Below are 115,343 nucleotides of genomic sequence, written 5' to 3'. Positions count from 1 at the left end.
GCTGCCGCCGGATCGTCCCGCGGTCATCTTTGGCCGGGATACGCTTGTCGTCGATCCCACGCCGGACAAGGTCGCGCGTCTGCTCGGGCTCAACCTGGATCTGGTCGACGACGAGGATTTCGACGTGTTGATCGTCGGCGGCGGCCCGGCGGGTGTGGCGGCCGGGGTCTATGCAGGCGCCGAGGGGCTTGGCGCGCTGGTGACCGAGGACATCGCCATTGGCGGCCAGGCGGGCACGTCGAGCCGGATCGAAAACTACATGGGTTTCCCCACCGGTATTTCCGGCGCCGACCTGGTGTGGCGCGGCGAAATCCAGGCGATGAAGTTCGGCACGCGTTTCGCCATGCCGCGTCGCGTCGCGCAGCTCGAGGCGCTGGCGGACGGCAGCTTCTGCGCCACCTTCGACAACGGCAAGCGCATCCGGGCCAGGGCGGTGGTGGTGGCGACCGGCGTGCAATATCGCCGTCTGCCGATCGAGCGGCTGATCGAGTTCGAGGGCGCCGGCGTGTACTACGCCGCGACCGAAATCGAGGCCCGCTACAGCAAGGGCACGGAGGCGATCATCATTGGCGGCGGCAATTCGGCCGGCCAGGCGGCGATGTTCCTCAGCCGGACAGCGAGCCGGGTGCGTCTGCTGGTGCGCGGTCGATCGTTGGCGGCATCGATGTCGAGTTACCTGTCGAGTCGGCTCGAAGCGGAGCCGACGATCACGATCGAATACGGCGCCGAAGTCAGCGCGCTGCACGGCAGCGACCACCTGGAGGCGGTGACGATCCGCAACACCGCGCGCGGCAGCGAGGAAACGGTGCCGACCCGGGCGCTCTTCGTCATGGTGGGCGCCGCCCCCAATACCGACTGGCTGGCGGATCTGGTCAAGCTGGACGACAAGGGCTTCGTGCTCACCGGCGAGGCGGTGGGCGCAACCTCGCCGTTCGCCGCCTCGCTGCCGGGCATCTTTGCGGTGGGCGACGTGCGCAGCGGCTCGGTCAAGCGCGTGGCTTCGGCCGTCGGCGAGGGATCGGTGGTGATATCGAAGGTCTGGGAATTCGTCGATCGTGGCGGCCGAATCTGAGCGGCGCGACGAAGGAAGAAGGCGTCAGGGACAAGGTGAGTGCTTCGGTGGTCGTCTTGTTGACCATCCCGGATTGTCCCTGGCACCTTTTCGCGACGTGGAGCGCCCGATGGCTGCTGCTAGGCCAGACCGTATCTCTCCAACGTCGACTTGAACTGCCCGCTGTTCTTGTTCTGCAACCAGCCACGAAATGCCGGATCGGAGCGCGCAAACGAGATTAGCCGCTCGTCCTCGTAGGAGCCGTCGAAGTAGGTGCCATTCGAGTGGCCGACCAGATTCTTGTGGGTCACACGCTGGCTGGTCATGATGTCGTTGAGCTCCAACTGCTCCTCACTGTCGACCGAGCTCGCGGTGAGCAGTGCCGGATCGCTGTAGTGAGCGCTAAGAAACAGATTGACCGACGTGGCGTCGTAGATCAGCCGCATGCCGCCGCCGATGACGTTGTACTCCACGTAGCGCTCGGTGTTGACCGCATCGACGGGGTATTTGGATTCCGAGTTCATGTGGAACGGCGTATCGGGACGCACGCCGGCAGCCTTGAACGACTTGATGAGGAAGACCACCACGTTGCTGTACTTCAACGTCTTCAGCAAGGACAGGTCGATCACCGGATAGACGATTCCGGTGATTGTCTGTGTTCGGTTGACCAGTCCGTAGACCTGCCGATGGACGTGGTCCCGCTTTTCCTTGTCCGTCTTGTAGTCCTGCTCGTACGCCGACCGGATGTTGCTATCGGCAGCCTTGTCCAAATCCTTCACTGGCATGGTGGTTCCTTCTGAGGCAGGTGGTCCATGGGGTTCCTTGCGCCGGGCGAGATTACCGGGAAACTGGGGCAGGCGGGAAACAAGGAAACCGCCGAAACCGGGACGGAGGGACGGAGGAAGTTAAGTGCCCACGGGCTTGATTTCGGCTCGTGCTGGATGCCCGGGCCGACGCACGCTCATCGGGCGACCAGCGTCTTTTCCGCCATGGCCTGAAGGCGTTTGCTTCCAAAGGCACGTTCTTGCTGCGGTGCTGGCGAATGGCAATCAGTTCGTCATCACCGACGCCTTGTTTGACCGATGTTCGATAGGCTTCGGCACGCACCGGTGCTGTGGCAAAAAACGGGGCCCAGGTTCATTTGCTGGCGAGCGACCTGTCGACCCCCGACTCAGCTGAACGGCCCAGGGCCTCAGGGTTCTGACGCGCGTTCTTCTCCGCGACCCGGACTAACCGCTGCCTATGCGCTCAGCTGCGCGTGAAGTGCTGCAGGTCGTGGCCGGCCCGGCGGACGTCGAACCCGGTGATGCGGCCATCGGCGTTGCGGGCGAAGACGAACCGCACGCGCGGCGAGCCGGCGCGGAACAGGACGTCGCGGGCCTCGGCCAGCATCGGCACCGGCTTGTTGTCGCGACCGATGATGACCAGGCCGCTGCCTTGTCGCTCGATGCGCATCGCATGGCCGGGAGCTTGCTGGTAGGTGCCGACATACGGGTCGAGTTCGCCCACCGCCAGCTGGATGTGCGGCGGTTCGACCGGCACTTCGATGGTCTGGCTGGACACCATCTTCCAGCTGCCGCGTTTGCGCAGCCAGACTTCGGTGGAACGGAAGCTGTCGTGCGCGATCTGGCCGTAGCGGGCGAAGGTGGCGTTGTCGATGAAGCTGGTCACGGCAACGTCGCCGTGCAGCGCGACATGGAAATCCGACTGGACCAGGGTGTTGTGGGTGCCTGCGGGCGGCGGCGAAGCACCGGCGACGATATCGTGCTTGCTGGACAGCGTGCCGTCCTCGCCCATGAACACCACGTCGGCATCGAGCAGCTTGTCCAGCGTCTTGGCGTCGCCACTGGCCGAGGCATCGGAGAACGCCTGCGAGAGGCGGGCGATCGCGGCGGGGTCCGTCTCGGCGGCCTGCACGCCAGCCGTCGACACGAGCGCCGCGACCAGCATGAAACCCTGCATGCAGCCCTGGCGCATCGTGGCATCTCCAAGGGGAAGGTGGCGAAGTTTAGGCGCACCGTCGCGGAATCAACGCGTGCAGGAAGTCATGCGATGGGGGCAGCGGGTCAGGATCCTTTGCAAAGCAAGGGGCGGAGGCGATCAATTCGAATTGATTCCCTCCGCTCCCTTGCTCCCGCGATTATCGTTGGGCCTCTTTTCAGCCGGCGGCTGGAATCGCCGCCGGATCCATCCACAACGCCGCCCACATGTGTCCGTCCGGATCGGCGAGGTCGCGGGTATACATGAAGCCCAAGTCCTCAACCGGGTTCACATCGGCCTGTCCACCGTGGGCTGCCGCGGCACGATTCATCGCATCGACGGCGTCGCGGCTTTCCAGCGCAAGCGAGAGCATCGACGCGCAGGTCCCGGCCGGCGGGAACGGCCGCTGCGTGAACGTGCGCCACTTGGCGTGCGTGACCACCATCACGTAAATCGCCTCGCTCCACACCATGCAGGCGCCGGTGTCGTCGCTGAATTGCGGGTTTTGCTCGAATCCCAGGGCCTTGTAGAACGCGATCGAGGCGTTGAGGTCGGTGACCGGCAAGCTGACGAAAATCATCTTTGTCATGGGGTTTTCCCGTTGGTTGTCTGAGGACTTGAAGTCTCTACGCGGGTGGAGTTCCATCAGTACGACGATCAACCAACGCCTGAATCGACAACGGCCAGGATCGGCATCGGGGCGACTCGATGCATCTGGGGAATCCGGCCTGGTTCTTTACGCGCGCAACACCGCAACTGAAGCCACTCCGATGCGGTCGAGGTCGCCGGCCGCTGGAGGACGAGCGATGACCAACGGCATATCGACCCCATGAGCAAGCCCTTGCAGGATGGATGTTGGCCTTCAACGAGATCGAAGCATGACCACGCAAGCGATACTGCTCCTCGCCGCCTCGGCGCTGACGCTCGTTGCCGCGCCCTTGGCGTTGCTGGTGGCAGGTGCCGTGGCCGGCCGACGCACCCGGAACGCGCGCGGCGCCGTCGCGGGAGGCTGGCGTTGCACGGCATTGTCGACGTTGCTCTACGTGCTCGCGTTCAACCTGACCTTCTTGATCCAGGAACTGTTCCTGGTGATTCCCAAGGCGCTCACGCCGGGCCTGCGACCAACGCTCTTCCACAACAATCACACTTGGGAAGGCACGAGTGCGCTCGCGAACCTGTTCCAGGGCACCGGCGCGCTGGCGACCGTATCCATCGGGCTGTTCTGCCTGTGGTTGCTCGGACGGTCGCGCACGCGATCGGACGAGGTCCGGTTGTTGCTGTACTGGATGGCATTCTGTGGCTGCTTCATGGCCTTGCCCCAGATCGTCATCGGGGCGCTGAGCCCGGGCAGCGACATCGGCATGGCGATGAACTACTTCGCTCTGGGCGCCGCCGCGCGTACAGGTATGGCTGTCGTTGCGCTGGTCCTGATGCCCTTCATCGCGCTGCAACTGCGGCGCCCGGCGCTTGAACTGGCCGCCGTGCCGGCGCTGATCGACGGGTGCCGCGCCCGCATGCGCTTCGTGTTTTTCGTCGTGACGTTGCCGGCGCTGCTCGGCACCGCGCTGGTCATCCCGTTCCGCCTTCCGCGCGAATGGGTAGAGGTACTCGGCGTGCCGGTGCTGGTGGTGCTGGCTGGTGTGCCATGGATACAGGCGGCGAGCTGGCGCGTGGACAAGCTCCAGGCCAGCGGATCCGGTGCGACCAGGGTCAGGACGCTTGCCCGCGTGCTTGCTGCGGTCGTGGGCTTGTTGCTCGTGTTCCAGATCGTTCTGAGACCGGGGATCAGGTTTTATTGAGAAACAGGACGACCTTCGGGATCGGTCTGCAAGCTTGTGAGGCGCCTGGCAGGCCGCAACGGGTCAGGGATCTCCAGTTTGGCTGCCGCATGAATTTGCGATTTGACCAAATGCCATCGCGCTCGGTAGAAAGCTGATGGCCGGGCCTCGCAAAGAGCAGTCCGTCGCCACCAACCAACAAGGGGGAATCCGGGTAATGAAAATGCAATCAGGAAAGCTCGTCCTGGCCATCTGCGTGCTGGGCCTCGCCGCCTGTTCGGCAACGCCCACAAAGCCCAGCGATGGCACGCCGAGCGTGGTCTACGACAAGCCCGAGGCGCAGGTGCAGAAAGCTGCCATCGATGCCTTGACGGACAATGGTTTCGTGATCAGCAAGTCCGACGCAGAGCTGGTCGAAGGCGCCCGTCCGCACAAGATGGGTGCGATGGTGGGGTCGGGTGGCGAGTCCGCCGGAGTCTGGCTTTCTTCGATGGGTAGCGACAAGACGTCCGTGAAAGTGAGTACCGCGAAGTCGCTGCTTGGCATCGTGGGCCAGAAGGACTGGGACAAGGACATCATCATGGCGATGGACAAGAGCCTGGGCCCGCACGAATAACAGCGGACGGGCGCGAGTTCCGAGGGGAGATCATGGGCAGAATGACGTACGTGGTCTTCCCCGCATTCGCCCTGTGCGGCTGCGTGGCCACGACCGGCAATTATCGGGCGCTTGCCGAGCGATATCCGGCGCGGTCGCCGGACTGCTCCATCGAGATATTCAAGGATGTAACGCCGGATCGGCCCTTCACGGCCATCTCGCATTTGAACGTGCATCTGGAAAAGACCTTCTTCATTCCTTCCGACTTTGCTTCGGCTGTCGGAGAGTTGAAACGCCAAGGCTGTTTGTCGGGTGCCGACGGCATCGTCAACATCCAGGAACGCCACTCCAGCTATCTGGAGACGCGCATTTACAACCTGTCTGCCACGGGCATCCGATTTGATCGCGAGACGGCACCGGATGTTGATCGGGCGAAATAGGGCCACCGTTGCGCCGCCGCCCACTCCGATACCGGTTTTTGAGCAGTACGGGAAGCTTGGCGTACAGTCACCTCTTTCCTCCTGTTCCCGCTGCCGCCGGAAGCGTAGCTGCCGACAGCGCAGCGCGTGCCCTGCCTGACTGCCGCCCATGCTGACCAGTATTCGTTCCTCCATGCCGCTGCTGTTGAGTACCGCATTCCTGTTGATGGGGGTGGGCTTGCTGCATACGCATATCGCGTTGCAGGGGCGGGGGCTCGGCTTTTCCGTGGCCATGATCGGTGTGCTGACGTCGGCTTATTACGCCGGTTTCCTGGTCGGCACCTACACGATTCCCCAGCTGACCCACCGCATCGGCCACATTCGTACCTTTGCGTTTTGTGCGGCGTTGCTGACCCTGGTGGTGCTCATACAGGCGCTCGATCCGGCGTATGGGGTGTGGCTTGTCCTGCGTGTTCTGCAGGGCATGATGCTGGTCGGCTTGTACGCGATCATCGAAAGCTGGTTGAACGCTGCCTCCGACCCCAGGCATCGCAGCTCGGTGTTCGCGATCTACATGATGGTGAATCTCGGTGCCAGCGCGACGGCGCAGCAGTTCCTGCGCATTCGCGGTGAGGGCTTCGTGCTGTTCTGTGTCGTCGCGATCCTGTTCTGCATCGCCAGCCTGCCGGTCGTTGCAAGCCATCAATCGCAGCCACAGCTTCGCGCGATGCCCAAGGTACAGATCAGACGCCTGTTCCGGCTGGCGCCTACGGCGCTGGTGAGTGCGCTGCTCTCCGGGCTGGCGCTGGGTGCGTTCTGGGGCTTGCTGCCGTTGTATGCCGTGGCCCGTGGCCTCGGCGTCGGCGGCATCGGCACTTACATGAGCGTTGCGATTGCCGGTGGCGTGGTGTTGCAGTGGCCGCTGGGCCGCTTTTCCGACCGCATCGATCGCCGTCTTGCGCTGTCGCTGATCAGCGCCACCGCGGCGCTGGCGGCGCTGGTCAATTTGTTGTTGCCGAACATTGGTGCGGCGGCGATGGTGGTGATTTTCGTGTTCGGCGGCATGAGCTTTACGTTGTACCCGATTGCCGTGGCGCACCTGGTCGATTACGTGGACCGCGACGAGCTGTTGGCGGCATCCAGCACCGTATTGCTGGTCAACGGCGTCGGCTCGGCGGTGGGGCCGCTGGTGGCGGGAGCCCTCATGAACCTGCTGCAGCCGCAACTGCTGTTTGTCTGGTTCGCGGTGCTCGACCTGATGATTGCCTCTTATGCGTTCTACCGTTTCATCCACCGCAAGCGCGAAGTGACATCGGACGACAATTTCGTGCCGCTGGTGAACACGACGCCGAGCTCGCTGGATTTGCACTCCAGCGAGTAACGGGGCCTGGCGTCCGCGACATGTCCGGTTTCATGGCGCGATGCCTAACGTGCGGCGGAAAGCTCCACCAGCTTCGCGATGGTGTTGATGTTGCGCGCGGTGCCCGCTTTCGCCGCGGGAATCGTCAGTCGCGAGTCGGCCATGCCGTCGCCGTAGTGCACGTAGATTTCGCGCTTGCCGCGGGCGAGCCGCTCCAGCTTCCGATGCCTGACGTCGTCCAGTGCGCTGGCGGGTGGCGCGTCGTCGAGGAAGATCGCCACCACGCGATTGCCCGGCTCTTCCGGAAAAGGATTGTCGGCCAGGACCTGGGCCATCTCGGCCGCACTGCGTATCAGCACGCCGACCGGCTTGCCGGCGTAGTCGTGCAGTTGTTGCTCCAGTTTCTTCTTCACCGGGGATTCGCCGAGCTCGCTCGTGAAGAGCACGTTGCCGCTGGCGATCCAGGTACGTACATCCATGAAGCCGGCGGCTTCGCACATGGCCTTGAGTTCGCTCATCGGCAACTTGCCGGTGCCGCCGACATTGACGGCGCGGAGCAGGGCTACGTACTGGGTCATCGTTGTGTCGTTCCAAAAGTCGGGGACGGAAATGGGCCGCGGACATTCTCCCGGTTTCCTTGCCCGAGGTCAGGCAACCCTGGCGTGGGCCGGCGTCTGGGCCGGCTCGGCGGGGTGCCATCACGGGATCGGCGGCAAGACTTTCTCGGCCGGAGCAGGCACGATTGACTGACGCCAGCCAGGCGCTGGTGCAACAGGCAAGGAGGGCGGCGTGTCGATCGGATGGACTTTGCTGGGCACGTTCGGCCAGCTGATGCTGGCGTATTTCCTGTTCATGCTCGTGGCTTTCTCCGCAGGCGGCCTCGTCAGCGGTGGCCGGTTTTGGCGGGTCCAGGTGAAAGTCCTGGACCTGTCGTTGTTCGTGCTGCCGGGCACTTGTGCGTTGAGTGCGGCGATCGTGTTGTACCTGCATTGGCGTGGCGGCAGCGCGCTGTCGTACTGGTGGCATGCCCTGCCAGTGGCGGCGACAATGCTGTACCTGGCTTACCTGCGCATCCTGGTCCGCCAGTCGCGCCGTGGTCGGTGACTGCAGAAACGTCGGCCTCTACTCCACCTTCAACAGCGCCAGCGCCTGATGTCTGGCTGACGCGCGAAGCGACTTGCGCAAGCCCGGGTCGTTGGTCGTGCGTGCCAGCACCATGCCGCCCACGCAGAGGGCCACCATCGTTTCCGCGTGCGAATGGCGCCGCTCGGACATGCCGTTGGCCGATTTTCCCCACGTCGTACGCTGGCTCGACCGCCTGATGGACATTCCCGGCTGGGCCGAGCGGCGGCCAGCCCGGGTACCCGGCGAGCAAGCACCGGTGCTGGCGAACGCCTGAAGCCAGTCGGAGAAACCGTGACAACCTTGCCGCGTTTGGCGAATCCACGGGCGCGGCCAGGCTGGGCATGGAGCATTCGGTCGACGCGACCCTGACCGTCGAACAGGCCTAGCGCACACGAAAGGCCAACTGCCTGACCTTCACCCTGCTGACCGTCGCATTGGGCGCGCGAGTCCGGTTTGCAGGCCTACGGGCAGGAGCTTGACGGCATCGTGGCCTGGCGCGTGGACGACAACATGATCTACCGGTCCAACCACGTCGCCGCGGGAATCAGCATTGGTCGCTCGCGCCTCACGGTGGACGTGGCGCGGGATCTGGTGATCGCGCGCGATCCTGCTGGCGCTCTACTACAACAATCGCGCGCCGAACTGCTTGCCGGCGCGTCGCCGGTGGCGGCCGCGCCGTACATGGCCATGGCCTTGCAACTGGCCCCGCGCTATGCCGGCCCTTGGGGCAATGCCGGCGTATGCGCCAGTGGCACCATTGCACAGGCGCCTTTCGGACCCTGGGCCTTCGGCGGTTACCCTAGGGGCATGAACAAAGCATGGAGTGTCACGGCGTCGCGCCGTCTTGGTCTCGCCATTCTGGGCGTGGGTTTGTCGATCGTGGGTGGTTGCGCCACCGCGCCGCCGCGCAACAGCGGGAATATCTGCCAGATCTTCGACCAGTACCCGGGCTGGTATAGCGACGCCCGTGCGACGCAGAAGCGCTGGGGAACGCCGATCAACGTGCTGATGGCGTTTGTGCAGCGCGAGTCCGGTTTTCGCGAGAAGGCCCGGCCCAGGCGGCCGCGGTTTCTGTTCATCCCGCTGCCGCGTCGCTCCAGTGCCTACGGCTACGCACAGGCGCAGGACCCGGTGTGGAAGGCGTACCGAAAGGCCACCGGTCGCTGGTTCAAGAGCCGGACCGACATGGATGATTCGCTCGATTTCATCGGCTGGTACACCGACCGCATCCACCGTGAACTGGGCATCTCCAAGTGGGACCCGAGGCATCTGTACATCGCCTACCACGAAGGCATCGGCGGCTACCGCACCGGCCGCTGGCGACATGAGGACGGCCTGCTGGAAACGGCTGCTGCCGTCGACCATCGCGCCCGCGAATACGGTGCCCAGCTGCGACGTTGCAGATAGCGGAGCAAGGCGCGACGTTGAAAGTGGCCGCGTTCTTTGGCGAGGCAAGTCGGTATGATTCGGCCGTCATCGCATGACCGGACCAGACAGGATGATTTTCAGTTGGACGACGGCCGGCGTGCTGGCGGTACTGTTTCTTGCGACATTTGTCCGCTCGGCATTCGGATTCGGCGAAGCGCTGATCGCGGTTCCGTTGCTTGCCTTGATCATGCCGGTGGAGGTGGCCGCGCCGGTGGCGGTGCTGATCTCGGTGACGGTCGCCATCGTTGTTCTGGCGCAGGACTGGCGTCACGTCCATGTACGCAGCGCAGGGTGGCTGGTGCTGTCGACGCTGGCCGGAACACCGTTGGGCTTGCTGCTGCTCACTCGCATGGACAGCGCGATCGTCAAGGCCTGCCTCGGCGCGATCATCATGGCGTTTTCGACCTACTCCCTGCTCAAGCGACATCGCGCCGCTCTGAAAGACGACCGATCCGCCTGGGTGTTCGGGTTTGCAGCAGGCGTGCTTGGCGGTGCCTACGGCATGAATGGTCCGCCGCTGGTCATGTACGGCACGCTTCGACGGTGGACGCCGCAGCACTTTCGCGCCACGTTGCAGGGTTATTTTCTCCCGGCAAGTTTGATGGCGCTGGCGGGATACGCGCTGGCGGGTCTGTGGAAGCCGCTGGTGACCCGTTACTACCTGATGGCGTTGCCGATGGTGATCGTGGCGATCTTTCTCGGACGGCTTGCCAATGGCCGTATGGACGGCCAGACATTCCTTCGTTTGGTGCATGTCGGGCTTGTTGTCGTGGGTGGATTGCTGGTGCTGCAGGCTGCGGTATGACGATGCCGCTCCGAGCCGGCCGCAATTTCCGGGCCAATGTAAACGGAGAAAGTTCATCGGGATGGCGGGTTTTTCCGATCCGCCTCTTGGCCCGGACGTATACTGAACATCCGTACCGTTCCGGGAGATCCGTCATGAAATCTTCCCTGTTGCCGCGCCTTCTGTACGTCGTTTGCCTGGCCTTCGTTTCCGTCATGGCGCGGGCGGCCACTGCTCCGGACAACGTCGACGTCCACTACAAGGACCCGCAGCACTTCACCGAGGCAAGGCGCAGTTTCGGAAGGCACATGATCGGTGCCGACGCGTATCTGGAACCACTCAAGGCCTACATCGCCCAGCGCGCTTCACGCATCCTGGCGCCAGGCCAGCGGCTGGACATCGAGGTGACCGATGTGGATCGCGCCGGCGAGTACGAGCCTTGGCGCGGGCCGCGCTTCGATGACGTGCGCATCGTCAAGGACATCTATCCGCCGCGCATCGAGCTGAACTTCACGCTGTACGGTCCCGACGGCAACGTGCAGCGCAAGGGCCATCGCAAGTTGCGTGATGCGGGCTTTCTGAGTCACAACCTGGGTGCCGATCAGGATTCCCTGCGCTACGAGAAATCGTTGATCGATCTCTGGCTGCGCAAGGGTGCCGACAAACTCTGAGGATTGTCCTGGCCGATGGTGCCGCGTCAGGATCACGCCATGGCCCGACACGACCTGACTGCAGGAGGCACGCGATGGATCCCGACTTCTGGCATCAACGCTGGCGCGAAGGCCGCACCGGCTTTCACCAGAATCGGCCCACGCCGTTGTTGCTCAAGCACTGGCCGGCGCTTGCGCTCGCACCCGGCAGCCGGGTGTTCGTGCCGCTGGCCGGCAAGTCGCTGGATCTTGCCTGGCTGGCAGCGCAGGGTCATCGCGTACTGGGCGTGGAACTGTCGCCGCTGGCGGTGGCACAGTTCTTCGACGAGCACGGACTGACGCCGCAGGTGCACGAATCGCGCTACGGCCGTCACTATCGTGCCGGCGACATCGAACTGATCTGCGGCGACGTGTTCGGCCTCGATGCCGATGCCTTGGCCGGTTGTGCCGCGGTGTACGACCGCGCCGCGCTGATCGCCTTGCCGCCGGAGCTTCGCCTGCGCTACGTGCGCGAACTGCATGCGCATCTTCCCGCCGGTTGCAGCGCACTGCTGATCACGCTGGAGTACCCGCCGCACGAAAAGCAGGGCCCGCCATTCGCGGTGCTCGAAGCCGAGGTGCGCGAGCTCTACGGTCGTAACTGGTCTGTCACGACGCTGGAGCGCCGCGACATCCTGGCGCAGCAACCGGGATTCGTCGCCGAAGGCGTGACCGCGCTGGAGACAGTGGCGTACCGGCTGTCGCGAAAAGCCTGAAGCGTGCAAGCGCAGCGATGAGGTTCTCGAGCAGCCGCTGCGCCGCGTGAACAGTCCCGGCGAGTCGCACGCCAGGTCGTGCGGACTGGTGCTGCGCCACGTCTTCCTTGTTCAGCCAGCTCGGCGTGGATGTCGGCGCGACCGATCTGTCCGCGCTGATTTCGGAATCGGCTGATCCAGGGAGTCGCGTGTCAAACGCCGACATGAGAAGATCCCGGCCTCATGATCGCCTTGCGGGGCGGAGTGCCGCGGCCGTGCCATGTGCCGGCGCCGCGAAGGCTTCGTGGCGGTCGACACCGATGTATGTGATGCATATCTCATCGCGCCGATGCGCTTCGCGGGAAGGTTGCAGTCGGCGCGTCGGGGATGCGTCCAAGGGGAAATCGAAAGCAGTCCACCTGCACCCGGCGACGAAGTCGCCGGCAGCCGGTTGATGGCCGGTCCGGGGCCGGTTGCTGTCCGGACACCGACGCACACGGGCGCAAGGCCCGTGTGAGGGATGAAACGTTCATACAGGGGAGTTGGATCATGCACATCGTTCGAGGCAGGTTGACCGGTGCCGTCGTGGCATTGGCATTGTGTGCCGGCGCGGCCAGCGCCGGCACGTTTCCGGACTTCGGCTACCAGCCGCCGTCCAGCTACACCGGGCCGATCTTCAAGCTCAGCCAGAATTACCCGCAGAAGTTGCCGAGCGGCCCGCTGCCGGCGTTCTTCAAGTTGCTGCCCAGTCCGCTCAGCAACGATTTCGAAGCGTGGCGTCCGTACGCGGAGGCGGTGAAGCAGTACTGCCTCGAAGGCAATGTGGAAAACGACTGGTACGTGCAGAAGAACACGGTCCGCCACTGGTACCACGCGCCGTGGCAGCACTACGGGCCGCTCGGCCGCGAGGGCATTCACGGCCTGACCAAGGAAGCGCAGATCCAGTCGAAGCAGCTGGCGCCGACGCAGACCACCACCGGGCAGACCTTCGCCGTGGGCATCTACAACGACATCGGCGGCTACACCTTCGGCCAGGTGTGGAAGAACCCGCAGGATCCCGATCCCTCGTTCACCTCCAAGCCGAACAGCTTTCACGACGGCACCGTGGTGTGCAAGCCGCTGTTTGCCGACGTGGACCTGAGCCAGGTGCCGTTCCTGGTCAACCCGGTGCTGTGGCAGGCGTATGTCACCGACAGTTTCGATTCGGCCAATCGCGAGATCAAGCCGGTGGCGCTGATCCAGATGGATTTCGCGGTGCGCGACTCGCGCATCCCCGGCACCGGATGGATCTTCGGCACGTTCCAGTACAACGGCGCGGTCACCGGCAAGCCCGGCTGGGACAACCTGGTGCCGGTCGGCGTGATGTGGGGCAACGACCCGGAGGACACCGGCGACAGCTATACCAACAAGCAGCCGACGGTGACGAAGATCAACCCGGATCTCAAGGAAACCGCGATCAACGCCAAGCCCGAATTGCCGCCTACCCATCTGGGCTGGAATGGCCGTCTGGACGGCCCGGTGGACAACCCGGTCAGTGCCTGCATGAGCTGCCACATGACGGCCGAAAGCCCGCAGTTGTCGCCGATGAACCCGACTTTCCAGGCACCGGACAAGGTACCGCCGGTGGGTTCGAAGGAGTGGATGCGCTGGTTCCAGAACGAGATGGCCGGTACGCCGTTCGACGCGGCGGCAAAGAGCACCGATTTCAGCCTGCAACTGGCGGCCGGCATCGCCGACTTCTATGACTGGAAATGCAACCAGGGTGGCGTATTCGCCGAGGGTGGCAACGCCTGCGAGCAGGCGCGCAACTTCCGGCTCAAGCTGATGAAGTCGAGCAAGCCGCCGGCAAAGGTCTACAAGATCGAACGTGACCAGGTGCTCGAAGAGCTGCATTGATCCGGTTCGTTCCCGACCGACGACGCCAGGCCCGGCGAAAGCCAAGCCTGGCGTCCGTTTGAATCGCCTGGCCGCGTGGCCGCACCGATCACTTCGAAGCCGGTGAAGCTGGCTGACATTGCCAGGCGGTTCGTTGCCGCGCTGCCGTTCCGGGCCGACGCCAAAGCCGGCCTGCGCAAGCGGCCGCGAGTGCTATAGCATCGAGGGATGTGGCCAGCGTGAAGACGAGGGCCTTGTACTCGCGCCTGTCGCGCGGATTCCTGCTTGCGGAGGCAACCTTGAAAACGGCAACCCTCAAGACGGCTACCTTCTTCATGCTGTCGCTGGCGACTGCATGGCCCGCAATGACGTTGGCGGGGGCGCATTCGCCGACCTCGCGGCTGCATGAGATCAGCGATCCCGACACGCGCGCCTGGTGGCAGGCGACGCAGGCGTTGTCGGACGATGCGATGGAGGGGCGCGATACCGGTTCGCCGGGCCATGACCGCGCGGCGGCGTTGGTGGCGAAACGTTTTGCCGAAGCGGGTTTGCGCCCGGCAGGTGACGACGGCTCCTGGTTCCAGCGGTTCCGGCTCAATGACCTGCGGGTGACCCCAAAAGGTTCGCGCATCGCCGTCGGCAAGACGCCATTGCGCCTGCTTTACGACATCACGCTGCGCCCCTCGGCGGGGATGCCGACGCGGCTGGATGCGCCGATGGTCTTCGCGGGTTATTGCGCGGCCGATGCGCTCGGCGACGTGCGCGGCAAGGTGGTGCTCTGTTACGGCTGGCGCCGCGCCGGTTTGACCACGAGTGCGCAGCGGTCCGGGGCGGTCGAGGCGGCCGGTGGACTGGGCTTGATCACGCTGGCCGATCCGGGGTTCACCCTGGAGCCGACGCGCTGGCCGGCGGCCTATGCCCGAACGATGACGCCGGTCGATGCACCGACGTCTGCGGCCGGTCGGATGCTGGTGGCCACCCTCAACCCGCAGGCGCTCGCCGCAGTGATCGCGGGCACCGGGCAGGATGCGAAACAGATTCTGGCGCTGGGCAGCGCCGGCAAGCCGCTGCCGCGCTTCGATCTGCCCGGGCGTTTTGAAGCGCAGCTTCATCTGGAGCAGCGGGTGGTGACCTCGGCCAATGTGCTGGGCGTGCTGCCGGGTACCGATCCGAAGCTGCGCGACCAGTACCTGGTGTTGTCGGCACATCTGGACGGCTATGGCCACGGCGAGCCGGTGGATGGCGACGACCTCTACAACGGCACGCTCGACGACGCGGCCTATGTCGCGCTGCTGGAGCGGCTGGCCACGCGTCGGCATGGCAAAGGCTATCGTCGCCCGGTGCTGTTCGCGGCGTTCACCGGCGAGGAGAAGGGGCTGCTCGGCAGCCGCTACTTCGTGGCCCATCCCACGGTGCCCAGGCGCGCGATCGCCGCCAACATCAACCTCGACCAGGTGCGTCCGATCTTCCCGCTCACGCGACTGACCGTGCATGCGCTGGACGACAGCACGCTCGGCGATACCGTGCGCAAGGTGGCGGCGCGTGACGACATCGTCGTGCAGCTCGATCCCGAGCCTGAGCGCAACCTGCTGCGTCGCGCCGATCATTGGTCGTTCGTGCAGGCGGGCATCCCGGCGACCGGTTTCGTGTTCGGCTATCAGCCCGGCACCGACGCGGAAAAACGCTACCGCCACTGGTACGACGTGCAATACCACCGCCCGCAGGACGATCTGACCCAACCGATGAACTGGCCCGCCGCCCGCAAGTTCAACCGTTTCTTCTATCACCTGGTGGCGGCGGTCGCCGATGCCGATGCCGCCCCGCAATGGAAACCCGACAGTCCGCTGCCGCCGCGGGCCGGAACACGCGCAAGTCCGTGAATCCACCCCCTCATGGCTGGTTCTGGAACGCAGGCCGTTCAGCGACGGCAGAGGACCATGGGTCGCGCAAGCAAGCGAAGAGGTTCCAGCCATGACCACGATCTCCGGCAAGACGAAGAGCGGATTCACCTACGAAGGTGATTACGAGCAAGCCAGCGCGGGTCGCATCCTGTGGACAGCGACATTCCGTCGGGATGGCGGCTACGCCGGCATGCGGCACGGCCGCCTGCATGACATGCGGGATGTGTCGATGACGGCGCTCGATGACCTTGTGAAGGTCGACATCGAATCGACCTGGACCGACGCCACCTGAAACCATGGCATGCGCGGTCCGCTGCCGGCCGATTGCGTGGCCGGGGCTGGGCCATCTTGCGACGTCCGGATGGTGCGGTCACCATCGTTGCAGCAAAACAGGAGCGCACGCGTGACCACGTCGGCGAAACTCAGCCCGAAAGACTACGAGAACCTGGCCCGGGTTGCGCAGGGCCAGGGGACGTTGCTGGACGATGCGTGCGCGGCTCGTTTGATGGCGGCCGGGCTCATTCTGAAGATGGACGCCAGCGAGGTCGCTGCGGCATCGCTGCAACTGACCTCCGCCGGGCTGGCACTCATCCGGTCGAGCGATCAGTGACGGCCGGCATCGACGTGGTGCCGGCGAACAGTGAAGACCGCTCGATGCTGCGGGACGCCCGCGCTGCCGACTTTCCCGCCATCCTGGATCTCAACGAGGCCTTCGTCGCCGTGCTCAGCCCGCTCGACGGCAAGCGGCTGGCGCGGCTGCACGCGCACGCGGCCCTGCATCGGGTGATCGAAAACGAGGGGCGGATCGAGGCATTCCTGCTCGCCTTCCGCGAAGGCGCGGACTACGACAGCCCGAACTACCGCTGGTTTGCGCAGCGCTACGCGTGCTTCCTTTATGTGGATCGCATCGTGGTGGCGGCCGACACCCACGCGCGCGGCGCCGGCAGCATGCTCTACCGCGATGCCATCGCGCTGGCCCGGCGCGATGCGGTGCCGATCATCACCTGCGAGTTCGATATCGAACCGCCCAATCCGGCATCCGCGCGCTTTCACGCCAGCCAGGGTTTTCACGAAGTCGGCCGGCAGCAACTTCACGGCGGCCGCAAGACGGTTTCGCTGCAGGCGCTCGATGTCGCCGCGACGTCCGACGCCGCGACCCGCCGCTGCGCTCACTCGCGCCGCCAGTAGCGTTCCATCTCCAGATAGGTGAACGAGGCCGACCAGGTGATCAGCACGAAGCCGGTCAGCGCCTCGGTGCCGACCAGGAAACGGATCGGCCCGGCCGGAATCACGTCGCCGAAGCCGACCGTGGAATAGGTCACCGCGGAGAAATACACGTGGTCGAAAAACGAGCCTGTCGCAATGCCGTGCAGGGTGCCGAAACGTCCGTCCGCCCACAGCAGGCCGAACAGCACCATGCCGAAAATCCAGATCTCCAGCACATGCACGGCCAGGACGCCGAAGATGCCGGCCAGCACCCGCCGCCGCCGTTTTCCGCCCATGTGCGCGAGGCCGCGCGAGAGCAGGTTAAGGCCTTCGTAATGCAGCAGCACGCAGGCCGCCACCGCCAGCATGGTGGCGCCGACCACGGCCAGGTTGATGTCCCAGTGGCCGTACTCGTCAAACTGCGTCAGTGCGCGCAGCTGCGCGGATACCTCAACCAACGCCATGCCTGTCGCCTGCGTCATGTGCAGTCCTCCGTCGATGCCATCGGCCGGCCGCCGATCCGCGGCCAAAACGCCGCCGCCGACACCGACCCTACGTCCGTTCGGCCTGCCATGGAGAGCGCCATGCAGGGCGCCACCGCCGGCCACGGTCGACGCGCATCCGCCAACCAAGCGCCTATGCTGGCCGGGTCATCACGCCACGAGGTTTCCACCATGGGCAATGTCTGCGGCACCACCGGCAACGGGTTCACCTACGAAGCGGACTATCAACCGCCCAGCGCCGGGCGCGTGCACTGGACGGCGACCTTCCGCCACAAGGGCGATTACGCCGGCATGCGTCACGGCTGCGTGCACAACCTGCCCGATGCACCCGCCGCGGAGCTCGACGCGGCGATCAGGGCCGACATCGAGTCGACCTGGACGGACGCGCATTGATGGGGAGTGACGCCGCCGCGCCGGCGGCGACCGCGCCCGCAGCGGCCAGGTCCGCGGTGAGCGCCGGAACCACGGTGGACGTGGTGGTGATCGGCGGCGGCCAGGCCGCGCTGGCCACCGCGTATTTTCTGCGCCGCACCGGGTTGTCGTTCGTCCTGCTCGATGCCGAGGCGGGCCCGGGTGGCGCCTGGCGGCATGGCTGGCGATCGCTGCGGCTGTTTTCGCCGGCCAACTGGAGTTCGATCGCCGGACGGCCGATGCCGCCGGTGGCGGAGGTCTATCCCGGCCGCGACGAGGTACTGGCCTATCTGGCCGACTACGAGCAGCACTATCAGCTGCCCGTGCTGAGGCCGCTGTGGGTGGACACCGTCGAGGCCGGCGCCGACACCCTGTCGGTACGCGCGGGCGCACAAAGCTGGCGCGCGCGGGCGGTGGTCAGCGCGACCGGCACGTGGCGCAACCCCTGGGTGCCGGTCTATCCCGGAGCCGCGGACTACACGGGCGAGCAGCTGCATTCGGCGCACTACACCGAGCCGACGCGGTTCGCCGGGCGGCGGGTGCTGGTGGTCGGTGGCGGCAATTCCGGCGCGCAGATCCTGGCCGAGGTGTCGCGGCTGGCGAACGCCAGCTGGGTGACGCCACAGCCGCCGACGTTCCTGCCTGACGAAGTGGACGGGCGCGTGCTGTTTGCCCGCGCCACCGAGCGCTGGAAGGCGCAGCAGGAAGGCCGCGTGATCGACGCGCCGGTGGGCGGGCTGGGCGACATCGTGATGGTGGCACCGGTGCGCGAGGCGCGGAGCCGCGGCGTGCTGCATGCGCAGCGCCCGTTCACCCGCTTCACCCGCACCGGCGTGGTGTGGCCGGACGGTCGCGAGGAGACCATCGACGCGGTGATCTGGTGCACCGGCTTTCGCCCGGCGCTGGCCCACCTGGCCGCGCTGGATGTGCTGGAGCCGGACGGCCGGGTGCAGGTGGATGGCACCCGCGCGCTGCGCCAGCCGCGGTTGTGGCTGGTCGGTTACGGCGACTGGACCGGTGCGGCCTCGGCCACCCTGGTGGGGGTTACCCGCACGGCGCGCAGCACGGTGGCCGGGGTCGCGCTGGCCCTGGCCGGCTGATCGCACTGACGGTGAGCCGCGCCGCTGGCAGTATGCTGGGCCAGCATGGCGCGATCACGCCCGCCCCGCTCATGGAGAGTTTTCCGCATGTCCGCCGCCATTCCCGTCGATGAAGTCCAGCGGTTGGCGCGGCTGCAGGCGCTGTCCGTGCTGGATACCGAAGCGGAGCCGCTGTTCGACGCGCTGACCCGGGCGGCGGTGCTGGTCACCGGCGCACCGATTGCACTGATCACCCTGGTCGACGCCGAGCGGCAATGGTTCAAGTCCAACGTCGGCCTGGCCGGGACCACCGAAACCCCGCGCGCCAGCGCGTTCTGCGCCCACACCATCCTGGGCCCCGACCTGCTGGAGATCGCCGACGCGCAGCGCGATCCGCGTTTCGCCGACAACCCGCTGGTCACCGGCGAGCCGCACATCCGCTTCTACGCGGGCGCACCGATCGAACTCGGCGACGGCCTGCGCATGGGCTCGCTGTGCGTGATCGACCGCGAGCCGCGCGTACTCGACGACATGCAGCGCGACACGATCAGGGCGCTGGCGCGCGCGACGGCCGAGGCGCTGGAGCTGCGCCGCCTCGCGCTTGCCCGCAACAGCGAGCTTGAACACGAGGCGGAAACGGCACGCGCGCGCGAGCTTGCCGCCACGCAACTGGAGCAGAAGCTGCGCGCCAGCGAGGCGTTTCTCGATCGCACCGGCCGGCTCGCCGGCGTGGGCGGCTGGCAGGTGGATCTGCTCACGCGCGAAGTGGTCTGGTCGGATGAAACCTGCCGCATCCACGAGCTGCCGGTCGGCTACCGGCCGACGCTGGAGCAGGCGCTGGATTTCTACACGCCCGAGGCGCGCGGCGTGATGCAGGCCGCCGTGGAAAAGGCCATAAGCCAGGGTACCGGCTGGGACCTGGAGCTGCCGCTGGTCACCGCCGCCGGGCGCAAGATCTGGGTGCGCGCGATCGGCACGGTGGAATTTTCCGACGACGGGAAACCCCTGCGGCTGCTGGGTGCGGTGCAGGACGTCACCATCCGCAAGCGCGTCGTCTCGACGCTGGAAGCCAGCGACCGGCGCTTCCGCAAACTTTTCCAGTTCAGCCTTGGACTGATCTGCACGCACGACTACGAAGGCACCCTGCTGTCGGTCAATCCGGCGGCGGCGCGCTCGCTCGGCTACTCGATCGGGGAGCTGCTGGGACGTTCGCTGATGGACTTCATCCGGCCCGAGCGGCACGCGGCGTTTCGCGACTACCTGCTGCGCATGGTCACCAACGACAGCGACGAGGGCACGCTGGAGCTGGTCGCCAAGGATGGCCAGCTGCGCATCTGGCAGTACCAGAACGTGCTGGACGATGATGGCGACGAGCCTTACGTGCTGGGCCACGCGCAGGACATCACCGACCGCCATCACCACGAGCAGAGCCTGCGCGAGCTGTCGGTGCGCGACCCGCTCACCGGCTGTTTCAACCGGCGGCTGCTGGCCGAGGTGTCGGCCACCTGCGAGCCGCAGCTGTGGGGCTGCATCGCGATCGACCTGGATCACTTCAAGCAGGTCAACGACACCTACGGCCATCAGCGCGGCGACGAGGTGCTGGTGGCCATGGCGCGCTTCCTGGCCCGCCACGTGCGTCCCGCCGATGCCGTGGTGCGGCTGGGCGGCGACGAGTTTCTGGTGCTGCTGCGCGACGTGGAGCCGGGCCTCGCCGAGGGCGTGGTGGCGCGCATCGAGCATGATCGCGCCGACGCGCCGATCGCCTTCACGCTCGGCTGGGCCACGTTCGGCCAAGGCGTGTCGCTGGAGCAGGGGCTGGCCGAGGCCGATCGCCAGCTCTATCGCAAGCGCGCCGCGCGGGCCTGCTGACGCCGCATCCCCGGCGGCGGCCCGTGCGCTGCCGAAGACACGGCCTGCTGGCCTTTGCCAGCCATGCCGCGGCGGTGCTGCTGCCGGGTGCGGCCCTGCATTACCTCGTCGAGCGTCCGTTCCTGCAACTGCGCGAGTGCCGCGCCGGCCGGACCGGCGGCGCCGGCTGGCGGCCGCGGAGCAGGGCGTTTCCCGCGAGTTCGCGGGCAGGCAGTGAATCCGCTTGAGTGGCATCTTCCGCGCTGCAGCCGCTGCGCACGGAGGCGCCTTGATCACGCCGTCTGCTGGTCGGCCTCGCTCGCGGCCACGGCCAGGCCGGATACCACGCCCAGCGAGGGGTCGCCGCGCACCAGCGGGGTCGCGGGGAAACACGCCTGCACGCGTTCGCTGATCTGCGGCGCGCGCGAGGTGCCGCCGGTGAGGAAGATGCTGGCGGGGAGTTCGTCGAGCTCGTTGCGCACGGCGGTCAGCGTGCGCTCGAGCTGGCCCAGGAAGGTTGCGATGGCGTCGCGAAAATCCGCGCCATCCAGGTCCACCGCCAGCTCATGCTCGATGAAGTCCAGCGCAACCCGGTGCCGCGGCGACACGCTCAGGACGATCTTGCTGCGCTCGGCTGCCTGGTTCAGCCGGGTGGTGGAGCCCGGCTCCTGCAGGGCGCGCAGGCGCGAGCCGTAGGGCTCGTCGACGAGGCGGTAATCCTGCTGGTGGAACTCGCGCTGCCGGGGCAGGTTGTGCACGCTGGCGGCGTCCACGTAGCGGTGCGCGGGCATGCTGATGCGGTCCTTGCCCAGTTGCGGCATGAAGCTGTGCAGGCTCACGCTCACGTCGAGGTCGGTGCCGCCACTGGGCAGGCCCCAGCTGCGCGCGATGCGGGGCGCCTGGCCACCGCCGAGCCGGGCATGGGCCACGTCGGTGGTGCCGCCGCCGATGTCCACCACCAGCGCGTACTGACGCTGCTGCAGGCTGCGGTGGTAGTGCATCGCGGCAGCGGCGGGTTCTTCCAGGAACGTCACCTGGTCGAAGCCGGCCGCGGCGGCGGCCTCGCGCAGGATCCCGATCGCCTGCAGCGAACCCTGCGCACCCATCGAACTGCGAAACTCCACCGGCCGCCCGATCACCGCGCCGCGCACCGCCACGCCGAACTGGCGGCTGGCGGCAAGGCGGATGTGTTCGAGGATGTGCGTGGCGATATGCACGATCACCTTGCGCACTTGCGGGTCGAGCCGGTAGCCGAACATCGACTTGGGCGACTCGATCAGATGGCCGCCGCCGCTGTCCAGGTAACCCTCGACCGCCTGCTCGCCGAACAGCGCATGCTGCAGGCTGGCTATCGAGGCGCTGGCGCTGCGCGTTTGCTCCTCCATCCATTGCCGCCGCACCGCGCGCAACGCTTCGCGGCGCAGCTCGTCGTCGCCATGCGGCGACGGTGCCTGGCCGCGCGCCATGGCGGCCGCGGCCTGCTGGCGTTGCCGGGTGCGGGCCAGGCGCAGCTGGGCCTCCAGTTGCGCTTCCAGCGCAGGAGTCAGCGCGAAGTCGGCGGGGTCCGGTACCCGTTCGGGGAAAAACACCGCCGTGCGGAACTGCTCGGCGTCGCCGAAGCGTACCAGGGTCAGTTCGCCGTCGATGATGGCCGCGGCAGCGGAATAGCTGGTGCCGAAGTCGATGCCGATATGCATGGGCTCACGCAGTCGCTGTGGGGCAACCGCGAAGTATGACGGCAGCGGCGGCGCCCGCCCATGCCCGTGATGGCGAGGGGCGTCCGGTGCGAACAACCCTGCTGCCGGCAAGCCATCGCGCCGATGCCGGCCGCGACCCGATGCCGCGCATGCGTGCGACGACGCGCGACTGTGCTATGACAAGGCAACCACCCCGCGCAGGACCTTGTCCGTGTCGACCGTCCGCCATCGTGCCGCCTGCGGCCTCGCCCTGCTTCTGCTACTGCTGGGCATGGCCGTGCATGCACAGACGCCGGCCACGGCGGAACCGCCGCTGGATCCGGTGGCCGAGCAGATCCGCGACCGCATCGAGCAGTGGCGTGCGCGGCACTCCGAAGCGGTTGCCGGCGCGGAGCTCGATCTGGCGGTGGTCAATTTCTACGAGCAGAACCGCTTCGCGCCGGCGTGGACACAGCAGGGCAACCTCGACCAGCTGCTGGCCGCGCTGCGCGAGGTGGCCGGCGACGGACTCGACCCGCAAGATTACGCGCTCGATGAACTGCAGCGTCGCCGCGGCGTGCTCAGCGATCCGCAGGCGACGGCGCAGCAGCGGGCCCAGTTCGACCTGCTGGCCACCGATGCCTGCCTCGCCGCGCTGCTGGACCTGTACCGCGGCAAGGTCGACCCGGCCACGCTGGACACGCACTGGAATTTCGATCCGCGTCAGCTCGACCGGGCGCGCGGCCTGCAGGCGGTGCGCGATGCGCTGGCGCGGGGAGCGATCAGCGGCCTGTTCGAACGCGCGCGGCCGCAGGATCCGCAGTACGGCCAGTTGCGCGAAGCGCTGGTGAAACTGCGTGAGGTGGCCGCGCAGGGGGGCTGGCCGGTGCTTGCCGGCGGCGCCACCCTGAAACCCGGCGTCAGCGACCCGCGCGTGCCGCTGCTGCGCCAGCGCCTGCGGCTGGCCGGATACCCGGTCGGCGACGCCACCGGCGATCGGTTCGACGCGGCCCTGGAGGCGGCGCTGGTGCAGTACCAGCGCGAACAATACCTGGCCGCGGACGGGCATCTGGGCAAGGCCACGCTGGCGGCATTGAACGTGCCGGTGGCCGCGCGCATCGGCCAGTTGCGGGTGAACCTGGAGCGCGCGCGCTGGCTGCTGCACCAGTTGCAGGGGCGCTTCGTGGTGGTCGATATCGCCGGTTACCAGGTGATCTACTACAACGATGGCAAGCCGGTCTGGCGCGCGCGCGTGCAGGTCGGCAAACCGTACCGCAGCACGCCGGTGTTCAAGTCGGCGATCACCTACATCACGCTCAATCCGACCTGGACCGTGCCGCCCACGATCCTGAAAAACGACATCCTGCCCAAGCTGCGCAGGAACCCCGGTTACCTCGCTGCCAACCGCATCCGCGTGCTGGACGGCCAGGGCCGCGAGCTGTCGCCGGGCAGCGTGAACTGGGCCAGCCCGCGCGGCGTCGTGCTGCGCCAGGATGCCGGCCCGGGCAATTCGCTGGGTCGGCTGGCGATCCGCTTTCCCAACGACTATTCGGTGTACATGCACGACACCCCGCACCAGGAACTGTTCGCCAACGAGCAGCGCCTGTTCAGTTCCGGCTGCATCCGGGTGGAGCGTCCGCGCGAACTGGCCGAGCTGCTGCTCGATGATCCGGTCGCGTGGAACCGCGCCGCCATCGACCGCGCGATCGACACGCTGAAGACCCAGACCGTGATGCTGCGCCAGCCGGTGACCCTGCTGCTGGCGTACTGGACGGTGGACCTGCACGACGGCGGCCGGGCCAGCTTCCGTCCCGATGTCTACCGTCGCGATGGCAACCTGCTCGCGGCGCTGGATCGTCCGCGGCGATCGCCGTGGCTGGCGCCCGCCGCTGCCGCGCTCACCCGCTGAAGGTCGCCTCGAAGAAAAAGGCCGCGCCAGGCTCGCGCCCGACGCGGCAACAGGTTTGAACCGACCACTGCCAGGTGCATCGGTGCCGTCGACGCAGGACCGTCACGACCCGCGCAGTGTGCCGGCGAGGTGTCTCAGGGGCTGGGACCGGCGAAGCGGCATCGGCCGGGTGATGCGGGTTCGGTGCGGGGCTGATCCTGGTCAGGGCGCGGCGGCGCCGCGGCGGTCACCATCGGCAGGGCGGAAGTTTCCGCACACTGATCGAACCTGCCCCTGGAGAATCTGCGAATGCTGTTTCAAGTGAAGGATCTTGCCGCCGACACCGGCGCCATCGCCGCCGCCCTGCGCGCCCATGATGCGACCGCCAAGGTCACCTGCGACGCCGCCGCCGGCCAGATCGACGTGTCGGCCCAGCTCACTTCCGGTCAGGTGATCGCCGCGCTGCAGGCTGCCGGCTACGAAGCCAGCCGCATGTCCGAGCCACGGCAGATCCACGTCAGTGGCGGCAGCGACTGCTGCGGCAGCTGCTCATGAGGCGCTAGCGTCGTCGTCCCCGCGCGGTGCCGGCTTGCGCGGCCGGCGTGGCCCGGGGGCGGAGTGCCGGCCCTGGCTGGCGTCGATCGCGTCGATCCAGCCGGCACGCGCGGCGGGAAACGCATCGGCATAGGGCACGTACGGCTTGATGTCGAGGATCGGCGTGCCGTCGAGCAGGTCGATTCCGCGCACGCGCAGCGCGCGCGCTTCCACTGCCACCAGCTCCACCGCGGACAGCCCGAGCGGGTTGGGCCGATGCGGCGAGCGCGTGGCCAGCACGCTGCGCTTGCCGCCACCGCGCGGCGGGCGCACCTCGGCTTTCCAGCCTTCGCTGCGATGGAACACGAACAGCAGCCAGATCCGCGCGAAGCCAGCCAGGTCACGGAATGCCGCGGCAGGCAGCCCTTCGGCAAACTCGATCGTCGCCTCGACCGCATCGCCGCTTTCGGTACCCGCCACCACGGTGGACTGATGCGGTGCGTCGATCCGGCGCGCGTACGGCGAGCGCACGAATGCAATCGGCTGGCAGGAGAATGCGCTGGAAATGTCGTGCGGGATGGTCATGATGCGGCATTATCCCACTTCGCCCGCCATCCCCAGGCTGGCTCGAACCTGCCCGCCGAGGCCGCCATGAAATATCTCGTGATGATCTACTGCGACGACACCTTGCTGGACGCGCTGCCCGAAGGCGAGTTCGACCACATGATGCACGGCTGCTTCGCGCATGCCGACGAACTGCAGGAGCAGGGTTGCCTGCTCGGCTCGCAGCAACTGGAAGCGCCGGCCAGCGCGAAGACCCTGCGCGTGCGCAACGGCCGCGCCCAGGTGTTCGACGGCCCGTTTGCCGAAACCAAGGAATACCTGGGCGGCTTCAACCTGATCGAAGCCGACAGCATGGACGAGGCGGTACGCATCGCCTCGGAGTTCCCGTGGGCGCAGACCGGTGCGATCGAGATTCGTCCGGTGCGCGACATGGACATGGTGCGGCGGCGGGTGGGGGCATGACGATGCACGCTTCCCGACGTGCCACCATGCGGCTCCCCCATGCGCTGGTCCGCCCATGAACTCCTCCGACGACGGTTACGATGCCGAGCGCGAATTCGACGATGTCGACGAGGACTCGGTCGAGGCGAAGGTCTGGCAGCTGCTGTTGCTGATCAACCCCGGCGACGAGGAAACCGCGCTGTTGCAGTTCAACGACTATCGCGAGGCCATGGCCGATCTCGATGCCGACGAGGTGGAGCCGATCGAGGTCATCGGCCGGGTGATCGACTGGCGGTCCGGTTTCATCGTCGGCGAGCACGATTTGCATTCGCTGGTGCAGGCAGTCAACGAACTGGCCTCGCGCTGGAACCTGTCGATCGACTGGAACGGCGACCCGGACGACGACGAGTTCTACGACGACGTGGACGCGGCCGAACTGTTTTCGATCGCCTACGATCGCCTGGCGGAGTTCGGTTACACGCTGTGGGCCTGGGAGACCGATGGCGACACCCATGCCGGCTGGATGACCCTGACCCGCGACCGCGAACCGTTGCGCGAACTGGCCACGTTGCTGGGCATCAACCTGCGCCTGGGCAGCGAAGTGGGCTGATCGGTCGCTGCCGCGGCGCGCTTCTCGTCAAGCCGCCAGCGGCATGTCGACCGGTCGCCCGGCCAGCCACAGCGTCAGGTTCCTCATGTAGCGCTCGATCGAGCGCTGTGCCTCCGGGGCATGCGCCAGCGCGTCGCCGGGCGGCTCGGAAACGAAACTGGGCGCCCCGAGTCGCGGGTTCCAGTTGTAGTCGGCGAAGTGATGGAAAGTGGACTGGGCCACCGCGGGGCCAGCGTCGGCTGACGGCTCGAACGCCACCGCGAGATTGAACTCCACTCCGCTGACCGTGCTGCGACCGGTGGCGATGACGCGTGCGCTCGGGTCATCCGCCGGCTTGCCGACCGCGCCTTCGTGCGGATGCGCAGGCAGGCAGTGCACGGCGCCATCGGCGGCATCCGGATCGGTCAGCAGCGGATGCCGCGGTTCGACGATGCTTATGTGCTGAAAATCGCCGTTGGCGCCGGAGTGGTAGTTGGGCCAGAGGATGTCGGTGGTGTCGGTATCGTCGATGCGGTGTCGCGCCGGATCGGGGTCGGGATGTTTCGAGTGGAAGAAATGCGCGGCACCGACTCCGCCCAGCGTGCACACCGAGCAGCCGAGATCCATGTGGTCGCGCGTCACCAGCAGGCCGCCGCCGCGCTGGCGGAAACGCGAGATGGCGGCGCAGTCTTCCTCGGCGAGTCCGTCGCCGGTGTCCACGGCGAACAGCCACATTTCGTCGAAGGAGGACGTATCCAGCTGCGACAGCACGCTGTCGGGTGCGCCGGGTGCGTCGCGATCGCGCGCCGTCACCTCGCACAGCGGCGCGCCGCCGGCATCGCGCAGCGCGGCCAGGTAATCGCGCAACAGCCCGAAGCGGCCGATGTGCCAATCGTCGTCGATGGCGGGAATGGTGGTCTGCAGCAGAATCCGGATGGGCTGGCTCATGATCGTGACGCTCGCGAGGTCAGTAGTAGCGCGGTATCGGGCCGAGCTGCGGCGTCATCCGGTCGCGCAGGTCGAACATGACTTCGTCTACATAACACCAGCCCCATCCTTCCGGAGGGTCGTAACCCTCGATGACGGGATGCCCGGTCTCGTGGAAATGCGCGGTGGCGTGCCGGTTCGGCGAGTCGTCGCAGCAACCGACGTGCCCGCAGGTGCGGCAGATGCGCAGGTGCAGCCACACGTCGCCGGATGACAGGCATTCCTCGCAGCCGCGCGCGCTGGGCGTGACGTTGTGGATGCCATCGAGATGGGTGCAATGCGTGGTCATCGAAAGACTCCGCTGTGCTTCGCAAGGTCCGCGCAGGCATGGCCATGCGGTGGGGGCGAGCCCCTATCATAGGCCGACTTTCGGCATCGGTTGCGATGCCGGCACGAACGAAAAGGTTGATGGCATGCTGCAACTGATCGGTTTCGACGGCGACGACACGCTGTGGCACAGCGAAGGCTATTACCGGCAGGCGAACGACGCCTTCGCCACGATCGTCGGCCGCTATGTCGACCTCGGCGACCAGCGCGTGCACGACACCATGCTGGCGACCGAGCGGCGCAACCTGCAGCTGTTCGGCTACGGCGCGAAGGGCATGACACTGTCGATGGTGGAGACGGCGATCGCGGTCACCGATGGCCGCATCGCGGCGGCCGACATCCATCGCCTGGTCGAACTCGGCAAAGACGTGCTGCAGCATCCGGTGGAGCTGCTGCCGGGCATCCGCGCCGCGGTCGAGGCGGTGGCCGAGCACCATGCCGTGGTGCTGATCACCAAGGGCGACCTGTTCCACCAGGAGAAGAAAGTGGCGCAGTCCGGGCTGGCCGACCTGTTCCGGCGCATCGAGATCGTGTCAGAGAAAAACGCCGCCACCTACCAGCGCGTGCTGGCCGAGTTCGCGCTGCAGCCGGCGCAGTTCGCGATGGTCGGCAACTCGCTGCGTTCGGACATCGAACCGGTGGTGCGGCTGGGCGGTTGGGGCGTGCACGTGCCGTACCACGTGACCTGGGCGCACGAGCTGGAGAACGGCCTCGACGATGACGACCGGCATGTGCTCACGGTCGCCGAGCCAGCAGCGATTCCGGCGGCGGTGGCGCGCCTGCGCGAGCTGGCGGCGGCGTAAACCGCCCATCGTCGTGCGGCGATCGGCAAGTATTGCCGACGCTGCGCCGGATCATTCCGCGTCGGTCGGCTTGTCGTCGTTGAAGCCGGTATATCCCTCGGGGAAGATCGGCGTACCGTCCTCTTCCAGCCCGATCATGTCGGCCAGTGCCTTGGCGGCGGCGGTCTCGGCGACGCCCTTGTCGCGGAAGCTGCGGTTTTCGCAGATCGCGAAATACATCGGGAAGCCGTGCCGGCGCGGGGTGACTGCAAGGTAGGCGGTGTAGCGCGAGCCTTCCAGGGTGGCGCCGGAGCGGGCAAGGTAGTTGTCGAACTCGCGCTCGGCCATGGTCGTCGGTTCCGCTCGGAAAACGTGCAGTGTAATGCGCGCCGGGCTTGCCTCATCATGTGCCGATGACTGCCGACGACCTGCCCGTGCCGCGTATCGTGCTGGACACCAACGTGTGCCTGGACCTGTTCCTGTTCCGCGATCCGGCCTGCACGCCGCTGCTGGCGGCGCTGCAGGCCGGCACGGTGCAGGCTGTGACACGCGCGGATTGCCGCGCGGAATGGCTGCGCGTGCTGCACTATCCGCAGCTGCCGATCCAGGAGGCGACGCGGCCGGGCATCATGGCGGCGTTCGATCGCCTGATCCACGATCTGCCCGACACGGCCGTCGCCGCCGACGAGACCCTGTTGCCGCGCTGTGCCGATCCGGACGACCAGAAATTCCTGGAACTGGCGCTGGTCGCGCGCGCCAGCTGGCTGCTCAGCAAGGACAACGAATTGCTGAAACTGGACCGGCGCACGCGCGGCGCCGGCCTGTTTCCGATCCTGTTGCCGCAGGCATGGTCGCTGGCTGAACGCTGAAACGCGCGCGCCCGCCGCGACACACCGGCCTGTGCTGTACTGTCGTTCCGACTCGGAGACTTGCCGTGCTCGATTCCCACCACATCGACTGCCCGTATTGCGGCGAAACGATCGAGATCCTGATCGACACGTCGATTCGCAGCCAGCAATACATCGAGGATTGCCAGGTGTGCTGCCGCCCGATCACCTTGCGCGTGGAAATCGACGCCGATGGTGCGGCGCAGGTGCACGCCTCGGGCGAGAACGAGGCCTGATCCGTCCTGGTCAGCCGCGAACGAGTTGCCGGGGATCGCTGATCGCGATGTCCGCCGCCTGCAGGCTGGCGCGGGTGGCATCGTCGCCGGTCGGCGTGACCGGGCGGCTGAGATCCCACAGGAGATGCGTGCGAAAGCCCAGCGCGATCGCATCCTGCGCCGTCCAGAGCACGCATACGTCGCGCGCCAGACCGCACACGAACACCTCGTCCACGCCGCGCTCGCGCAGCCAGCCGGCGAGCCCGGTACCCGGACGCCCACCGGCGGCATCGTGGTTCTCGCGAAAGCCGCTGTAGGAATCCACGCGGGGATCGGCGCCCTTGCGGATCACCACATCCAGCGCCGACCAGTCGATGCGCGGATCGAGCGCGGCGCCGGCCGTGCCCTGCACGCAATGGTCCGGCCACAGCGTTTGCGGCTGGCCGTACAGCTGGATCTGCTGGAACGGGGTTGCGCCCGGGTGCGAGCTGGCGAACGAAACGTGCTTCGGCGGATGCCAGTCTTGCGTCGCCACCACGTGGCGGAACGCGCCTGCGCGCAGCAAGCGGTCGATGCTCGACACGATCGCATCGCCGTCATGACAGGCGAGCGCGCCGCCGGGCATGAAGTCCGGTTGCACGTCGACCACGATCAGCGCGGCGTGTGGCGAAGCGGCAAGGCTCATGTCGGCTGCTTTCATGGAGATGACCGATGAAGTCTAGCGCGCGACCCGTGTCGATCGTGCCGATGACCCATAATGCAGATCGTGGTGGCAACGAACCCAGGGGCGCGCGAATGCATTACGACCAATCGTGGATGGGCTACGGCATCGTCGGAGGCATCCAGGCCGGATTGATTTCCGCGTTGGTCGGGCTGCTGCTGTTTCTCCTGTTCCACTGGCTCGGCCGGCGCGACGGCTGGAGCTACGGGCCGCAGATCGGCTGGTCGTTCCTGCTGGCGACGCTGCTGACTGCCAGCGGCGACCTGTGGGACCTGTTCTATTTCAACTACGGACAGCTGCAGTCGCTGCAATTGCTCAAGGCGAAGCTGGCGCTGGTGCACGATCCGGACAGCATCGGCCTGCGCGTGCTGTGCGAGCTGCTGGGCGTGGCGCTGGGGATATATCTCGGCTGGGCGTTGTGCAGCGGCGACTGGAAGCGGCGCTTCGGCAGGCGAAAATAGCGTCGTCAGTGCGCCGGCAGTCGATGCGCGAACATCCATGGCCACAGCCCGGCGGTGGCGTAAGCCATCGGCCAGGCGGCGTGGCCGACGCCGGGAAATTCGGTGTAGCGCACCTCGATGCCGTGTGCCTGCAGCGCGGCGTGCATGCGATGGGATTCCTGCGGCGGTACCACGTCGTCGATGGCGCCGTTGAAGATCCATGTCGGCAGTTTGCCGATATGCGCGGCGACCCAGCCGTACGGGTCGGCCGCTTGCGCGGGGATGCCGCGCACGTGCAGCCGGTCGTTGTCGTTGGGATGGCGGATGCCGCCGCAGATGATCGCCGCCGCGGCGAACATGCCCGGGTGGTCCAGCGCGATCTGCCACGAGCCGTAGCCGCCCATCGACAAGCCGGTCAGGTAAAGCCGCTGGCGGTCGCCGTGGTACAGCCGGATGCTGTCATCCAGTGCCGCCAGCGCCATCTGCTCCATCTCGCCGCTCCAGGCGCTGCCATCCGGTGCCTGCGGGATCACCACCAGCGCCGGGAAGTCCTTGCCGTGTTCCTTGAGCCATGGCGGCAGGCCCTGGCTGAGCTGGCTGCGGTTGTCGTTGCCACGCTCGCCGCTGCCGTGCAGGAACAGCACCACCGGCCAGGTGCGTTTGGCCGTCCAGCCGTCCGGGACGAAAACCCGGTAGCGATAGGTGGTGCCGTGCAGGTTCAATGAGCGTTCGACGAAGCGCGCGGGTTCCGTGGCGTGGCCGGCAACCACGGCGGACATCAGGCAGAGCAGGAGGGTGAGGCGGCGCATGCGGGGAGTCCGGGACGGCGGACCAGTTCACGCCTGCGCGGAGATCCGGGCAAGTCGCAGCGCAACATCTACGCCAGGCTCCTAGGGCAACGCTGATCAAGTATCACCGCCGTCACCCACCCTCTCTGTTCGCAGACCACAGGGCCGTCGGCGAAGGCAGACTGGCCGTCTGTCGAGGCGGCGGACCGAAGGTCTGCGGACAGAGGGGGTGGGCCTCAACGTGTTGAATCTGAAATGATGACGGCGGTGATACTTGATCAGCGTTGCCCTAGAGCAGCGGGTCGAACAGTCGCGCCACGTGCATCGCGACGCGGCGCAGGTACGGCGCGTCGCGGTATTCGCGCTCGTCGATCGCGACGGCATGGCTGAAGTCCGTCTCCAGCATCGTGGCCACGTCGTTGGCGAAAGCCGGGTCGACGACCAGTGCGCCAACTTCGAAATTGAGCCGGAACGAGCGGCTGTCGAGGTTCATGCTGCCGATCGCGGCGCAGTCGCGGTCGATCAGCAACGCCTTCTGGTGCAGGAAGCCGGGCTGATAGCGAAACACCCGGATGCCTGCACGCACGGCGTGGTGCGCGTGCAGGGTGGAGGCGAGAAACACCGTACGATGATCGGGCCGCGCCGGGATCAGCACGCGCACGTCGACCCCCCGCAGCACCGCCAGTTGCAAGGCCGCGCGCACGGCGTGGTCGGGCACGAAGTACGGCGTGCTCAGCCATACGCGTTCACGCGCGGCATGGATCGCGGCGGTGAAGAACAGCGAGCCGGTTTCCTGCGGGTCGGCTGGTCCGCAGGCGACGATCAGCGCGCTGGCATGGCCGTCGGCGGGCGGCGCTGCCTGCAGTACCGGCCGCGTGCCGGTGATCCATTGCCAGTCGTCGGCAAACAGTTGCTGCAGGTCGGCCACCGCCGGACCACGCAGCTCCAGATGGGTGTCGCGCCACGGCGACAGCGGCGGCTTGAGGCCCAGGTATTCGTCGCCCACGTTCAAGCCGCCGACGAACGCGCGCTCGCCGTCGACCACCACGATCTTGCGGTGGTTGCGGAAATTCAGCTGGAAGCGGTTGCGCCAGCGGTGCGTGGCGAAACGATGGATCGCCACGCCGCCAGCGCGCAGCGTTTCCACATACCGCGACGGCAGCGCATGGCTGCCGATGCCGTCGAACAGCACGCACACCTGGACGCCGGCGGCGGCGCGCTGCAGCAGCAATTGCTGCAGGCGTCGCCCGAGGCCATCGTCATGGATGATGAAAAATTGCACCAGCAGGACGTGTTCGGCCGCTTCCATCGCCTCCAGCATGGCATCGAATGCGGCGGTGCCGTCGATCAGCAGGCGCAACCGATGGCCGCCGCGGAACGGACGTCCCTGCAGCGCGCCGATCGCGGCAAAGCGACCGCATTGCGGATCGACCGGATGCGCATCGGCGGACGATGTCGGCGGCGATCGCGGCAAGGATGCCTGATGGCCAATGCGGTAGCCGAGGAAGCGGCTGGAGCCCAGGTACAGGTACGGCAGCAATGTCACGTACGGCAGCAACAGCAGCCCGAGCGTCCAGCCGATGGCGCCTTGCGGCGTGCGCGCATGCATCACCGCATGCATCGCGGCCAACAGGCCAAGCAGGTGCAACAGCGCGATGCCGCTGGTGACCATGCTGAGATTCATTGCGGTGGCCGCAGCTCCTGGCCGTCCAGCAGTTGATCGGCCAGGTGGCGGGCCTGCTGGCGGATCTCCGGCATCGCGGTGGATTCCCACAGCGTGCCGCGCAACAGGCTGCCGATGGCGAACAGGTGCGGCCAATACAGGCCGTCATGCTGCAGCTGGCCGTCGGCATTGGCCATCACGCCCAGGCCGAGCGGGTCGGGGATGATGTGCGCATTGGTCAGCATCTGGCTGAGCAGCCGATGGCTGGTGCGACGCACGTTGGTATCCAGTCCGACGGTCTGGATCACCAGATCGGCCGACAGCACGCGCGAGGCGCCCGCGTGGGTGAGTGTCAGTTGCAGCCCGTCGCCGGCGACCTCCACGGATTGGACGCGCCCATGCTGGCGTTGCAGGCGACCCGAGTGCTCGAGCGTGTCGAGCGATTCGCGGATCTGCGGCGGCATCCGATGGCGGGCGCGTTCCCACGCCCAGCGCGCGTGGCGCAGGAAGCGCGCGCGCTGTTCCATCGGAAGCTCGCCCCACAACCCCGGCGAATGCGGCCGCAGGCTGTCGATGATGCTGCGCCATTCGCCCTGGCTTACGGCTTCGCGCAACAGGCGCAGCCAGCGGCGAACATCCGGCGCGTCACGCATCGCCTCGAGCAGTCCGACGCCATCGTCGGAGGGCACGGCTGCCGCCTGCAAATGAGCCTCGGGCAGCAGGCCGTGGCGGGATACGGCGGTGAATTCGGTCTGTGGCCATTGCGCGGAAAGCTCCAGCAACACGTCGACCGCGGTCAGCCCCATGCCGATCAGCACGACCTTGCGCGGCGGTGGCTGCATGGCGGCGGCGCGGGCCAGCAGCGGCCAGGGATCGACCACGTAGCGACCGCTGTCGAGCGCGGCCGCGCTCACCGCGTCCAGTGGCTGCGGCGGCAACGCGCCGAGCGCCAGCACGGCCGCGTCGACCCGATGGCTTTCCTCGCCATGGATGATGGTGATGCCGTCGTGTTCGGGCACCAGCGCGTCGACGGCAAACGGGATGATGTGCACGTCATGCCCGTGCGCCTCGCCATTTTTCAGCGCGCGCGCCACTTCCGCTTCGAGGTAGTCGCCGTAGCGGCGTCGTGGCAGGAAATCGGTGCCGGCCACGGCCGGGTCGTCGCGCTGCACATAGTCGAGAAAGCCGCGCGGCTTGCCGGCAAACAGGCTCATCGAGGCAGCCCGCACGTTCAGCAAGTGGCGGTCCGAAGCGGTGCCGTACGCGACGCCACGGGCCGGCGTGCCGCCACCGGTGTACCAGTCCAGGTGCAGCGACTGCGGCGGCTGGCGCTCCAGCAGTTCGCTGAGCAGGGTGGCGGCCGCGGCACCGCCGCCGATGATGGCGACTCGTCGAAACATGGAATTCCTTGGTTGATCGGCACCTGACTCGGCGGTGCTTCGATTTACTCACCTGCGCTGACTGCTGGCGCGGATCCGGGCCTGCTCTTGCGGGAGGCTTCTTCGGATCGTGCGTGCGATCAGTCGGGCAGGTGGCCGGCCAGCGCGGATCGTTGCGGCTGGGCGATCCACCGACCGGCCGGTTCGGCCTGTTCGTAGGCAAAATACTGCGCCAGATCGCCACCGTAGACGTGGAGGGTGAGCGCGGTGTCGTGCTTCGACAGGTTGCGGCAGCGATGCAGGTGGTTGTGGTCGCCCTCGAACCAGGTGCCGTCGCCCGGACCGAGCCAGTCGCGTGCGGTCTCGCGCAGGTCGGCCGTTTGCGGATCGCGCGCATAGGATTGCACTTCGAGCGCGCCGTGCAGGGTCATCTCCAACCCCCACAGGCCCGCGTGGTCATGCACCGGCGTGAGATGGTTCGGCGGCCAGGCCATCACCAGCACGCTGATCGCCGGGTTGCGCCGCTCGGCCAGCAACCAGCGCTCGAAGCCGCGTTGCCGAGTGCGCAGCGACGCCAGGCGGACGGATAGCCGCGGGGCGTCCTGATGTACCACGCGGCCGAGTTCGCGCGCCATGGATGCGAGATCGGGGTGGCCGGAGGCGGCGTGCTCGAGCGCGATCGCGCGGAGCGTTTTCAAGGTGCGCAAATGCTTGCCCATGCATGAAACTCGGCAGGGTGAATGGGCGCCAGTGGAACATGCGTATCGTTAAGGACGCGTAAGCCGAGGCGGTGATCCGGAGCGACTTGCCTGCCCCGCGAGATGCGCCGTGGCGGGCGCGCGGAGCGCGGATTCTAGGGTGGAACGCGACTTGGCGGTCCGCGCACGAATGCGCAAATACGGTGACCGTACTGGCACGGATCAAAGGGTCCGGCCGGCAGTGAGTGCCGGCCGGAGCACGTCCGTCATTGCGGGCGCAGATCGAAGGCCACGGGCACCTGCGCCCACGCGCGCACGGCCCGCCCATGCATCGTCGCAGGCTGGAAACGCCAGCCTTCCAGCACCTGCTCGCGCGCGCTGCGGTCGAGCAGGGCGTGACCGCTGCTGCGTTCGACCGTCACCTCCACCGGCTTGCCGGTCTCGTCGACCAGAACCCGCAGCAGGACGGTGCCGTGCAGGCCCTGGCGCAGGGCCTGGACCGGGAAATGCAGGGGCGCCGAAAGATAAGCGAGGCTTGCCTCGACTGGCGGAGCCGGAATCGGCGTGGCGGTCGGCGGCAACAACGTCGCCACGGATGGCACGACAGCGAGCCGGCCTTCGGTGGTGGGTACGCTGATCGGTGGACTGGCCGGGGACGGTTGCAGCCTTGTCTTCGGCAATGCCGGATGCGGCAGGGGTTTCAGCTTGATTGGCGGTGGCGCCGGCGGCGCGGCAGGCGGATCGATGAGGCGGATCAAGGGTACCGGGGCGAGCTGGTGGACCAGGGCAAGTTGCGCCGGGGTGATCGGTCGCGAGGCGACCAGGATGACGGCAAGGTTGAGTGCGATCGCGGTGCTGATGGCGGCGATGCGGGCCCCGTCGGGGTGTGCGTGTTGAGCAACGGCCAGGCTTGCGGACGACATGGCGACCTCCTGACGACAGTTGGGATGTTGCGGCAGCCACGCTGCATGCGCAGGGGGATCGTGCTGTCGCGATGCCAGCGTATGCCTGCCAGGTACGATTGCGCAAGTAGACGGCTGGACGGCCAAACGGCGGAACCACGGTGGAAGTCTGCATCGCGCGGACAGTGCCGGTTCGGATGCACCGGCGGCCGCTCGCGCCGGACTCGGGTTTTCTTTCAGCCTTGTCGTGCCATTGGCACGGCAAGCCTGCAACAATGCATGGCGTGATGTCCCGTCGACGCGGGCAAGCGTTGCGCCGCGTGCGCGTGCGTCGATCGCGGGCCGGTGTTTCGGTTTCCAGGAGTGCAGCATGTCCATCGCTACCGGCACGATGTCCCCGCATCACCATGTCGGCGACGAGCTGGCCAGCAGCGTGATCCACGGCATCGGCATCGTGCTCAGCATCGCCGGGCTGGCCGTGCTGGTGGCGTTTGCGGCATTGCACGGCAATGCGCTGACCGTGGTTGCCTGCGCGGTGTTCGGTACCTCGCTGGTGCTGCTGTATACCGCCTCGACGCTGTACCACTCGGTATCCGTGGTAGCCGCCAGGCCGGCGCTGCGGGCGCTGGATCACATTGCAATCTATGTGCTGATCGCCGGCACCTACACCCCGTTCACCCTGATCGCGCTGCCCGGCGCCTGGGGCTGGAGCCTGTTCGTGGCGGTGTGGGTGCTGGCGCTGGCCGGCAGCGCGCTGGAGCTGGGTCTGTTCAAGCGCTATCACAAGCTGGCGGTGTTGTTGTACGTCGGCATGGGCTGGATCGGCATGATTGCGTTCCGGCCGCTCAGCGATTATCTCCAGGGCGGCGGCATGGCGTTGTTGATCGGCGGCGGCGTGGCCTACACGCTGGGCGTGCCGTTCTACCTGTGGCGACGGCTGCCGTACCATCACGCGTTGTGGCACGTGTTCGTGCTGGCCGGCAGTGTGCTGCATTTCCTGGCGGTGCTGCTGTACGTGATTCCCCACGCAGCGACATGAGCATGAGCACGCCGACCGTTCTCGAGCTCATGCGCCGCGATCTGGAGGACGCCGCCGCGCATTTGGGGAAACTCCACGATCTGCGTTTCAAGCCGATGTTCGGCGGCCTGATGGCGTGGCTGGATGAGCGGCCGTGTGCGTGGCTGACTCCTGCCGGGCTGGCGTTGAAGCTGCCGCCCGCCGATCAGCCGGCGCTGCTGCAACGCGACGGCGCATCGCGATTGATCGCCAGGCCGGGTGCGGCGCCGAGCCGGCACTACATCGTGCTGCCGGCGTCGTTGTGCCACGACACGCCCGCACTGGCGACGTGGCTGGCAAGGAGCGCTTCAGCCGGTCGGCGATGAAGCAGGTTGCACGAAATCAGCCGAACAGCATCGCGGCCCCGAACAGGCCGATCATCACGAACGACAGCACCAGCTTGACCAGGGTCCCGCACAGCAGGCCGAGCCAGGTGCCGATACCCACATGCGCCGAACGCAATACGCTGGTGCCGGACGCCAGCTCGCCGGCGAGCGCGCCGAGGAAGGGGCCGAACAGCAGGCCGGGAATGCCGAAAAACATGCCGAGCAACGTACCCACGGCGGCGCCCCACAGCGCCCGCTGACTGGCGCCGACGCGTTTGGCGCCGAGCGTGCCGGCGACGAAGTCGACGATGACGCCGAGCGTTCCCAAAGCGCCGATGATCAGCAGCCACCACAAGCCGAGATGGCGATAGCCGTCCACCGCCGCGACCAGCCAGATGCCGCCGAAGATCATCGGGATGCCCGGCAACACCGGCAGCACGGCGCCGACCAGCCCGCCGACGATCAGCAACGCGGCGAGTACGTACAGGGCAATGTCCATCCGGCGGTTCCGTGGTGCGCTGATGGCATTGGAGCAGAAACGGGTGGCGAGGAGGGAGGGCCCGGCGACGATGCCCTTCCACTCGCGCGCGGCTACTTTTCGACGAATGCCCGCTCGACCACGTAGTCGCCCGGCTCGCGCGTGCGCGGCGACGCCTGGAAACCGCGTCCGTCGAGCAGGGCACAGAGGTCGTCCAGCATCGCCGGGCTGCCGCACAGCATGACGCGATCGCTTGCCGGGTTCAGCGGCGGCAGGCCGATCGTCTGGCTCATCACGTCGTCGACGATGGCGTCGGTGATGCGGCCGCGGTTGCGAAACGGTTCACGCGTCACCGTCGGGTAGTAGATGAGCTTCTCGCGTACCAGTTCGCCCAGGTATTCGTGCTGCGGCAGCTCGTGTTCAAGGTAATGCGCGTAAGCGAGGTCGGCGATGTGGCGCACGCCGTGGGCCAGCACGATGCGGTCGAAGCGCTCATAGGTATCCGGGTCGCGGATGATGCTCATGAACGGCGCCAGGCCGGTGCCGGTGCCGAGCAGGTAGAGATGCCGGCCGGGCTTGAGGTCGGTCAGCACCAGCGTGCCGGTGGGCTTGCGCGTGACGATCAGCGGGTCGCCCGGCTTGAGGTGCTGCAGGCGTGAGGTCAGCGGCCCGTTGGCGACCTTGATCGAGAAGAACTCCAGGTGTTCTTCCCAGCTGGCGCTGGCGATCGAATACGCGCGCATCAGCGGCCGGCCGGCTGTTTCCAGCCCGATCATCACGAACTGGCCGCTGTCGAAGCGGAAGCCAGGGTCACGCGTGGTGCGGAAGCTGAAAAGCGTATCGTTCCAGTGCTGCACGTCGATCACGTGTTCGGTTGCCATTGCCACCATGATGGGTTTGTCTCGTGGTTGCCGCGCAGAGCGGGAAGGTTGCCTGCTCAGCCGTCCGGCAGACCGGCGGCGAGACTCGAAGGGAAGCGTCGCCGCCGCGTGCTTTGCGCGCGTCCGCATGGCGCGGCGACCACGCCAATGATACGCGAGCGGGCGTTGGACGGGAGTATCCGATCTGCGAACGGCAGCCGCTCCCGGGTGCGGCCGGCGATGTACTACTCCAATACAACGCCTGAACATTCTTGAACTACAGCATTGAAGCTGCGCATACTTCCCTCGTTGCTCCGATCTGGTGCGCTGCGGCCAGGTCGGGAGGGATGCCAGGGGGACACCGTTGCACGCCGGTCATGGCGTGTCAGGTTTCTTGATGGTGACTTCGGGGACGGATGATGCCGATCATGCTCGGCCAATCCCAGGCAATCCAGGCAATACGCGCGCAACTGCAGCGCTACGCCAGCTGCGACGTGCAGGTCCTGATCGAGGGCGAGACCGGCACCGGCAAGGAGCTGGTGGCGCGGGAAATCCATTACGCCAGCGCACGTCGCGACCACCCGTTCGTGCCGGTCAATTGCGGCGCGATACCCGACAGCCTGATCGAGAACGAGCTGTTCGGCCATGGTCGCGGGGCCTTCACCGATGCCAAGGGCGCGCAGCCCGGGCTGATCGATCACGCGCGCGGCGGCACGCTGTTTCTCGATGAGGTCGACGCGTTGTCCGACAAGGGGCAGGTGACCTTGTTGCGCTTCCTGCAAGACAACGAATACCGGCCCGTCGGCGGCGGCGCTGCACGCGTCTCGGATGCGCGCATCATCGCCGCCACCAATGCTTGCCTGGAGCAACAGGTGGCGGCCGGGCGTTTCCGCCGCGACCTGCACTATCGCCTCAATGCGCTGTACCTGCGGTTGCCGCCGTTGCGCGAGCGCGACGATGACGTGGCCCTGCTGGCCGCGCATTTCCTTGGTGCCGTGACGGCGCGATTGCACGGGCCGGCCAAGTGCTGGGGCGAAGACGCGATGGCGGCGCTCGCCGCGTATGCGTGGCCGGGCAATGTGCGCGAACTGGACAACGTCGCGCTGCGCGCCTACATGTGTGCCGACGCTGCCGTCATCGGCCTCGCCGAACTGCTCAGGGCAGAGCCGGCGTTCGCCGGGACGGAGGCCATCCCGAACGGCCGCGCGAATGCGCCGTCGCTTGGTTTCAGCGCCGCCAAGACACACGCCATCCGCAAGTTCGAGTACGACTACCTCACCGATCTGATGCAGCAAGCCGGCGGCAACATCAGTGCCGCCGCCCGCCTGTCCGGTACCGAGCGCCGCCAGCTCGGCAAGCTGCTGCGCAAGCACGGCATCGGCACGAAACAGTTCCGTCCCCATTGACCGGCGTCGGTCCACCCCGCAGGGCGGGTGTGTCCGACCCGGGTGCAATCGCTCCCGCTGCACCGTCGAAACGGGTCATGGCTGACCCGGGCTTCCACCAGGCGCGGGGCCAATCCCGCGGCGGCGGCTCATCCCATCATGGTTCCGCGATTGGCATGCTCGTTGCGTAGGTTCTCACCCGCATAGAGGCGGCAGCGGCAAACGAGGTGAACTCAAAGCGCGGTTCGCGTAACCGGCAAGTCGCCCGGCTGCCGATCCCACGGCCGCCGGCGCACGCAGTGCATGGGCAGGTTGTCGGCAACCGTTGAAGGGAGGACGACATGGCAACGTCGAAAACTTCGAAATCCAGGGCGGCATCGTCCGCGGGCAAACAGGGCCAGAACTGCGCGGTGATCAATCCCTATGCGCTTGCCGATCTGATATCGGGTCAGCGCATACCCTGGAATGACATCCCCGACCCGAAGAGCGTGCTGGAACAGATACTGGCCACGCCGTACGAGGAGCTTTTCGACCCGAAGTACGGCGGGCCACTCTACGTCGGACTGGTGCTCGACAAGCATCTCAAGCTCGTGCAGGAGCGTTCGCCCCTGCTGGATGTCCAGCCCCCCGGAGACGGCGACGATTCAAGGCCGGGCGGCCTGGAAAACCTCGGCGAGTACCCCACCCTGGCCGACATGGCGCGGGTGGCGGATCTCAAGTCCATCCTGGAATGGCCGATTCTTTGCGGTGATTTGTCGCGCTTTTCGCGCCTGCATATCTCGCTGCGTCTGCCGCCTGCGCTGCGGACACTGCAATTGGGCAATGCACTGACCGCCGACGTCATTCGTTCGATCACCTTCGATCCCGCGATCATCGCCAACGTGGATCCCGGGTGGACACCGCCGGGCGGGCACTGGGCCACGGCAGGCGATTTCTTTCACGAGACCGCCGAGTTCTTCGATCCGGTGCAGGGCGCGGTGGCCAACTGCTATTACATCGCGGCGCTGTCGGCCATCGCCTGGGCCACGCCGTTCCGCCTCGCGCACCTTACCCGGGCGACGGGCCCGACCCAGCCGCAGTTCAACGATCAGATCAATTTCTGCAAACCCGACTCGGGTGGAACGCTGGACCAGGCGATCCAGGTGAGCGAGACCCTGCCGATGACCGCGGGCGGCAATCTGATTTACTGCCGATCCAGCGAAAGCGGCGAAACCTGGCCGGCCATCTATGAAAAAGCCTTCGCCAAGCTGAAAACCGGCACCGCCACCGACATGCCCGACATCACCCAGACAGCCTGGGGCGACTGCGTCTGGGCGACAGCCCAGCTCAACGGCGGCACGCGTTCTTACTACGACACCGCCAGCCGCAGCGCCGACGATCTGTGGACTTTGCTGCGCTCGAACTGCCTGTCGTACCGAACCTTCAATCCGATGACGGCGTGGACGTATTCGTCCGGCGATGCGTCGCCCGACCACGTCGACTACGCCAGTGCCCAGATCGTGGGCTCGCACTGCTACACCGTGCTGGGCTGGGCGTACCGCAACTGCCAGCGCTGGATCGTGCTGCGCAATCCGTGGGGCAACACCGAAGCGGCCACCAGCATCCTGGACGCCACGATTTCGATGTACGACGTGAGCTGGTGGCGGCCGATCACCCTGAAGAACAACGATGGCGTGTTTGCCATGGAGATCGGCGCCTTCAAGAAATACTTTGCCGGATTCGGCACGGCGCATTGAATGGCCAGCCATTCCGACACTGTGCCGCTTCCCCGACGCGGGAGACAGCCGCTGGTGGGCGAGCGGCGCGACGCCGGGTGCAATCGCTCCCGTTGCGCTCGCAAGTCGGGTCAGTCTTGACCCGGAGTTCGCACGACGTCCGCAGCCAGATCGCGGCGCGAGGCCCTTTCACCCGATCCCATGACTGGCATGTTCATTGCCTCCGTCTTCGTGTGTGCAGAGAGGTGTCATGACGAAACAATCGTGCACAGAGACCACGGAAGACCAGGGTGAGATCGAACGTTCGGTACTTGCGTATCTGCACCATCACCCGCAAGCCGCGGACACCCTGCGCGGCATCGTCAACTGGTGGTTGCCGCAACAGCGTTATGAAAGTGGCTGCCAGCGGATCGAACTGGTGTTGAGCGAACTGGTGGCCCGTGGCGTGTTGCGGCGCGATCCACTGCCCCACGGTGACGTGTTGTACGCGCTGAACCACCCCGCTGGGCCATCGCAGTCGCCTTGACTGCATTGAGTGTTTCCACGACGGAGGACCGATCTCATGCCATCTGCGCTCACCTATCCGGGCGTCTATATCGAGGAAGTTCCCAGCGGCGTACGCACGATCACCGGCGTGTCCACGTCGACCGCGGCCTTCGCCGGCTGGGCGCCGCTCGGCCCGACCGATCGTGCGGGCCTGGTGCTCGGCTACACCGATTTCGCGCGCAAATATGGCGGCCTCGACAGCCGCAGTGTGCTCGGGTACGCAGTCAACCAGTTCTTCGCGAACGGCGGCCAGCAGGCTTACATCGTGCGTCTGGTCGACGCCACCGCGAAGGCGGCCAAGGTCACCCTCGACGGCAAGCTGCTGCTCACGGCCAGCAGCGAAGGCCTGTGGGGAAACGACTTCGCCGTCGTCATCAAGAAGTCGACCTTCGACGCCACGAAATTTCGTCTGACCGTGGCGAACTGGTCCGCCGATCCGGCTGGCGTGGCCGTGGAGGTGTTCGACAACCTGTCGATGAAATCCACCGACGCGCGCTTCGTCACCAGCGTGCTGGCAGATCAGTCGGCTTATGTCACCGCCGCCGTGCAGGGTGGCGCCACCGATCCGCCGGCGGATACTGCCGCCGGCAATATTCCCGATGCGGCTAAGCTGACGGGCGGCGTCGATGGCGCGGTGCTGGCGCCGAACGATCCCGCGTTCGAGACGGCGCTGCAGCCGGTATCCGGCACCGGCGGCCTGTACCAGCTCGATCGCGTCAATCTGTTCAACCTCTTGTGCGTGCCAGGCGAGACCAGCGTCGGCGTGATCTCCAATCTGCAGAAGTTCTGCCACGACCGGCGCGCGTTCCTGATCGCCGACAGCGCCGATGGTGCCACCCTCGACGCGCTGGAGAACGGCCCGGGTGGCATCACCGGCGACGATGCGATCAACGCGGCTTTGTATTTCCCGTGGATCACCGCCGGCGACCCGCTGCAGCAGAACCGCCCGCGCGCGTTCCCGCCGTGCGGCTTCGTGGCCGGCATCTATGCGCGCACCGATGCGACACGCGGCGTGTGGAAGGCGCCCGCCGGCAGCGAGGCCAGCGTGACCGGCGCGCTTGGCGTCAACACGATGCTTACCAACAGCGAGAACGGCGTGCTCAATCCGCTGGCGATCAACTGCATCCGGAACTTCCCGGTCTATGGCACCGTGGTCTGGGGCGCACGCACGCTGCAGGGCAACGACGAGCGTGGCTCGGAATGGAAATACGTGCCGGTGCGACGCACCGCATTGTTCATCGAGGAAAGCTTGTATCGCGGCACCCAGTGGGTGGTGTTCGAGCCGAACGACGAGCCGCTGTGGTCGCAGATCCGCCTCAACCTCGGCGCGTTCATGCAGAACCTGTTCCGCCAGGGCGCGTTCCAGGGCAAGACGCCGAACGACGCCTACTTCGTCAAGTGCGACAAGGAAACCACCACGCAGAACGACATCAACCTGGGCATCGTCAACATCGTGGTCGGATTTGCGCCGCTCAAGCCCGCCGAGTTCGTGGTCATCCAGCTTCAGCAGATGGCCGGCCAGATCCAGTCTTGAGGAAACCACCATGGCTCAGTTCAGCGTCAATGCGCAGCGTTTCGATCCGTACAAGAACTTCAAGTTCCGGGTGAAGTGGGACGGTCGCTACGTGGCCGGCGTCAGCAAGGTGTCGGGTCTCAAGCGCACCACCGAGGTGGTCAAGCATCGCGAAGGCGGCGACCCCAGCAGCACGCGCAAGTCGCCCGGCCGCACCGAGTACGACGCGATCACCATCGAACGCGGGGTTACCCACGACAGCGAATTCGAAAAGTGGGCGAACAAGGTGTGGAATTTCGGCGCCGGGCTCGGCGCGGAGGTTTCGCTGAAGGACTTCCGCAAGGACCTGATCCTCGAGGTCTACAACGAGGCCGGCCAGCTCGCGCTCGCGTACAAGCTGTATCGCTGCTGGGTCTCGGAATTCCAGGCGATGCCCGATCTGGACGCCAACGCGAACGCGGTGGCGATCCAGCACCTGAAGCTCGAGAACGAAGGCTGGGAGCGCGATGTCGACGTGCCGGAGCCGGCCGAGCCGAGCTTCACCGTGCCCGCCGGCTGAGCGTCATGCGAACGCCCGCGCCGGCGCAACTGCTGCAGGTATGGGAACGCGGAAGCGGCCCATCCGCTGCGGCGTGCGGGCTGCTTTTGCTCGGCAGCAGTTGCGACGAACATTCCGGCGAGACGCTGGCGGCGTTGCCGCTGGGGCGGCGCGATGCGCTGCTGCTGCAGTTGCGCGCGCGGCTGTTCGGCGCCGAGATCGGCACCGTCGCGAGCTGCCCGCAATGCGCGGCCACGGTCGAAGCGACGTTTCGCTGCGACGATCTGCTGCTGACCTCGCCGGGCACCGATGCAGCGGTGTTCGAACATGTCTCACCGACCCATGGCGTGCATGTGCGGTTCCGCCTGCCGGACAGCAACGACTTGCTGGCAGTGGAGCAATGCGGCGATGTCGACGAAGCGCGCCAGTTGCTGCTTGAACGCTGCGTGCTGGCCACGTCCGACGCCGCTGCCGGACGCGACGCGCGCGGCCTGGCGGTATCGTTGCAGGGGGAGATCGCGCAGGCGATGGCACAGGCCGATCCGCAAGCCGATCTGCAGCTGGCCTTCCGCTGTCCGGACTGCGGCCACGACTGGCAACCGCAGTTCGATATCGCCCGCTTCCTGTGGCAGGAACTGCACGCCTGGGCACTGCGCATGTTGCGCGACGTGGACATGCTGGCGCGCGCCTACCACTGGTCCGAAGACGAGATCCTCGCCTTGAGTCCGCGCCGCCGCCAAGCCTACCTGGAGCTGTGCGCGCCATGAGCGACTTCCTCGACCGGCTGGCGGCACGGGCGATCGGCGGCGGGACGGCGCTGGCGCCGCGGTTGCCATCGCTGTTCGAACCGCTGCAACGCGCGCCGATCATGCCGTTGTCCGGCGACGGCGAGCCGCCACCAGGCCATCATGAAACCGTGTCAGCCTCGACGACGGCACCGACCGCCGCGCCGATGCGCCCGCCGCTGGCGCCGGCGGCGACGGTGCCGGATACGTCGCGCGTTGCGCCGGCTGCGCTGGAGCCGGTGTCGGTCCCGTTACCCACCCGGGTCGCCGCCAGCGCATCGCGCCACGACATGCCGCCGTCGCCGCCGACCGCCGTGCCGGCTCCACCGCTGCTCGTCGAGCGCTCCGTGGCCTTGCCCGTGCCACCGCAGATCGTCACGCCGTCACCGATACGGCCGCGCCAGTCGCGCATCGCGACGGAGCACCCGGAGTCGGCGTCGCCTTCGCATCCGCCGAACGGCGCGTTGCTGCCCGCACCCGCCCCCGTGTTCGGCACCACGCGAGCGGACGCGCCGGGTCGATCCATGCCTGTGGCTGCGTTGCGCACGCTCGCCGCGCCGGCGGGTCTGGACAGTGCATCAAGCGAACCGGTGGTGCACGTCAGCATCGGCCGGCTCGAAGTGCGCGCGGCGCCGGCGCCCACCACGCCCACGCGCCGACGCGACGGCCCGCAGCCGAGCAGCCTCGACGACTATCTGCGCCAGCGCGGCAAGGCTTCGCCATGAGCAATGTCCTGGCGATCGCCGCCACCACGCGCACGCTGCGCAACCTGCTGCTGGCGCAGATGCCGGCGCTGGATGCGGAGCTGGGCGATCTGGAGGTGACCCTGCAGCCGCCGGACGTGGCACGCAAGGGCATCAGCAAGGCGCAGCTCAACCTGTTCCTGTACCAGGTGGTCGCCAACGCGGCGTGGCGCAACCTCGACATGCCCGGCCAGGTGCGTCCCGGCGAGACCGCGCCGCCGCCGCTGGCGTTGAACCTGCATTACGTGATCACCGCGTGGGGCCGCGGCGAGAGCGACGTCGACGCCATCAGCCACCGCGTGCTGGCCGCGGCGATGAGCATCCTGCACGACCGCGGCGTGCTCGACGGCAACGACATCCGCAACGCGCTGGCGGACAACGACCTGGCCAACCAGATCGAGCGCGTGCGCATCACGCCGCTGCCGCAGAGTGTGGACGAGCTGTCCAAACTGTGGACGGCGTTCCAGACCAACTACCGCACCTCGGCCGCGTACGAGGCAGCCGTGCTGCTGATCGACAGCCAGGCGGCGATCCGCGCGCCGCTGCCGGTGCTGCAACGCGGCCCGCAGGATCGTGGCGTGACAGCCACCGCGTCCGCCGCCGCCGTGCTGGATACGGTGAGCTATCCGCGCACGCAACCGGCCGTGCGGCTTGGCGAGGACATCGTGCTGGGCGGTCGCCAGCTCACCACGGATCACGCATCGGCGCGCTTCAGCAGCCTTCGCCTCGACGCACCGATCGATATCGCACCGCTGGCTGGTGATGCCGCCGGCAGCCTGCGTGTGCATCTCGCCGATGCGACCGACGATGCGGATGCCGCGTCGCGCTGGGCGCCGGGCATCTACACCGCCGCCTTGCTGGTGCAACCGCCGGGCCTGCCGCCGCTGCTCAGCAACGAACTGCCGCTGGTGCTGGCGCCGACCATCACCTTGAGCCCGCTCACCGCCGCCGCCGGCGACCTCGTCTTGAACCTCACCTGCATGCCGCGCCTGCGCGACGGCCAGCGGGTATTCCTGCTGTTCGGCGATCGCCTGCTGGTGCCGCAGAGCATCAACAACCCGGCTGACACGCATCAGCCCAGCGCGCTGGTGTTTCAGGTGCCAGGCGTAACGGCAGGCACCTATACCGTGCGTCTGCGCGTCGACGGCGCCGACAGCATTCCGGTCGATTTCGGCGGCGGCGTGCCGGCGTTCGCCAGCAGCCAGCAGGTGGTCGTGACATGAACGACTACGCACCCTGGCTGGAAGCGAACGACCAGTATCTCGCCGCGGCGCTGGCGGACCTGCGCGCGCGGTTGCAGCGTGCCGCACAGCCGCAGGACACGCCTGCCCATGCGCCACCGGCACCGGCCGCGGCGGCCACCGCGCTGATGGAATCCGCGCCGGCGGTGAGTGCACCGGGCGGGCAGAAGCACTCGTGGTTCGCGCGGATGTTCAGCAGTCAGCCGGCACGCACGCCGCTGTCGGGCGCCCAGATGAAGGTCATCGACACACCGCCGGCAGCACAGCCGCTCGTCGTCGAGGTACCCGATGCCGGCACGGCAGCCACGGATGCCGCGGCGTCGCCAGCCAGCAGCGTCACCGATGACAGCAAACACACGCCGGCGTTGAGCGCGCTCGCGAGCCGGCTCGGCCTGTCCGCGTTCGAACGCCAGCTGCTGTTGCTGTGCATCGGCATGGAACTGGATACGCGTTTCCCCGCGCTGTGCGCGCTGGCGCAGCACGATCCAGCCAGGCCGTATCCCACGTTCGCGCTGGCCTTTGCGGTACTGGACGAACCGAGCTGGGATGCGTTGTCGCCGGAGCGGCCGCTGCGCTACTGGCGCCTGCTCGACATCCACCAGCCCGGCGCGCAGCCGCTGATCGGCGCGGCGCTCAGCGCCGACGAGCGCGTGGTCAATTTCGTCAAGGGCATGAATTACCTGGACGACCGGCTGACCCCGCTGCTCACCGCGCTGGCGCCGGCCCAGCTGCCGCCGTCGCAGCGCACGCTTGCCGACCAACTGCTGGACGCGCTGCAGCATGTGCCGGTGGGCGACACGCTGCCGGTGGTGCAACTGCTGGGCAGCGACAGCGTCAGCAAGCAGGCGATCGCGCAGACGATCGCCGCCGCCTTCGGCGCGCAGGCGTACCGGCTCTCGGCCGACCTGTTGCCGAGCGCAACGGCCGAACAGGAAACCCTGCTGCGGTTGTGGCAGCGCGAAAGCCAGTTGCTGCCGCTGGCGTTGTACCTCGACGCCGCCGAGGTCGAGCGCGGTGACGTCGCCGCCATGCTGGTCAAGCGCTTCCTCGCCCGTGCCGGCGGACTCACCTTCGTCGATGCGCGCGAACCGTGGGCGAGTGCGACGACGCATGCGCTCAGCGTGGATGTGGCCAAACCCACCGCGGTCGAGCAGCGCACGCTGTGGCAGCGACTGCTCGGCGACGCTGCCGGTGCGCAACCGCAACAGCTGGCCGGCCATTTCGATTTCAACCTCGGCAGGATCGAGCAGATCGCGCACAGCGCACTGGCATCCATGGAGAGCAAGCCCGGGGCGCTGGCGCAGACGCTGTGGCAGGGCGCGCTGGCGCAGACGCGGCCGGCGCTGGACCAGCTAGCCCAGCGGATCGAGCCCAAGGCCGGCTGGGACGATCTGAAGCTGCCCGACAGCGAGAAGACCCTGCTGCGCCAGATCGCCGACCAGGTCGGTCAGCGCAGCACGGTTTACGACGACTGGGGCTTCCGCCAGCGGATGAACCGCGGCCTGTCGATCAGCGCGCTGTTCACCGGCGAGAGTGGCACCGGCAAGACCATGGCGGCGGAAGTGCTGGCGCGCGAGCTGGGCCTGTCGCTGTACCGCATCGACCTGTCGGCGGTGGTCAGCAAGTACATCGGCGAAACCGAGAAGAACCTGCGCAAGCTGTTCGACGCGGCCGAGGATGGCGGCGCGATCCTGTTCTTCGACGAGGCCGACGCGCTGTTCGGCAAGCGCAGCGAGGTGAAGGACAGCCACGACCGCTATGCCAACATCGAAGTGAACTACCTGCTGCAGCGGCTGGAGTCGTTTCGCGGCCTGGCGATCCTGGCGACCAACATGAAGGGCGCGCTCGATACCGCGTTCCTGCGCCGGCTGCGCTTCGTCATCAACTTTCCGTTCCCCGGCGTGGCCGAACGCAGGGCGATCTGGGCTTCGGTGTTTCCCGCGCAGGCCGCGACCGCCGCGCTGGATTTCGACCGGCTGGCGCGGCTCGCGCTCACGGGCGGAAGCATCCAGGGCATCGCGCTCAACGCCGCGTTCATGGCGGCGAAAGCCGCCGTGCCGATCAGCATGCCGCTGCTGCTCGACGCTGCCCGGGCCGAATACCGCAAGCTCGACAAACCGGTCAACGAGGCGGACTTCCGCTGGCTGGAGAGCGCCGGAGGCAAACCATGAGCATCGTGCTGCACATCGAGCGGCTGGTGCTGGACGAGGCGCTGCTCGGTGGCGAGCGCAACGGCAGCGTGCGCGATGCGCTCAAACGCGAGTTGACGCAACGGCTGGCGCAACCCGGCGCGGTCGATGCCTTGCGCCGCCTGGGTGCCGTGGCCGCGTTGCCGCCGACGACGCTGCCGCTCGCCACGCATCCGCAGCAGACGCTGGGTTCGCGTATCGCCACGGCAGTGCAGCAAGGTCTCGGCGTCGCTGCCCATGCGTACACCGCAGGCAAGGAGCATTGACATGCAAACGATCCCCAAACCCCGCCCCGACGGCATCGTGCGTTTCGGCAAACGGAAGGCCAGACGCGATGACCGCAACCTGATGTTCGCCGTGCTGCTGAAGGCTCCGCCGGTGCTGCCGGCCGAATACGATTTCGACGTGGTCCACCATGGCATCCCCACGCCGATGTTCGGCAACGACCAGTATGGTGACTGCGTGATCGCCGGCCGCGCGCACCAGACCTTGCGCTTCGAGAGGGCCGAGCAGAACAAGCTGATCGCGATCAGCGACCACGACGTGCTGCAGGAGTACTTCAGCGAGAGCGGTGGCGTCGACAGCGGCCTGGTCGTGCTGGATTCGGTGAAGGAGTGGCGCAGCAAGGGCTGGCTCGCGGCGAAGCGGCGCTACAAGATCAAGGCGTTTGCGCAGATCGATCAGCGCAAGCGCAGCGAGGTCAAGCGCGCGGTGTTCATGGGCATCGGCGTGGGCCTCGGCCTGACCCTGCCCGACGCGGCGCTGACCCAGTTCTATGCGGGAAAACCGTGGGCGGTGGTCGGCGGCAAGGCCGGCCAGCCGAACCCGCACAACGGCCACTACGTCTACGTGCCCGGCTACACCAAACTCGGCCCGGTCTGCGTGACCTGGGGCCGCAAGCAGCAGATGACCTGGCCGTTCCTTGCCAGATACTGCGACGAGGCCTACGCAATCATCGACGCGATCGACACTGCGAAGAAGAGGCGCGCGCTGGATGCGACGAAGCTCGATGCGTTCCTCGCCGGGTTGCGCAAGCGCAAGCCGACCGCGGCGAAGAAGGCGCCTGCAGGCAAGCGCCTGGCGGCGAATCGGCCGTGAGCGAACGCAACGCCAGCGTGCCAGTGAGGTCGGCCCCCTCGGCGCCGGCCCACGGTCTGTTGCTGCGGCGCAAGTGCGCGTGTGGCACGCACGCGCCGGGAGGTGGCGAGTGCGCCGAATGCAGCAAGAAGAGGCTCGGTTTGCAGCGCAAGCTCAGCGTTGGCGCGTCAAATGATCTATTCGAGCTCGAGGCGGATCGTGTCGCCGAGCAGGTGATGTCCGTGCCAGCGTCGCCGAGAGGCGTGCGCTCACCGCCGCGAATCCTGCGCATGGCCAATAATGCGGACTCACATGCGGACACGGCACCTCCCAGTGTGGATCTGGCACTTGCCAGTTCGGGCAGCCCACTGCATCCGGACTTGCGGCAAGACATGGAGCAACGCTTTGCTCACGATTTCTCCAGGGTGCGAGTGCATACCGGCTCAACGGCCGAGCAGTCAGCGCGGGATATCAATGCCCGTGCCTTCACTTTTGGGTATGACATCGTATTCGGGGCCGGACAGTACGCTCCGGGTTCGCATGCAGGCAAACGGCTGCTTTCGCACGAGTTGGTGCACGTCGTGCAGCAGTCGCGGGGTGACAGCCGCATCGGCGTCGACGAGGGCTGGTATTCGCCGGATATGCAAGGTGGCCGCAGGATTTTTGCCCACGAACCTGTCAACGCTCCGAAGCAAAGCGGCAGCGTGCCGTGGCGCATCCAGCGCCAGCCCGAAGGCAAGGGGACGGCAGGTACCGATGCGGTCGAAAGTGAGCGGGTCGAGAAGGGCCAGTCCAAACCAGGGCAGTCCGACAGCACGCCGGGCGACATGGATGCCATGACCGCTGAAGGAAGCCAGAACCAGGCGAGCCAGACGCCAGCTGACACCGTGACCCCGGGCGGTCACCGTGCCGCGACCGCAGGCGTTGCGGCATGCCCCGACGCGCCACAAAAGAACATCATCGTGCTCGCCTGCACCGCTGCGCCTGCAACGGCGCCGCCCGCCAAGGAGAAGGCCGAGCTGCCGACGCCGAGTACGGCGCGCTTTGGCGGGGATGCGGACCGCGCGAGATTCGCGAAGGAGCTCGCCCAGTGTCACGCCGAGCGTGTCGTCGACGACGAAATCGCCAAGCGCTACCGCGCCGACGTCGAACAGGCCAGGAAGCAAGCAGCAACCGAGGCCAGGACCGCATCCGAAGAAGCGGTAAAGAAGGCTGTCGAAGGTCTCGCCGACAGGCGCGAGATTGCAAAGGCCACTGCGAGGGCAAAGATTGCTGCCCGGAAGTCGGAGGCGAAGCGGGTCGCCGATGCCGAAGCCGCTGTGAAAAAGCAGGACGTAGACAGCGTCACCACCGAACTTGCAAGGAAATTCGAGGATGCGCTTGCTACCGACTACGACAACACGATCCAGGGCGCGCTGACGCGTTACGGCAGAGGATGGCTGAACGCGATGCAGCACCGCCTCGACGCGGCGCGCAAACGCATCACCAAGGAGAAGAACGCAAAGCCGAAGGCCGGCAAGGGCGAGACCCCACCGGCTAAGTCGGCCGATGTCATCGCCAGCGAAATCGAAGCCGAAATGACCGACGTGCGCTGTGACCAGAATCAATGGGCGCGGCAGCAGATCGAGGACATCTCGCATGCCTGGGCCGTTGGTCGGCGCGAGCAGGTCGACTCGGAGACGATCAAGCAGACGGCCTCGTACCTGAGCAAGTTCGGCCCGACCTACACACCGCTTGCCATGGTCGATATTCCCGCCGACATCCAGTCCGAGAAGGGCATGGCTGGCGTCGCACCGGAGATGGCTGACTTTCTCACCGCACTGAAGAACGATCCGAAGACAGCCTCGTTCAAGGCCGGCAACTACCGCGGACATGGCGGCGGCAGCTGGGCCGGCAAGGGCTTCTCGGTTGACCTGACGCTCTCAACGCCGCTGGATCAACGTGGATTCTGGCAGCACCGCGCCGCGGTCGACTTCCTGATGCAGATCGATGCAACGGCCAAGGCGATGGGCGCGCGCTGGCGTGTGCTCTACAACGACTTCCGGGTCGCGGAAGAAGTGAATGCCGCGACCGGTACGCGCAATGTTGAATTCATGGGTACCAGTAGCGCCACGAACATCAACTGGCACGGCCCGGCGCCGCTGATCCTGCATTTCCATCTTGACCTCGAGATCCCGCAGAAACCGAACCCGACTCCACCCACAACGCAAGGGCCGGCTCCCTGATGGCGCGGGCACGTCAATCGGTGTCGGGCCGCGCGCTTGGAATCTTTCAACCGACGGCGTTGTTTGTCGATCGCATTGAGATGGCTATCAAACGGGGAAAATTTCGACGCTGATCTTGCTGCATCCAGGATACGTTCATGAACATCGTCAACAGCATCTTCGACGGTCTGCTCGGCTACGAAAAGCTGATGCTGATCTGCGGCTTCATCCTGTTCGTGTTCGCGCTGCTGGCGATCACGGTGATGATCGTGCAGCGTCGGGATTTCAAGATGGCGATGGTGCTGATCATCTTCGCGGTCGTGTTGATGGGTTTTCCCGGCATCCAGGCGGTCAAGTTCAGCCAGGACATGGTCGAACTGGATCGCATCCGGGCGCAGCCCGCGGGAACGACCGACCCGGCACAGCAGCAACAATCGGCCAAGACGTTGAGTTCGATCGAGGAGCGCGCTGCCGACAACCCGCAGTTGCAGGCACAGGTAGCCGATGGCTATCGCGCCATCGGCGAAGTGAACAAGGGTTATCAACTGGCGCAGTCGGTGCTGCAGCACCAACCGTCGGCGCAGGTGCAGGCCACTTTGGTACCGGTTCTGACCGCGAAGTTGAACGAAGTGCAGGCGGGCGCGCCGATCGCGGCGCCACCGCCCATGCCGTCACCCGCACCCGCAGCGAGCGCGGCCACCGCCGGCACGGCGACGGTCGGCCCGCCAATCGCGACCGGGGCGGGTACGCCGGCCAGTGCGGGCACGGCTGCGGAATCGACCGCCAGCGCTCCTGCCACGGTGGACAGCGCCAGGCAGCACGAAATCGCCGCTATCGCCAGACAGCTGCAAGGCACCGGCGCACCCTTGCCGGCGGCTTCGCATGCCGCACTGGCCGAGGCCTATGTCGTGCTCGGCCAGCCGCAAAAGGCGCAGGCGAATGTCGACGCGGCGTACAAGCTCAACCCGAACATCAAGATCAACGCTGCCGTGCTGCACGCCGCCAGGGTGGGCAGCAGGCCTACGGAGCACTGACGATGGCTACCTTGCGCAAGGGCGATCAAGGTTCGCAGGTGCGGCAGTTGCAGAAGCTGCTGGTGCAGCGTGGTTATGCGGCCGACGTCAACGGCACGTTCGACACCAGGACCTGGCAGGCGACGCGGGCGTTCCAGGCGCAGAATCTCGATCAGCACGGTCAGCCGCTGGTCGTCGATGGCGTGGCCGGGCCGCTGACATGGTGGAGCCTGCAGCACCCGAAGCCGTTCATCAGGACACCGACCGCGGTCGATTACTCCACGCTGCCGGCAAAGGGCGGCAGCAGGGTCGGCCGTGCCGCACTCGCCGCTGCGATCGGCGAACTGAAGGCCAACGCGCGTGAGATCGGCGGCAACAATCGCGGCCCCTTCGTGCGCAAGTACCTCGCACCGGCCGGTCTCGACGAAGGTCAGTCGTGGTGTGCCGGCTTCGTCAGCTGGTGTTTCATGCAGGCGAGCGGTGGCGACAAGGCGGCGATGCCGTTCGCCTATGCCGCCAGTGCGCGCAGCCTGCTGACCGAGTTCAAGCAGCACGGCTGGTCCAACGCACCGGGCAGCGGTTACGTGCCGGTGCCCGGCGACGTCGTGGTTTGGTGGCGGGTGAGCCTCGCCGGCTGGCTCGGTCACACCGGCCTGGTGCACTCGGTACAGGACGGCATGCTGTACACGATCGAGGGCAACCGCAGCCCGCGCGTGCAGGGCTTCTCCTATGTGCTGAGCCGGATGGACAAGCTGCTCGGTTTCGGCCACGTGCCATGAGCGCCTTCCCCGGCTCACCGCGGATTCTCAAGGGCGGCATCGTGCTGATCGATGCCGGCACCTCGGCGGTGCTGCGGGTGATCGCGCTGCAGTACAACCCCGATTCGCTCACGCGCTCGCTGCAGGTGCAGGCGGTCAGTGCCGATGGCGGCGACCGTTCCGAGGTGCTGCGCCTGAAGGGGCCGCCGGTGGAGACGTTGAAGCTGGAGGCGGAGATCGACGCCACCGACCAGTTGGAGTTTCCGGAGCAGAACAGCGTCACCACGCAGTCCGGCCTCTTCGCGCAACTGGCGGCGCTGGAGACGATGGTCTATCCGACCAGCGGCCAGCTGCGTGCGAACGACGTGCTGGCGCAGATCGGCACGCTGGAGATCGTGCCGATGGAGACACCGCTGGCGCTGTTCGTGTGGAGCAAGTCGCGCATCCTGCCGGTGCGCGTCACCGAATTCAGCATCACCGAGGAGGCGTTCGACCCCGCGCTGAATCCGATCCGCGCCAAGGTCAGTCTCGGCCTGCGCGTGCTGTCGGTGAACGACGTGCCGTCCGGGCACAAGGCCGCCAGCCTGTTCATGAGCTACCTGCAGCAGAAGGAGCGCCTGGCCGGCGGTGCCGGCGGCCAACTTTCCGCGCTCGGCTTGAGTGGAGTGCCGTGATGAACGTGATCTTTCCTCCCACCAGTCGCTACGCGCTGACGCCGGCCGCGACCCTCGTGCGCGCCGACGGCACGCCGGTCACCTATCTCAAACGCCGCTTCGTGCCGCCGCCGGAAAACTTCGCCTTGCTGCAGTGGCATCGCGTGGTGCAGAACGAGCGGCTGGACAACATCACGGCGCGCTACCTCGGTGATCCCGAACAGTTCTGGCGGCTGTGCGATGCGAACCGTGCACTGCGTCCGGAAGAGTTGACCGAGACGATCGGAAAACAGCTACGCATCACCTTGCCCGAAGGCATCCCGGGGGTGCCGCATGCTTGAGGGCGTGCACCTGACCTTGCTGGTCGGCCCGGTGGTGCCGGTGCCGGTGCCGCAGATCGTGCTGGATGCGCTGACCCAGATCGAGGTGAGTGCACCGGACGAAGCGGCCGGCGCGTTCACCCTGCAGTTCACGCTGAGCGTGCAGTCGCCGCTGCACACGCTGTTCCTGCTCTCGGGCGGCGGGGTGGTGCCGCTGCTGCGGGTGATCGTGGTGGTCACGCTCAACGGCATGCCGCAGGTGTTGATCGACGGCGTGGTGACCCGCACCGAAGTGCTGCCCGGCGCGGACCAGCGCCACACCACGCTGCAGGTCACCGGCGACGACCTCACCGCGGTGATGACCAAGCTGGAATTCTCCGGCCTGCCGGGCCTGCCGTATCCGGCGATGCCGGCCGAGGCGATCGTGGCCCTGCTGCTGGCCAAGTACGCGTTCCTCGGCATCGTGCCGCTGGTGATCCCGAGCATCGCGATTGACGTGCCGATCCCGACCAACCGCGTGCCGACCCAGCAGGGCAGCGATCTGGAATACATCCGCACGCTGGCCGAGCGTGTCGGCTACGTGTTCTACCTCGATCCCGGCCCGGCGCCCGGCATGAGCATCGCGTACTGGGGGCCGAAGGTGAAGGTTGGCGTGCCGCAGCCGGCGTTGAACGCGGACATGGATGCGGCGAGCAACGTCGAGAGCCTCAGCTTCAGCTACGACGGCAACGCGCGCAGCCTGCCGATCGTCTACATCCAGAACGAGCAGACCAAGCTGCCGTTGCCGATACCGATCCCGGACATCGGCCCGCTCAATCCGCCGCTGGGGCTGATCGATCCGCCGCCGCAGAAATTCCGCACGCTGCCGGAGACCGCGAAGTATTCGCCGATGCGCGCGATGCTGCTGGGCATGGCCGAGGCGGCGAAGTCCGCCGACACCGTCACCGGCCGCGGCAGCCTCGACGTGGTGCGCTACGGCCGCGTGCTGAAGCCGCGCCAGCTGGTCGGCGTGCGCGGCGTCGGCCCCGCGTTCGACGGGCTGCACTACGTCAGCCAGGTGCGCCACACGATCAAGCGCGGCGAGTACAAGCAGAGCTTCGAGCTGTCGCGCAAGGGGCTGCTCTCCACCGTGCCGCTGGTGCTGGCATGAACCGCTATTACGGCAAGTACCGCGGCACCGTGATCCAGAACGTGGATCCCGAACAGCGCGGGCGCATCCAGGCGATGGTGCCGGACGTGTCCGGGCTGGTTCCGTCGAGCTGGGCGATGCCTTGCGTGCCGATCGCCGGCAAGCAGAGCGGTGTCTACGTGGTACCGCAGATCGGCGCGGGCGTGTGGATCGAGTTCGAGCAGGGCGATCCGGATTATCCGATCTGGGTCGGCGGTTTCTGGGGTGTGGCGGCAGAAGTGCCGGCGCTGGCACTGGCCGGCAATCCGGCCAGCCCGAGCGTGGTGCTGCAGTCGGGCCTGCAGAACGCCATCGTGATCAGCGATCTGCCGGGACCGACCGGCGGCATCCTGCTGAAGAGCGTCACCGGCGCGATGATCATGGTCAACGAGATCGGCATCACGATCTCCAACGGCCAGGGCGCCACCATCGTGCTGGCCGGGCCGACGGTGACCATCAACAACGGCGCGCTGGTGGTCACCTAGGAGGCATGCGATGCCGGGCTTCCTCATCCATGTCGGTGCCAGCGTGCTCTGTTCGCACGGCGGTCAGGTGCAGGCCACCGCGCCAAATCCGCGCGTCAGCGTCAGCGGCCAGCCCAGCGTGACCCTGCCGGCGCCGTGGCTGGTTGCCGGCTGCGCGCTGCCGCCGCCACCGGCGGCGAACGGGCCGTGCGTCACCGCGCAGTTCGTCACCGCCGCCACCCGGGTGACTTCCAGCGGGCAGCCGCTGCTGCTGTTCGACAGCCAGGCGATCTGCGCGCCGACCGGCACGCCGCTGCTGATCGTCGCCAGCCAGACACGCGTCACCGCGATGTGAGAACGCCATGAATATCGACTTCCCTTTCCGCTTCGACAACCGCGGCCACAGCGCGGAGACCGGCGACGACGACCATGTGCGCGACATGATCGAGCAGCTGCTGTTCACCAACCCCGGCGAGCGCGTCAACCGGCCGGACTTCGGCACTGGCCTGCTGCAACTGGTATTCGCGCCGAACAGCCAGGAGCTGGCCGCCGCGTTGCAGTTCACCCTGCAGGCAGCGTTGCAGCGCTGGCTTGGCGACGTGATCGATGTCGGCGCGCTGGCGGTAAGCAGCGAGGATGCCACCTTGCGCGTCGACCTCGGTTACACCGTGCGCGCCAGCGGCGACACGCGCAGCGACAGTTTCACGCGGAGCCTGCCATGAACACCGCCAGTCGCAGCGCGGGCCTTGGCGTGATTGGCTGTGCGGCGCTGCCGGCATGCAGTGTGCCGGCGCGGCGTGAAAAACTGCGGCTGTCCGGCACGCTCAACGGCATCGACTACGTCGAGGTCGGCGACGACGGCACCAGCTTGTGCGTGCATCTCTTCGGCGAGATCCCGCAAGGTATCGGCGTGGCGAACGTGCGGATCAATGGCGGCGATCGCATCACCGGCCTGCGCGTGCTCGGCGTCAACCCCGAGCTGGAACCGGACATGCACGACGATGCCTGCCTGCGCGTGGTGCTCGACCGCGAAGGCGACCACACGGCGTATTGCCTGTGCCTGGTGGATGCGGTTTCGGGCAGCGACCCGGCTGGCTGGCTGGCGTATCCGGGCTTCGATCCGCGCTATGCCTGCGTGGCACTGCACTTCCGTCTCGACTGCGCGAAGACGCTCGATTGCGCGGACGCGACGTCGTGCGTGCAGGCGCCGTTGCCAGCGCCGGAGATCGATTATCTGGCGAAGGATTACGCCAGCTTCCGCCAGCTGTTCCTCGACCGCATCGCGCTGGGCATGCCCGCGTGGCAGGAACGGCACGTGCCGGACCTCGGCATCGCGCTGGTCGAGACGCTGGCGTACACCGCCGACTACCTCAGCTACTACCAGGACGCGGTCGCCACCGAGGCCTATCTCGGCACCGCGCGTCGGCGCATCTCGGTGCGCCGGCACGCGCGGCTGGTCGACTACCGCATGCACGAGGGTTGCAACGCGCGCGCGCTGGTGGCGCTGAGCTATACCGGCGACGCCGACCTGCCGCTGGCGCTGGATAACCTGCTGCTGCTGGTGCCGCCGCCGGGGCAGGGCAACGTGAAGCCTGGCCTGATCGACGCGGACCAGCTCGATGTCGTGCGCGGGCAGGGTGCCTTGCTGTTCGAACCGATGTCGCTGGATGGTGCCGACACGCTCAGGGTGATCGCCGCGCACAGCGCGATCCGCTTCCACAGCTGGGGTGACGGGATGTGCTGCCTGCCGCGAGGCAGCACGCGCGCGACGCTGCTCGATGCGCCACCGCCGTCTGCATCGTCGTCTCCGCGGGCGCCGACGGCGGCGAACGACCCTGCTGTCGCCGCACCGCAACGTGCGCTGAAACTGGCGGCCGGCGACCTGCTGATCTTCGAGGAAGTGCTGGGGCCGCAAACCGGCAATCCCGCCGATGCCGATCCGGCGCATCGGCACGCGGTGCGGTTGACGGACGTCCGGACGTCCATCGACCCGCTCGACGGCACCCTGCTTCTGGACATCGCGTGGGATGCGTGCGACGCGCTGCCGTTCGACCTGTGCCTGTCGGTACGCACGCCGTCGCCGGATTGCGCGTGGCTGCACGATGTCAGTCTGGCGCGCGGCAATGTGTTGCTGGTCGATCACGGTGAGCACGTGCGCGGCCAGTGCACGTCGGCCGCGATCTGCGCGCCGGGTGATGACGATGGCGACTATCCCGGACTCGCCGCGGCGCTTGCCGCGCTGCCGGAGGCCTGCGCGCGCTGCGCTGCGCTGGCCGAGGATTGCTGGCTGGTGCCGGGCACCATGCAGTACGGCTGCTGCCATTGTGATGGCGCGGTGCAGGACGTACGGCGCCTACCTTCCGACACCGGCCATGTGGTGCCCGGCATGCCGCTGACCTGGGCCGAACCGCTGCCGGCGAACGCGCCGGTGTGCCGGCTGCTCGCGCGCGATCCGCGGCGCGCCTTGCCAGAACTGACGGTGTACGGCGGCACGCTCGGCGACGTATTGGTTTCCGGCATGCCCGATCCACGCTGGCGATGGCAGTCACGGTACGACCTGCTGGAGAGCGGGCCCGACGATCGCCACTTCGTGGTCGAGATCGACGACGACGGCGCCGCGCACCTGCGCTTCGGCGACGGCGTGCTCGGCGCGCAGCCGCAGGCCGGCGACTTCTTTCGTGCCGCGCCGCGCTTCGGCAACGGCCCGGCCGGCAATGTCGGCCGCGACAGCATCGTGTGGCTGGCACTGAAGTCGGGCGAGTTGTCCGCCGACCTGCAGCCGCGCAATCCGCTGCCGGCCAGCGGCGGCACCGCAGCGGAAAGCCTCGCCGAGGTGAAGTGGTACGCGCCCGGTGCGTTTCGCGCGAACCCGCTGCGCGCGATCGTCGCCGACGACTACGCGATGTTCGCCGCGCGCGCGCCGGAGTTGCAGGGTGCGGCGGCGGCGCTGGAGTGGAGCGGTAGCTGGCATGCCGCCGACGTGGTGGTCGATCCGCTCGGCCGCGAAAGCCTGCCGGCAGGATTGGCGCGGCGGATCAGGGCAGAGCTGGAGCGCTACCGTCGCATCGGCCACGACGTCGAGGTGCGCGGCGCCTGTTACGTGCCGCTGCAGATCGAGCTATTCGTCTGCGTGCTGCCGGGCTTTCTGGTGGCGCACGTCGAGGCCGAGCTGCGCGATCGTTTCAGCGCGAGTCTTCGGCGCGACGGTACGCCTGCGTTCTTCCATCCGGATCGGCTGCGGCTGGGCGCGCCGGTGTTCGCCAGCGCGCTGCTGGCCGAGGCGCAGGCGATCACCGGCGTCGCCCACGTCGAGATCACCACGCTGGCCCGCGCCGATGACGTGCCGGCTGATGGCGTGGCCGCCGACGGTGTGCTGCATCTGGCTGCGCGGGAGATCGCGCAGGTCGACAACGATCCGGATCATCCCGATCACGGAAGCATCGCGTTCACGCTGGGAGGTGGCCGATGAGTTGCTGCAGCGCCTGTGGCAGGCACGCCTGTGCCTGCGGTTGCGGGGCGATCGCCGGCACCCCGCTGCCGCTGTACAACCGGCCGGGACTGGACAGCCTCGCCTGTCGCGTCGGCACGTATGCCGACTTCCGCGCCACCATGCAGAACGACCTCAGTGACGCCGCGCTGCCGGGCTTGGCCGGGCTGCGTACGCGGGAGAGTGACGATCCGGCGATGGCGCTGCTCGATGCATGGGCAGTAGGTGCCGACGTGCTCAGCTTCTATCAGGAGCGCATCGCCAACGAAGGTTACCTGCGCACCGCCATCGAGCGGCGATCGGTGCGGGAGCTGGCGCGGCTGGTCGATTACCGCTTGCGTCCCGGCGTGGCCGCCAGCGTCTACCTTGCCTACACCGTCGAGAAGGACTCGCCGCCGGTGACCATCGGCGCCGGCGCACGCGCGCAATCCATCCCCGCGCCCGGCGAACAGATGCAGACCTTCGAGACCGCCGATCCGCTGGACGCGCGCCACGAGTGGAACGCGCTGCAGCCGCGCCTGGCCCGACCGCAGAACATTTCGCTGGACACGATTGCAGGACTCGGCGAACTGTGGATTGCCAGCATCGTCAGCAACCTCAAGCCGAACGACCGCCTGCTGTTCCTGTTCGGCGACCTTGCCACCGGTGTGCAGGCGATCCGCCTGGTGCAATCGGTCGAAGTGCAGCAGGCCAGCGCGCGCAGCCGGGTCGTGCTGCAGCCGGTCGATCCAGTGACCGTGAAGATTCTCGCCGCGGCGCAAGCGGGAATCGCCGCGTTGACAGGGGCCAGCGGCCACTGGCTGAACGGCTTGGAACAACTGCGTCAGCAATTGCTGCTGGGCAAGGACAATGGCGGCAGCTACATCGAATTCATTCGCAGCTTCGGTGAACTGGAGGGTTTCGGCGGTGGCCCGCCGGCGGCGCAGGATTTCCTGCTCGCGGTGCAGCAGGCTTTTGCCGACGACGGATCGGTCGGTACGCCGCCGGCAAGCAGTTTCAGTGCACTGTTCGGTGCGCTGGCGGCCATGCCGACGCTGCAGCCGGCGAACAGCTTCCATCTGCAACGCAGCCTCACCACCGCACTGGGCAAGGCGAGCGACACGCGTCCGCAGCTGCTGCTGAATTTCGAGACCCACCTGGCCGATACCTTCTACCGCGCATGGACCAGCGTGCCGAGAGGCGAACCTTCGCCCACGCTGAGCGGCGTGTACGCGTTGCGCGTGGCGGCGCCGCTGTTCGGCTACAACGCGCCGCGCATCATGGGGCTTGGCCTGAACACGGACGGCGCCACCAAGGCGGCGGTGCCCTACGTCTCCATGCCCGACGGTGACTGGGGCTCGGTCGAGCAGGATGACCGCGTGCAACTGGACAATGCCTACGATGGCGTGCTCGCCGGCAGCTACCTGCTGATCCAGCGCTCCGGTGCGGTGCCGGTCGTGGCGCAGGCGAAGCGTGTCCAGGTGCACCCCCGCAGCGACTACGGCATCAGCGGCAAGACCACCGACATCGTGCTGGTCGGCCCGGTGGGCAGCGACGGATCGGCCGTGTGGCAAGCGCCGGACATGACGGCCGTGCGCAGCACCCAGGCGTATGCGCAGAGCGAGTTGCTGCCGCTGGCCGAACTGGCGATCACAGACACCGTCGGCAATGTCGCCGCGAACGATACTTCGACACCGATCACCCAGGACAATGCCACCCGGCTTACCCTCGACAGCGCGATTGATGGCCTCAAGGCCGGCCGCTGGGTGATCGTCCAGGGCGAGCGCAGCGACGTGCCGGGTACCGATGCGGTGAGCGCCGCGGAACTGGTGATGCTGAGCGCGGTGGAGCAGGGCGTGAATGCGCAGCTGCCTGGCGACACCGTGCACAGCACCTTGGTGTTTGCCAACCAGGGTCTCGCCTACAGCTACCGGCGCGACAGCGTGACGGTCCATGCCAACGTGGTGCGCGCCACCCACGGCGAAACGCGCCACGAAGTGCTCGGCAGCGGCAATGGCGCGCTGTCGATGCAGGCGTTCGTGCTGAAGCAGTCGCCGTTGACGCATGTCTCCGCCGCCACGGTCGATGGCGTGCAGAGCACACTCGGCGTGCGCGTCAACGACATGGCATGGCGCGAAACGCGCAATCTTGCCTTCGTCGGCGCGGCCGACCGCAGCTTCGTCACTGCCACCGATGACAGCGGCAAGACCTCCGTGGTGTTCGGCGACGGCACACATGGCGCCCGCCTGCCCACGGGCGTCGAAAACATCACCGCGATCTATCGCAACGGCATCGGCACACCGGGCAATGTAAGCGCACAGCAGATCAGCCTGCTGGCGACCCGGCCGCTCGGCGTCAAGGCAGTGATCAATCCACTGCGTGCCTCCGGCGGCGCCGATGCGGAGACGCGTGACCAGGCGCGACGCAACGTTCCGCTGGCGGTGCTGGCGCTGGACCGGCTGGTCTCGGTGCCTGATTACGCCGACTTTGCGCGCACGTTCGGCGGCGTCGGCAAGGCGGCGGCGAGCAAGCTCGGCAATCTGGTGCAGGTGACCATCGCCGGTGCGGAGGACGCACCGATCGATCCTGCCTCCGACCTCTACCGCAACCTGCTGCAGGCGCTGCAGCAGTACGGCGATCCATCGTTGCCGCTGCGTCTCGACGTGCGCGAACTGTTGGCGTTGACCCTCAGCGCGAAGGTTGGCCTGGCACCTGACTACGCGTGGGAAGCGGTCGAGCCGCAGCTGCGCGCGGCGCTGCTCGATGCATTCGGTTTCGAGCGGCGGGCGCTGGCGCAGAGCGTCTACCTCAGCGAGATCGTCGCCTGCATGCAGGCGGTGCGCGGTGTGGCCTGGGTCGACGTGGATGCGCTCGGCAGCATCGACGAGGCGACCCTGCTGGCCGGTTTCGGCGGTGCGGGCGACAACGGCAAAGCTGGTGACGGCGCCTCGTTGATGACGCATGCGGCAGCGCCCGTGGCGCCGGCCACGATGCCACCGCCGCGCGTGCAGGTACTGCCCGCGCGCTACGGCAGCGATGGCAGGTTGCTGCCGGCGCAGCTCGCCTATCTGCCACCGAACATCCCCGACACCTTGCTGCTGCAGGAGGCCACGCCATGACTGCGCGTCCGGATCGGCTGTACGACCTGCTGCCCGCGGTCTATCGCATGCGCGACGCGGAGCAGGGTTATCCGCTGCGCGACCTCCTGCGCGTGCTGGCCACCCAGGCCGACATGCTGGAACAGGACATCGCGCGGCTGTATGACAACTGGTTCATCGAGACCTGCGACGACTGGGTGGTGCCGTACATCGGCGACCTGCTCGGCTATACCTTGCTGCCGGAAGCCGCCACGCTGGACGCGACAGGTGACGCGTGCACGGCCGGTCTCGGTCGCGTGCTCGCGCCGCGCGCCGATGTGGCCAACACGATCGACGCACGCCGGCGCAAGGGCACGCTGTCGCTGCTCGAAGACCTGTCCCGCGACGCTGCCGACTGGCCGGCGCGCGCGGTCGAGTTCTACCGCCGGCTCGGCTGGATGCAGCACCTCGATCATCAACATTCGCACCGCGGCGGCACGGCCGACCTGCGCGATCCGGGTCGGCTGCAGCGTATCGGCTGGGCGAGCGGCGCGTTTGACCCGTTCGCGCACAGCGTCGACCTGCGACGCATGGGCAGTCGGCGTCGGCGTGGTCGCTACAACATCCCGGACGTCGGCGTGTTCGCCTGCCGCCTGCGCAGCTATCCGGTGACCAGCACGTCGGCGTACTGCGTGGAGGAACGCGGCCCGCACTGTTTCAGCTTCAGCGTGCTCGGCAACGACGCGCCGCTGTTCCAGCGCCCGGTCGAGGAAACCGAGCCGACCCATATCGCCGACGAGCGCAATCTGCCGCTGCCATTGCGGCGCTACCGATTCGCAGCGCGCGGGCCGCAGGCCGATTACGCCAGCGTGGCGGCTGGGCTGTATGGCGACGGCAACAGTGTGCAGATCTGGGCGCCGGACTGGCCGGCCAAGGGGCAGGGCGTGCCGGTGCCGTGCGAGACCTTGATCCCGGCCGATCTGTCCGACTGGCATTACCAGGTGCCGCGTGGGCGCGTGGCCGTCGATCCCGAACGGGGCCGGCTGCTGTTTCCCGCCAACCAGCGGCCGAAACGCGGCGTGTGGGTGTCGTACCAGTACGGCTTCGCCGCCGATCTCGGTGGTGGCGAATATGCAAGGGTGACGCCGGAGCTGGAAGGCGCCACGCGCTACATCGTGCACACCGCGTTGCCGGATCGTGATCCGAACACCAGCTGGCCGCCTGGCCACTACGGCAGCATTGCCGCGGCACTGGCCGCATGGGCGCTGGCAAAGTCTGCCGCGCCAGCGCAACAGCCGCTGCATGCGTTGATCATCGAGCTGGCCGAGAGCGGAGTGTATGAAGGCAGCATCGACCTGCTACTGGATGCCGGCGAGGCGATCCAGTTGCGGGCGGCCGAGCGCACGCGGCCGGTACTGCGGTTGCTCGATGTGCGCGCCAGCCAGCCCGATGCGCTCAGCATCAGCGGCGCAGCCGGTAGCCGCGTGCTGCTCGACGGCCTGATGATCGTGGGTCGCGGTGTCGAGGTGCAGGGGCCGGCGGAAGAGAACCCCGCGACAGACGACCTGTGCGAACTGGTGATTCGCCATTGCACCCTGGTGCCGGGCTGGGCGTTGCATTGCGATTGCGATCCCAAGCGTCCGGGCGAGCCGAGCGTCACGCTGGATGGGACGCGTGCGGCGCTGCGTGTCAGTCACAGCATCCTCGGCGCGATCGCGGTGATCAGTCCGGCTCGACGTGGCGAGCCGCCACTGCTGGACATCTGCGACAGCATCGTCGACGCCACCGGCGTCGAGCGGGTGGCACTGGGCGCGCCGGACGAAGCGGTGGCGCATGTCGAGGCGAGCTTCCGCCGCTGCACGGTGATCGGCGAGGTGCAGGCACACGGCGTCGCACTGGCCGAGGATTCGATCTTCGCCGGCCCGCTGCGCGTGCTGCGCCGGCAACAAGGCTGCGTGCGTTTCTGCTACGTGGCGGACGGTTCGCGTACGCCACGGCGTTTCCACTGCCAGCCGGATCTGGCGCTGGCCGCAGTCGCCGCGGGTGACGTCAGCAGGCGCGCGCATGAGCAGCTGCGCGTGGTGCCGCAGTTCCGCAGCCAGCGTTACGCCACGCCGCATTACCTGCGTCTGGCCGATCGCTGCTGCGCGGAGATCCGCAGCGGCGCGTCGGATCGTTCGGCGATGGGCGTGTATCACGATCTGTACGAGCCGCAGCGCGAGGCGAATCTCGCGGCTCGGCTGCAGGAATACGTTCCGGCAGGCACGGACGCCGGCATTCTTTTCGCGAGTTAGGAGCATCGACCATGAAAGGCGACTTCGCACGCGTCAGCTTCGATCCGACCCTGCACTACAGCCAGGTGTTCCAGCAGCAGGGGCGCGTATTGCTGGAAGCCGACTGGAACGAGCAGGCACACATCCAGCTGCACCTGCTGCGCACCCTGGTGCGCGACCTGGTCGGCCCGTGCTGGGCGGCTGGCAGCGGTTTCGGCATCACCAGCACGACGACGAACGCGGACGGCAGCAGCAAGCCGTTGCCGTTGACCGACTGGCAACTGGCGCCGGGGCACTTCTACGTGGACGGCATTTTGTGCGTGAACGAGGCTGCCTGCACCCTGGTCGCGCAGCCACAGGGGCCCACGCCCGACTACGGCGTGGCCGATGGCAGGAGTGGCTTCGAGAATCCTCCGGCTGGCTTCGTGCTGTGGCTGGACGTGTGGGAGCGGCATGTATCCGCGGTGGAAGCGTCGGCGCTGGCTGACGTTGCGCTCGATGGTGTCGACACCACGTCGCGCGCGCAGGTGGTATGGCAGTTGCGCGCGCTCGACCGGGCGCGGGCGGATCAGCGGCTCGACGACATCACCGCTGCGCTGAAGACACGACAGAAGGCCAGCACGGGTGCAGCCGACGTTGCCGCCATCAAGCAGCAGCTGGTCGACGTGGGCAACCTGCGCAGCGGCATCGACGGTCAGGGCAATGCCAACATGTCTCGGTGTACATGGCTGCGCCAGTTGCTCGGCGCCCGCGTGCTGTATGCGTTGCCGCGGATGCGGGCGGAACTGGGGCCGGTGGAGCCGGATGGCGACCCCTGCGTGATCGCTGCCGATGCGCGCTATCGCGGCTGCGAGAACCAGTTGTATCGCGTCGAGATCCATCAGGGCGGACTGGCAGGCACCGCGACGTTCAAATGGTCGCGCGAGAACGGCTCGGTGGTGTTTCCGATCACCCGCAGCGTATCCGGTGCCGCTGCGGACGACGGCAGCACGCAACAGGTGGTGACGCTGGGCCGGCTCGGTCGCGATGCCCGGCTGGGGCTGGCGGTCAACGACTGGGTCGAGCTGGTCGACGATGCCTACACGCTGGGGCAGCGGGCGTTTCCGCTGCTGCAGGTGATCGCCGTCGACGTGGCGAACTGCAGCGTTACCCTCAACGTGCCGAAGAACCTGACGCCGTGGCACCCGGGCAGCGATCCGCGCCAGCATGCGCTGCTGCGACGCTGGGATCAGGTCGATGCGGTGACCACGCAAGGCGTGCTGACGCTGGGCGAGGGCGCGCCGATCGTGCTGGAGGATGGTATCCAGGTCACGTTTGAGCCAGGTGGCGTATACGCCACCGGCGAGTATTGGCTGATTCCCGCCCGCGTGGCCGGCAACGGCCAGATCGACTGGCCGTTGGTGACCTTGGCGGACGGCAGCACGGGTGCTCCCGCCGCGTTGCCGCCGCGGGGACTGCATCATTACGCCGCGCTCGGTGTCACCGACGACAAGGGCGCCTATCAGGAATGCTGCTGCCGCTTCGAGTCGCTGTGCTCGTTGATGCAGGCCGGGGCGAACAAGCACCCGTCGGGCGGCATGAACTTCGTGATGAAACCGCAGGCATCGGTTGCCAAGGCCACACCCATCGCGAAGAACGCCGGCAAAGTTGCCAAGGCAGCGAAAACCACCAGGGCAGCGAAGAAGGCCAGGCCGGGATAACGCCGCCGAAAACCGGCACACGTCCAGCAGCGGCGTCTGGACCGGCGGGTGATGTTGTCCGATGGCATCTTCGCCATCGCGATCATTCTTTCAGCCATCGAGATACGGTCCGAGCTCAAGCCGGCCAATCGCTGTGACAGGCCTGGTCGGGGCCATGGACGGTTCATTTCCTGAGCTTTCCTGGAGTGATCCGTAGCCATGTGGCTCAGCAAGGACCGGATGGAACACGCGCGCAAGCGCGGTCGCTAGCCCGGGGCAGGGCAGCCGGCAGACCTTACAATGGCGGCATGCTCCCCACGACTTCCCCGCCCACCGCCTTGCAGCATGCCGATGACTGGCGCGTTTGCGTGGCCCCGATGATGGACTGGACCGACCGGCACTGCCGCTATTTCCACCGGCTGCTGTCGCCGCGGGCGCGGCTGTATACCGAAATGGTGACCAGTGCGGCGCTGGTGCGTGGACAGCAGTTGCGCCTGCTCGAGCATAGCCAGCAGGAGCATCCGCTGGCGTTGCAACTGGGTGGCAGCGATCCGAGTGAACTGGCGCAGGCGGCGCGGTTCGGCGCCGATGCCGGTTATGACGAGATCAACCTCAACGTGGGCTGCCCGTCCGATCGGGTGCAGTCGGGGCGTTTCGGTGCCTGCCTGATGTACGAGCCGGCGCTGGTTGCCGACTGCGTGAAGGCGATGCGTGACGCGGTGGGCGTGCCGGTGACGGTGAAGTGCCGCATCGGTGTCGACGACCAGGACGACTACGCCGGCCTGCAGCGTTTCACCGAGCTGATGCTCGAAGCGGGCGTCGAGGTGCTGGTGGTGCATGCACGCAAGGCGTGGCTCAAGGGCCTGTCGCCGAAGGAGAACCGCGAGATTCCTCCGCTGGATTACGAGCGGGTTTACCGGCTCAAGCGCGAGTTCCCGCGGCTGGTGGTAGTGATCAACGGCGGTATCACCACCGTAGCCGAGGTGCAGGCGCATCTGGCGCAACTGGATGGCGTGATGCTGGGGCGTGCGGCCTATCACGATCCCTACTTGCTGGCGCAGGTCGAGGCGGCGCTGCATGGCGAGCCGTTGCCGCTGCGCGATGACGTGCTGCGGCACATGCAGCCCTACGTCGAGGCCGAGCTGGCTCGCGGGACGGCGCTGAAGCACATCAGCCGGCACCTGCTTGGCCTGTATCAGGGCGAGCCTGGCGCGCGCGCGTTCCGGCGTACGATCAGTGAAGGCGCCCATCTGCCGGGTGCCGGATGGGGCTTGCTCGAACAGGCGCTGACACAGCTCTCCACGACGGCGTGACAGTGGCCCCTCGTCCGGTCAGTATTCAGGCCTGAGTGCCTAGGCTTGAGCTTTTATCGGGCGTCACGCAGGACAACCGGGCATGCCAACCAACAAAAACTTCATCTGCGCTCTGGTGTTATGGCTGTCGCTGAGCGCCGTGGGCACGGTTTCGGCTCAGTCCGCCGAGCCGGCGCCGGCGGTGACGCTGGACCAGGCCGTGCTGAAAGTGCGTCAGGAAACCGGCGGCACGGTGTTGTCGGCCGAGCCGCGCCGGATCGGGCGCAGGCTGGAGTACCGCATCAAGGTACTCACCCCGGCGGGTCACGTGAAGGTGATGGCGGTTTCCTCGGAGGCGAGCAAGAATCCGGCATCATCCCAGTCAACCAAGAATCCGCCCGCCAGGCGCGCGGGCAGCAAGGAGAAACACTGATGCGCATCCTGTTGGTGGAGGACGAGGCGCCGTTGCGCGAGACGCTGGCGGCACGCCTGAAACGGGACGGATTTGCCGTCGACGCGGCGCAGGACGGCGAGGAGGGCATCTACCTCGGTCGCGAGGTGCCGTTCGATCTGGCGATCATCGACCTGGGCCTGCCCAAGATGTCGGGCATGGAACTGGTCAAGGCATTGCGCGAACACGGGCAGCGCTATCCGATCCTGATCCTGACCGCGCGCGGCAGCTGGCAGGACAAGGTCGAGGGGCTGAAGTACGGCGCCGACGACTACCTGGTCAAACCGTTCCACGTCGAGGAATTGCTGGCGCGCATCAATGCGCTGGTGCGCCGTGCCAGCGGCTGGTCCAAGCCGATCCTGGCCTGCGGCATGATCAAGCTGGACACCACCGCGCAGACGGTGACGGTGGATGGCAAGCTGGTCGATCTGACCAGCTACGAGTACAAAGTGCTGGAATACCTGATGCTGCATGCGGGCGAGCTGGTCTCCAAGGCCGACCTCACCGAGCACATCTACCAGCAGGACTTCGACCGCGACTCCAACGTGCTCGAAGTGTTCATCGGCCGGCTGCGGCGCAAGCTCGATCCGGAAGGCACCCTCAAACCCATCGAGACGGTACGTGGACGCGGATACCGCTTTGCCATCCCGCGCACCGACGGCGACGACGAATGAGCGCAGGTCGCCGCGCCGCCCGCTTTCACTGGCGGCGCGCGCGGCGATCGCCACCAGTTTCGTGCTGGCCGGTTTCCTCGGCCTGGTCGGGCTCACCCTGACGCAGACCAACAAGGCGCGCGCGCTGCGCACGCTGCATGACCGGCTCGAGAATTTCGCGATTGCGTACATCACCAATACCGACGTCAACCGGTACGGCAAGCTGTTGCCGCCCGATACCGCGCCCGATCCCAGCTTTTCGCGACCCGGTTCGGGCTTGTACGCGATGGCCGTGGGCGATAACGGCTTTCACTGGAAATCGTCCTCGGCGATCGGCCGCGACTTCAGCTTTCTGAAGCCCCTGCAGCCGGGCGAGAGCCGATTCGTCGGCCCGGTCGACACGCGCATGGGTCGGCTGTATTACTACAGTTACGGCCTGGCGTGGGATACCGAGCAGAAGAAGCCCGTGCGGTTCACCGTGTTGGTAGCGCAGACCGAGGATCAGCTGGAAGGCGAAAACGCGGTGTTCCGCCACACCCTGGTGATCTGGCTGTCGATCCTCGGCGTGATGCTGATCGTGCTGCAACTGCTGCTGCTGCGCTGGAGCCTGACCCCGCTGCGCAAGGTGGCCAGCGACATGAGCCGGGTCGAGCGCGGCGACAGCGAACAACTGGACAGCCAGTACCCGCTGGAACTTACCGGCCTGACCGAGCGCATCAACGCGTTCATCACCAACGAGCGCGAGCAGCGCACGCGCTACCGGCACACCCTGGCCGACCTGGCGCACAGCCTGAAGACGCCGCTGGCAGTGATCCGCTCCCAGCTGGAGTCGCCGGCTGGCGACGACGCGGAGCAGCGGGGCAGCGTGCTCGACCAGGTGCGGCGGATGAACGAACTGGTTGCCTACCAGCTGTCGCGCGCCGCCACGTCCGGCCGGCAGACCTTTGCCAGCGCAGTGCCGATCGCCAGCCACGCGGAAGATCTGGTGCAGGGTCTGGAAAAGGTCTACGCCGCCAAGAATGTGCTGTGCGAATTCGATATCGAGGAGGGCGCGGTGTTCTACGGCGAGCAGGGCGACTTGCTGGAGCTGATGGGCAACCTGCTGGAGAACGCGTTCAAGTGGGCCGGCCACCGCGTGCTGCTGGTGGTGAAGATGCAGCCCAATTCCGGCCGGCAGCAGCGACCCGGATTGTGGCTGGGCGTGGAAGACGATGGCCCGGGCATCGCCGCGGACAAGATCGAGAAGGTGCTGCAGCGCGGCGTGCGCGGCGACGAGCGGGTGCAGGGCCACGGTATCGGCCTGTCGATCGTGCAGGACATCGTGCATGCCTATCGCGGGGAACTGGTGGTCGACCGTTCTCCGGAACTGGGTGGTGCCCGCTTCAGCGTGAATCTGCCGACGAGCTGAGGTTCCCGGTTCAGCGCGAGCGACAGTAGGCGGGCGACTCGCAGGCATCGGCCGGCGAGCGACCGTAGAACGCTTCGAGCAATTCGGCGATCGCCGGTTCCGCCTGGCGCAGCAAGTCGGGCTGCGAGTAGTGCAGTTCGCTCACCACCGCAAAATATTCGCTGGCACTTTCGGCGGCGTAATGGTCGATCGGGCTGTCGCGGCTGTCCGCCGGCATGCTGGCCAGGCGGTCGTAGGCCTGCTGGAACTGCATGATCCAGCGCCGCCGCGGAATCTCCACCAGCGGCGGCACGCCATCGGGCGGGCCGTCGAGCATGTCCAGTTTGTGTGCCATCTCGTGCACGACCACGTTGTAGCCGTCCCAAGGCTGCTCCAGGTCCAGTTGCACGTCGGCCAGCGACAATACCAGCGGGCCATGCTCCCACGCCTCGCCGATGCGCATCTCGTCGCCTTCGGTGACGACGCCGGTGTGATCGTCGTGATGACTGCGGCGTACCTTGAACTCACCGGGGTAGATCAATACCTCGCGCCAGCCGCGCAAACTGGCGGCACCTTGCTGCAACGCCGGCAGGCAAGCCTGCATGGCGATCAACAATCGCCAGTAGTCGTCCAGCACGACACCGGCCAGCGCATGGAACTGCTTGCGCGCGAGGAACAGGCTGGCCAGCTTGCGCAGGCGTTGTTGTCGCTCCGGATCCAGTCGCCGTGCGAGCGGGCAGGCCATCAGCGCGCGCCGCCACAACGGGTCGGCTACCGGTGGCGGTTCGAAATGCGTTCGCAGTGATTGCCACCAGTGCCCCGGCATGACGCCGAGCGCTTACTGGATGGAGCCAGGCAGCAGCGATTGCCAGCCCAGATGCGGCCGACGTGCAGGCGCCGGAGCGGACGAGGTTCCGCCCGAATGTTCGCCGCCGCCATGGGTCGGCGTGCCTGCGCCGTCGCTGTTGCTGGCCGGAGGGGCGTCGCGGTTCAAACCCAGCACATCGCCGCCGCTGCTGTTGCTTTCATGCGGGCTGGCGCTATCGATCGTGGCGTGCGACGAATCCATGTCCTGAGTCTCCAGATTCGTCGCAGCGGCACTCCCGATCCCGGCGATGCACAGGGTGCAACCGATAATCCAGTATGTGGCGCGCATGGCGATCGACCTCCTGCCCCGCAAGCTAAGACCCGGATCGTCTCAGAAACATTCACCGCATGCCAGTGCTGTTGCCGCGAGGCCGCCGGGCGAGTACGGCGGTCCGCGGGGCGGTCCGGTCGGGCTAAAATCCGGCGATGACCATCGTGCACCGTTCCGTCGTTTCCCGCCGCCATCGCTCGCTTGCCGCTTACGCATCAGGGACTTGCTGATGCAACCGGCACAACTGCTGGCGATGCTCGCTGCGGGCGAACCGCTTTCCGGGGCCGGCCTCGCCGACCAGGCCGGCATGACCCGGGCGGCGATCTGGAAGCAGGTCGAGGCCCTGCGCGCCCGTGGCGTACCGATCGAGGCGCGCGGCGCGGCCGGCTATCGCCTGCCGTGGCCGCTGCAGATGCTGGACGCTGCGCAGATCCGCGCGTCGCTGCCGGCGTCGGCGGCGCGGGCACTGGGCGCACTGGAGGTGCATTGGGAACTCGACTCCACCTCCAGCGAATTGCAACGTCGCGGAGCCGGCGCCAACGACTTCAGCATCGTGCTGGCCGAAACCCAGAGCGCGGGTCGCGGCAGGCGCGGGCGCGAATGGTTGTCGCCGCCGGGACTGAACCTGTATCTGTCCTGCCTCAAGCGCTTCGATCGGGGATTTGCCGCGCTGAGCGGTTTGTCGCTGGCGATCGGCGTGATCGTCATGCGTGCGCTGGAACAGTTGGGCCTCGCCGGCGCCGGCCTGAAATGGCCGAACGACGTGCTGGCCGTCGGCGATGGCCGACCCGGCGGCAAGCTGGGCGGCATCCTGGTCGAATTGAGCGGCGAGTATCAGGGGCCGTGTGCGGCCATCATCGGCATCGGCCTCAACCTGCGACTGACCGAGGCGTTGCGCGAACAGGCCGGGCAGCCGGCGTGCGACCTGGCCACGCTGGCCGGCGGGACGCCGCCGGATCGCAACCGCGTCGCGGCGGCGCTGATCGTGGCGCTGGTCGATGGCCTGCGCCAGTTCGAGCGCGATGGCTTTGCCGGATTCGTCGCCGACTATGCGCGGCACGACCTGCTGCGCGATCAGCCGTTGCAGCTCAGCGGCGGACTGGGCACGTTCGCCGGTATCGGTGCCGGCGTGGATGCGCGAGGGGCACTGGAAGTGCGCATGGCCGACGGCAGCGTGCGCCGGATCGACAGCGCCGACGTCACGGTGCGCCGCGCATGAGGTTGCTGCTCGATCTGGGCAATACACGGCTGAAATGGGCGTTGCAGGCGCAGCCGGAAGGATGGCTGGCGCGTGGCGCAGTGGACTGGCGGGAGGACACGATGGCCGGGCTGCAACTGGCCTGGAGTGGCCTGCCCAGGCCGGACACGGTGATCGCGGCATCCGTCGTCGATGCCGTCCGTGAAGCCCTGGTGGCAGAGGTCGTCGGTAGTCTGTTCGCCCGTGCGCCTGGCTGGTGGCGCACGCCGGCCAGCGCCTGCGGCGTGCGCAACGCTTATGCCGAACCGCAGCGGCTCGGGGTGGACCGTTTCCTGGCCATGGTGGCCGCGTATGCCGATGGTCGCGCGCCGTGCGTACTGGCCGGTGTCGGCACGGCGCTGACGCTCGATGCGCTGGCCAGCGACGGCCGCCACCTGGGAGGGTTGATCGCGCCCGGTCCGCAGTTGATGCGGCAGTCGCTGCTCGACGCGACCGCCAAGGTGCGGCTGGATCGGCCGGGAGAGATCCTCGAACTTGCGGACAACACCGCCGATGCAGTGGTCTCCGGTTGCTTCCAGGCCGCCGCCGCGCTGATCGAGCGTTTCGCCACGCGGATGGCGGCGAGACTCGATGGCGCGCCATCGCTGATTCTCGGCGGCGGTGACGCAGCGACGTTGATGCCGCTGCTGTCGTTACCGGCCCGGCTGAGCCAGGACGGCGTGCTGCGTGGCCTGGCGGTGTGGGCGAATGCGCAATGACGTCGAGCTCATCCGTTTAGAATGACGGCGGTTGCCGGATGGGGGTTCGATGTTCCTGCGTCTTCTGTTTGTACTGTTGAGCGCACTCAATATCGCGGTGGGCGCATGGCTCCTGCTGGGGCAGCCGTATGCCCGTGGTGGCAGCCCCGGCGATCCGGGCGTGGCGGAATTGCGCCTGCTGTCGGAATTGCCGGAGTCGGCGCCGCCATCGCCGCCGGTCGCGATGCCCGAGCCGGCGATCGACACGGCACCGCGCGCGTCGAGCAGTTGTCTCGCGCTGGGCCCGTTCGCCACCCCGCAGGATCTGCGCAATGCGCGCCAGGCATTGGCGCCGCTGGCCACCCGCATGCGTTCGCGCCAGGAACAGTCCAGCCAGACCCGCGGCTGGTGGGTCTACCTGCCGGCTGCCGGCAGCCGCGCGCAGGCATTGCAAGAGGCGCGACAGCTCGACCAGCACCATATCAGCGACTACTTCGTGGTCAGTTCCGGCGATCAACCCAACACCATTTCGCTGGGCCTGTTCAAGGATCCGGCCAATGCGCGCAAACGTCGCGACGACATTGTCGCCGCCGGCTTCCCCGCCCGCATGAGCGAGCGCAGCGAAAACGTGCCCGAATACTGGCTGGACCTGGTCGTCGCCGACGCCAGCCACTTCGACTGGCACAGCCGCATCCACGCCGACGGCATAGGTTCGCACAGCACCGGATGCTTCTGAACGCGCGATCCGGCTGCTAGAATCCCCACCTTCGCCGGCATAGCTCAGTTGGTAGAGCAACTGATTTGTAATCAGTAGGTCCCCAGTTCGAATCCGGGTGCCGGCACCAATAAAAACGCTTATTGCTCAACACGCTCTGCGTGGGAGCATCGTGCCCATGGCAGTATGTGCGTTGGAGTTTGTTGGTCCCATTTTTCCATCGATGCTGAATTGCCTGGCGGCCGCCATGGCGGAAGCAACCGGCGCTGGTGCGCTGAACTTTCTTCGCTTGGACATGACACTCCTTTTTTGACCATGACCGGTTTTCTTGGAAGTGTCCGCGTTAACGGGGTAAAACCCCCGCATCCGTGATCACGAAAACGGACGTTCGAGCGAAGGACTCTGCGGCGTGAACAGTTGGGCGCCGTTTTCGGTTATGTACATGTCGTCTTCCAGGCGCACGCCGAACTCGCCCGGGATGTAGATGCCCGGCTCGTCGCTGAAGGTCATGTTCCTTTCCATCTTGCGCTTGTTGCCGCGCACCAGGTAATACCACTCGTGGCCGTTCATGCCGATGCCATGACCGAGGCGATGACCAAAATACTTGTAGTCCGGGCCATAACCACTGTCGACGATGACCTTGCGTGCGGCGGCGTCTATCGATTCCATGGTTGCCCCGGGATGCGCGGCCTTCAGCGCTGCCGCTTGAGCCTTGTGCACGATGTCGAAGACCTTCTTCATCTTGTCACTCGGCTTGCCCAGGACGAAGGTACGGCTAATGTCGCTATGGTAGCCCTCCACCACGGCGTCGCCGTCGATCAGCAGCGGCGTGCCTTCGACGAGACGCTGCGGCACGACCGAACCATGCGGCAACGCCGTGTATTTGCCGACGTTGATGCTCGCTCCACCGGATACGCCCAGACGTTCATAGGCGGCGGCTAGCCAATCGCGCACGGTGTCCTGCGTGATGCCCGGTTCCAGGCCCAGATAGATGGCGTGATAGGCCGCCAGCGTCGCATCGTTGGCAACCTGCATCAGCGCCAGTTCGGCGGGGCTCTTGATTGAGCGACAGCCGCCGGTGATCGGTATCGCTGAGACCAGTCGCGCATGCGGCAGCGCCTCGGCAATGCGCGAAGTGCGGAAATACGGCACCTGCTCTTCAATTCCGAGCGTCCCGGTTGAAGCATGCAGGTCGGACATCACCTGCGCCACCCGTTGGTACGGATCTTCATGCTCTTGCCAGACTCGGACGTCATGGCCGAATACGATTTGCTCCTGTGCCCTGCTCTGTTCGAATGCGGGCGTGATGTAGATGGGGTCCCCCACCTTGGGCAAGACAAATCCCATCAGGCGTTCGCTGGTGAACCAACGGATGCCGGTGAAATATTCCATCGAGCTGCCGCCATCCATATACATGGCGTCGATCTTGTTTTCCGCCATGAGCTGCTGCGCTTTCGCGAGCCGCGCCTTGCGCTCGCTATTCGTGATGGGCACGATCCTGGAAGTCACAGACTGCAGCGCCAGGATCGAGGGCGGCAGCTTGACCACTTCGGCTGCATGCAAGCCTGACAGGCTGTTGCCGCCGAGCATGGCCGCTGGCAGTGCAGCCATGCCGAGCGCGGATGTCTTCAGAAAGTTACGGCGACTTGAGTGCATCGAGTCGTTTGTTTCCATGAGTGTTTCCTCGTAGCAGGGGCCAGGTGAGGCTGCGATAGAGCACTGGATCCGGAGAGAAACCTATTCAGAGCATCTTGTAAAAACTTGCGAAAGTCCATTTCAACAGTCAGGCGATTGTTGAACGAGGCTCGTTGTTCTTGAAATACGCCTTCGATGAAGCCCGTAACGGGGCTTTTGGCGCTCTCTCGGAGTGAATCCCCGATCATGGACGCACCTCTCCCGTCAGCATCGGCGTTCGTCTTGCCATCCGCAGGCTCGACAAGGCGAACAAGGTCAGTGTCTGCGCGAAAGTTGAGGATGGTCGTTTCGTCGGGCATGCCGCCGCGCGTCAGTCTTGAGCGGTCTTGAACCCTGCTTCACGGCCTCGCAGTAGCCGGGGCGCCTGCCGAAGCAGAGCTGTGCGGCCATCGCCCTCGCCAACCACGTTGTCGTCATGACCAACAGAGGCTGGCGCATCGGCTCCCATGAAGCGGCCTCGTTCAGCGAGCGCTGCTGGTCCGGCATGATTCGGCACACCGCGCGCGGTTGTCGCTGATCTCGCCATTCGCCGGTACCGTTCGGTATCTGTATTGCATGGCGACAGAACCACCGCACCGGAACTGGCTATGCTTATCGAAGCACTCACCCGGATGCCAGTATGCAGGCTGCCGCCCCCGCTTCACACGACGCCCGCCTTGCCGAGGCGCGAAGCCTGTTCCAGAGCAACAAGCCGGAGCAGGCCGAGACACTGCTGAGCACGCTACAGGCTCAGGAGCCGGCCCGTGTGGAGGTGGGCATGCTGCTCGCAGAGGTGCAGCGAAGCCAAGGACGCTTCAGTGCGGCGGCCGAGACGTTGTTGACCTTATGTCGCGCCAGCGAATTTGAGGCGAGCACGAGTTTGCGCAGCGCGGAATTCGTCCGAGAGTGTGATCGGCACGCCGTGGCGGAGAAGATTTGCGAAGGAGCGCTGGCCCGCGGCGCGGTTTCACCCGAATTGCTGATGCTGGCGGGCAACGTCGCGCGGGAGGCGGGCCATTTTGCATTGTCGCGCGCGCGTTACCTGGCGGCGCTGCACGCGGGTATCGATTCGGATCGGCACCATGTGCTGGCGGCGTTGGCCAATACACGTCGCTATGTCGATGTGGCTGATGCCGAGATCTCATGGTTCGCACGAAACTTCGCGGATGCGCGTTTCAATCCGCGGTCACGCGCATCCGCGGGCTTCGCCTTGGCCAAGGCTCAAAACGATCTAGCCGACTACCGCGCGGCGGCAGCGACCCTGCGGGCGGCCAACGCGATGATCCATGCGGCGTGGCCTTGGGATGGCGTGGCCTGGCAGCGATTCGTTGCCGCGCGACTGGGCGAGCAGGTGGCGCCTGCAAACGCAGCGTTCCACCGCGACTTCGCACCCGTCTTCATCGTCGGCTTGCCGCGGACTGGCACGACGCTGATCGCGACGCTGCTGGCGGGCGGGGCCGGTGTCCGTGATCGTGGCGAGATGCGCACATTGCGTTTCATTGCGGATCAGCTGGTTGCCGGCGGGCACCTGGCCAGCAGTGTCGCACTCGGGGAAGCTGCCAACCTGTATCGCACGCTGGCGATTCAGGATGATGCGCCAGCAACGTGGTACCTCGACCAGGACCCATTGAACTTCCGTTACCTGCACATCGTCGCCGCGATGTTTCCGCAGGCCCGCGTGATCCACCTGCGCCGCGACCGCGCCGATACCGCGTTGTCGCTGTGGAGCCAGGACTTCGCACACCCCGATCTTGGCTTCGCCTATGACTTCGACGATATGCAGAGATACATGGATGGACACGATGCGTTGTTGCGACACTGGAAGCAGACCGTGCAGTTGCCAATCTTCGAGCTCGATTACGAGACGCTGGTAACCGACCCTGACGTCACCTTGGCCAAGTTGCGCGACTTTATCGGGATGGGGACAGCGGTAACTGCGTCTGCAAATGACCCGACGCCGGTCCGGTCTGCCAGCGTCTGGCAGGCGCGTCAGCCCCTATACAGGACATCGGTCGGGCGCTGGTGGTCCTATGCACCGTTCGTTTCCGAGCTCGCGCGCTTTGCTGCACCCGCCTGATCCGCCCGAAAGATGAGCCTCATCAACAAACAGAAGGCTGTTTGTGGAAATGTGCGGGTTATTTTCGCGGGTTGATCGTAGCGCAGGCCATGCACGGCAAGGCCTGCCGCAGCTCCCGTTGTGCTGCTCAATGCGTCGTACAAGTTGCGACGCATGTTGCACGAAGATGGTCCGTGCAAGTGGGCAATCGGTTTGAACACCAACATTTTTTGAATCCAGAGGATGCAACGGATTCAACAATCGTTTGGACGTCCAGTCGACAGCGACTTGTTCAGACGTTCCCAAGGTGGCCATACCAGGTGGGCCGTGTCAGCGACCCCTTCCAAGCCACTTCGAGCAGCTCACATGACTGATGCATCGGCTTTGCCGGGGGATGCTTACTCAGGTCCGGCGAATGCGCGGGGGTATACCTACGGCATATTGTGCGAAAGATTTTGGTGGGCTATACGGTGAAACCCGAATCGTGCTGCGAGATTTCTGATGGTGATTTTGTGCTGCGGACGCATGCCACTTGCCGCTGCTCTTTCGTTTGCCGCGCTCGCCGCGCCAGCCCAGCAGACGAGCGCCGGAGCCTCCGGCGTAGCACCTCAAGAGGCCACCAACCTGGCGCCGGTCGATGTTCGCGGGGAAAGCTGGCGCGAGACCTTGAAGGCCAAGCTCGAACACCTTCTGCCGGAAGTCGATGGCAACAAGATCACCGTGACCAAGAAGACCACGGTGACGCACCTGGATCAGCAGCCCACGGTGATCGACAACAACCTTGATCAGTTGCTGGCCCGTTCGCCCGGCGTGCAGGTGTCGCAGCAGCCCACCCCGACCCAGTTCAACCTCAGCTATCGCGGCCTGGGCAATCCGCAGGAATCAGAGTACGTGCTGGTGCTGCAGGACGGCATTCCGCTGGCGAGCGACTGGATCGGCTTTCCAACCCTGTACGCCATGCCGTTGAGCCAGAGCCTGGCCGATGTGCAACTGATTCGCGGCGGTTCCAGTCTGCTGTACGGACCGGAACCGGCGCCGGTGATCAACCTGGTCTCGCGCCGCCCCGCCGCGAACGCACCTTTCGCGCTCAGCTCCGAGCAGGTGGTCGGCAACCACGGCCTTTATTCGACCTACAACGCGGTCGAAGGCAGCAGCGGACGCTGGTCGTATCGCGCCGATGCCGCCTACGTGGGTAGTGACGGCACGCGCCCCAACGCCGGCTCGCAGATGCGCCAGGCCGACCTTTACATCGGCTACCGGCCGGACGACAAGCAGCTGTGGTGGATCGACCTGCACGTGATCGATGCCGCTTCCGGCGACGCCGGTCGGCTCGGTTATCCGCAGTGGCAGGCCAACCCGCGGGCGACGCCGACGCAGTACAACCGCGACTGGGTCAGCCGCGACCAGCTGGTGCTCGGCCACAGCGCCGAGTTCGGTGACGGCTGGCTGTTCGAGGGCAAGCTGTGGTTCGCTTACCAGGATCTGGCCGCGCGCTCCGCCGGTGGCGCGCTGGCGCCGCAACCCGCACCGAGCAGCACCACCTTGCAGGACGAGCAGTTCCGCACCGGCGGTGCCGACTTACGCCTGCGCAAGAAGTGGGGCAGGGGCAATGCCTTCAGTATCGGCACCACGCTGTTTCACGGTGACGATCCGTTCCGGCAGTGGAGCAACAGCGACCTCTACGTCGACCGCCACGACCGCAGCGGTACGCCGCGACTGCGGCAGGCGCGCAGTTCGGATTATGCGGCGATCTTCGCCGAGAACGTGTTCCGTCTGCCGCACCGATTTCACATCGTGCCCTCGGTGCGGCTGGAGCATGAGCGTGTCGCCGTCAACGAAACCGTCCGGCCACCGTTCCTCAGCCGACCGCTGATCAAGGAGGCCGATGCGCGCACGGTGCCGCTGTTCGGGTTCGGCATCGGCAACGACTTCGGCCACGGCAACGAGACCTACCTCAACGTGTCGCAGGGCTGGCGCCCGCTGCGCTATTTCGACATGGCCTCGCCGTTCGCCAATATCGTGCCGGGCAATGCGCCCGACCCGTCGAAGTCGCTGTCGTGGGAGCTGGGCGCGCACGGCGTGCCGGTCGTTGGGCTGTATTACGACGTCAGCGTGTTCTGGATCGATTTCAGGAATCGCATCGAGGCACAGCACATCAACGCCATCGACGTGATCGAGGTGAACAGCGGCGACACCCGCAGTCGCGGCTTCGAAGGCCAGCTCAACTACGACTTCCTGGCGCGTACCGCGCTGGCCGACCAGGGCGAGCACCTGGAAGCCTTCGTCAACGCCAGCCTGCTCGATGCCCGCTTCACCTCCAGCGTGATTCCGGGCCAGGTCGGCAAGATCCCCGCCTACGCGCCGCGCTACCTGCTCAAGGCGGGGGTCACCTGGCGCGTCGAGCAGCGCCTCAAGCTCAGCCTCACCGCGGTATCGTCCGCCGCGCAGTACTGGCAGGATTCCAACCAGCCACGCGGCAGCGGCGACAGCTACCTGCCTGCGCGCATCCCCGCCTATACCGTGCTGGACCTGGCCGGCGACTGGCAGCTCAATCGCCGCGTCACGCTGCTCGCCGGCATCAGCAACCTCGCCGACCGTCAGTACTACGACCGCGTCTGGCAGACCGGGCTGGAACCAGCGCTGGGGCGCTCCTGGTATGCGGGCGTGCGGCTCAGCCTCTAAGGAACGTCTGAACAAGTCGCTATCGATTGGCCGTCCAAACGGTTGTTGAACGAGCGCTCGTTGTTTTCTTGCAATACGCCTTCGACAAGCCCGTAACGGCGCTCTTGGCGCTCTCTCGGGGTGAATCCCCCGATCATGAACGGACCTCTTCCCGTCAGCATCGGCGTTCGTCGTGCCATCTACAGGTTCGACAAGGCGAACAGGGTCAGTATCTGCATCCTCGCACGCGGACCGAGCCATCAAGGGGTGGCCTTGAGCCCGTGATTCCGTGCCGAGCACGACGTGCACCTGGACGGCTGGCGGTCAGCGACAAGACGGGCACATGCTCTTCAGCAGCGCCGGAAAAGGGCAAGTGCGCGTCTTTGATCCAGGTGGCGAAATGGCGCGCCAATCGGCTATTGCAGTGGTGATACTGAGCTGCCCCCGATGTCAGGAGGTAGTGCGTTTGAGACAGCGATAATCACGAGGTGTCATGCCGACCGTGGCCTTGAATTGCCGCGAGAAGGCGCTCTGATCGACGAAGCCGCAGGCCATACCCACCGCTGCCACGCTGTCGTCCCCTCGCAGCAGGTGCATTGCGTGGTCGATGCGCAACTTGGTCAGCACCTGTTGCGGCGTGAGCTGGAACACGCGGCGGAAGTGCCGCTCCAACTGTGCCACCGAAAGGTTCGCCATGTCGGCCAGCGTGGCCACCCGCATCGCTTCGCAGTAATGCTTCTGCATGTGGTCCAGCACGAGGCGCAACCTCTCGTAGGTCGGATGCCTGGCATCGGGAAGGCCCAGGTCGCGCGAGACGCCAATCACGCCGACGGCCTCACCGCGCACCATCAGTGGCCGCTTGAAGGTCAGGCACCAGCCTTGCGCACGGTTGTCGAAGATGTGCACTTCGAGCTGATTTTCGATCACCTCGCCGCCGAGCACGCGCCGGTCCTGCGAGGCATAGCTACCACCCATCAGCGCAGGAAACAGTTCCTCCGCGCGCTTGCCCAGTACCTCCTCGCGCTGCTTGAGCCCCAACCGGCGCACCAGCGTCAGGTTGGCGTGGGTGTAACGCCTGGCGGCATCCTTCACGAAGAAGACAACGTCCGGCAGCCCGTCGAACAGGGGTGTCAGCTCATCTGCAGGTATTGTGGTCGACATGGCGAGCTCCCAGGGTGGGGTTGGCCCCAGGCTGCCGACTATACGCTTGTCATTATGCCAAATTCCGCATCCGGTCATGGCAAGCTTTTCTAGACGCCACCGACCTGCAGGCGTGAGCATTGTCGGCATGCACAAGATCGATTTCATCGATTCCCATACGGGCGGCGAACCCACGCGTGTCATCACCGGCGGCTTTCCGGACTTGGGCACCGGCACGCTGGCCGAACGACGTGCGCGTTTTCGCGATGAGTATGACCATTGGCGACGAGCAGTTGCGCGCGAGCCGCGCGGCTCCGACACCATGGTTGGAGCGCTGCTTCTGCCACCAGAGAACCGACAGGCTTGCACTGGTGTCATCTACTTCAACAACGTCGGCTACCTGGGCATGTGCGGGCACGGCACTATCGGCGTGGTGCGCACCCTGCAGCAACTCGGACGCATCCAGCTTGGCCGGCACCTGTTGGAAACCCCGGTAGGCGAGCTGTATGTGGAAGTGCATTCAGATGGTCGCGTTGCGATCGAGAACGTCGAAAGCTACCGATACGCTACAGGCGTGGTGCTTGATGTGCCCGGCCACGGCCAGGTGTGCGGCGACGTAGCTTGGGGCGGCAACTGGTTCTTCATCAGCCATGACCGACCGTGCGAGTTGACGCTTACCCATCAGCGCGAGTTGACGGCCTACACCGAAGCCATTCGCGCCGCACTGGTGGAGGCTCAGGTTACCGGCGCCGACGGTGCCGAGATCGACCACATCGAAATAACCGGCCCTGCATTGCCGGGAGATGATGCCGACGCGCGAAACTTCGTGTTATGCCCGGGGATGGCCTACGACCGCTCGCCCTGCGGTACCGGCACCAGTGCCAAGATGGCCTGCATGGCTGCTGCCGGCAGCCTGGCACCGGGGCAGGTGTGGCGCCAAGCGGGCATCCTGGGCAGCGTGTTCGAAGGTCAGTACCGGCGTGGCGTGCGCGGCGTGCTGCCGCGGATTACCGGCACTGCATTTGTGACCGCGCAAGGCCAGTTGCTGATCGATGAAAATGATCCACTTACCTGGGGCATCGACGCCACGTGAGCCACTACGACCTCATCGTGGTGGGCGCAGGCATCATTGGCGCGGCGTGCGCGGATTGCGCCAGCGCCGAGGGCTTGAAGGTTGCGGTGGTCGAGCCGGGATCCGTGGGTGGCGGCAGCACTGCCAGTTCGATGGGACACCTGGTGGCGCTGGATGGCCTGCCCGCCGAGCTGGCGTTGGCGAAGTATTCGATGGATCTGTGGCAGTCCCTGGCCGATCTGCCGCAAGCGCAATACCATCGCTGCGGCACACTGTGGGTGGCTGCCGACGAGGCGGACATGGCGCGCATTCCAGCCAAGCTGGCCCGACTGGCTGCGGCCGGCGTCGCGGCAGAAGCGGTCGACGCATCGAGCCTGTATCGTCTCGAATCAGCGCTGATTCCCGGACTGGCGGGCGGTGTGCTGGTCCCCGATGACGCTGCGGTCTTTCCGCCTGCGGTGGCCATGCATCTAATCGATCGCGCTTGCCAGCGGGGAGTCGTGCGATATCGCAAGCGGGCGATGCGGTTGGAAGCGGGGGGCGTCTCGCTGCATGACGGCAGCTGCCTGCATGGCCCTGTGCTGGTTGCCACCGGCTGTGCGCTGGGCGAACTTCTGCCAAGGTTGCCGCTGCAACCGCGCAAGGGTCATTTGGTCATCACCGACCGCTATCCCGGCCTGATTCGGCATCAGTTGCTGCAGCTGGGTTATGCCGACACCGCGCACGGCGAGGCCGACAGCAGCGTGGCATTCAACGTGCAGCCGCGGCCAGGTGGGCAACTGCTGATCGGCTCCTCGCGCGAGAACCGCAGTACCACCCGCGAGGTGTCGATGCCTATGGTGCAACGCATGCTGCAGCGGGCGTTCGAGTTCCTGCCAGGCTTGCGTCCGCTGCAGGCCTTGCGCATTTGGACCGGGCTGCGTCCGGTTAGTGTCGATGGACTGCCGTATCTGGGGCGCGTACCCGGCCGGCCCGGCGTGTGGGTTGCAGCCGGCCACGAGGGCCTGGGTATCACCACCTCGCTGGGAAGTGCGAGGCTGCTGATGGATCAATTGCTGGGACGCGAGCCCGCGATTGACCCGCGGCCGTACGATCCGGCCCGGGTGGCTGCATGAGCGGCGAGCGTGTGTCAGTCCAGCTGAACGGCATCGCTGTCGAGATCGTCTCCGGCAGTAGTGTGGCTGCCGCGATAGCGTCGCTTGGGATGCTCAGCCGGCGCTCCGTCAGCGGCCAATGGCGTGCACCGCTGTGCGGGATGGGTGTGTGCTTCGAGTGTCGCGTTTGCATCGATGGCGTGGCACAGCAGCGCGCATGCATGGTGCAAGTGCGCGAAGGCATGCAGGTGCGCACCGATGACTGAGCGTTACGACGTGCTCGTGGTCGGCGCCGGACCGGCAGGGCTGTCTGCCGCTTGCGCCGCTGCCAGCCGTGGCGCTCGCGTGGGGCTGCTTGATGCGCAGGCGCGCGTCGGCGGCCAAGTGTGGCGTCACGATGTGGCGCGCGCGGACGCTTCGTCCGTGCCGCGTGCATTCACTCGCGCGATCGCTCGGGCATGGGTTGAATTTCTGGCACAGACGCAGGTGGTGGCCGCTGCACCCGGCGTCCTGTTGGTGGAGGACACGCAAGGCGCGCGCAGCCTGCAAACCGACGCGCTGATCCTGGCGACCGGCGCCCGCGAACTGATGCTGCCGTTTCCCGGATGGACCCTTCCCGGCGTCACCGGTGCGGGTGGCTTGCAGGCATTGGCCAAGCAGGGCTGGCCGCTGGCCGGAAAGCGCGTGGTGATTGCAGGCAGCGGCCCCTTGCTGCTCGCGGCCGCTGCCTCGGCGCGAAGACATGGGGCAAAGGTGCTGGGCATCCACGAACAAGCCCGTGCCGATATGGTCTTCCGCTTTGCCTGCGGCCTGTGGCGCTGGCCGTCCAAGGCATCGCAGGCGCTGCGATTGCGCGCTCAACTGGCTGGCATTCGATATAGCTGCAGCAGTGTGGTGCTGCGCGCACTGGGAGACGATCGCGTGCGGGCGATTGAACTGGATGGCCCCACCGGTCGGCAACAAACGGAATGCGATGTGCTGGCGGTCGGCTATGGCCTTCTGCCCAACGTTGAGCTGCCGCAGGCGCTTGGCTGCAAGCTCGAGAATGATGGCGCACATCCGCGGGTGCGCACCGACGATCGGCAATGCACCAGCGTGACGGGCGTGTTTGCCGCCGGCGAGATCTGTGGCATCGGCGGCAGGGACGCTGCCGTGGTGGAAGGCGCCATCGCTGGCTACGCTGCCGTGGGTGCGGTTGCTGCGGTCCAGGCGTTGCAGCGCCGCCGCCAACATCAACATGCATTTGCCGCCCATCTGCAGCGGCACTTCGCGCTTGATTCGCGCGTGCTGGCACTGGCCGATCCCGAGACCCTTGTTTGTCGCTGCGAAGATGTGCCGCTGCACGCGCTGGACGGCTATATCGACGCACGCAGTGCCAAGCTCGCCACGCGTTGCGGAATGGGCGCATGCCAGGGCCGCATTTGCGGCAGTGCACTCGAAGCGATGGGCCGCTTTCCGCGTGGTGACCTGCGCCCACCCTTCTTTCCGGCGCGGCTTGCCACGCTTGGCGATACGGATTTTTCCGCTGATTTGAACTCTGGAGTAGTTTCCTCATGACCCAAGCTTCAATGTGGCAGGGCGTACTGCCAGCCATCACAACGCCGTTCACCGCCGACGGACAAGTCGATCATGAATTCCTGGCGAGGCATGCCAGCCAGTTGATCGATGCCGGTTGTCGCGGCATCGTGCCGCTAGGATCACTCGGAGAAGCGGCTACGCTGGCCTTTGAGGAAAAGCTGGCCGTCCTGCGTACCCTGGTCAAGGCGATGGGTGGGCGCGCACCGGTGATCCCCGGCATCGCTGCGCTTTCCACCGACGAGGCGGTACGGTTGGCGCGCGCAGCCGAGGCGAGCGGCTGCCGTGGCCTGATGGTGCTGCCGCCGTATGTCTACTCCACCGATTGGCGCGAAATGGGTGCCCACGTGCGCGCCGTGCTCAGCGCCACTGACTTGCCCTGCATGCTTTACAACAATCCCATCGCCTACACGACGGATTTCGCCCCAGCGCAGATTGCCGAACTGGCCGCCGAGTTCCCCAACCTGCAGGCGGTGAAGGAATCCTCCGGCGACGTGCGCCGCGTCACTGCGGTGCGTGCCCTGCTGGGTGATCGCCTGCAGGTGCTGGTTGGTCTGGATGATGCCATCGTCGAAGGCCTGGCTGCCGGTGCCACGGGCTGGGTCGCTGGCTTGGTCAACGCCTACCCAAAGGAGTCGGTGAAGTTGTTCGCGTTAGCACGCGATGGTGGTGCCGAAGCGGCGCAGTCGCTCTATTTCTGGTTCCTGCCGCTGCTGCGGCTCGACACGGTGCCCAAGTTCGTGCAGTTGATCAAGCTGGTGCAGGAAGTTGTCGGCATGGGCAGCGAGCAGGTGCGCGCACCGCGCCTGCCGTTGGCTGGTGCCGAACGCGAGGCGGCGATGAAGATCATCCGCCACGCCATCGCCACGCATCCGGAGGCCTGATATGAGCATGCTTGCGCCCGGCCCGATCGAACCCGTTCTCGTCGACGGTCAGTGGCGCGCCTCTCAATCGCCGCTGGGCAGCTTCCGGGCCGAGGATCCTGCCCGTGGCGAGAAGATCGGGCCGACGTTCCCCATTAGCAGTGCCGCAGATATCGAGGCGGCACTCGCGGCGGGTGCCGCGGTGGCCGCCGAACTGAGCGCTGCGCCGCCCGCACACATTGCCGATTTCCTCGACGCCTATGCCGATGCGATCGACGCCGATGCCGCCGCGCTGGTGGTTCTGGCTTCCGCCGAAACGGCGCTGGCAGCGGAAACGCGCCTGCGCAAGGTAGAGCTGCCGCGTACCAGTGGTCAGCTGCGCCAGGCGGCCCAGGCGGTGCGTTCGTATAGTTGGACCCAGCCCGTGATCGACACCGGCGCCGGCCTGCGCACCCACCGCGCGCCGTTGGGAAAGCCGGTGCTGGTGTTCGGGCCGAACAATTTTCCATATGCCTTCAACGCAATCTCGGGCAGTGACTTTGCCTCGGCAATCGCTGCGCGCAACCCGGTGATCGCCAAGGCGCATCCGCTGCATCCGGCAACCAGCCAGCGACTGGCCCAGCTCGCGCACGACGCGCTGCGCCGCTCTGGCCTTCCCGCCGCTGCCGTGCAGATGTTGTATCACTTCGACAACGCACTGGGCTTGCAACTGGCCGGTGATGCGCGGCTCGGTGCGATCGGTTTCACCGGCAGTCGCGCCGGCGGACTTGCGTTGAAGGCCGCTGCCGACAAGGCCGGCGTGCCGATGTATGCCGAGCTCTCCAGCATCAATCCGGTGTTTTTGCTGCCGCGTGCACTGGCCGAACGCGGCACCGCGCTGGCACAGGAATTCTTTGCTTCCTGCACCATGGGCAGCGGCCAGTTCTGCACCAATCCCGGGCTGGTGATGGTCCCGGAGGGCGCGACGGGCGACGCGTTTGTCACGGCGGCGCAGGCGCAGTTCGCCGGAGACTCACCAAGAATTCTGTTTTCGCGTAGTGGACAGGAAAACGTACTGCGGGCGATCGCTGCGCTGAAGTCCGCCGGCGCGCAGGTGCTCAGCGGAGGCAGCGCGGGTGAAGGTGGTGGCTATCACATTGAATCCACCTTGCTTGCCATCGATGCGCCGCGTTTCCTGGCCGATCCGCTTGCGCTGCAAACCGAGGCCTTCGGCCCGGTCAGTTTGATCGTGCGCACTCGTGACGTTTCGGAGATGGTCGAAATCGCCGCGGTCCTCGAAGGGAGTCTCACCGGCACGATCTATCGCGCAGCCGACGGCAGCGACGATACCGCCTGGAGCGCGATCGCGGCGGTGTTGCGCTACAAGGTGGGGCGGCTAATTGCCAACAAGATGCCCACAGGCGTCGCGGTGAGTGCTGCGATGAACCATGGTGGCCCCTTTCCAAGTACAACTCATCCCGGTTTTACGGCGGTCGGAATGCCTGCTGCGATCCATCGCTTCAGCGCGCTGCACAGTTACGACGGGGTACCGGAGGGGCTGCTGCCGGTGGAGTTGCGCGACGGCAATCCCGAGGGTATGCAGCGCCTGATAGATGGTCGCTGGAGCGATGCTGCCCTGACGGGCAGCGCGTGAACATCTTTTTCTAGCATGACGTACGTCGCAGGCGTCGCACAGGGGGTCATCGCATGGCGGGACAAGGCAGATTCCACCGACAACTCAGCCTCACCGATCTTACCTTCATTGGCCTGGGCTCGATCTTCGGTTCGGGCTGGCTGTTCGCTGCCAGCAAGGTGGCGGCTATCGCCGGGCCGGCGGGCACAGTGTCCTGGTTGATTGGCGGCGCGGCTGTGTTTCTGCTTGGGCTGGTCTATTGCGAGCTGGGGGCGGCGCTGCCGCGCGCTGGCGGCGTGGTGCGCTATCCGATGTACTCTCATGGCGCGCTGCTGGGTTACCTGATGGGGTTGATCACGCTGATAGCGTTCTCGAGCCTCATCGCGATCGAGACGGTCGCTTGTCGGCAGTACGCCTCGGCGTGGTTTCCCACGCTCACCCAGGTGCATTCGGACCGTCCGACTCTGCAGGGATGGCTGGTGCAGTTGGCCATCCTGGGGGTTTTCTTCGTACTGAACTATTACAGCGTGAAGACCTTCGCCAAGGTCAACAACGTAATCAGCGTGTTCAAGTTTGTGGTGCCCATGCTGGTAATCGTGATGCTTTTCGTGTTCTTCAAACCGGGCAACCTGACCGTGCACGGCTTCGCGCCGTTCGGCTTTGCCGGGGTGGAAGGTGCGGTTTCGGCCGGCGGGGTGATCTTCGCGTATCTCGGCCTGACCCCGATCGTGTCCGTGGCCAGCGAGGTGCGCGATCCGCAACGCACCATCCCGATTGCGCTGATCCTGTCAGTACTGCTGTCCACAATCATCTACGTGTTGCTGCAGTTCGCCTTTCTGGGCGGCCTTCCCAGCGACTTGCTGACACACGGCTGGGGCGACATCGGCAATCAGTTCGCACTGCCGTATCACGACATCGCATTGGCGCTGGGTCTGGGCTGGCTGGCTTTCCTGGTGGTATGCGACGCGGTGATCTCGCCCAGCGGTACCGGCAACATCTACATGAACGCCACGCCGCGGGTGGTCTACGGCTGGGCGCGTGGCGGTACCTTCTTCAAGCTGTTTACGCGAATCGACGAACGCTCGGGCATCCCCCGTCCCGGACTGTGGTTGACCTTTGCGCTGGCCGTTTTCTGGACGCTGCCATTTCCTTCGTGGAGCGCGATGATCGGTGTGGTGTCGGCTGCGCTGGTGCTGAGCTACGCGGTGGCGCCGGTCACGGTCGCTGCGCTGCGTCGCAACGTGCCAGAGCTGCCGAGGCCGTTTTTGGTGCGCGGTTTTGTCGTGCTCGGCCCCCTGTCATTCATCGTAGCGGCACTGATCGTGTACTGGTCTGGCTGGGTTACGGTGTCCTGGCTCCTCGGGTTGCAGATCGTCTTGTTCTTCGTCTACGTCGGGTGGCGGCGTCGCTCGCCGGCACATCGTGACGGTGTGGCGAAGGAAGTGCGTTCGTCGCTGTGGCTGATCGCCTTTTACGCACTGATCATGCTTGCCTCCTGGTTGGGGACCTTTGGCGGCAGACATATCGTTGGGCACCCCTGGGATTCACTGCTTGTGGTGGCCATCGCGCTGGTCATCTACTACTGGGGCGCAAACACCGGCATGCCCGCATCGATGCTGGCGCTGGGGACGGCTGACGATGATTGAGCATGCGGATATTGGCTGCCATCGCCATACAGTTGCGGTAAGGCCGGAATTCTTTGACGTAGCCGGATGGATATTGAGGTTTGATTCGCAGGCACTGATATGGCGCTTTTCATATTCTGGACATGACCATGACTAAATACCGCTGGTTTCTGTTGTCGATCTTGATGTTGCCGGTTGTCAGCGCACCATTGCTTTTGCAAGCCAAACCCATCGACTCGGCGCTCTATTCGGGACTCCAGTGGCGCCTGATCGGGCCATTTCGCGCCGGTCGCGTGGTGGCGGTGGCTGGTGTGCCGGGCCAACCGAATCACTTCTATTTTGGATCTGTCGGCGGTGGAGTCTGGGAAACTGTCAATGCCGGTCGTACCTGGAATCCGATCTTCGACAAGGAGCCGGTGGCATCGATCGGTGCCATTGCCGTGGCGCCCTCCGATCCGAACGTGATTTACGTGGGTTCGGGTGAAACCGACATTCGATCCAGCTTCAGCACCGGCAATGGCATGTACAAGTCCACGGATGCCGGCAAGACCTGGACGCATATCGGGCTTGTGGACACAAACCAGATCGGGTCGGTTCTGGTGAACCCGAAAGACCCGAATATTGTTTACGTCGCAGCGCTCGGGCATGGCTATGCAGCGAACCCCGAGCGGGGGGTGTTCAAGAGCAAGGATGGCGGTCAGACGTGGAAAAAAGTTCTTTACAAGAACGCCGACACTGGAGCCGTCGACCTGGCATTCGGAGGAGACTCCCAGACCATTTATGCTGCCTTGTGGCAAACGCGCCGTCCGCCGTGGAGCGTTTACCCCCCCTCGGATGGTCCAGGCAGCGGGTTGTACAAGTCCACCGATGGAGGCGAGTCCTGGACGGCGGTGACCGGACACGGGTTTCCCAGCTCCGGCTTGGGTCGCATCGGGCTTGCGGTGGCGCCCAGCAATCCTCAGGTGGTCTACGCGAACGTGGCCGCGAAGGAAGGCGAGGGAGGCCTGTACAGGTCGGACGATGGCGGAAACAACTGGACGCACGTCACTGGCGACTCGCGCATCTGGGCGCGCTGGTGGTACTTCGGCGGTGTGACGGTGGATCCGAAAAATCCGGACGTGGTGTACATCATGAATACCGCGGCTTACAAATCGACAGATGGTGGCCGCAGCTTCCTGCCATTCAAGGGGGCGCCGGGCGGTGACGACTACCACACGGCTTGGGTCGATCCCGACAACAGCGAGCACATGGTTCTTGGCGTAGACCAGGGCACCACGATCACCCTGGACGGCGGCAAGACCTGGAGTTCCTGGTACAACCAGCCGACGGGCCAGTTTTATCACGTGGCCACGGACAACCAGTTTCCCTACAACGTGTACGGTGCACAGCAGGATTCGCTGTCCGTGAAACTGCCGAGCCGTACTGATTATGGTGATTACACCGATGGCATCAGCGCCATGGATTTTCTGCCCATTCCGACCGGGGGGGAGAGTGGCTATATCGCGCCGGATCCCTTGAATTCCCGTTATATTTTTGGTCCGGCCATCGTGCGGCCGTTCAATGGCGACGTGACCCGGTTCGACACGCTGTCCAAGCAGCTAGAGGACGTTAGTCCGACGCTGGAATACCCAGGCATCACGTATCGGAAAACGTGGACGTTGCCAGTGACGTTTTCGCAGATCGATCCGCACGTCATGTATTCCTCGCACCAAATGATTTTCCGTACGGACAACGGTGGCCAAAGCTGGTCGATGATCAGCCCGGATCTGACGCGCGAGAATCCGGGCGTGCCTTCCACGCTGGACCCGATTACAGCCAGGGACACGGTGATAGAGGGGCCGCGCCGCGGGGTGATCTACACCATTGCACCGTCACCCATTCAGAAAGGGGAGATCTGGGCCGGCACCGACGATGGCCAGATCTGGGTGACTCACAACGAAGGCGAGCATTGGCGGAACGTCACGCCCAAGGGTCTGAGCGCCTGGTCGAAGGTGGGCATTGTCGAGGCCTCGCACTTTGACGCAAAGACCGCCTACGCTGCGGTGGATCGGCATCGGCTGGACGACTACAAGCCTTACATCTACGTGACGCATGATGCAGGCAAGTCCTGGACGTTGGCGATCAAGGGCATTGCGGACGGCGACTTCGTGAATGTGGTGCGTGAAGACCCGAAGAAGGCCGGTCTGCTTTACGCAGGCACGGAAAAGCACGTCTATGTGTCGTTTGATGCCGGTGCAAACTGGCAGAGCCTGCAGCAGAACCTGCCGGTGACTTCGATGCGCGATATCGACGTGCATGGCGACGACTTGGTACTGGCCACATTCGGGCGCGGTTTCTGGATCCTCGACGACGTTACGGCGTTGCGGCAGCTGGATGGAAGTGTCAGTCAGTCTGCAGCCACCTTGTTCAAGCCCGCTGTCGCCTACCGGGTTCGGCCCGGCGGCTTTCTCAGCACGCCTTTCCCGAAGGATGAGCCACAAGCCCACAACCCTCCCAACGGCGCTCTGATCGACTATTACCTGAAAACCGATGCTTCGTCGCCAGTGACGCTGGAAATCACGGATGCCAAGGGAAAGTCGGTGCAGAGCTTCTCAAGTGCGGACACGCCGCCAAAACTTGATTTGCAGACCATGCCCATCACTCCGGACTGGACGCCCCGGGTGGTCACGCTGTCCAATCGGGCTGGCATGCACCGGTTTGTGTGGAACCTGCACTATGCCCTGCCCGAGGCCCTCATGGGCAACGGCATGTATCGCTTCGAGAATGGCGATGGTCTGTGGGCGCTTCCCGGCAACTACACGGTCAGGCTCACCGTGGGAGGGCAATCCTGGAGTCAACCGCTCGAGATCAAGGAAGATCCGCGACTGCAGATATCGGAGGCTGCGCTGCAGGCGCAATATGATCTTGGATGGCATATCGAAAGTGAGCGAATGAAAATTGCCGGAGTGTCCGCGCAAGCACGAAAGCTGCGCGCGCAGTTGAGAAAAGTGCGTGGCAACGCATCCGGGAATCTGGCGCGAAAGATCGATGCGGTGATCAAGCAGGTCGACGAGGTCGCAGGCGTCAAGCCGGAGGACAACCCCGCCAATTCCGTGGGACTTCCCACGACTGATTTCGTCAGTTTGCTTTACCTGCAGGATGCGTATGCCAATCTCGCTGCTTCGGTAGAGAGCGCTGACGCCGCGCCGTCAAGGGGGAAGACCGAGACCTTGGCCAAATATCAGAAGATCCTGGACAGCGCGCTGGCAAGATGGCAACGCCTGAGAACCGCCGACCTGCAGCATCTGAATGGCGAATTGAAATCGGCCGGCCTGGCCCAGGTGGACGTGCCTGCAGACGCGAATGACTGACCGCTTGCCAGGATCCCAGGGAAGCAGAACCGCCATGCACCACGGCCGCTCGTCACTCACTTGAGGAAGATGCCCATGTACCGATCCTTTCTTGCCGGAGCCGTGATGCTTGTCGCTGGCCTGGCGACTGCACAGTCGATCCCGCCATCGCTGCTGAATTCATTATCCTGGCGCGAGGTCGGGCCTTACCGCGGCGGCCGGGTCGATTCCGTAGCCGGCGTTGCCGGCAAGGCGAATATCGGTTACTTCGGCGCCGTAGGTGGTGGCCTGTTCAAGACGACCGATGCGGGCGTCACCTGGCAGCCCTTGTTCCAGAACGAACCGGTGGCCTCCATTGGTGCGATCGGCGTCTCGCCGTCAAATCCCGACATCGTCTACGTCGGTACCGGGGAAGTGTCGATTCGATCAAACGTGACATACGGCAACGGAATGTACCGCTCGAATGATGGCGGTAATACCTGGCAGCATATCGGACTCGACGACACACGCCACATCGGTCGCCTGCTCGTGGATCCGAAAGATCCGAACCGCGTGGTGGTTGCGGCGCTAGGCCACATCTGGGGACCGAACAAGGAGCGTGGCATCTTCCTGACCTCGGATGGTGGCAAGACCTGGAAGCACACGCTGTATGTGGACGAACATACCGGCGCAGTGGATCTGGCCCGCGACCCCGCCAACTCTTCGAGCTTGTATGCGGCAACCTGGAACGCCGAGCGGACGCCGTGGTGGCAATACCCGCCGGTCGATGGTCCGGGCAGTGCGATCTATCACTCGAGCGACAATGGCGCGACTTGGCAGAAGCTTTCCTCAAACGGGCTGCCTGCGGACATGGGCCGCATCGGTGTCGCTGTGGCCAATACGGCGTCCGGCCCGCGTCTGTATGCGATCGTCAGCGCCGGAAACTCCCTTGGCGGAGCAAACCAGGCAGGACAGGGAAGCGGCGTGTATTGCTCCGACGACCTGGGCAAGAGCTGGCGTCTGATCAATGCCGATCCCCGCTTGTCGGGACGCGGCTGGTACTTCGGACGCATCTACGCCGATGCGAAGAATCCCGACCTTGTCTACATTCCAAATACTTCGCTGTACCGCTCGCGCGATGGCGGTGCGCATTTTGATTCGATCAAGGGATCACCCAGCGGCGACGACATGCGTGCACTGTGGATGGATCCGGACAACGCGAACCATCTGATTCTCGCTTCCGACCAGGGCGCCTCGATCAGTCTCGATGATGGTACCCATTGGTCGAGCTGGTTCAACCAGCCCACCGCCCAGATCTACCACATCGGCGTCGACGACCAGGTGCCCTACTGGATCTATGGAACCCAGCAGGATTCGGGCGCCATGGCGATCACGTCCCGCGGGCTCTCCGGCATCATCACCAACGACGACTGGAAGGCGGTGGGTGGTGGCGAATCAGGTTACCTGTTCCCGCGCAAGGGAGATCCGTCGATCATCTACGGGGCTGGCTCAGGCGGTGACATCACCAGTTACAACTTGCGTACCAATGTCACCACGAACATTTCGCCGAACCCGATCAGTTCATTCGGCGCCGTGCCGACTGCCACGAGTTACTACTATCCCTGGAACACTGCGTTCGCACCCTCGCCGTTCAAGGCTGATACGTTGTACATGGGCGCACAGAAGGTGCTGAGTACGACCGATGCTGGCCAAACCTGGCACGCGATCAGTCCCATCCTCACCTACAAGAACGTCGACGCGAAATGCGGGGGTGAGCCAGCCCGGAAGACGGCGGCTGAGTGTGGCTATTCGGTTGTTTATGCGCTTGCGCCCTCGCGTCTCAAAGACGGCGTGCTCTGGGCCGGCACCGACGATTCGCGCCTGTGGCTTACCCAGGATGGCGGTGTGCACTGGGAAAACGTGACGCCGCCCGGACTCGAACCTTGGAGCCGCGTGGATACGATCGACGCGGACCCGCTTGATGTGGCGAGTGCCTACGTGGCCGTCGATCGTCATCAGGTCGATGATTTCAAGCCTTACATCTACATCACCCATGACGCCGGCAAGCACTGGCGTTTGGCCGCCCAAGGCATCCCGGAAGGAGACTACGTGCGCGTGGTGCGTGCCGATCCTGCGCGGAAGGGCCTGTTGTATGCCGGGACCGAGCAGGGCATTTTCGTATCCTTCGACGATGGCCACGCCTGGCAGTCACTGCAAGGCAATCTGCCCACAACCTCAGTGCGCGATATGGTCTTGCATGACGGCGACTTGATCGTCGCTACCAGCGGGCGTGGCGTCTGGATACTCGACGACATCGAACCTTTGCACGAAGCCAGTACCGGGATCGCACAAAGCCAGGTGCATCTGTACGCACCAAGACCGGCTTTGCGCTTAAGGCTCGGCACCTATGCGGGTGAGGCGCGGCCGCCGGAAGTGCCGCACTCGGCAAATCCACCGGCTGGCGCCATCATCGACTACTGGCTCGGCGAAGGCATCAGTGCGCCGGTAACGATGACGATCTACGATGCCTCGGGCAACCAAGTACGTCGCTATTCCAGTGCCGACAAGCCGGCCCGGATGCCTCTTCCAAACTTCCCCGATTACTACACCTCGCCACCGAACATTCTTCGTGCAAGCCAGGGATCGCATCGCTTTGTGTGGGATCTGCGTTACACAGCCCCGGCAGGGGCACCGTACTGGGGCGAGCCGGGCGTACTCGACCGTACACCACGCGCGCCAATCGGCCCACTGGTGTTGCCGGGGCAGTATCGCGTGGTGCTGGCGGTCGGTGGCAAAGATTACAGCGCGCCCCTTACGGTAAAGGCTGATCCCAATTCAGGCAGCACACCAACTGCGCTCGCGGCCAACGTGCAATTTTCACTGGCGTTGAGGTCCGACATCGACAGCAATGCCAAGGTTTTGCAGCAGGCGCAGGCAGCTGTCGTCTCTGCCAACAAGTCCGGTGACAGTGCAAAGGCGCAGCGGATGGAAGGCCAGATCGAGAGGGTCGGCCTGAGCAGTGTCAACATGCAACTGTCCATGCTGCTCAATCAAGTCATGGAGGTCGACACTGCACCCAGCCCTACAGTGATCGACGCGGCCAACCGGTTGCGCGGTTCCAGCAGCAGGGATCGCGCCGCGCTGGCCGGCATGCTCGCGGCAGGCAACTGAGTTCGCACGACATGCTGTTGCAGGAGATAAGCAGATGAAGACACACGTCCACGCCAAGCGAATATGTGCTGCGTCGTTCCTGGCGCTCGCACTGGTGCTTCCTGCGCTGCCGGCATTGGCCCAAGTCAATTCCAATCTGTATGGCGCAATGAAATGGCGGATGATTGGCCCGTTCCGGGGTGGACGCGTGGGCGCCGTCGTCGGCATCCCCAGCCAGCCCAACGTGTTCTACATGGGCGCCGACAATGGGGGGATCTGGAAGACGACTGATGCCGGCTCGACCTGGGAAGCGTTGTTCAATGCTGATGAGGACAACTCCATAGGATCCCTTGCGATCGCCCCCTCCGACCCGAACGTCATCTATGCCGGTTCCGGAGAAGCTTCTCAGCGACCGGACCTGTCGACCGGCGATGGCCTCTACAAGTCCACGGACGCCGGCAAGACTTGGCAGCACCTCGGCCTGCGCGATGGTCAACAACTGGCCTCGATCGTGGTCGACCCACACAATCCCAACCGGCTGTTTGTGGCTGTGCTCGGCCACCCATACGGACCAAACGCGCAGCGTGGCGTATTCCGCTCCATTGATGGTGGCAGGACATTCCAGAAGGTCCTGTACAAGGACGAGAATACGGGAGCCGCAGAGGTTGCCATCGACCCGTCGAATCCGAAGGTCGTGTATGCAGTGCTCTGGGCGAGCCGGGTATCTCCATGGCTTTGGCAGATTCACCATGGCGTAGCAGGAAGCGGGGTGTTCAAATCAACTGATGGCGGCACCTCCTGGCACCAGATCGGCCGAGGGCTGCCGACCGTCGCACAAGGTCTGGGGCGGATCCGGCTCGCGGTCGCGCCGAGTCGTTCCCAACGCATCTATGCAAGCGTGGACGGGACCTCCACTTCCCGGGGCATGTACCTGTCGGAGGATGCTGGTCAAAGTTTTCACCGCGTAAGCAACGACCCGCGCAATGCTGGCGGGTTTGTCACTGTCGCACCTGACAACAGCGATGAAATCTATGTCAGCCTGACGGCGTGGTACCGCTCGACGGATGCCGGCAAGACCTTTACCGCCGTGCGGGGAGCACCAGGCGGAAATGACTACCACCATACCTGGATCAATCCCGACAACCCCGACATCATCGCGGTCGGTGTTGACCAAGGCGCAACGATCAGCGTGAACGGCGGCAAGACCTGGAGCTCGTGGTACAACCAGCCTACTGCGCAGTCCTATCACGTCATCACGGACAACCAGTTTCCATATCGCGTCTACAGCTCGCAGCAGGACAGTGGATCGATCGGCATCACCAGCCGGGGTAACGATGGTCAGATCACCTATCGCGACTGGCACCCGGTCGGTGGAGAGGAATACGGCTATATCGCCCCGGACCCGTTGCACCCTGACATCATTTATTCCAGCCGCGTGGTGCGCTATGACTGGAAGACGGGCGAAAGTCAGGTTGTCGGCCCGCAGGTAAACCTGTTCAAGGGCAAGTACCGCTTCAACCGTACCGCGCCCTTGTTGTTCTCGCCGGTTGATCCCCACGTGCTTTATCTGGGTTCGAATGTCTTGTTAAAGACCGCCGATGGCGGTCACAGCTGGCAGACGATAAGCGCCGATCTGTCCCGACCCAATCCGGGCATTCCGGCCAACCTCAAACCCTTTGCCGCGCACGAAAACCCGCTCGATCATCGAGGCGTGATCTACAGCATCGGGCCATCGTTCAAAAGCGCAGACACCATCTGGGCGGGAACCGACGACGGACTCATCTGGATCACCCGTGACGGAGGCAAGCACTGGAACGATGTCACGCCGCGAAGCATGACGTCCTGGAGCAAGGTGACGCAGATCGTTGCCTCGCATTTCGATGACCAGACGGCCTACGCCTCGGTGAGTCGCTTTCGTCTCGACGATCTCAAACCCTACATCTATCGCACCCACGATGGCGGCAAGACCTGGAAGCTGATCGTCGACGGGCTGCCGGAGAATGCCTCAGCGAATGTGGTTCGTGAGGACCCGGAGCAGAAGGGCCTGCTGATCGCCGGCACGGAGCGCGCCGTGTGGTTTTCGGCAGATGATGGCGATCACTGGCAGTCGCTGCAGTTCAACTTGCCGCAGACATCCATGCGTGACTTGGTTATCCATGATGACGACGTGGTGCTTGGTACACATGGCCGTGCTCTCTGGATACTCGACGACATCACCCCGTTACGCCAGCTTGCCGCCGCGGCCAGTGCCGATCATGCATTCCTCTACAAGCCTGCGGTCGCCTGGCAGATACCCCGCAACACCTATTCTGATACGCAGCTCGAACCCGAGTTTTCAGCGGGACAGAACCCGCCCAGCGGCGCCATCATCGACTATGTACTGAAGTTGGCGGCGACCGGACCAGTCACGCTCGACATCCTCGATGCGAACGGCAAGCTCGTACGCCACTATGCCTCGACGGACAAACCTGCGCCCGTGAATCCCGACCGACTGAATTTCCCCACTTATTGGTTGCATCCACCACAAGTACTTTCCGCGCAAAGCGGCATGCACCGGTTCGTGTGGAACCTGCACTATCCGTCACCGCCTGCCTTGGAGCCGTACGTACCGATGGGAGTGATTTTCCACGACACGCCCCTCGGGCTGACCGGTCCTCCAGTGCTGCCGGGGCAATACACGGTCAAGCTCACGGTGGACGGGCAATCCTGGACGCAACCGCTGACGGTGCGCATGGATCCGCGGGTGGACAAACCCATGGCTGGACTCAGCCAGCAGTTGACGCTTGGCATGCAACTCAGCCAGGACATCAACCGCACCTACATCGCCTTGCAGCAGGCCAAGACCAAGGGAGAGAAAAGGCCCGACTTGCTGAAGTTGAACTATGAACTCATCACCCAATACAACTCACTTTATGGTGGCGCTTATGGCGGGGGCGTAGACAACCCCTCGACCATGGCCACGCCCACGACGCAGCAGGTCGCCGCCGTGGCTGACCTCAAGCGCCAAGTCGATGCCATGCTGGGTGATTGAGTGGTGTCGGCCCCTCGGCAGTTTTGAGTAGCGCGACAACTTGTTTGCGGGACGTCACTGCGGGAGCCATGAGCAGGTACGCCAGCTGCTGCGCTCAATGGTACGTAGTGTTGCTGCAAAGGTGTCGCTCGTACTCCCTTGGCATGTCTGTTGACAACGGCAGCCACCGTATCGGTCAGCCTTTTCAACCTGGACTGCTGCCGGTTCCGTGGACACCATCCCAAGCTGATTGCCTTGGTGTATCGGGCTGAGCTAGCCGAGTGTCGAGTGCGACGTCCTCCAGGCTTCAGTGGCGGGAGGGTTTGGAGTCGGGGGTTACTGTAGCGGAGTTTCCTCCAGGTGCCTGGCATAGGCGGGATGCCTGCAACAACCATCTGAGACTCACCGAGGTGAGCGTCGCTGCGATTCACTGATCGCGTTGCGCGTGGATATTGAAACCCCCCGAGGCAAGTTGCTCCGATTTTCGCTGCGGCGCAGGCGTCGCGTCGCGCGTGCTGGTGTTTTCGCGCGACCTCGTTTGCTCGACCGGTAATCCGGTCGGCGCAGCGGTTGGGCCGTAAGCGCTGCCGGCGATCCGGGCGCAGCTTGTGCGAGGAAAGTTCAAAGCCCAAAAGAGAAAAGCCGCGGAAGAATGTTGGTACTTTGACGCTTAGTACGCGGATTTTTTCCTAATCAGAAATCGAGCCGGCAATTCTGTTGACTCGGGCGTTAGCCTGATGCTATCAACTGCCCAACTGGCGTTGAGGCTCGGCACAGGCGTCCATAAAGTGGCCCAGGCAGGCAAATCAGACTGTGGAAAGCGGGTACCTCCGGTCTTTTTTCAGCTCAGGCTTTCGACACTTCGACTCGCGCTGGAATAGCAGGGTTGATTTTTGGCAAAGGCGATTGCGTTTCGCATTTGTATGCGAGCGAGGCAGAGGACATAGCAAGTCTAAGAATCGGTATTGGCGAAGCTGTGCGAGACAATTTATTTGATGTTGTCAACTTATCAGAATTGGGGAGAACTTCATGGGATTCGATCGAAACAAGCTTTCGCTTGCCGTCCGCACATCGCTTTCCGTGGGGGCGGTTGTAGCCATGGGGCTTGCGGGTAGCGTTCATGCACAGGACCAGACCCCGCCGCCGCCGGACCAGGGCAAGGCAAAGACGCTGAATGCGGTGGTAGTCACTGGTTCCCATATTCGCCGCGTGGATCTTGAAACCTCCAGCCCTGTCGTTACCGTGTCGGCCGCGCAGATTGAGGCGACCGGCAAACAGACATTGGGTGACGTCATCCAGAATCTGCCAGCGATCACCGGTGGCCTTTTGACGCCCACCGTCAACAACCACAACTCTCCGGGTGCGGTTCCAGCAGGGCGCACCTTGGCTGGCCTGCGTGGCCTCGGCTCAAACCGTACCTTGCTGCTGGTCGACGGCCAGCGCGTTCTCAATGCGGATCTCAACTCGATCCCTGCGGCGGCGGTTCAACGGATCGAAGTCCTGACCGATGGGGCATCATCTGTGTACGGATCAGACGCGATCGGTGGCGTGATCAACGTCATCCTGAAGTCCGACTACCAGGGTGCCCAGGTTTCCGCGAACTACGGTGTCTCCGATCATGGTGACGGCGAGAGGCGTGGTGGCAGCTTCGTGTTTGGGCACAGCGGCGAAAAGGGAAGCCTGTTCGCGGGCCTGAGCTACAACAAGATGGACATTGTCTTGCAGGGCAACCGCAAGTTTTCGCAAAGTGCACTGTCCTTGACCTCCAGCAGTAATCCGACTGGCCCGCTGAGCGTCGTGCCCGGTGGTTCCACCAACGGGCAATTCGGCAAGATCACGCTCCCCAGCAACATTGCCGCTCAATTTGGTTGCGCGAATGGAACCAGGCTTGCAGCAAACCATGATGCGGTGACCTCCGGCAAGGCCGTGATGGGTACAGGCGACTTCCACTGCTTTGGAGCCGACGACCGCTACAACTATGCGACGGTACAGGCGCTGGTGGCGCCCCAGGAACGCCTGAACGCATTCTTCAAGGGTACTTATCACCTGGGCGACCACGTTGATGCGTACATGACCACGTATTTCAACAAGTCGACGGCGTCCTTGCAGCTTGCGCCGAACATCTACGGCGTCAGTGCAGATCAGCCGATCTCGGCACAGAGCTACTACAACCCGTTTGGCATCGATTTTACCGGTGACAATGGCAATGCCGTGGCTTTTCGCGAAGTAGCAGGCGGCAACCGCGTCTCTTCTGCCAGTCAGAACACCACCCAGTTGCAGGCTGGCTTGAAAGGGTCCCTGGAAATTCTCGACAAGGACTGGACTTGGGATGCCGGTGTGAATTACGGCTATTACACGTTCACTTCCAGTTCGACCGGCTCGCCCAGCGGTAGCCTGTTGGCGCCCGGTGTCGGGCCATCGTTTCTGAACGGCGACGGCGTCGTGCAGTGCGGTACCCCCAGCGCACCGATCTCGCTCGACTCCTGCTTGCCATGGAATCCGTTTAGTCCTCAATCTCCGTCGACTAAAGCGGCGCTGGAGAAGGCGAACACGGCAACCCTCATCCAGCAGTGGACTCTGCAGCGGCAATTCCATCTCGATGTGAGCGGTGGGCTATTTGACCTTCCCGCCGGTACCGTGCAGCTCGCCGCTGGTCTTAACTATCGCAATGAATACACCAACAACACCATTCCCGCCGAACAGCTGATTGATCCGACCACGGGGAACTGCCCAGGAGCAGGCTGCGCATCTGCGCTGAGGGGCAAGGACAACGTCAAGGAGGTGTACGGCGAGCTGTTTATCCCGATCCTGCAGGACATGCCATTTGCGAAATCGCTGAACTTGACCCTCGGTGACCGCTATTCCAAGTACAACCTGGCCGGCAGCACCAACAACTGGAAGGTCGCATTCGAGTGGAGGCCGATCACTGATCTGCTCCTGCGCGGGACAGTGGCGACAGTGTTCCGTGCCCCCAGCATCGCGGACATTTTTTCGCTGCCCTCCAGCAGCACCTCAAGCCTCAGCAGCGACCCGTGTGATGGCGCAACGACACCCAACCCGGCGTGCCAGTACGTGCCGCTGGATGGCACGTTCCGCAACCAGACGGTGGCGACACATGACCAGGGCAATGGTTTGTTCTCAGGTTCGAAATATCTGAACTTCCCGCTCAAGCCTGAGCACGGCAAGTCCTTCGACTTCGGTGCGGTGTATTCGCCGGAGTTCATCCCGAATCTCTCGCTCAGTCTGGATTACTGGCGCATCTATCTGAACGACACCATCACGATACCTGGCGAACAGACGGTGCTGGATCTTTGCTACAACGGCATAGCCGCATACTGTCCGCTGATCCATAGATATTCCGGCGGCGGCTCCGTCGGCCAGATCCAGCGCGTGTTCCTGCCCACCACCAACCTTGGACGCCTCGATGTCAAAGGTACGGACTTCTCCGGCAGTTACCGCCTGCCTGACTTTGGCTGGGGCCAGTTCACGGTCTTGGCGAACGTCACTTACATGACCGAGTACCAAGTCCAGATTGCACCCGGCACCCTTGCGAACCGGGTCTTCGAGGGTGCTGGCGTGATGGGCGGGCTGGGATCGGGGCTTCAGTCGGCTTGTCCGGACAACATCGGGGGCTTGTGCTTCTTCCCGCGTTGGACCGCGCAGCTGGCAGCGAACTGGCAACTCGGTGGTTGGGACGCATCTTGGCGCTTCCGCGCCACCGACAAGTTCAACATGGGCTCCGCGGATCTGAGTCAGCAGTCGACTGCCTATCCGGGTCGGCCTGGCGTGGTGTTCCACTACGGAACGCACACTTACAGCGATATCACCCTCGGCTACAACATCAAGGCGTACAAGACGAAGGTCGAATTCGGCGTCAACAACCTGTTCGACAAGCAGCCGCCGTTGCTCTACGCCAACAACTCGCTGAACGCGAACACCGACCCGGCTGACTTCGATGTACTGGGCCGTTATTTCTGGGGTCGCGTCACGGTTTCGTTCTGAGCATTTTGTCTCTGTTAGCGTCAGTTTTCGAACTCCAACCGCATGGATCTTCCATGCGGTTTTTTTTGGTTCTTCGCGGGTAAGCGGGGAAGGTCGTATCGACAGGCGAGAGAATGGGTGGAAGGCGGCGGACAAGCTGAAAGCTCTCACACCGACTGGACCCGGACGAAAAAAGGCGTAGAACCCGGTTCGGTCTCCGACAAGGTTCGAGTCTCGATCAAATGAAACCTGGTCCAGGATTGGGTAGCGTCAATAGCCTCATGCGTCGACCTCCGCGGGTGACGGACGAGCTGGTATTCGTGGGTTGAGTTGTTTGCGCCGTCAGTCAGCTGTGGCGGGAATTACGTCGAAGGCGATGGTCAGTCGGTAGTCTTCTGCAGCCCCGGAAAACGGCACCGTGCCGTGCCACATATAGGACGGAAACAAGACGAGGAGACCGGGCTCGGGTTTGATCAAGTATTCCGGTCCCAGAACTGGCTCTGTCGGAAAGGGCGGTTCACCGAACTTGATCCAACCTTCGCCTTGCTGTTCCGACACTGCAGGCGGTAGATGCAGATAACAGGCTGAGGAAATCCAGCCTTCGGAGTGGTAATGATTGACATGAAACCCATGCGGACGCAGCCGAACGGACCACATCCCGCTGACCTGGTAGCGGTTCGTGTTGCGAGACCTCATGGGATCGGAGCCCCGGCCGATTGCCGTCATGTAACGCCTGATCGGTCCGTCAATGGCCTGCGAGAAGGCACGGATCGCGGGCGATGGGGAATCCCCCGGAACCAACTGCACTTGGCTTCCGCCGCGCAGTGAGTTGCGGATCGGGTGCGCGCGCAACGTATGAGCCTCCGTCAGATCACGGACCAAGTCAGCAAGGTAGGCAGCAAGATCTGGCCAGCCATCCGGAACATCGATGCAAGTGGCGCGGACCAGGCCCTGATAATCAAGAAGGTCCCGATAGCGCGAGTCCCCCAGCATGCGCAAGGCGTCCGCCTTGATCGCGAGTGCCCGCCCTTCCAGGGGATTCGCCCGGTGCAGGGATTCAGCCACCTCGAGGGCAGCCTGGCCTCTTCCCGTGGCCAGGAATGCGTTGCCGAGTGCCATTTGCGCGTCGTGATCCTCCGGCACGATGGCAACCAGGCGTTTGGCGCAAACCAGAGCATGGGCACCGTCGAAGTCGAGTGCAATGGTGCTGGCGGCTCTGAGCAGGTCAGGATCTTCCTCCGCCAGCCGCAATCCGGTCTCGATGGTGGCGAGCGCATCCGTGGCGCGTTGCGCGCTCAGCAGCAACCGCGCCTTGCAGATACGCAACGAGTGCAACTGCGGCTGCTGTTGCAACGCCGCGTCCAGTTCTGCACAGGCGACATCGGCGTCAGCGCTGCGCATCCACACCAGTTCAGACAAATTGGCTTGCGCCATGGCGTGGGCGGGCTGTGCCCGCACCACCTGTCGCAGCTCCGCCTCGGCCTCCTCGAACCTGCACTGGCCCATCAAGGCACGTGCCAGAAGGAAGCCTGCCTCGGGTGTCTTCCCGGCCGTCGCGATACTCGCACGCGCCTCGGCGGCGGCCTCCGCGTAACGGTCAGTGTTGGCCAGTACCGCTGCCAGTCGCAGGCGGGCGTCATCACTGTTCGGTTCAAGTTGCAGCCAACGGCGCAACGCTGCCTCGGCCGGCAGGGTCTGCCCCAGGGCCATCAGCGCATGACCGTAAAGCATTAGCACCTCCGGGTTGCCTCGGCGAGCCTGGAATAGCGGTTCCAACAACTCGCGTACGTCGCCGAAGCGGCCCGCAGTCAGCAGCATGCGCGCCAGGGCGGATGCTGCCGGCAAACTGCCCGGGTCCAGGTCCAACCCTCGTCGCAAGACGCGTTCGGCCTCGGCAGAATGCCCTGATTCGCCCAGCACTCGACCTAGCAAAACGTGTGCTTCGACATTGTCCGGCTGTATCCGCAGCCACGCCTTCAAGGCGTGCTGCGCGTGCGTGTAATCGTCGGTCTGAAAAAAGGAGCCCGCCATCATCCGATGCGCTTCGGCGAGTCCCGGATGGGTCTGCAACAGACTGCGCAGAAGCTCCCGCGCTTCGGTATGTCGACCCACCTGGAACAAGCCAGCGGCGGCTCGCAACACCGTGACAGTTTGAGTTGGGGACGACGCAGCCATGTGGTAAACCTGTCCTGACGAGAGTTACTGCAAAAGCCCATGCGCCACCCGGTTCACGCAAGGCTCTTCAGCATATTGCAAACAACGACAAGTCGCTCTCGTGGCGCAATCTGCACTCCAACCGACAGACGACCTTTGCACGATGAGTCGGCGGTGCCTGGATGGCATGGCGTTCGCGTTCCAACTGGCGTTCGCTGCAAACTAGCAGAGGCTGCAGTTTCAAGGACGAGCCGGGTATGCTGCCGCCTCTGCTTTTCAATGTCGGAGACATGCGCAAGATGGCCGATGACATTCTGATTCCCCCCATTGTGGCTGCCTTGCAATCTGGTGATCTGGTCGCCGCGGAACACCGCTGCCGTACCGCGCTGGAACTAGCCCCCGATGAACCCGACATTTTGCTTTTGCTCGGGCTCGGTCTGCATCGACAGGGGCGGCAACGCGATGCGGTGGGGATTTTTGCCCGTCTCGTCGAGTTGTGCCCCGAGGATAGCGTGCACTGGTCCAACTATGCCTCGGCGCTGGATCGCGTCGGCGACCGGGAAACTGCGGAGAGGGCGGCGGAAACTGCAGTTCACTTCGCGCCTGGCGATCCCGAGAGGCTGGAGGAGCTTGGCCTTCTGCAGCTTCAAAACGGCAAGCCGATGGCTGCGCAGACTACCTTGATGCGCGCGCACGAGCTGGCACCCGATTCCGTCGTGATCCGCCTCCACGCAGCGCGGGCGTGCCTGGCCTGTCGGGATCACCGAGCCGATGAGTTGCTGCAAACGTGGCGCGAATGGTTGCCCCTTTCAGACGATCTGCTGGGGGAGTTGGCCAAGCTGCTGGTCCAGGTCGGCGAACTCGGTGACAGTATTGAACTGCTGGAGGACCTGGTGGGACGTACGCCCGACGATTGGTCCGCGCAACTATTGCTGGCGAGGGTATACGAACGTGTCAATCGGCTGGGCCAGGCACAGGCCAAGTTGCAAGCGGTGCTTGCAACGTTACCGATTGACGCCGATCCCGGCATCGGCCGCGAAGTGGAAAGCCAGCAGGCCCAGCTTGCCATGCGCCGGGGGTCATACGCTTCCGCGCGCGCGCTGCTCGAAAAGGTTGGCCCTGGCCATGAAGCCCATGACGCATATTATTTCGCGCTGGCCAGCGCCTGCGATCGGCTCGGTGATGCAGCAGCGACCATGCGGGCGCTGGAGACGGCACATGCCATCCAGATCCGGCAACTGCGTTTGTCCAATCCGTACCTGCTGGAAGCGGATGCACCGCTGCTGCCACACGTCGACGATCGCGTGAGTGAGGACGACTATCGCGGTTGGCCGGAGTTGAAGGCGCCCGACCGCAGCCAGTCGCCGGTATTCGTGGTGGGATTCCCCCGCTCGGGCACCACGCTCCTCGAGCAGATGCTGGATGCGCACCCGGATCTGCAGTCGATGGACGAGCGCCCGTTCCTGAACATCCTGGCCGGTCAATTGGAAAGCGTTGGCCTGGAGGTTCCGCGGGACCTGCACAAGCTCGTACAAAGCGATTGTGATGAACTGCGCAAGGGTTATGTCGTCCTGGCCTGCGGGAAAGTGGCGCGGCAGTGGGGTACGCGGCTGGTGGACAAGAATCCGCTGAACATGTCCTGGCTGCCGATGATCCACCGCATTTTTCCGCAGGCGAAATTCATCCTCGTCGTGCGTCATCCGTGCGACGTCATCCTCAGTTGCTACCTGCAGAATTTCCGTTCCGCACCGTTGGTCGCCGCCTGCAGGTCGCTGGAGAATCTTGCCCACGCCTACGTGGCCGCGATGAACAACTGGTTGCATCATGCAGCGCTGTTCCACCCCGATGTGTTTGTTTCGCGCTATGAAGATCTGGTCGCCGATCCTCCGGCTCAGACGGCCAAGATCGCGGCATTTCTCGAGCTCGGCGATGCTGAAGCGATGCTGGGATTCGCCGAGCGTGCGCGGCAGAAGGGCCACATCCGCACGCCAAGTTACACCCAGGTGATCGAGCCGATCAGCGCCAAGGGCGTGGACCACTGGCGGCACTACGCGCGCTATTTCGAACCGGTCCTTCCGATCCTGCAGCCCATGCTGGCCCACTGGGGTTACGACAGCGGGCCGACACCCCACAAGTGATCGTCTGCGGCATTATCGGAGCAAGCGCGGGCTCAAGATCAGGGGCGGCGCATGGGAGGATACCGGGTCAAAAGAACAATGCTTGATCGTGCCGCAGGGCCCACCTATTCTCTTTTCAGTATCCGGGAAGCATTGCCATGCCAATGACTCGATCCGTGCTGGTCGAAGGCCGCCCGATCCGTGTGTATGACGGCTTGGTGGCGTTGCCGCACGTCAAGCAGCTCACTGACGCGTTCATGGGCGCCAACTTCGTTCGGGATGAAGTCGCTCGCGCTGATACCGCCGGGTTTCGCCACTGGGAATTGAACATTCCATTGGAAACCGCACCGCAATTGATGGTTTATCAGCCGACCCTGCAGGCTGTGCGCGATTTCGAAGATGGTGCTGATTACCGGGTCTGCCGCAGCTACTGCAACCACGCTGCCTACGGCGACATGCTATTCATTCACACCGATATCCAACCTGGCGAGAAAGGGCTGACTGCCTTGTGGTATATCGCTCCCGAGTGGAATGCCGAATGGGGCGGTGAGACGTTATTCTACAACTCGCAAATGGACGCCGAGGTTGTGGTCACGCCCAAACCCGGCCGGTTGGTAGTGTTCGACGGCGGCATCCCGCACGTAGGGCGGCCACCCAACAGGATCTGTTACGCCCCGCGCTACACGCTGGCCTTCAAGCTGCAGCCGGCTGTCAGCTGACCCTCGCGGACCATCGCACGGAGACTTCGCCTTCCGCCGCGATGGACCCTGCCGAAAATCGAATGGATGTGAATCAATTTCACAGGCTTGGGTCTTAAGGCTACGATTCACTTGCTCGACTCGGGCGCCATTTTGGCGCGCACGCCTTGCGCGCTTTGCATCCATCCGGCGTGCTGCGTAATATCAACGGGGGATTGGGTCTTGACCAATGTGGCCAGAGATTGCGGCGGCCGCGTCTTCCTCAAACAATAAAATTCGGAGTTCAAAAACCGGGTTTGGCAAAAAACCAAACGGTTGGTTTGACTCGGGTTCGCGGTCGATTGATGCACCGAACCAAGTTCTGCATTGGCACAGACACTAGCGCAGGGGAACGATCATGGTCTTGAACATTACCGCCAGAGCGAGAGCCCTGTCTGGCGTCGGCGTTTTGCTCCTCATGATTTTCGTCAGTGCCGCGGCGCAAACCGTGGCGCCCGACATGTATGCCCACATGAGCTGGCGACTGATAGGCCCTTTTGATGGCGGCCGCGTCCTGGCGGTAGCCGGTGTTCCGACCCAACCGCGCACGTTCTACTTTGGCAGCGCCAACGGCGGGGTCTGGAAAACAACCAACTCCGGTTTGTCCTGGGAGCCGATTTTCAATCACGAACCGGTGTCCTCCATCGGTGCCATCGCGGTGGCCCCCTCCGACCCGAATATTGTCTATGTCGGCACGGGTGAGGCGGACCCGCGCAGCGACGCCACTTTTGGCGATGGCGTATACAAGTCAACCGATGGGGGCAAGCACTGGACCAACATGGGTCTGAAGAACACGCGACATATCGCCAAGATTGTGGTGGACCCAAAAGATCCGAACGTGGTGATGGTGGCGGCGCTCGGGCGCATCTACAGCCCGAGCAAGGATCGCGGCATCTTCCGCTCCACCGATGGCGGAAAGACCTGGGACAAGACGCTGTATGTGAATGATCAGACCGGCGGCATCGACCTGTCGATGGACCCCTCGGATGCGTCGGTGGTGTACGCAGGTATGTGGACGATGTACCGCAAGCCTTGGCACATGTCGAGCGGCGGTGAAGGCGACGGATTGTTCAAGTCGACGGACCAGGGCAAGACCTGGGTCCGCCTGCAAGGCCACGGCCTGCCCTCGGGTGTCCTGGGGAAAATCGGTGTTGCCGTGGCGGGCGGGAACTCGCATGGACAGGTCGTCTATGCGCTCATCGAGGCCGCGGACGGCGGTCTGTTTCGCTCGGACAACGCCGGTGCGGACTGGAAACTGATCAGCGCCGACCAGCGCATTCGTGGACGCGCGTGGTATTTCACCAACGTGTTTGCCGACCCGACGAACGCGAACACCCTGTACGCGACGAATACCGGGTTCTTCAAATCCACTGACGGCGGAGGCACCTGGAACGCGGTTGTGCTTCCCGGGGGCGACAATCACGCGTTCTGGATGAACCCTTTGCACCCCGATCTGATGATCCAGGGCCATGACCAGGGCGTCGTCACGAGCGTGGATGGTGGCAAGACCTGGGGCAAGTACTACAACCTGCCCATTGGCCAGCTTTATCACATTTCGACGGATGATCGTTTTCCTTACAACATCTATGCGTCTATTCAGGATTGTCCGTCCGGATGTGCGTTTGGCACGGCAAGCCGTGGCCTGGGCGGCATTTCCGCCAAGGATGTTTTTGTTGTTGGCGGCGATGATGGCGAGTCAGGATACGTGTTCGCCGACCCAAATGATCCCGATTACATTGTTGAAGGAGGATATTCGGGCGGCTTGACGCGTTACAGCATGCGTACCGAGACGATACAGGACATTGCGCCGTGGTCGAATGCGAACAGTGGATACGCCGCGAAGGACGTGAAGTACCGCTTTACCTGGACTGATCCGTTTGCGTTTGCGTCTTGGGACGGGGAGGATTCGCATCCGCTGTACCTGGGCTCGCAGTACCTCATGGCGAGCAAGGACAGCGGCAAGAGCTGGACCGTCATCAGCAAGGATCTGACCCGCAATGACAAGTCCAAGCAGCAATCATCCGGCGGTCCCATTACCCAGGACAATGCGAGCGTCGAATACTACGACGTGATCTACGCGATTGCGCCGTCGCCACTGCGCAAAGGTGAAATCTGGCTGGGAACCGACGATGGATTGGTCTGGTTGACGCTTGATGCCGGCAAGACCTACAAGAAAATCACGCCGCCGAAGATGCCGGAGTGGGGTCGCGTCAATGCCATCGAGGCATCGCATTTCGACCCAGGCACTGCCTTTGTCGCCGTCGACAAGCACAAAATGGGTGACAGTACGCCTTATGTCTTCGTGACCCATGACTTCGGCGCAACCTGGTCGAGCATCGTCGATGGCCTTGCCGCGCCCAACTATGTCTATGTGGTCAGGCAGGACACGGTGAACAAGGATCTGCTGTTCGCCGGTACGGCCAATGGCATAGCTGTGTCATTCAACGGCGGGCAGCAGTGGCAGTCACTGCAGCTGAATCTGCCCACCGCCGAAGTACGCGACATCGCGATCAAGGGCGCTGACCTCCTGGTGGCAACCCACGGGCGTTCGGCCTGGGGCATGGACGACATATCCGCGCTGCGTGAGATGAGCGCGGAAGTCATGCAGAGTCCGGCCCACCTGTTCAAATCCGCGCCGGCATTCATCCTGCGCATGCAAGCTGGCCGGCGCGCCTCGGTGGGAAACCAGGTGGGCAAGAATCCTCCCAACGATGTGATTTCCTACTACTTGAAGGACAAGCCGACCGGCAAAATCACCCTGACGATCTACGATTCCGCCGGCAATCTGGTCAATTCGTTCAACAATGTCGACGACGCCTCATGGAAGTCGAACAAGGGTGGTTTCATGCGCAGTCCCGTTGGAGACACCATGCTGACGGGTCATCGCGGCATCAACCGGTTTGTGTGGGATCTGAGCTTCCCCGCGGCACCGCCGATTCATGACATGGTGGCTTACAACGAGGGCCGGGGGCCTAATGGGGCGTATGTCTTGCCAGGCATTTACAAGGTCGTTCTCGCGGTGGGTGGCAACACTTATCGGCAGACGTTGACCGTAAAAAACGACCCGCGCTCCAGTGCCACGCAGGCTGATCTCGTCAAACAGTTCAACCTGGGCAACAAGGCACAGAATCTGCTGTGGCAGAATCATGCCGTCATCAACCAGGTTCTTGACGTACGCCAGCAGTTGAAGACCTTGGAGAAGAAGGCGAGCGCGAGCACGAGCCTGCAGAAGCTGCTTGCCGGTCTGGACGCAAAAGCACTCGCGCTGCAAGGTGAGCTGTATCAATACAAGGCGAAGACCGGTGTGGGGCTGCTCAACTATCCCGTTCGGCTGAATGAGCGCATCGCCTATTTGTCCAACGAGATCAACGTGATGTCGGCCAACGCGCCGACCGCGCAGCTCTACGAGGAATACGATGAGTACGATCAGTCCATGAAGTCCGTAGCCCAGCGTTGGCAATACCTCAAGTCGCATGACATGAAAGCGCTAAACGCGAAGCTGCAGGCAAGTCAGTTGCCGGTGGTAGCCATTGCGAATGGTCCGGATGAGCGGATGCCGGATGCGCCGGTGCAGGTTCAGTAGGAAGCGCGCTGGTACGGTCGACGGGCCTCCCGGAAGCAGGTGTCTCGGGGAGCCCTCGAGTACACGGGAACGCTGGGATCCCGACTCATGGTGGATGTCGCGTGGAATTGGTGCTTTGTGCGCACCTCGAACGTACTTGGAGCGTGAACTGACTCCTTGCCGGACCAGGGCAGCTTTCAAGAAGTTCGGTTTCACCGACTTCCGGTTGCATTAGCCTTTGCGCGAAGGTCGTTCCGGGTAGTTATTTGCGACGAACCGTATTGCATCATCTGTCGGGGAGGCCGGTGAAGATCTCCCGCGTCTGTTGCAGGCTCGCGCTCTGGCCCCGGCGTCGTCGTCGGCGCCAGAGCCCGGTGCTTTCTATCCCTCGTTCTCGTTCTCGTTGCCGTTCTCGTCACTGGGCAGAGCCGCGGGCATCCTCAACGGCGGTAGTGCGAGAGCAGGCTGACCCGTGCTGGTGCGAGTCGCGTTGAATGCAGGGAGCTCCCTGGTCTTCACTTCATCCCACTTCGCCATCACCGCTTGCGCCTGGGCCTTGGCGCGCACGGTTGCCGCGGTTTGCGCGGCGGTGGGTGCAGTGTCTGCAGATTGCAGCGACATCAGCGCGGCAAGTGCTGCATCGCTCACGCCGTTCAGCGTCGTTGCCGCCTGGTAGCCCCTGCCGAATCCACGGAACCCACGCTTCTCGTCCGGAGCCAGGGCATCGATCTTGGCCTTGAGTGAAACAGCGGGCGCGCCCTGAGCCGATCCCAGCTTCGCGATTTCCTGGCCGAGATCGTGTGCCTGCCCATATGCCAAGCGGGCGTCGCGCGCGAGCTCGTACATCTCCATGGACAACTTGTTGTTCTGCGCCAGATCGGACGCGGAGGTGGTGACGCGCGGATCCAGGCGCAGCGTCAGTGGCTGCGTGTAGCTTTGTCCGTCGACTGTGAGACGCACCGTGTACTGGCCGGCAGGAGCCCACGGCGAACTGGGTGGCGGCGAGCTTCGCTTTGGCACGGCACCTGTAGCGTCGACTTCCTGGCGTTCCGCAGCCAGCGGTTGATAGCGGAGGTTCCAGCTGATGCGGTGCATCCCGGCGCTGGTCGGCATGGAGCGGATGCGGGCCGGCCAATACAGCGGCACGGAGCAGTCGGGGGAGTGCGGCCCGGCATGACAGACCTTGTCGTAGGCAGCCGAATCCACGGCGGGGTCGGGATCGCGCTTGAGTTCGCTCGAATAGGTCCGCACGACCTTGCCTGCGCCATCCAGGATGTCGATCGTCAGGGGGCCCTTCATGTCGGCAGCAAGGTAATAGTCGAGGATGGCGCCGTTCGGCGGATTCTCACCGGCCGGCAATTCCGGCGGCCACGGTGTCGGATCGTTGGTACCCATGCGCAGGCGCACCGCTGTCTGTGGCTTGAACAGATAAGCTGCCTTGGCGCTGCGCGCTTCAGCCATCTGGCGCAGGGGAGTGACATCGTCGAGGATGTAGAAGCCGCGGCCGTGGGTGGCAGCGATCAGGTCTGAACACATGCAGGTAGCATCGTCCTTCAGTTCAAGGTCGCGCACCGATATTGCCGGCATGTCGAGCCGGAGCGACTGCCAGTTGTCGCCATCGTCGAACGAGACCCAGACCTGCGTATCGGTGCCCGCGTACAACAACCCGGGCTTACGCGGGTCTTCGCGGATGGTGTTGGTCACCGCCCCCGGTGCTATGCCGTGGTTGATTTCAGTCCACGTCTTGCCGCCATCACGGGTGCGCCACAGATGCGGATTCATGTCGTCGATTCGCATGGTGTTGGCCGCCGCGTAGGCGGTCTGCGTGTCGAAATGACCGGCTTCGATGTTGAAAATGCGCGTCCACGGCTTGATGGCGGCGGGGGTCACGTTGGACCACTTGGCGCCGCCGTCCCTCGTCACCTGTATTTGACCGTCGTCAGTACCCGCCCACAGGACGTTGACGTCACGCGGCGAAGCGGAGAGCGCAGTGATGCTGCCTGCAGCCGCGGGTTTGACGTCGCTCGCATACTTTCCCGTGGTGGCGGGCGCCTTCCAGGTCTGGCGGGCGAGGTCAGGGCTGATCCGGGTCCAACTGTGCGCCTTGTCGGTGGATTTCCACACCACGTTGGAGGTGTAGTACAGCACCGTCGGATCCACCGGTGACCAGAGCAGGGGCATCGTACGCACGTTGCGGTTGAATTTGGTACCGCGTGCTTCGGCATCGGGACCTACCTCGGTGGTCTGGCCGGTCTTGCGGTTGTACAAGGAGACGTTGCTGCGCTGGCTGCCGAAGACCAGATCGGGATCACTCGGATCACTGGCGGCAATGCCGTATTCCTGGATATTCACCGGATGCCAGTCGTGGAAGGTGATCCTGCCGTCCATCGAACGACTGGCCACACAGGCCGACCCGGAATCCTGCTGCCCACCGCAGACGCGATAGGGAAATGCGTTGTCGGTCGAAACGTGATACATCGCGGCCGTCAACTGGTTGTACCAGTTGCTCCAGGATACCCCACGATTTCCTGAGACAACGGCGCCTTGATCCGCGACGACGAAAATGATGTTGGTGTCGTTTGGATTGATCCAGATGTTCTGGTAATCGTCACCGCCGGGAGCGCCGCGCACGGCATTCCAGGTCA

General features: G+C 65.2%; 102 protein-coding genes, 1 tRNA gene and 1 pseudogene (2 of these 104 cut by a window edge). 78 read left to right on the top strand and 26 right to left on the bottom strand.

Annotation, left to right across the window (positions count from 1 at the left end):
* On the top strand, window positions 1-1,072 hold the 3' portion of the coding sequence (locus CIW53_RS15735; protein ID WP_149365652.1) for a cyclic nucleotide-binding domain-containing thioredoxin-disulfide reductase. Its footprint begins 557 nt before the window's first position; only the last 1,072 of its 1,629 coding nucleotides appear in the window; the start codon falls outside the window, past its left edge; it ends in the stop codon at window positions 1,070-1,072.
* A gap of 119 nt (window positions 1,073-1,191) precedes the next feature.
* Here the strand turns inward: CIW53_RS15735 and CIW53_RS15730 are convergent, their stop codons facing one another.
* From CIW53_RS15730 to CIW53_RS15715, 3 genes are all read right to left on the bottom strand, one after another.
* Window positions 1,192-1,836, bottom strand: a complete 645-nt coding sequence (locus CIW53_RS15730) for a hypothetical protein (RefSeq protein ID WP_149365651.1) — start codon at window positions 1,834-1,836, stop codon at window positions 1,192-1,194.
* Between the two features lie 463 nt (window positions 1,837-2,299).
* Window positions 2,300-3,028, bottom strand: coding sequence for a DUF4440 domain-containing protein (locus tag CIW53_RS15720; RefSeq protein ID WP_149365650.1), 729 nt, complete (start codon window positions 3,026-3,028; stop codon window positions 2,300-2,302).
* 181 nt (window positions 3,029-3,209) lie between these two features.
* Window positions 3,210-3,620, bottom strand: a complete 411-nt coding sequence (locus CIW53_RS15715) for a VOC family protein (RefSeq protein ID WP_149365649.1) — start codon at window positions 3,618-3,620, stop codon at window positions 3,210-3,212.
* A 289-nt stretch (window positions 3,621-3,909) separates the two neighbouring features.
* Between CIW53_RS15715 and CIW53_RS15710 the strand changes: the two genes are divergently transcribed.
* The 4 genes from CIW53_RS15710 (at window position 3,910) to CIW53_RS15695 (ending at window position 7,204) form a co-directional block, all read left to right on the top strand.
* A complete protein-coding gene (locus CIW53_RS15710) occupies window positions 3,910-4,830 on the top strand; it encodes a hypothetical protein (protein ID WP_149365648.1) in 921 nt (306 codons plus the stop codon).
* 196 nt (window positions 4,831-5,026) lie between these two features.
* Entirely contained in the window at window positions 5,027-5,425 is a 399-nt protein-coding gene (locus CIW53_RS15705; RefSeq protein ID WP_149365647.1) for a hypothetical protein, read from the top strand.
* 41 nt (window positions 5,426-5,466) lie between these two features.
* On the top strand, window positions 5,467-5,844 hold the full coding sequence (locus CIW53_RS15700; RefSeq protein WP_149365646.1) for a hypothetical protein: 378 nt from the start codon (window positions 5,467-5,469) through the stop codon (window positions 5,842-5,844).
* A gap of 148 nt (window positions 5,845-5,992) precedes the next feature.
* A complete protein-coding gene (locus CIW53_RS15695; protein ID WP_149365645.1) occupies window positions 5,993-7,204 on the top strand; it encodes an MFS transporter in 1,212 nt (403 codons plus the stop codon).
* Between the two features lie 44 nt (window positions 7,205-7,248).
* Here CIW53_RS15695 and CIW53_RS15690 read toward each other — a convergent pair whose 3' ends face one another.
* The gene (locus tag CIW53_RS15690; RefSeq protein WP_149365644.1) at window positions 7,249-7,761 is read right to left on the bottom strand and encodes a DUF1697 domain-containing protein; all 513 of its coding nucleotides are present in this window, start codon (window positions 7,759-7,761) and stop codon (window positions 7,249-7,251) included.
* Window positions 7,762-7,972: 211 nt separating this feature from the next.
* On the opposite strand from CIW53_RS15690, the gene CIW53_RS15685 reads away from it, so the two are divergent.
* Window positions 7,973-8,287: a hypothetical protein gene (locus tag CIW53_RS15685; protein ID WP_149365643.1), complete on the top strand. Its 315-nt coding sequence runs from the start codon at window positions 7,973-7,975 to the stop codon at window positions 8,285-8,287.
* 18 nt (window positions 8,288-8,305) lie between these two features.
* On the opposite strand, the gene CIW53_RS17710 is transcribed toward CIW53_RS15685, so the two are convergent.
* A complete protein-coding gene (locus CIW53_RS17710; RefSeq protein WP_172969695.1) occupies window positions 8,306-8,458 on the bottom strand; it encodes a hypothetical protein in 153 nt (50 codons plus the stop codon).
* Here CIW53_RS17710 and CIW53_RS18095 point away from each other — a divergent pair.
* The gene (locus CIW53_RS18095) at window positions 8,457-8,582 is read left to right on the top strand and encodes a hypothetical protein (RefSeq protein WP_277949642.1); all 126 of its coding nucleotides are present in this window, start codon (window positions 8,457-8,459) and stop codon (window positions 8,580-8,582) included. The two genes, CIW53_RS17710 and CIW53_RS18095, sit on opposite strands and share 2 nt — an antisense overlap.
* A 179-nt stretch (window positions 8,583-8,761) precedes the next feature.
* Window positions 8,762-9,715, top strand: coding sequence for a hypothetical protein (locus CIW53_RS17985; RefSeq protein ID WP_242451938.1), 954 nt, complete (start codon window positions 8,762-8,764; stop codon window positions 9,713-9,715).
* Window positions 9,716-9,781: 66 nt separating this feature from the next.
* Here the strand turns inward: CIW53_RS17985 and CIW53_RS17980 are convergent, their stop codons facing one another.
* Window positions 9,782-9,979, bottom strand: a complete 198-nt coding sequence (locus CIW53_RS17980; protein ID WP_242451943.1) for a hypothetical protein — start codon at window positions 9,977-9,979, stop codon at window positions 9,782-9,784.
* Between CIW53_RS17980 and CIW53_RS15675 the strand changes: the two genes are divergently transcribed.
* From CIW53_RS15675 to CIW53_RS15640, 8 genes are all read left to right on the top strand, one after another.
* Window positions 9,894-10,541 carry a sulfite exporter TauE/SafE family protein gene (locus tag CIW53_RS15675; protein ID WP_242451942.1) on the top strand — a complete coding sequence of 216 codons (648 nt, stop codon included), beginning with the start codon at window positions 9,894-9,896 and terminating at the stop codon, window positions 10,539-10,541. The two genes, CIW53_RS17980 and CIW53_RS15675, sit on opposite strands and share 86 nt — an antisense overlap.
* Before the next feature lie 134 nt (window positions 10,542-10,675).
* Window positions 10,676-11,191, top strand: coding sequence for a DUF3016 domain-containing protein (locus CIW53_RS15670; protein WP_149365641.1), 516 nt, complete (start codon window positions 10,676-10,678; stop codon window positions 11,189-11,191).
* Window positions 11,192-11,265: 74 nt separating this feature from the next.
* Window positions 11,266-11,925: a thiopurine S-methyltransferase gene (locus tag CIW53_RS15665; protein WP_149365640.1), complete on the top strand. Its 660-nt coding sequence runs from the start codon at window positions 11,266-11,268 to the stop codon at window positions 11,923-11,925.
* 528 nt (window positions 11,926-12,453) lie between these two features.
* Window positions 12,454-13,800, top strand: coding sequence for a hypothetical protein (locus CIW53_RS15660; protein ID WP_149365639.1), 1,347 nt, complete (start codon window positions 12,454-12,456; stop codon window positions 13,798-13,800).
* 278 nt (window positions 13,801-14,078) lie between these two features.
* Window positions 14,079-15,659 carry a M28 family peptidase gene (locus CIW53_RS15655; RefSeq protein WP_197736677.1) on the top strand — a complete coding sequence of 527 codons (1,581 nt, stop codon included), beginning with the start codon at window positions 14,079-14,081 and terminating at the stop codon, window positions 15,657-15,659.
* 91 nt (window positions 15,660-15,750) lie between these two features.
* On the top strand, window positions 15,751-15,972 hold the full coding sequence (locus CIW53_RS15650; protein ID WP_149365638.1) for a TonB-dependent receptor: 222 nt from the start codon (window positions 15,751-15,753) through the stop codon (window positions 15,970-15,972).
* 111 nt (window positions 15,973-16,083) lie between these two features.
* Window positions 16,084-16,290 (top strand): hypothetical protein, encoded by a 207-nt coding sequence (locus CIW53_RS15645; protein ID WP_149365637.1) that lies wholly within the window; start codon window positions 16,084-16,086, stop codon window positions 16,288-16,290.
* Window positions 16,287-16,868, top strand: a complete 582-nt coding sequence (locus CIW53_RS15640) for a GNAT family N-acetyltransferase (RefSeq protein WP_242451937.1) — start codon at window positions 16,287-16,289, stop codon at window positions 16,866-16,868. Before CIW53_RS15645 ends, CIW53_RS15640 begins: the two co-directional genes overlap by 4 nt.
* Here CIW53_RS15640 and CIW53_RS15635 read toward each other — a convergent pair.
* The gene (locus tag CIW53_RS15635) at window positions 16,850-17,368 is read right to left on the bottom strand and encodes a potassium channel family protein (RefSeq protein ID WP_242451936.1); all 519 of its coding nucleotides are present in this window, start codon (window positions 17,366-17,368) and stop codon (window positions 16,850-16,852) included. The genes CIW53_RS15640 and CIW53_RS15635 overlap by 19 nt on opposite strands.
* A gap of 102 nt (window positions 17,369-17,470) precedes the next feature.
* Between CIW53_RS15635 and CIW53_RS15630 the strand changes: the two genes are divergently transcribed.
* From CIW53_RS15630 to CIW53_RS15615, 4 genes and pseudogenes are all read left to right on the top strand, one after another.
* Window positions 17,471-17,782: a hypothetical protein gene (locus CIW53_RS15630; protein WP_242451935.1), complete on the top strand. Its 312-nt coding sequence runs from the start codon at window positions 17,471-17,473 to the stop codon at window positions 17,780-17,782.
* Entirely contained in the window at window positions 17,782-18,900 is a 1,119-nt protein-coding gene (locus CIW53_RS15625) for an ArsO family NAD(P)H-dependent flavin-containing monooxygenase (RefSeq protein WP_149365636.1), read from the top strand. The genes CIW53_RS15630 and CIW53_RS15625 overlap by 1 nt, the downstream gene beginning before the upstream one ends.
* A gap of 87 nt (window positions 18,901-18,987) precedes the next feature.
* Entirely contained in the window at window positions 18,988-20,748 is a 1,761-nt protein-coding gene (locus tag CIW53_RS15620) for a diguanylate cyclase (RefSeq protein WP_149365635.1), read from the top strand.
* A gap of 41 nt (window positions 20,749-20,789) precedes the next feature.
* Window positions 20,790-20,975, top strand: a pseudogene (locus tag CIW53_RS15615) (acyltransferase); the annotation flags it as partial.
* Window positions 20,976-21,020: 45 nt separating this feature from the next.
* Here the strand turns inward: CIW53_RS15615 and CIW53_RS15610 are convergent.
* On the bottom strand, window positions 21,021-22,424 hold the full coding sequence (locus CIW53_RS15610) for an Hsp70 family protein (protein ID WP_149365633.1): 1,404 nt from the start codon (window positions 22,422-22,424) through the stop codon (window positions 21,021-21,023).
* A 211-nt stretch (window positions 22,425-22,635) separates the two neighbouring features.
* Here CIW53_RS15610 and CIW53_RS15605 point away from each other — a divergent pair, with 211 nt between their 5' ends.
* Window positions 22,636-24,312 carry a L,D-transpeptidase family protein gene (locus CIW53_RS15605; protein WP_242451934.1) on the top strand — a complete coding sequence of 559 codons (1,677 nt, stop codon included), beginning with the start codon at window positions 22,636-22,638 and terminating at the stop codon, window positions 24,310-24,312.
* A gap of 288 nt (window positions 24,313-24,600) precedes the next feature.
* Window positions 24,601-24,846: a hypothetical protein gene (locus tag CIW53_RS15600; RefSeq protein ID WP_149365632.1), complete on the top strand. Its 246-nt coding sequence runs from the start codon at window positions 24,601-24,603 to the stop codon at window positions 24,844-24,846.
* Here the strand turns inward: CIW53_RS15600 and tsaA are convergent.
* Window positions 24,841-25,410, bottom strand: coding sequence for a tRNA (N6-threonylcarbamoyladenosine(37)-N6)-methyltransferase TrmO (gene tsaA, locus CIW53_RS15595; RefSeq protein WP_149365631.1), 570 nt, complete (start codon window positions 25,408-25,410; stop codon window positions 24,841-24,843). The genes CIW53_RS15600 and tsaA overlap by 6 nt on opposite strands.
* Window positions 25,411-25,476: 66 nt before the next feature.
* Here tsaA and CIW53_RS15590 point away from each other — a divergent pair, with 66 nt between their 5' ends.
* A complete protein-coding gene (locus tag CIW53_RS15590; protein ID WP_149365630.1) occupies window positions 25,477-25,851 on the top strand; it encodes a YciI family protein in 375 nt (124 codons plus the stop codon).
* A gap of 55 nt (window positions 25,852-25,906) precedes the next feature.
* Window positions 25,907-26,440 carry a hypothetical protein gene (locus tag CIW53_RS15585; RefSeq protein WP_149365629.1) on the top strand — a complete coding sequence of 178 codons (534 nt, stop codon included), beginning with the start codon at window positions 25,907-25,909 and terminating at the stop codon, window positions 26,438-26,440.
* Between the two features lie 27 nt (window positions 26,441-26,467).
* On the opposite strand, the gene CIW53_RS15580 is transcribed toward CIW53_RS15585, so the two are convergent.
* Window positions 26,468-27,367, bottom strand: coding sequence for a hypothetical protein (locus CIW53_RS15580; RefSeq protein ID WP_149365628.1), 900 nt, complete (start codon window positions 27,365-27,367; stop codon window positions 26,468-26,470).
* A gap of 19 nt (window positions 27,368-27,386) precedes the next feature.
* Window positions 27,387-27,695 (bottom strand): UBP-type zinc finger domain-containing protein, encoded by a 309-nt coding sequence (locus tag CIW53_RS15575; RefSeq protein WP_149365627.1) that lies wholly within the window; start codon window positions 27,693-27,695, stop codon window positions 27,387-27,389.
* 124 nt (window positions 27,696-27,819) lie between these two features.
* On the opposite strand from CIW53_RS15575, the gene CIW53_RS15570 reads away from it, so the two are divergent.
* Window positions 27,820-28,536, top strand: a complete 717-nt coding sequence (locus CIW53_RS15570; protein WP_149365626.1) for an HAD family hydrolase — start codon at window positions 27,820-27,822, stop codon at window positions 28,534-28,536.
* 51 nt (window positions 28,537-28,587) lie between these two features.
* Here CIW53_RS15570 and CIW53_RS15565 read toward each other — a convergent pair whose 3' ends face one another.
* Window positions 28,588-28,863, bottom strand: a complete 276-nt coding sequence (locus CIW53_RS15565) for a hypothetical protein (protein ID WP_149365625.1) — start codon at window positions 28,861-28,863, stop codon at window positions 28,588-28,590.
* Between the two features lie 65 nt (window positions 28,864-28,928).
* Here CIW53_RS15565 and CIW53_RS15560 point away from each other — a divergent pair, with 65 nt between their 5' ends.
* Both CIW53_RS15560 and CIW53_RS15555 read left to right on the top strand, forming a co-directional pair.
* Entirely contained in the window at window positions 28,929-29,384 is a 456-nt protein-coding gene (locus CIW53_RS15560; protein ID WP_149365624.1) for a putative toxin-antitoxin system toxin component, PIN family, read from the top strand.
* Window positions 29,385-29,449: 65 nt separating this feature from the next.
* Complete coding sequence (locus CIW53_RS15555; RefSeq protein WP_149365623.1) at window positions 29,450-29,638, top strand: CPXCG motif-containing cysteine-rich protein; 189 nt, start codon at window positions 29,450-29,452, stop codon at window positions 29,636-29,638.
* 10 nt (window positions 29,639-29,648) lie between these two features.
* Here CIW53_RS15555 and pncA read toward each other — a convergent pair whose 3' ends face one another.
* Window positions 29,649-30,302: a bifunctional nicotinamidase/pyrazinamidase gene (gene pncA, locus CIW53_RS15550; RefSeq protein ID WP_149365622.1), complete on the bottom strand. Its 654-nt coding sequence runs from the start codon at window positions 30,300-30,302 to the stop codon at window positions 29,649-29,651.
* 110 nt (window positions 30,303-30,412) lie between these two features.
* On the opposite strand from pncA, the gene CIW53_RS15545 reads away from it, so the two are divergent.
* Window positions 30,413-30,799 (top strand): hypothetical protein, encoded by a 387-nt coding sequence (locus tag CIW53_RS15545; RefSeq protein ID WP_149365621.1) that lies wholly within the window; start codon window positions 30,413-30,415, stop codon window positions 30,797-30,799.
* A 5-nt stretch (window positions 30,800-30,804) separates the two neighbouring features.
* On the opposite strand, the gene CIW53_RS15540 is transcribed toward CIW53_RS15545, so the two are convergent.
* The 5 genes from CIW53_RS15540 to CIW53_RS15520 all read right to left on the bottom strand — a co-directional run bounded on the left by CIW53_RS15540 (window position 30,805) and on the right by CIW53_RS15520 (window position 36,229).
* A complete protein-coding gene (locus CIW53_RS15540; RefSeq protein WP_149365620.1) occupies window positions 30,805-31,587 on the bottom strand; it encodes a prolyl oligopeptidase family serine peptidase in 783 nt (260 codons plus the stop codon).
* A gap of 268 nt (window positions 31,588-31,855) precedes the next feature.
* Window positions 31,856-33,250 carry a cardiolipin synthase gene (gene cls, locus CIW53_RS15535; protein WP_149365619.1) on the bottom strand — a complete coding sequence of 465 codons (1,395 nt, stop codon included), beginning with the start codon at window positions 33,248-33,250 and terminating at the stop codon, window positions 31,856-31,858.
* The gene (locus CIW53_RS15530) at window positions 33,247-34,629 is read right to left on the bottom strand and encodes an FAD/NAD(P)-binding protein (protein ID WP_149365618.1); all 1,383 of its coding nucleotides are present in this window, start codon (window positions 34,627-34,629) and stop codon (window positions 33,247-33,249) included. The genes cls and CIW53_RS15530 overlap by 4 nt, the downstream gene beginning before the upstream one ends.
* 119 nt (window positions 34,630-34,748) lie before the next feature.
* Window positions 34,749-35,327 carry a cysteine dioxygenase family protein gene (locus CIW53_RS15525; RefSeq protein WP_149365617.1) on the bottom strand — a complete coding sequence of 193 codons (579 nt, stop codon included), beginning with the start codon at window positions 35,325-35,327 and terminating at the stop codon, window positions 34,749-34,751.
* A gap of 245 nt (window positions 35,328-35,572) precedes the next feature.
* On the bottom strand, window positions 35,573-36,229 hold the full coding sequence (locus tag CIW53_RS15520; RefSeq protein WP_149365616.1) for an energy transducer TonB: 657 nt from the start codon (window positions 36,227-36,229) through the stop codon (window positions 35,573-35,575).
* Window positions 36,230-36,578: 349 nt separating this feature from the next.
* Between CIW53_RS15520 and CIW53_RS15515 the strand changes: the two genes are divergently transcribed.
* Together CIW53_RS15515 and CIW53_RS15510 are read left to right on the top strand one after the other, a co-directional pair.
* A complete protein-coding gene (locus tag CIW53_RS15515; protein ID WP_149365615.1) occupies window positions 36,579-37,247 on the top strand; it encodes a hemolysin III family protein in 669 nt (222 codons plus the stop codon).
* 2 nt (window positions 37,248-37,249) lie between these two features.
* Window positions 37,250-37,591 carry a TfoX/Sxy family protein gene (locus tag CIW53_RS15510; RefSeq protein WP_149365614.1) on the top strand — a complete coding sequence of 114 codons (342 nt, stop codon included), beginning with the start codon at window positions 37,250-37,252 and terminating at the stop codon, window positions 37,589-37,591.
* A gap of 16 nt (window positions 37,592-37,607) precedes the next feature.
* On the opposite strand, the gene CIW53_RS15505 is transcribed toward CIW53_RS15510, so the two are convergent.
* Both CIW53_RS15505 and CIW53_RS15500 read right to left on the bottom strand, forming a co-directional pair.
* Window positions 37,608-38,090: a DUF456 domain-containing protein gene (locus CIW53_RS15505; RefSeq protein WP_149365613.1), complete on the bottom strand. Its 483-nt coding sequence runs from the start codon at window positions 38,088-38,090 to the stop codon at window positions 37,608-37,610.
* Window positions 38,091-38,182: 92 nt separating this feature from the next.
* Window positions 38,183-38,959 carry a ferredoxin--NADP reductase gene (locus CIW53_RS15500; RefSeq protein ID WP_149365612.1) on the bottom strand — a complete coding sequence of 259 codons (777 nt, stop codon included), beginning with the start codon at window positions 38,957-38,959 and terminating at the stop codon, window positions 38,183-38,185.
* A gap of 398 nt (window positions 38,960-39,357) precedes the next feature.
* Between CIW53_RS15500 and CIW53_RS15495 the strand changes: the two genes are divergently transcribed.
* From CIW53_RS15495 to CIW53_RS15355, 28 genes are all read left to right on the top strand, one after another.
* Window positions 39,358-40,335 (top strand): sigma-54 dependent transcriptional regulator, encoded by a 978-nt coding sequence (locus CIW53_RS15495; protein ID WP_242451933.1) that lies wholly within the window; start codon window positions 39,358-39,360, stop codon window positions 40,333-40,335.
* A gap of 320 nt (window positions 40,336-40,655) precedes the next feature.
* Complete coding sequence (locus tag CIW53_RS15490) at window positions 40,656-42,050, top strand: C2 family cysteine protease (protein WP_149365610.1); 1,395 nt, start codon at window positions 40,656-40,658, stop codon at window positions 42,048-42,050.
* Window positions 42,051-42,279: 229 nt separating this feature from the next.
* Window positions 42,280-42,555 (top strand): hypothetical protein, encoded by a 276-nt coding sequence (locus CIW53_RS15485; protein WP_149365609.1) that lies wholly within the window; start codon window positions 42,280-42,282, stop codon window positions 42,553-42,555.
* 36 nt (window positions 42,556-42,591) lie between these two features.
* A complete protein-coding gene (locus CIW53_RS15480; RefSeq protein ID WP_149365608.1) occupies window positions 42,592-44,109 on the top strand; it encodes a phage tail sheath subtilisin-like domain-containing protein in 1,518 nt (505 codons plus the stop codon).
* A gap of 10 nt (window positions 44,110-44,119) precedes the next feature.
* Window positions 44,120-44,647, top strand: a complete 528-nt coding sequence (locus CIW53_RS15475; RefSeq protein ID WP_149365607.1) for a phage tail protein — start codon at window positions 44,120-44,122, stop codon at window positions 44,645-44,647.
* A gap of 5 nt (window positions 44,648-44,652) precedes the next feature.
* The gene (locus tag CIW53_RS15470) at window positions 44,653-45,393 is read left to right on the top strand and encodes a hypothetical protein (RefSeq protein WP_149365606.1); all 741 of its coding nucleotides are present in this window, start codon (window positions 44,653-44,655) and stop codon (window positions 45,391-45,393) included.
* Window positions 45,390-46,136 carry a hypothetical protein gene (locus tag CIW53_RS15465; RefSeq protein ID WP_149365605.1) on the top strand — a complete coding sequence of 249 codons (747 nt, stop codon included), beginning with the start codon at window positions 45,390-45,392 and terminating at the stop codon, window positions 46,134-46,136. Before CIW53_RS15470 ends, CIW53_RS15465 begins: the two co-directional genes overlap by 4 nt.
* Window positions 46,133-47,377, top strand: coding sequence for a DUF4255 domain-containing protein (locus CIW53_RS15460; protein ID WP_149365604.1), 1,245 nt, complete (start codon window positions 46,133-46,135; stop codon window positions 47,375-47,377). Before CIW53_RS15465 ends, CIW53_RS15460 begins: the two co-directional genes overlap by 4 nt.
* On the top strand, window positions 47,374-49,566 hold the full coding sequence (locus CIW53_RS15455; RefSeq protein WP_149365603.1) for an ATP-binding protein: 2,193 nt from the start codon (window positions 47,374-47,376) through the stop codon (window positions 49,564-49,566). The genes CIW53_RS15460 and CIW53_RS15455 overlap by 4 nt, the downstream gene beginning before the upstream one ends.
* Window positions 49,563-49,850, top strand: coding sequence for a hypothetical protein (locus CIW53_RS15450; protein ID WP_149365602.1), 288 nt, complete (start codon window positions 49,563-49,565; stop codon window positions 49,848-49,850). The genes CIW53_RS15455 and CIW53_RS15450 overlap by 4 nt, the downstream gene beginning before the upstream one ends.
* Before the next feature lies 1 nt (window position 49,851).
* Window positions 49,852-50,682, top strand: coding sequence for a hypothetical protein (locus CIW53_RS15445; RefSeq protein WP_149365601.1), 831 nt, complete (start codon window positions 49,852-49,854; stop codon window positions 50,680-50,682).
* Window positions 50,679-52,886 carry a DUF4157 domain-containing protein gene (locus CIW53_RS15440; RefSeq protein ID WP_197736676.1) on the top strand — a complete coding sequence of 736 codons (2,208 nt, stop codon included), beginning with the start codon at window positions 50,679-50,681 and terminating at the stop codon, window positions 52,884-52,886. Before CIW53_RS15445 ends, CIW53_RS15440 begins: the two co-directional genes overlap by 4 nt.
* A 137-nt stretch (window positions 52,887-53,023) precedes the next feature.
* Window positions 53,024-53,899, top strand: coding sequence for a hypothetical protein (locus tag CIW53_RS15435; protein WP_149365600.1), 876 nt, complete (start codon window positions 53,024-53,026; stop codon window positions 53,897-53,899).
* Between the two features lie 2 nt (window positions 53,900-53,901).
* Window positions 53,902-54,657 carry a CHAP domain-containing protein gene (locus CIW53_RS15430; RefSeq protein WP_149365599.1) on the top strand — a complete coding sequence of 252 codons (756 nt, stop codon included), beginning with the start codon at window positions 53,902-53,904 and terminating at the stop codon, window positions 54,655-54,657.
* Window positions 54,654-55,310 carry a hypothetical protein gene (locus CIW53_RS15425; protein WP_149365598.1) on the top strand — a complete coding sequence of 219 codons (657 nt, stop codon included), beginning with the start codon at window positions 54,654-54,656 and terminating at the stop codon, window positions 55,308-55,310. The genes CIW53_RS15430 and CIW53_RS15425 overlap by 4 nt, the downstream gene beginning before the upstream one ends.
* The gene (locus CIW53_RS15420) at window positions 55,310-55,630 is read left to right on the top strand and encodes a LysM domain-containing protein (RefSeq protein WP_149365597.1); all 321 of its coding nucleotides are present in this window, start codon (window positions 55,310-55,312) and stop codon (window positions 55,628-55,630) included. Before CIW53_RS15425 ends, CIW53_RS15420 begins: the two co-directional genes overlap by 1 nt.
* Window positions 55,623-56,759, top strand: a complete 1,137-nt coding sequence (locus CIW53_RS15415; protein ID WP_149365596.1) for a hypothetical protein — start codon at window positions 55,623-55,625, stop codon at window positions 56,757-56,759. The genes CIW53_RS15420 and CIW53_RS15415 overlap by 8 nt, the downstream gene beginning before the upstream one ends.
* Window positions 56,756-57,262: a phage baseplate assembly protein V gene (locus tag CIW53_RS15410; protein ID WP_149365595.1), complete on the top strand. Its 507-nt coding sequence runs from the start codon at window positions 56,756-56,758 to the stop codon at window positions 57,260-57,262. Before CIW53_RS15415 ends, CIW53_RS15410 begins: the two co-directional genes overlap by 4 nt.
* A 10-nt stretch (window positions 57,263-57,272) precedes the next feature.
* Entirely contained in the window at window positions 57,273-57,596 is a 324-nt protein-coding gene (locus tag CIW53_RS15405) for a hypothetical protein (RefSeq protein ID WP_149365594.1), read from the top strand.
* A gap of 7 nt (window positions 57,597-57,603) precedes the next feature.
* The gene (locus tag CIW53_RS15400) at window positions 57,604-57,963 is read left to right on the top strand and encodes a GPW/gp25 family protein (RefSeq protein ID WP_149365593.1); all 360 of its coding nucleotides are present in this window, start codon (window positions 57,604-57,606) and stop codon (window positions 57,961-57,963) included.
* Window positions 57,960-60,710, top strand: a complete 2,751-nt coding sequence (locus tag CIW53_RS15395) for a putative baseplate assembly protein (protein ID WP_149365592.1) — start codon at window positions 57,960-57,962, stop codon at window positions 60,708-60,710. Before CIW53_RS15400 ends, CIW53_RS15395 begins: the two co-directional genes overlap by 4 nt.
* Window positions 60,707-63,826, top strand: coding sequence for a putative baseplate assembly protein (locus CIW53_RS15390; protein ID WP_149365591.1), 3,120 nt, complete (start codon window positions 60,707-60,709; stop codon window positions 63,824-63,826). The genes CIW53_RS15395 and CIW53_RS15390 overlap by 4 nt, the downstream gene beginning before the upstream one ends.
* Window positions 63,823-66,078 carry a hypothetical protein gene (locus tag CIW53_RS15385; RefSeq protein ID WP_149365590.1) on the top strand — a complete coding sequence of 752 codons (2,256 nt, stop codon included), beginning with the start codon at window positions 63,823-63,825 and terminating at the stop codon, window positions 66,076-66,078. The genes CIW53_RS15390 and CIW53_RS15385 overlap by 4 nt, the downstream gene beginning before the upstream one ends.
* Window positions 66,079-66,089: 11 nt before the next feature.
* The gene (locus CIW53_RS15380; RefSeq protein WP_149365589.1) at window positions 66,090-67,757 is read left to right on the top strand and encodes a DUF6519 domain-containing protein; all 1,668 of its coding nucleotides are present in this window, start codon (window positions 66,090-66,092) and stop codon (window positions 67,755-67,757) included.
* Window positions 67,758-68,044: 287 nt separating this feature from the next.
* On the top strand, window positions 68,045-69,049 hold the full coding sequence (gene dusA / locus CIW53_RS15370) for a tRNA dihydrouridine(20/20a) synthase DusA (protein ID WP_149365588.1): 1,005 nt from the start codon (window positions 68,045-68,047) through the stop codon (window positions 69,047-69,049).
* A gap of 82 nt (window positions 69,050-69,131) precedes the next feature.
* Window positions 69,132-69,461, top strand: coding sequence for a hypothetical protein (locus CIW53_RS15365; protein ID WP_149365587.1), 330 nt, complete (start codon window positions 69,132-69,134; stop codon window positions 69,459-69,461).
* Window positions 69,461-70,153, top strand: coding sequence for a response regulator transcription factor (locus CIW53_RS15360; RefSeq protein ID WP_149365586.1), 693 nt, complete (start codon window positions 69,461-69,463; stop codon window positions 70,151-70,153). Before CIW53_RS15365 ends, CIW53_RS15360 begins: the two co-directional genes overlap by 1 nt.
* A complete protein-coding gene (locus CIW53_RS15355; RefSeq protein WP_149365585.1) occupies window positions 70,119-71,540 on the top strand; it encodes an ATP-binding protein in 1,422 nt (473 codons plus the stop codon). Before CIW53_RS15360 ends, CIW53_RS15355 begins: the two co-directional genes overlap by 35 nt.
* Window positions 71,541-71,550: 10 nt before the next feature.
* Here the strand turns inward: CIW53_RS15355 and CIW53_RS15350 are convergent, their stop codons facing one another.
* Entirely contained in the window at window positions 71,551-72,345 is a 795-nt protein-coding gene (locus CIW53_RS15350; RefSeq protein ID WP_149365584.1) for a M90 family metallopeptidase, read from the bottom strand.
* A 12-nt stretch (window positions 72,346-72,357) separates the two neighbouring features.
* The gene (locus CIW53_RS15345; RefSeq protein ID WP_242451931.1) at window positions 72,358-72,588 is read right to left on the bottom strand and encodes a hypothetical protein; all 231 of its coding nucleotides are present in this window, start codon (window positions 72,586-72,588) and stop codon (window positions 72,358-72,360) included.
* Between the two features lie 298 nt (window positions 72,589-72,886).
* Between CIW53_RS15345 and CIW53_RS15340 the strand changes: the two genes are divergently transcribed.
* The 4 genes from CIW53_RS15340 to CIW53_RS15325 all read left to right on the top strand — a co-directional run bounded on the left by CIW53_RS15340 (window position 72,887) and on the right by CIW53_RS15325 (window position 75,437).
* Window positions 72,887-73,876, top strand: a complete 990-nt coding sequence (locus CIW53_RS15340) for a biotin--[acetyl-CoA-carboxylase] ligase (protein WP_149365582.1) — start codon at window positions 72,887-72,889, stop codon at window positions 73,874-73,876.
* On the top strand, window positions 73,873-74,613 hold the full coding sequence (locus CIW53_RS15335) for a type III pantothenate kinase (RefSeq protein ID WP_149365581.1): 741 nt from the start codon (window positions 73,873-73,875) through the stop codon (window positions 74,611-74,613). The genes CIW53_RS15340 and CIW53_RS15335 overlap by 4 nt, the downstream gene beginning before the upstream one ends.
* Before the next feature lie 49 nt (window positions 74,614-74,662).
* Window positions 74,663-75,328 (top strand): SPOR domain-containing protein, encoded by a 666-nt coding sequence (locus tag CIW53_RS15330; RefSeq protein WP_149365580.1) that lies wholly within the window; start codon window positions 74,663-74,665, stop codon window positions 75,326-75,328.
* Window positions 75,329-75,361: 33 nt separating this feature from the next.
* Window positions 75,362-75,437 (top strand) — tRNA-Thr (locus CIW53_RS15325).
* Between the two features lie 242 nt (window positions 75,438-75,679).
* Here CIW53_RS15325 and CIW53_RS15320 read toward each other — a convergent pair.
* The gene (locus CIW53_RS15320) at window positions 75,680-76,981 is read right to left on the bottom strand and encodes a Xaa-Pro peptidase family protein (protein ID WP_197736675.1); all 1,302 of its coding nucleotides are present in this window, start codon (window positions 76,979-76,981) and stop codon (window positions 75,680-75,682) included.
* A gap of 640 nt (window positions 76,982-77,621) precedes the next feature.
* Here CIW53_RS15320 and CIW53_RS15315 point away from each other — a divergent pair.
* Together CIW53_RS15315 and CIW53_RS15310 are read left to right on the top strand one after the other, a co-directional pair.
* Entirely contained in the window at window positions 77,622-79,058 is a 1,437-nt protein-coding gene (locus tag CIW53_RS15315) for a sulfotransferase (RefSeq protein ID WP_149365579.1), read from the top strand.
* Between the two features lie 504 nt (window positions 79,059-79,562).
* Window positions 79,563-81,719 (top strand): TonB-dependent receptor, encoded by a 2,157-nt coding sequence (locus CIW53_RS15310; protein ID WP_172969694.1) that lies wholly within the window; start codon window positions 79,563-79,565, stop codon window positions 81,717-81,719.
* A gap of 429 nt (window positions 81,720-82,148) precedes the next feature.
* Here the strand turns inward: CIW53_RS15310 and CIW53_RS15305 are convergent, their stop codons facing one another.
* Entirely contained in the window at window positions 82,149-82,859 is a 711-nt protein-coding gene (locus CIW53_RS15305; RefSeq protein ID WP_149365577.1) for an AraC family transcriptional regulator, read from the bottom strand.
* A gap of 127 nt (window positions 82,860-82,986) precedes the next feature.
* Between CIW53_RS15305 and CIW53_RS15300 the strand changes: the two genes are divergently transcribed.
* The 11 genes from CIW53_RS15300 (at window position 82,987) to CIW53_RS15250 (ending at window position 104,149) form a co-directional block, all read left to right on the top strand.
* Complete coding sequence (locus tag CIW53_RS15300; protein ID WP_149365672.1) at window positions 82,987-83,931, top strand: proline racemase family protein; 945 nt, start codon at window positions 82,987-82,989, stop codon at window positions 83,929-83,931.
* Complete coding sequence (locus CIW53_RS15295; RefSeq protein ID WP_149365576.1) at window positions 83,928-85,025, top strand: FAD-binding oxidoreductase; 1,098 nt, start codon at window positions 83,928-83,930, stop codon at window positions 85,023-85,025. The genes CIW53_RS15300 and CIW53_RS15295 overlap by 4 nt, the downstream gene beginning before the upstream one ends.
* Window positions 85,022-85,270, top strand: a complete 249-nt coding sequence (locus CIW53_RS15290; RefSeq protein WP_149365575.1) for a (2Fe-2S)-binding protein — start codon at window positions 85,022-85,024, stop codon at window positions 85,268-85,270. Before CIW53_RS15295 ends, CIW53_RS15290 begins: the two co-directional genes overlap by 4 nt.
* Window positions 85,263-86,561: an FAD-dependent oxidoreductase gene (locus CIW53_RS15285; protein WP_149365574.1), complete on the top strand. Its 1,299-nt coding sequence runs from the start codon at window positions 85,263-85,265 to the stop codon at window positions 86,559-86,561. The genes CIW53_RS15290 and CIW53_RS15285 overlap by 8 nt, the downstream gene beginning before the upstream one ends.
* Entirely contained in the window at window positions 86,558-87,463 is a 906-nt protein-coding gene (locus CIW53_RS15280) for a dihydrodipicolinate synthase family protein (protein ID WP_149365573.1), read from the top strand. Before CIW53_RS15285 ends, CIW53_RS15280 begins: the two co-directional genes overlap by 4 nt.
* A gap of 1 nt (window position 87,464) precedes the next feature.
* Window positions 87,465-89,075, top strand: a complete 1,611-nt coding sequence (locus CIW53_RS15275; protein WP_149365572.1) for an aldehyde dehydrogenase family protein — start codon at window positions 87,465-87,467, stop codon at window positions 89,073-89,075.
* A 53-nt stretch (window positions 89,076-89,128) separates the two neighbouring features.
* Window positions 89,129-90,700, top strand: a complete 1,572-nt coding sequence (locus tag CIW53_RS15270; RefSeq protein ID WP_149365571.1) for an APC family permease — start codon at window positions 89,129-89,131, stop codon at window positions 90,698-90,700.
* A 128-nt stretch (window positions 90,701-90,828) separates the two neighbouring features.
* Window positions 90,829-94,029, top strand: coding sequence for a hypothetical protein (locus CIW53_RS15265; protein WP_197736674.1), 3,201 nt, complete (start codon window positions 90,829-90,831; stop codon window positions 94,027-94,029).
* 75 nt (window positions 94,030-94,104) lie between these two features.
* On the top strand, window positions 94,105-97,158 hold the full coding sequence (locus CIW53_RS15260; protein WP_172969693.1) for a hypothetical protein: 3,054 nt from the start codon (window positions 94,105-94,107) through the stop codon (window positions 97,156-97,158).
* Between the two features lie 34 nt (window positions 97,159-97,192).
* On the top strand, window positions 97,193-100,168 hold the full coding sequence (locus tag CIW53_RS15255) for a hypothetical protein (protein WP_197736673.1): 2,976 nt from the start codon (window positions 97,193-97,195) through the stop codon (window positions 100,166-100,168).
* 1,008 nt (window positions 100,169-101,176) lie between these two features.
* Window positions 101,177-104,149: a TonB-dependent receptor gene (locus tag CIW53_RS15250; RefSeq protein ID WP_149365569.1), complete on the top strand. Its 2,973-nt coding sequence runs from the start codon at window positions 101,177-101,179 to the stop codon at window positions 104,147-104,149.
* Window positions 104,150-104,470: 321 nt separating this feature from the next.
* On the opposite strand, the gene CIW53_RS15245 is transcribed toward CIW53_RS15250, so the two are convergent.
* A complete protein-coding gene (locus CIW53_RS15245) occupies window positions 104,471-106,303 on the bottom strand; it encodes a tetratricopeptide repeat protein (protein ID WP_149365568.1) in 1,833 nt (610 codons plus the stop codon).
* Between the two features lie 236 nt (window positions 106,304-106,539).
* On the opposite strand from CIW53_RS15245, the gene CIW53_RS15240 reads away from it, so the two are divergent.
* The 3 genes from CIW53_RS15240 to CIW53_RS15230 all read left to right on the top strand — a co-directional run bounded on the left by CIW53_RS15240 (window position 106,540) and on the right by CIW53_RS15230 (window position 112,719).
* The gene (locus CIW53_RS15240; protein ID WP_242451930.1) at window positions 106,540-108,420 is read left to right on the top strand and encodes a tetratricopeptide repeat-containing sulfotransferase family protein; all 1,881 of its coding nucleotides are present in this window, start codon (window positions 106,540-106,542) and stop codon (window positions 108,418-108,420) included.
* Between the two features lie 143 nt (window positions 108,421-108,563).
* The gene (locus tag CIW53_RS15235) at window positions 108,564-109,118 is read left to right on the top strand and encodes a 2OG-Fe(II) oxygenase (protein WP_197736672.1); all 555 of its coding nucleotides are present in this window, start codon (window positions 108,564-108,566) and stop codon (window positions 109,116-109,118) included.
* A 382-nt stretch (window positions 109,119-109,500) separates the two neighbouring features.
* Complete coding sequence (locus tag CIW53_RS15230; protein WP_172969692.1) at window positions 109,501-112,719, top strand: glycosyl hydrolase; 3,219 nt, start codon at window positions 109,501-109,503, stop codon at window positions 112,717-112,719.
* 360 nt (window positions 112,720-113,079) lie between these two features.
* Here the strand turns inward: CIW53_RS15230 and CIW53_RS15225 are convergent, their stop codons facing one another.
* Window positions 113,080-115,343 carry the 3' portion of a hypothetical protein gene (locus CIW53_RS15225; RefSeq protein ID WP_197736671.1) on the bottom strand. Its footprint extends 1,126 nt past the window's final position, so only the last 2,264 of its 3,390 coding nucleotides appear in the window; the start codon falls outside the window, past its right edge; its stop codon occupies window positions 113,080-113,082.

Source organism: Rhodanobacter sp. T12-5, assembly GCF_008329435.1.
GTDB lineage: Bacteria > Pseudomonadota > Gammaproteobacteria > Xanthomonadales > Rhodanobacteraceae > Rhodanobacter.
The sequence above is the reverse complement of the archived record's forward strand: the minus strand, read 5'-3'. Positions and strand labels throughout refer to the sequence as shown.

Coding starts and splice junctions, on each gene's coding strand:
- CIW53_RS15720 (WP_149365650.1), bottom strand. CDS start 3,028: ATGCGCCAGGGCTGCATGCAGGGTTTCATGCTGGTCGCGGCGCTCGTG.
- CIW53_RS15365 (WP_149365587.1), top strand. CDS start 69,132: ATGCCAACCAACAAAAACTTCATCTGCGCTCTGGTGTTATGGCTGTCG.
- CIW53_RS15455 (WP_149365603.1), top strand. CDS start 47,374: ATGAACGACTACGCACCCTGGCTGGAAGCGAACGACCAGTATCTCGCC.
- CIW53_RS15580 (WP_149365628.1), bottom strand. CDS start 27,367: ATGAGCCAGCCCATCCGGATTCTGCTGCAGACCACCATTCCCGCCATC.
- CIW53_RS15635 (WP_242451936.1), bottom strand. CDS start 17,368: ATGACGCAGGCGACAGGCATGGCGTTGGTTGAGGTATCCGCGCAGCTG.
- CIW53_RS15525 (WP_149365617.1), bottom strand. CDS start 35,327: ATGGGCAAGCATTTGCGCACCTTGAAAACGCTCCGCGCGATCGCGCTC.
- CIW53_RS17710 (WP_172969695.1), bottom strand. CDS start 8,458: ATGTCCGAGCGGCGCCATTCGCACGCGGAAACGATGGTGGCCCTCTGC.
- CIW53_RS15360 (WP_149365586.1), top strand. CDS start 69,461: ATGCGCATCCTGTTGGTGGAGGACGAGGCGCCGTTGCGCGAGACGCTG.
- tsaA (WP_149365631.1), bottom strand. CDS start 25,410: ATGACCATCCCGCACGACATTTCCAGCGCATTCTCCTGCCAGCCGATT.
- CIW53_RS15690 (WP_149365644.1), bottom strand. CDS start 7,761: ATGACCCAGTACGTAGCCCTGCTCCGCGCCGTCAATGTCGGCGGCACC.
- CIW53_RS15280 (WP_149365573.1), top strand. CDS start 86,558: ATGACCCAAGCTTCAATGTGGCAGGGCGTACTGCCAGCCATCACAACG.
- CIW53_RS15700 (WP_149365646.1), top strand. CDS start 5,467: ATGACGTACGTGGTCTTCCCCGCATTCGCCCTGTGCGGCTGCGTGGCC.
- CIW53_RS15300 (WP_149365672.1), top strand. CDS start 82,987: ATGCACAAGATCGATTTCATCGATTCCCATACGGGCGGCGAACCCACG.
- CIW53_RS15500 (WP_149365612.1), bottom strand. CDS start 38,959: ATGGTGGCAATGGCAACCGAACACGTGATCGACGTGCAGCACTGGAAC.
- CIW53_RS15610 (WP_149365633.1), bottom strand. CDS start 22,424: ATGCATATCGGCATCGACTTCGGCACCAGCTATTCCGCTGCCGCGGCC.
- CIW53_RS15260 (WP_172969693.1), top strand. CDS start 94,105: ATGTACCGATCCTTTCTTGCCGGAGCCGTGATGCTTGTCGCTGGCCTG.
- CIW53_RS15470 (WP_149365606.1), top strand. CDS start 44,653: ATGCGAACGCCCGCGCCGGCGCAACTGCTGCAGGTATGGGAACGCGGA.
- CIW53_RS15705 (WP_149365647.1), top strand. CDS start 5,027: ATGAAAATGCAATCAGGAAAGCTCGTCCTGGCCATCTGCGTGCTGGGC.
- CIW53_RS15520 (WP_149365616.1), bottom strand. CDS start 36,229: ATGTCGTCCGCAAGCCTGGCCGTTGCTCAACACGCACACCCCGACGGG.
- CIW53_RS15310 (WP_172969694.1), top strand. CDS start 79,563: ATGCCACTTGCCGCTGCTCTTTCGTTTGCCGCGCTCGCCGCGCCAGCC.
- CIW53_RS15250 (WP_149365569.1), top strand. CDS start 101,177: ATGGGATTCGATCGAAACAAGCTTTCGCTTGCCGTCCGCACATCGCTT.
- CIW53_RS15410 (WP_149365595.1), top strand. CDS start 56,756: ATGAACCGCTATTACGGCAAGTACCGCGGCACCGTGATCCAGAACGTG.
- CIW53_RS15570 (WP_149365626.1), top strand. CDS start 27,820: ATGCTGCAACTGATCGGTTTCGACGGCGACGACACGCTGTGGCACAGC.
- CIW53_RS15475 (WP_149365607.1), top strand. CDS start 44,120: ATGGCTCAGTTCAGCGTCAATGCGCAGCGTTTCGATCCGTACAAGAAC.
- CIW53_RS15625 (WP_149365636.1), top strand. CDS start 17,782: ATGGGGAGTGACGCCGCCGCGCCGGCGGCGACCGCGCCCGCAGCGGCC.
- CIW53_RS15495 (WP_242451933.1), top strand. CDS start 39,358: ATGCTCGGCCAATCCCAGGCAATCCAGGCAATACGCGCGCAACTGCAG.
- CIW53_RS18095 (WP_277949642.1), top strand. CDS start 8,457: ATGCCGTTGGCCGATTTTCCCCACGTCGTACGCTGGCTCGACCGCCTG.
- CIW53_RS15515 (WP_149365615.1), top strand. CDS start 36,579: ATGTCCATCGCTACCGGCACGATGTCCCCGCATCACCATGTCGGCGAC.
- CIW53_RS15560 (WP_149365624.1), top strand. CDS start 28,929: ATGACTGCCGACGACCTGCCCGTGCCGCGTATCGTGCTGGACACCAAC.
- CIW53_RS15460 (WP_149365604.1), top strand. CDS start 46,133: ATGAGCAATGTCCTGGCGATCGCCGCCACCACGCGCACGCTGCGCAAC.
- CIW53_RS15285 (WP_149365574.1), top strand. CDS start 85,263: ATGACTGAGCGTTACGACGTGCTCGTGGTCGGCGCCGGACCGGCAGGG.
- CIW53_RS15710 (WP_149365648.1), top strand. CDS start 3,910: ATGACCACGCAAGCGATACTGCTCCTCGCCGCCTCGGCGCTGACGCTC.
- CIW53_RS15585 (WP_149365629.1), top strand. CDS start 25,907: ATGAACTCCTCCGACGACGGTTACGATGCCGAGCGCGAATTCGACGAT.
- CIW53_RS15620 (WP_149365635.1), top strand. CDS start 18,988: ATGTCCGCCGCCATTCCCGTCGATGAAGTCCAGCGGTTGGCGCGGCTG.
- CIW53_RS15235 (WP_197736672.1), top strand. CDS start 108,564: ATGACTCGATCCGTGCTGGTCGAAGGCCGCCCGATCCGTGTGTATGAC.
- CIW53_RS15405 (WP_149365594.1), top strand. CDS start 57,273: ATGCCGGGCTTCCTCATCCATGTCGGTGCCAGCGTGCTCTGTTCGCAC.
- CIW53_RS15715 (WP_149365649.1), bottom strand. CDS start 3,620: ATGACAAAGATGATTTTCGTCAGCTTGCCGGTCACCGACCTCAACGCC.
- CIW53_RS15600 (WP_149365632.1), top strand. CDS start 24,601: ATGCTGTTTCAAGTGAAGGATCTTGCCGCCGACACCGGCGCCATCGCC.
- CIW53_RS15275 (WP_149365572.1), top strand. CDS start 87,465: ATGAGCATGCTTGCGCCCGGCCCGATCGAACCCGTTCTCGTCGACGGT.
- CIW53_RS15335 (WP_149365581.1), top strand. CDS start 73,873: ATGAGGTTGCTGCTCGATCTGGGCAATACACGGCTGAAATGGGCGTTG.
- CIW53_RS15630 (WP_242451935.1), top strand. CDS start 17,471: ATGCAGGGCGCCACCGCCGGCCACGGTCGACGCGCATCCGCCAACCAA.
- CIW53_RS15445 (WP_149365601.1), top strand. CDS start 49,852: ATGCAAACGATCCCCAAACCCCGCCCCGACGGCATCGTGCGTTTCGGC.
- CIW53_RS15465 (WP_149365605.1), top strand. CDS start 45,390: ATGAGCGACTTCCTCGACCGGCTGGCGGCACGGGCGATCGGCGGCGGG.
- CIW53_RS15435 (WP_149365600.1), top strand. CDS start 53,024: ATGAACATCGTCAACAGCATCTTCGACGGTCTGCTCGGCTACGAAAAG.
- CIW53_RS15320 (WP_197736675.1), bottom strand. CDS start 76,981: ATGGAAACAAACGACTCGATGCACTCAAGTCGCCGTAACTTTCTGAAG.
- CIW53_RS15660 (WP_149365639.1), top strand. CDS start 12,454: ATGCACATCGTTCGAGGCAGGTTGACCGGTGCCGTCGTGGCATTGGCA.
- CIW53_RS15385 (WP_149365590.1), top strand. CDS start 63,823: ATGACTGCGCGTCCGGATCGGCTGTACGACCTGCTGCCCGCGGTCTAT.
- CIW53_RS15650 (WP_149365638.1), top strand. CDS start 15,751: ATGACCACGATCTCCGGCAAGACGAAGAGCGGATTCACCTACGAAGGT.
- CIW53_RS15345 (WP_242451931.1), bottom strand. CDS start 72,588: ATGGATTCGTCGCACGCCACGATCGATAGCGCCAGCCCGCATGAAAGC.
- CIW53_RS15730 (WP_149365651.1), bottom strand. CDS start 1,836: ATGCCAGTGAAGGATTTGGACAAGGCTGCCGATAGCAACATCCGGTCG.
- CIW53_RS15270 (WP_149365571.1), top strand. CDS start 89,129: ATGGCGGGACAAGGCAGATTCCACCGACAACTCAGCCTCACCGATCTT.
- CIW53_RS15565 (WP_149365625.1), bottom strand. CDS start 28,863: ATGGCCGAGCGCGAGTTCGACAACTACCTTGCCCGCTCCGGCGCCACC.
- CIW53_RS15415 (WP_149365596.1), top strand. CDS start 55,623: ATGCTTGAGGGCGTGCACCTGACCTTGCTGGTCGGCCCGGTGGTGCCG.
- CIW53_RS15505 (WP_149365613.1), bottom strand. CDS start 38,090: ATGGACATTGCCCTGTACGTACTCGCCGCGTTGCTGATCGTCGGCGGG.
- CIW53_RS15290 (WP_149365575.1), top strand. CDS start 85,022: ATGAGCGGCGAGCGTGTGTCAGTCCAGCTGAACGGCATCGCTGTCGAG.
- CIW53_RS15420 (WP_149365597.1), top strand. CDS start 55,310: ATGAACGTGATCTTTCCTCCCACCAGTCGCTACGCGCTGACGCCGGCC.
- CIW53_RS15545 (WP_149365621.1), top strand. CDS start 30,413: ATGCATTACGACCAATCGTGGATGGGCTACGGCATCGTCGGAGGCATC.
- CIW53_RS15255 (WP_197736673.1), top strand. CDS start 97,193: ATGAAGACACACGTCCACGCCAAGCGAATATGTGCTGCGTCGTTCCTG.
- CIW53_RS15510 (WP_149365614.1), top strand. CDS start 37,250: ATGAGCACGCCGACCGTTCTCGAGCTCATGCGCCGCGATCTGGAGGAC.
- CIW53_RS15340 (WP_149365582.1), top strand. CDS start 72,887: ATGCAACCGGCACAACTGCTGGCGATGCTCGCTGCGGGCGAACCGCTT.
- CIW53_RS15315 (WP_149365579.1), top strand. CDS start 77,622: ATGCAGGCTGCCGCCCCCGCTTCACACGACGCCCGCCTTGCCGAGGCG.
- CIW53_RS15480 (WP_149365608.1), top strand. CDS start 42,592: ATGCCATCTGCGCTCACCTATCCGGGCGTCTATATCGAGGAAGTTCCC.
- CIW53_RS15350 (WP_149365584.1), bottom strand. CDS start 72,345: ATGCCGGGGCACTGGTGGCAATCACTGCGAACGCATTTCGAACCGCCA.
- CIW53_RS15430 (WP_149365599.1), top strand. CDS start 53,902: ATGGCTACCTTGCGCAAGGGCGATCAAGGTTCGCAGGTGCGGCAGTTG.
- CIW53_RS15695 (WP_149365645.1), top strand. CDS start 5,993: ATGCTGACCAGTATTCGTTCCTCCATGCCGCTGCTGTTGAGTACCGCA.
- CIW53_RS15425 (WP_149365598.1), top strand. CDS start 54,654: ATGAGCGCCTTCCCCGGCTCACCGCGGATTCTCAAGGGCGGCATCGTG.
- CIW53_RS15390 (WP_149365591.1), top strand. CDS start 60,707: ATGAGTTGCTGCAGCGCCTGTGGCAGGCACGCCTGTGCCTGCGGTTGC.
- CIW53_RS15240 (WP_242451930.1), top strand. CDS start 106,540: ATGCTGCCGCCTCTGCTTTTCAATGTCGGAGACATGCGCAAGATGGCC.
- CIW53_RS15575 (WP_149365627.1), bottom strand. CDS start 27,695: ATGACCACGCATTGCACCCATCTCGATGGCATCCACAACGTCACGCCC.
- CIW53_RS15305 (WP_149365577.1), bottom strand. CDS start 82,859: ATGTCGACCACAATACCTGCAGATGAGCTGACACCCCTGTTCGACGGG.
- dusA (WP_149365588.1), top strand. CDS start 68,045: ATGCTCCCCACGACTTCCCCGCCCACCGCCTTGCAGCATGCCGATGAC.
- CIW53_RS15665 (WP_149365640.1), top strand. CDS start 11,266: ATGGATCCCGACTTCTGGCATCAACGCTGGCGCGAAGGCCGCACCGGC.
- CIW53_RS15530 (WP_149365618.1), bottom strand. CDS start 34,629: ATGTTTCGACGAGTCGCCATCATCGGCGGCGGTGCCGCGGCCGCCACC.
- CIW53_RS15400 (WP_149365593.1), top strand. CDS start 57,604: ATGAATATCGACTTCCCTTTCCGCTTCGACAACCGCGGCCACAGCGCG.
- CIW53_RS15670 (WP_149365641.1), top strand. CDS start 10,676: ATGAAATCTTCCCTGTTGCCGCGCCTTCTGTACGTCGTTTGCCTGGCC.
- CIW53_RS17980 (WP_242451943.1), bottom strand. CDS start 9,979: ATGGCGACCGTCACCGAGATCAGCACCGCCACCGGCGCGGCCACCTCC.
- pncA (WP_149365622.1), bottom strand. CDS start 30,302: ATGAGCCTTGCCGCTTCGCCACACGCCGCGCTGATCGTGGTCGACGTG.
- CIW53_RS15330 (WP_149365580.1), top strand. CDS start 74,663: ATGTTCCTGCGTCTTCTGTTTGTACTGTTGAGCGCACTCAATATCGCG.
- CIW53_RS15490 (WP_149365610.1), top strand. CDS start 40,656: ATGGCAACGTCGAAAACTTCGAAATCCAGGGCGGCATCGTCCGCGGGC.
- CIW53_RS15590 (WP_149365630.1), top strand. CDS start 25,477: ATGAAATATCTCGTGATGATCTACTGCGACGACACCTTGCTGGACGCG.
- CIW53_RS15450 (WP_149365602.1), top strand. CDS start 49,563: ATGAGCATCGTGCTGCACATCGAGCGGCTGGTGCTGGACGAGGCGCTG.
- cls (WP_149365619.1), bottom strand. CDS start 33,250: ATGAATCTCAGCATGGTCACCAGCGGCATCGCGCTGTTGCACCTGCTT.
- CIW53_RS15395 (WP_149365592.1), top strand. CDS start 57,960: ATGAACACCGCCAGTCGCAGCGCGGGCCTTGGCGTGATTGGCTGTGCG.
- CIW53_RS15540 (WP_149365620.1), bottom strand. CDS start 31,587: ATGCGCCGCCTCACCCTCCTGCTCTGCCTGATGTCCGCCGTGGTTGCC.
- CIW53_RS15265 (WP_197736674.1), top strand. CDS start 90,829: ATGACTAAATACCGCTGGTTTCTGTTGTCGATCTTGATGTTGCCGGTT.
- CIW53_RS15485 (WP_149365609.1), top strand. CDS start 42,280: ATGACGAAACAATCGTGCACAGAGACCACGGAAGACCAGGGTGAGATC.
- CIW53_RS15380 (WP_149365589.1), top strand. CDS start 66,090: ATGAAAGGCGACTTCGCACGCGTCAGCTTCGATCCGACCCTGCACTAC.
- CIW53_RS15245 (WP_149365568.1), bottom strand. CDS start 106,303: ATGGCTGCGTCGTCCCCAACTCAAACTGTCACGGTGTTGCGAGCCGCC.